Annotated in this window: 95 protein-coding genes and 3 pseudogenes (2 of these 98 only partly in view); 75 read left to right on the top strand and 23 right to left on the bottom strand. The window is 45.4% G+C overall.

Features of this window, described 5'->3' with window-relative positions:
• Positions 1-2,625, top strand: the 3' end of a protein-coding gene (locus ACJJI8_RS15115; protein WP_444932850.1) for an RHS repeat-associated core domain-containing protein. It extends 7,011 nt beyond the left edge of the window; 2,625 of the gene's 9,636 nt are visible here — the last part of the coding sequence; the start codon falls outside the window, past its left edge; its stop codon occupies positions 2,623-2,625.
• Positions 2,622-3,035, top strand: a complete 414-nt coding sequence (locus ACJJI8_RS15120; RefSeq protein WP_444932851.1) for a hypothetical protein — start codon at positions 2,622-2,624, stop codon at positions 3,033-3,035. The genes ACJJI8_RS15115 and ACJJI8_RS15120 overlap by 4 nt, the downstream gene beginning before the upstream one ends.
• Before the next feature lie 205 nt (positions 3,036-3,240).
• Here the strand turns inward: ACJJI8_RS15120 and ACJJI8_RS15125 are convergent, their stop codons facing one another.
• The 6 genes and pseudogenes from ACJJI8_RS15125 to ACJJI8_RS15150 all read right to left on the bottom strand — a co-directional run bounded on the left by ACJJI8_RS15125 (position 3,241) and on the right by ACJJI8_RS15150 (position 10,811).
• A complete protein-coding gene (locus ACJJI8_RS15125) occupies positions 3,241-3,774 on the bottom strand; it encodes a hypothetical protein (RefSeq protein WP_444932852.1) in 534 nt (177 codons plus the stop codon).
• Between the two features lie 213 nt (positions 3,775-3,987).
• The gene (locus ACJJI8_RS15130; protein ID WP_444932853.1) at positions 3,988-5,946 is read right to left on the bottom strand and encodes an NHL repeat-containing protein; all 1,959 of its coding nucleotides are present in this window, start codon (positions 5,944-5,946) and stop codon (positions 3,988-3,990) included.
• A gap of 442 nt (positions 5,947-6,388) precedes the next feature.
• Positions 6,389-6,675: pseudogene (locus ACJJI8_RS15135) on the bottom strand (DDE-type integrase/transposase/recombinase); the annotation flags it as partial.
• A gap of 599 nt (positions 6,676-7,274) precedes the next feature.
• The gene (locus ACJJI8_RS15140; protein ID WP_444932854.1) at positions 7,275-8,768 is read right to left on the bottom strand and encodes a lytic polysaccharide monooxygenase; all 1,494 of its coding nucleotides are present in this window, start codon (positions 8,766-8,768) and stop codon (positions 7,275-7,277) included.
• 839 nt (positions 8,769-9,607) lie between these two features.
• Positions 9,608-10,003: a hypothetical protein gene (locus ACJJI8_RS15145; RefSeq protein WP_444932855.1), complete on the bottom strand. Its 396-nt coding sequence runs from the start codon at positions 10,001-10,003 to the stop codon at positions 9,608-9,610.
• Positions 10,004-10,229: 226 nt separating this feature from the next.
• The gene (locus ACJJI8_RS15150) at positions 10,230-10,811 is read right to left on the bottom strand and encodes a TetR/AcrR family transcriptional regulator (protein ID WP_444932856.1); all 582 of its coding nucleotides are present in this window, start codon (positions 10,809-10,811) and stop codon (positions 10,230-10,232) included.
• A 120-nt stretch (positions 10,812-10,931) separates the two neighbouring features.
• Between ACJJI8_RS15150 and ACJJI8_RS15155 the strand changes: the two genes are divergently transcribed.
• Positions 10,932-11,681: an SDR family NAD(P)-dependent oxidoreductase gene (locus ACJJI8_RS15155; RefSeq protein ID WP_444932857.1), complete on the top strand. Its 750-nt coding sequence runs from the start codon at positions 10,932-10,934 to the stop codon at positions 11,679-11,681.
• Between the two features lie 93 nt (positions 11,682-11,774).
• Entirely contained in the window at positions 11,775-12,722 is a 948-nt protein-coding gene (locus ACJJI8_RS15160; RefSeq protein ID WP_444932858.1) for an alpha/beta hydrolase family protein, read from the top strand.
• A 1,537-nt stretch (positions 12,723-14,259) separates the two neighbouring features.
• Here the strand turns inward: ACJJI8_RS15160 and ACJJI8_RS15165 are convergent.
• Positions 14,260-15,210, bottom strand: a complete 951-nt coding sequence (locus tag ACJJI8_RS15165; protein WP_444932661.1) for an IS5 family transposase — start codon at positions 15,208-15,210, stop codon at positions 14,260-14,262.
• Between the two features lie 396 nt (positions 15,211-15,606).
• On the opposite strand from ACJJI8_RS15165, the gene ACJJI8_RS15170 reads away from it, so the two are divergent.
• Positions 15,607-15,948, top strand: coding sequence for a hypothetical protein (locus ACJJI8_RS15170; RefSeq protein ID WP_444932859.1), 342 nt, complete (start codon positions 15,607-15,609; stop codon positions 15,946-15,948).
• Between the two features lie 644 nt (positions 15,949-16,592).
• On the opposite strand, the gene ACJJI8_RS15175 is transcribed toward ACJJI8_RS15170, so the two are convergent.
• From ACJJI8_RS15175 to csrA, 3 genes are all read right to left on the bottom strand, one after another.
• Entirely contained in the window at positions 16,593-17,099 is a 507-nt protein-coding gene (locus tag ACJJI8_RS15175; protein WP_444932860.1) for a TlpA family protein disulfide reductase, read from the bottom strand.
• Positions 17,099-19,207, bottom strand: coding sequence for a TonB-dependent receptor plug domain-containing protein (locus ACJJI8_RS15180; protein ID WP_444932861.1), 2,109 nt, complete (start codon positions 19,205-19,207; stop codon positions 17,099-17,101). The genes ACJJI8_RS15175 and ACJJI8_RS15180 overlap by 1 nt, the downstream gene beginning before the upstream one ends.
• A 263-nt stretch (positions 19,208-19,470) precedes the next feature.
• Entirely contained in the window at positions 19,471-19,659 is a 189-nt protein-coding gene (gene csrA, locus ACJJI8_RS15185; RefSeq protein ID WP_282933247.1) for a carbon storage regulator CsrA, read from the bottom strand.
• A 722-nt stretch (positions 19,660-20,381) separates the two neighbouring features.
• Here csrA and ltrA (ACJJI8_RS15190) point away from each other — a divergent pair.
• Positions 20,382-21,680, top strand: a complete 1,299-nt coding sequence (gene ltrA / locus ACJJI8_RS15190; RefSeq protein WP_444932862.1) for a group II intron reverse transcriptase/maturase — start codon at positions 20,382-20,384, stop codon at positions 21,678-21,680.
• Positions 21,681-22,305: 625 nt separating this feature from the next.
• On the opposite strand, the gene ACJJI8_RS15195 is transcribed toward ltrA (ACJJI8_RS15190), so the two are convergent.
• On the bottom strand, positions 22,306-23,022 hold the full coding sequence (locus ACJJI8_RS15195; protein WP_444932863.1) for a DUF4279 domain-containing protein: 717 nt from the start codon (positions 23,020-23,022) through the stop codon (positions 22,306-22,308).
• 31 nt (positions 23,023-23,053) lie between these two features.
• Positions 23,054-25,291: a M12 family metallopeptidase gene (locus ACJJI8_RS15200; protein WP_444932864.1), complete on the bottom strand. Its 2,238-nt coding sequence runs from the start codon at positions 25,289-25,291 to the stop codon at positions 23,054-23,056.
• A gap of 542 nt (positions 25,292-25,833) precedes the next feature.
• Here ACJJI8_RS15200 and ACJJI8_RS15205 point away from each other — a divergent pair.
• From ACJJI8_RS15205 to ACJJI8_RS15220, 4 genes are all read left to right on the top strand, one after another.
• The gene (locus ACJJI8_RS15205; RefSeq protein WP_444932865.1) at positions 25,834-26,427 is read left to right on the top strand and encodes a TetR/AcrR family transcriptional regulator; all 594 of its coding nucleotides are present in this window, start codon (positions 25,834-25,836) and stop codon (positions 26,425-26,427) included.
• Between the two features lie 74 nt (positions 26,428-26,501).
• Positions 26,502-27,632 carry a methyltransferase gene (locus tag ACJJI8_RS15210; RefSeq protein WP_444932866.1) on the top strand — a complete coding sequence of 377 codons (1,131 nt, stop codon included), beginning with the start codon at positions 26,502-26,504 and terminating at the stop codon, positions 27,630-27,632.
• A 303-nt stretch (positions 27,633-27,935) separates the two neighbouring features.
• Entirely contained in the window at positions 27,936-28,760 is an 825-nt protein-coding gene (locus tag ACJJI8_RS15215) for a transporter substrate-binding domain-containing protein (RefSeq protein ID WP_444932867.1), read from the top strand.
• A gap of 146 nt (positions 28,761-28,906) precedes the next feature.
• Positions 28,907-29,794, top strand: coding sequence for an SMP-30/gluconolactonase/LRE family protein (locus tag ACJJI8_RS15220; protein ID WP_444932868.1), 888 nt, complete (start codon positions 28,907-28,909; stop codon positions 29,792-29,794).
• Positions 29,795-29,800: 6 nt separating this feature from the next.
• On the opposite strand, the gene ACJJI8_RS15225 is transcribed toward ACJJI8_RS15220, so the two are convergent.
• Entirely contained in the window at positions 29,801-31,183 is a 1,383-nt protein-coding gene (locus ACJJI8_RS15225) for an amidase family protein (protein WP_444932869.1), read from the bottom strand.
• 180 nt (positions 31,184-31,363) lie between these two features.
• Between ACJJI8_RS15225 and ACJJI8_RS15230 the strand changes: the two genes are divergently transcribed.
• From ACJJI8_RS15230 to ACJJI8_RS15345, 24 genes and pseudogenes are all read left to right on the top strand, one after another.
• Positions 31,364-31,960: an HAD family hydrolase gene (locus ACJJI8_RS15230; RefSeq protein ID WP_444932870.1), complete on the top strand. Its 597-nt coding sequence runs from the start codon at positions 31,364-31,366 to the stop codon at positions 31,958-31,960.
• A gap of 510 nt (positions 31,961-32,470) precedes the next feature.
• Entirely contained in the window at positions 32,471-33,679 is a 1,209-nt protein-coding gene (locus ACJJI8_RS15235) for an IS91 family transposase (protein WP_444932871.1), read from the top strand.
• A gap of 89 nt (positions 33,680-33,768) precedes the next feature.
• Complete coding sequence (locus ACJJI8_RS15240) at positions 33,769-34,107, top strand: DUF5992 family protein (protein WP_444932872.1); 339 nt, start codon at positions 33,769-33,771, stop codon at positions 34,105-34,107.
• A gap of 276 nt (positions 34,108-34,383) precedes the next feature.
• Positions 34,384-34,596 carry a hypothetical protein gene (locus ACJJI8_RS15245; protein ID WP_444932873.1) on the top strand — a complete coding sequence of 71 codons (213 nt, stop codon included), beginning with the start codon at positions 34,384-34,386 and terminating at the stop codon, positions 34,594-34,596.
• A gap of 397 nt (positions 34,597-34,993) precedes the next feature.
• Positions 34,994-35,419, top strand: a complete 426-nt coding sequence (locus ACJJI8_RS15250) for a hypothetical protein (RefSeq protein ID WP_444932874.1) — start codon at positions 34,994-34,996, stop codon at positions 35,417-35,419.
• The gene (locus tag ACJJI8_RS15255; protein WP_444932875.1) at positions 35,412-35,780 is read left to right on the top strand and encodes a hypothetical protein; all 369 of its coding nucleotides are present in this window, start codon (positions 35,412-35,414) and stop codon (positions 35,778-35,780) included. Before ACJJI8_RS15250 ends, ACJJI8_RS15255 begins: the two co-directional genes overlap by 8 nt.
• Before the next feature lie 612 nt (positions 35,781-36,392).
• Positions 36,393-36,896, top strand: coding sequence for a hypothetical protein (locus ACJJI8_RS15260; RefSeq protein WP_444932876.1), 504 nt, complete (start codon positions 36,393-36,395; stop codon positions 36,894-36,896).
• A gap of 137 nt (positions 36,897-37,033) precedes the next feature.
• Complete coding sequence (locus ACJJI8_RS15265) at positions 37,034-38,398, top strand: IS4 family transposase (RefSeq protein ID WP_507021831.1); 1,365 nt, start codon at positions 37,034-37,036, stop codon at positions 38,396-38,398.
• A 44-nt stretch (positions 38,399-38,442) separates the two neighbouring features.
• The gene (locus tag ACJJI8_RS15270; protein ID WP_444932878.1) at positions 38,443-38,880 is read left to right on the top strand and encodes a hypothetical protein; all 438 of its coding nucleotides are present in this window, start codon (positions 38,443-38,445) and stop codon (positions 38,878-38,880) included.
• A 166-nt stretch (positions 38,881-39,046) separates the two neighbouring features.
• A complete protein-coding gene (locus ACJJI8_RS15275) occupies positions 39,047-39,274 on the top strand; it encodes a hypothetical protein (RefSeq protein ID WP_444932879.1) in 228 nt (75 codons plus the stop codon).
• Positions 39,275-39,554: 280 nt separating this feature from the next.
• Positions 39,555-39,866 (top strand): transthyretin-like family protein, encoded by a 312-nt coding sequence (locus tag ACJJI8_RS15280; RefSeq protein ID WP_444932880.1) that lies wholly within the window; start codon positions 39,555-39,557, stop codon positions 39,864-39,866.
• An 83-nt stretch (positions 39,867-39,949) separates the two neighbouring features.
• Entirely contained in the window at positions 39,950-40,381 is a 432-nt protein-coding gene (locus tag ACJJI8_RS15285; protein WP_444932881.1) for a hypothetical protein, read from the top strand.
• A gap of 534 nt (positions 40,382-40,915) precedes the next feature.
• Positions 40,916-42,471: pseudogene (locus tag ACJJI8_RS15290) on the top strand (IS1182 family transposase).
• A gap of 154 nt (positions 42,472-42,625) precedes the next feature.
• Positions 42,626-43,012 carry a hypothetical protein gene (locus ACJJI8_RS15295; RefSeq protein WP_444932882.1) on the top strand — a complete coding sequence of 129 codons (387 nt, stop codon included), beginning with the start codon at positions 42,626-42,628 and terminating at the stop codon, positions 43,010-43,012.
• Complete coding sequence (locus ACJJI8_RS15300) at positions 42,996-43,241, top strand: hypothetical protein (protein ID WP_444932883.1); 246 nt, start codon at positions 42,996-42,998, stop codon at positions 43,239-43,241. Before ACJJI8_RS15295 ends, ACJJI8_RS15300 begins: the two co-directional genes overlap by 17 nt.
• 76 nt (positions 43,242-43,317) lie before the next feature.
• Positions 43,318-43,605, top strand: a complete 288-nt coding sequence (locus ACJJI8_RS15305) for a transposase (RefSeq protein WP_444932884.1) — start codon at positions 43,318-43,320, stop codon at positions 43,603-43,605.
• Positions 43,606-43,629: 24 nt separating this feature from the next.
• A pseudogene (locus ACJJI8_RS15310) lies at positions 43,630-43,734 on the top strand (hypothetical protein); the annotation flags it as partial.
• A 218-nt stretch (positions 43,735-43,952) separates the two neighbouring features.
• Complete coding sequence (locus tag ACJJI8_RS15315) at positions 43,953-44,423, top strand: hypothetical protein (protein ID WP_444932885.1); 471 nt, start codon at positions 43,953-43,955, stop codon at positions 44,421-44,423.
• Positions 44,424-44,533: 110 nt separating this feature from the next.
• Entirely contained in the window at positions 44,534-45,034 is a 501-nt protein-coding gene (locus ACJJI8_RS15320; RefSeq protein WP_444932886.1) for a hypothetical protein, read from the top strand.
• Positions 45,035-45,131: 97 nt separating this feature from the next.
• A complete protein-coding gene (locus ACJJI8_RS15325) occupies positions 45,132-45,641 on the top strand; it encodes a hypothetical protein (protein ID WP_444932887.1) in 510 nt (169 codons plus the stop codon).
• A gap of 111 nt (positions 45,642-45,752) precedes the next feature.
• Positions 45,753-46,199 (top strand): DUF6998 domain-containing protein, encoded by a 447-nt coding sequence (locus ACJJI8_RS15330; RefSeq protein WP_444932888.1) that lies wholly within the window; start codon positions 45,753-45,755, stop codon positions 46,197-46,199.
• Positions 46,200-46,803: 604 nt separating this feature from the next.
• Positions 46,804-48,096, top strand: a complete 1,293-nt coding sequence (gene ltrA, locus ACJJI8_RS15335) for a group II intron reverse transcriptase/maturase (protein WP_444935171.1) — start codon at positions 46,804-46,806, stop codon at positions 48,094-48,096.
• A 44-nt stretch (positions 48,097-48,140) separates the two neighbouring features.
• Positions 48,141-48,470: an antibiotic biosynthesis monooxygenase family protein gene (locus ACJJI8_RS15340; protein WP_444932889.1), complete on the top strand. Its 330-nt coding sequence runs from the start codon at positions 48,141-48,143 to the stop codon at positions 48,468-48,470.
• A gap of 529 nt (positions 48,471-48,999) precedes the next feature.
• The gene (locus tag ACJJI8_RS15345) at positions 49,000-49,299 is read left to right on the top strand and encodes a hypothetical protein (protein WP_444932890.1); all 300 of its coding nucleotides are present in this window, start codon (positions 49,000-49,002) and stop codon (positions 49,297-49,299) included.
• Positions 49,300-49,327: 28 nt separating this feature from the next.
• On the opposite strand, the gene ACJJI8_RS15350 is transcribed toward ACJJI8_RS15345, so the two are convergent.
• On the bottom strand, positions 49,328-50,269 hold the full coding sequence (locus ACJJI8_RS15350; protein WP_444932891.1) for an IS110 family RNA-guided transposase: 942 nt from the start codon (positions 50,267-50,269) through the stop codon (positions 49,328-49,330).
• Positions 50,270-50,869: 600 nt separating this feature from the next.
• Here ACJJI8_RS15350 and ACJJI8_RS15355 point away from each other — a divergent pair.
• Together ACJJI8_RS15355 and ACJJI8_RS15360 are read left to right on the top strand one after the other, a co-directional pair.
• Positions 50,870-52,008 (top strand): IS3 family transposase gene (locus tag ACJJI8_RS15355; protein WP_444932892.1). Its coding sequence is split into 2 segments (ribosomal slippage): positions 50,870-51,119 and positions 51,119-52,008, totalling 1,140 coding nucleotides; the frame shifts between segments, so codons are not numbered across the junction.
• 401 nt (positions 52,009-52,409) lie between these two features.
• The gene (locus ACJJI8_RS15360; protein ID WP_444932893.1) at positions 52,410-52,811 is read left to right on the top strand and encodes a hypothetical protein; all 402 of its coding nucleotides are present in this window, start codon (positions 52,410-52,412) and stop codon (positions 52,809-52,811) included.
• Between the two features lie 594 nt (positions 52,812-53,405).
• Here the strand turns inward: ACJJI8_RS15360 and ACJJI8_RS15365 are convergent.
• Complete coding sequence (locus ACJJI8_RS15365) at positions 53,406-53,954, bottom strand: hypothetical protein (RefSeq protein ID WP_444932894.1); 549 nt, start codon at positions 53,952-53,954, stop codon at positions 53,406-53,408.
• A 147-nt stretch (positions 53,955-54,101) separates the two neighbouring features.
• Here ACJJI8_RS15365 and ACJJI8_RS15370 point away from each other — a divergent pair, with 147 nt between their 5' ends.
• The gene (locus ACJJI8_RS15370; protein ID WP_444932895.1) at positions 54,102-54,677 is read left to right on the top strand and encodes a TetR/AcrR family transcriptional regulator; all 576 of its coding nucleotides are present in this window, start codon (positions 54,102-54,104) and stop codon (positions 54,675-54,677) included.
• Positions 54,678-55,125: 448 nt separating this feature from the next.
• Here the strand turns inward: ACJJI8_RS15370 and ACJJI8_RS15375 are convergent, their stop codons facing one another.
• From ACJJI8_RS15375 to putA, 4 genes are all read right to left on the bottom strand, one after another.
• Entirely contained in the window at positions 55,126-55,806 is a 681-nt protein-coding gene (locus tag ACJJI8_RS15375) for a hypothetical protein (protein WP_444932896.1), read from the bottom strand.
• Positions 55,807-56,517: 711 nt separating this feature from the next.
• Entirely contained in the window at positions 56,518-58,497 is a 1,980-nt protein-coding gene (locus ACJJI8_RS15380) for an alkyl/aryl-sulfatase (RefSeq protein WP_444932897.1), read from the bottom strand.
• Between the two features lie 555 nt (positions 58,498-59,052).
• On the bottom strand, positions 59,053-59,442 hold the full coding sequence (locus tag ACJJI8_RS15385; RefSeq protein ID WP_444932898.1) for a hypothetical protein: 390 nt from the start codon (positions 59,440-59,442) through the stop codon (positions 59,053-59,055).
• Positions 59,443-59,696: 254 nt separating this feature from the next.
• Positions 59,697-62,843, bottom strand: a complete 3,147-nt coding sequence (gene putA / locus ACJJI8_RS15390; protein ID WP_444932899.1) for a bifunctional proline dehydrogenase/L-glutamate gamma-semialdehyde dehydrogenase PutA — start codon at positions 62,841-62,843, stop codon at positions 59,697-59,699.
• Between the two features lie 141 nt (positions 62,844-62,984).
• On the opposite strand from putA, the gene ACJJI8_RS15395 reads away from it, so the two are divergent.
• The 10 genes from ACJJI8_RS15395 to ACJJI8_RS15440 all read left to right on the top strand — a co-directional run bounded on the left by ACJJI8_RS15395 (position 62,985) and on the right by ACJJI8_RS15440 (position 79,461).
• Positions 62,985-63,494, top strand: coding sequence for an Lrp/AsnC ligand binding domain-containing protein (locus ACJJI8_RS15395; RefSeq protein ID WP_108732847.1), 510 nt, complete (start codon positions 62,985-62,987; stop codon positions 63,492-63,494).
• Positions 63,495-63,748: 254 nt separating this feature from the next.
• Positions 63,749-64,903 (top strand): acyl-CoA dehydrogenase family protein, encoded by a 1,155-nt coding sequence (locus tag ACJJI8_RS15400; RefSeq protein WP_413665396.1) that lies wholly within the window; start codon positions 63,749-63,751, stop codon positions 64,901-64,903.
• Positions 64,904-65,078: 175 nt separating this feature from the next.
• The gene (locus ACJJI8_RS15405; RefSeq protein WP_444932900.1) at positions 65,079-67,085 is read left to right on the top strand and encodes an alkyl/aryl-sulfatase; all 2,007 of its coding nucleotides are present in this window, start codon (positions 65,079-65,081) and stop codon (positions 67,083-67,085) included.
• A gap of 67 nt (positions 67,086-67,152) precedes the next feature.
• The gene (locus ACJJI8_RS15410; RefSeq protein WP_444932901.1) at positions 67,153-68,379 is read left to right on the top strand and encodes a phytanoyl-CoA dioxygenase family protein; all 1,227 of its coding nucleotides are present in this window, start codon (positions 67,153-67,155) and stop codon (positions 68,377-68,379) included.
• A 36-nt stretch (positions 68,380-68,415) separates the two neighbouring features.
• Positions 68,416-69,642 carry a phytanoyl-CoA dioxygenase family protein gene (locus tag ACJJI8_RS15415; protein WP_444932902.1) on the top strand — a complete coding sequence of 409 codons (1,227 nt, stop codon included), beginning with the start codon at positions 68,416-68,418 and terminating at the stop codon, positions 69,640-69,642.
• Between the two features lie 609 nt (positions 69,643-70,251).
• On the top strand, positions 70,252-70,509 hold the full coding sequence (locus ACJJI8_RS15420) for a hypothetical protein (RefSeq protein ID WP_444932903.1): 258 nt from the start codon (positions 70,252-70,254) through the stop codon (positions 70,507-70,509).
• Positions 70,510-70,545: 36 nt separating this feature from the next.
• The gene (locus tag ACJJI8_RS15425) at positions 70,546-72,204 is read left to right on the top strand and encodes a hypothetical protein (protein WP_444932904.1); all 1,659 of its coding nucleotides are present in this window, start codon (positions 70,546-70,548) and stop codon (positions 72,202-72,204) included.
• Positions 72,205-72,576: 372 nt separating this feature from the next.
• Positions 72,577-77,499 (top strand): RHS repeat-associated core domain-containing protein, encoded by a 4,923-nt coding sequence (locus tag ACJJI8_RS15430; protein WP_444932905.1) that lies wholly within the window; start codon positions 72,577-72,579, stop codon positions 77,497-77,499.
• Positions 77,500-77,883, top strand: a complete 384-nt coding sequence (locus ACJJI8_RS15435; protein ID WP_444932906.1) for a hypothetical protein — start codon at positions 77,500-77,502, stop codon at positions 77,881-77,883.
• Between the two features lie 603 nt (positions 77,884-78,486).
• Positions 78,487-79,461, top strand: coding sequence for a DJ-1/PfpI family protein (locus tag ACJJI8_RS15440; RefSeq protein WP_444932907.1), 975 nt, complete (start codon positions 78,487-78,489; stop codon positions 79,459-79,461).
• Positions 79,462-80,210: 749 nt separating this feature from the next.
• Here ACJJI8_RS15440 and ACJJI8_RS15445 read toward each other — a convergent pair.
• Positions 80,211-81,740 carry a flavin-containing monooxygenase gene (locus ACJJI8_RS15445; protein ID WP_444932908.1) on the bottom strand — a complete coding sequence of 510 codons (1,530 nt, stop codon included), beginning with the start codon at positions 81,738-81,740 and terminating at the stop codon, positions 80,211-80,213.
• Between the two features lie 115 nt (positions 81,741-81,855).
• Here ACJJI8_RS15445 and ACJJI8_RS15450 point away from each other — a divergent pair, with 115 nt between their 5' ends.
• Complete coding sequence (locus ACJJI8_RS15450) at positions 81,856-82,893, top strand: AraC family transcriptional regulator (RefSeq protein ID WP_444932909.1); 1,038 nt, start codon at positions 81,856-81,858, stop codon at positions 82,891-82,893.
• Between the two features lie 22 nt (positions 82,894-82,915).
• On the opposite strand, the gene ACJJI8_RS15455 is transcribed toward ACJJI8_RS15450, so the two are convergent.
• Positions 82,916-84,448: a DUF1254 domain-containing protein gene (locus ACJJI8_RS15455; protein WP_444932910.1), complete on the bottom strand. Its 1,533-nt coding sequence runs from the start codon at positions 84,446-84,448 to the stop codon at positions 82,916-82,918.
• 883 nt (positions 84,449-85,331) lie between these two features.
• On the opposite strand from ACJJI8_RS15455, the gene ACJJI8_RS15460 reads away from it, so the two are divergent.
• The 17 genes from ACJJI8_RS15460 (at position 85,332) to ACJJI8_RS15540 (ending at position 103,112) form a co-directional block, all read left to right on the top strand.
• On the top strand, positions 85,332-86,807 hold the full coding sequence (locus tag ACJJI8_RS15460) for a class I adenylate-forming enzyme family protein (protein ID WP_444932911.1): 1,476 nt from the start codon (positions 85,332-85,334) through the stop codon (positions 86,805-86,807).
• Between the two features lie 92 nt (positions 86,808-86,899).
• The gene (locus ACJJI8_RS15465) at positions 86,900-88,048 is read left to right on the top strand and encodes a type III PLP-dependent enzyme domain-containing protein (RefSeq protein ID WP_444932912.1); all 1,149 of its coding nucleotides are present in this window, start codon (positions 86,900-86,902) and stop codon (positions 88,046-88,048) included.
• Between the two features lie 3 nt (positions 88,049-88,051).
• Positions 88,052-89,092 (top strand): hypothetical protein, encoded by a 1,041-nt coding sequence (locus ACJJI8_RS15470; RefSeq protein ID WP_444932913.1) that lies wholly within the window; start codon positions 88,052-88,054, stop codon positions 89,090-89,092.
• Positions 89,089-89,922 (top strand): hypothetical protein, encoded by an 834-nt coding sequence (locus ACJJI8_RS15475; RefSeq protein WP_444932914.1) that lies wholly within the window; start codon positions 89,089-89,091, stop codon positions 89,920-89,922. Before ACJJI8_RS15470 ends, ACJJI8_RS15475 begins: the two co-directional genes overlap by 4 nt.
• Positions 89,919-90,449 (top strand): hypothetical protein, encoded by a 531-nt coding sequence (locus tag ACJJI8_RS15480; RefSeq protein ID WP_444932915.1) that lies wholly within the window; start codon positions 89,919-89,921, stop codon positions 90,447-90,449. Before ACJJI8_RS15475 ends, ACJJI8_RS15480 begins: the two co-directional genes overlap by 4 nt.
• A 2-nt stretch (positions 90,450-90,451) precedes the next feature.
• Positions 90,452-91,471, top strand: a complete 1,020-nt coding sequence (locus ACJJI8_RS15485; RefSeq protein ID WP_444932916.1) for a hypothetical protein — start codon at positions 90,452-90,454, stop codon at positions 91,469-91,471.
• Complete coding sequence (locus ACJJI8_RS15490) at positions 91,464-93,326, top strand: acyl-CoA dehydrogenase family protein (protein WP_444932917.1); 1,863 nt, start codon at positions 91,464-91,466, stop codon at positions 93,324-93,326. The genes ACJJI8_RS15485 and ACJJI8_RS15490 overlap by 8 nt, the downstream gene beginning before the upstream one ends.
• On the top strand, positions 93,323-95,290 hold the full coding sequence (locus ACJJI8_RS15495; protein WP_444932918.1) for an NAD(P)/FAD-dependent oxidoreductase: 1,968 nt from the start codon (positions 93,323-93,325) through the stop codon (positions 95,288-95,290). Before ACJJI8_RS15490 ends, ACJJI8_RS15495 begins: the two co-directional genes overlap by 4 nt.
• The gene (locus ACJJI8_RS15500) at positions 95,287-96,201 is read left to right on the top strand and encodes an alpha/beta fold hydrolase (protein WP_444932919.1); all 915 of its coding nucleotides are present in this window, start codon (positions 95,287-95,289) and stop codon (positions 96,199-96,201) included. The genes ACJJI8_RS15495 and ACJJI8_RS15500 overlap by 4 nt, the downstream gene beginning before the upstream one ends.
• On the top strand, positions 96,198-97,328 hold the full coding sequence (locus ACJJI8_RS15505) for a hypothetical protein (RefSeq protein WP_444932920.1): 1,131 nt from the start codon (positions 96,198-96,200) through the stop codon (positions 97,326-97,328). Before ACJJI8_RS15500 ends, ACJJI8_RS15505 begins: the two co-directional genes overlap by 4 nt.
• A 2-nt stretch (positions 97,329-97,330) precedes the next feature.
• On the top strand, positions 97,331-97,585 hold the full coding sequence (locus ACJJI8_RS15510) for an acyl carrier protein (RefSeq protein ID WP_413665416.1): 255 nt from the start codon (positions 97,331-97,333) through the stop codon (positions 97,583-97,585).
• A 19-nt stretch (positions 97,586-97,604) separates the two neighbouring features.
• Entirely contained in the window at positions 97,605-98,339 is a 735-nt protein-coding gene (locus tag ACJJI8_RS15515) for a tetratricopeptide repeat protein (RefSeq protein ID WP_444896900.1), read from the top strand.
• Positions 98,339-99,043: an ABC transporter ATP-binding protein gene (locus ACJJI8_RS15520; protein ID WP_444896901.1), complete on the top strand. Its 705-nt coding sequence runs from the start codon at positions 98,339-98,341 to the stop codon at positions 99,041-99,043. Before ACJJI8_RS15515 ends, ACJJI8_RS15520 begins: the two co-directional genes overlap by 1 nt.
• On the top strand, positions 99,040-99,759 hold the full coding sequence (locus ACJJI8_RS15525) for a hypothetical protein (protein WP_444932921.1): 720 nt from the start codon (positions 99,040-99,042) through the stop codon (positions 99,757-99,759). Before ACJJI8_RS15520 ends, ACJJI8_RS15525 begins: the two co-directional genes overlap by 4 nt.
• A gap of 2 nt (positions 99,760-99,761) precedes the next feature.
• Positions 99,762-100,991 (top strand): ABC transporter permease, encoded by a 1,230-nt coding sequence (locus ACJJI8_RS15530; RefSeq protein WP_444932922.1) that lies wholly within the window; start codon positions 99,762-99,764, stop codon positions 100,989-100,991.
• Between the two features lie 12 nt (positions 100,992-101,003).
• Complete coding sequence (locus tag ACJJI8_RS15535) at positions 101,004-101,756, top strand: outer membrane lipoprotein-sorting protein (protein WP_282933196.1); 753 nt, start codon at positions 101,004-101,006, stop codon at positions 101,754-101,756.
• A gap of 12 nt (positions 101,757-101,768) precedes the next feature.
• Entirely contained in the window at positions 101,769-103,112 is a 1,344-nt protein-coding gene (locus ACJJI8_RS15540; RefSeq protein WP_444932923.1) for a hypothetical protein, read from the top strand.
• Here the strand turns inward: ACJJI8_RS15540 and ACJJI8_RS15545 are convergent.
• A complete protein-coding gene (locus ACJJI8_RS15545) occupies positions 103,109-105,373 on the bottom strand; it encodes a multiheme c-type cytochrome (protein ID WP_444932924.1) in 2,265 nt (754 codons plus the stop codon). The genes ACJJI8_RS15540 and ACJJI8_RS15545 overlap by 4 nt on opposite strands.
• A gap of 106 nt (positions 105,374-105,479) precedes the next feature.
• Here ACJJI8_RS15545 and ACJJI8_RS15550 point away from each other — a divergent pair, with 106 nt between their 5' ends.
• Genes ACJJI8_RS15550 through ACJJI8_RS15560 form a run of 3 tightly spaced genes read left to right on the top strand, consistent with a single transcriptional unit; the run spans position 105,480 to position 108,502 of the window.
• Positions 105,480-106,529, top strand: coding sequence for an HAD family hydrolase (locus ACJJI8_RS15550; RefSeq protein ID WP_444932925.1), 1,050 nt, complete (start codon positions 105,480-105,482; stop codon positions 106,527-106,529).
• A gap of 42 nt (positions 106,530-106,571) precedes the next feature.
• Positions 106,572-108,134 (top strand): arylsulfatase, encoded by a 1,563-nt coding sequence (locus ACJJI8_RS15555; protein ID WP_444932926.1) that lies wholly within the window; start codon positions 106,572-106,574, stop codon positions 108,132-108,134.
• 41 nt (positions 108,135-108,175) lie between these two features.
• On the top strand, positions 108,176-108,502 hold the full coding sequence (locus ACJJI8_RS15560; RefSeq protein ID WP_444905583.1) for a VOC family protein: 327 nt from the start codon (positions 108,176-108,178) through the stop codon (positions 108,500-108,502).
• A gap of 17 nt (positions 108,503-108,519) precedes the next feature.
• Here ACJJI8_RS15560 and ACJJI8_RS15565 read toward each other — a convergent pair whose 3' ends face one another.
• A complete protein-coding gene (locus ACJJI8_RS15565; protein ID WP_444932927.1) occupies positions 108,520-109,500 on the bottom strand; it encodes an integron integrase in 981 nt (326 codons plus the stop codon).
• Between the two features lie 374 nt (positions 109,501-109,874).
• On the opposite strand from ACJJI8_RS15565, the gene ACJJI8_RS15570 reads away from it, so the two are divergent.
• The 7 genes from ACJJI8_RS15570 to ACJJI8_RS15600 all read left to right on the top strand — a co-directional run.
• Entirely contained in the window at positions 109,875-111,083 is a 1,209-nt protein-coding gene (locus tag ACJJI8_RS15570) for an IS91 family transposase (RefSeq protein ID WP_444932871.1), read from the top strand.
• Between the two features lie 69 nt (positions 111,084-111,152).
• Positions 111,153-111,410: a hypothetical protein gene (locus ACJJI8_RS15575; protein ID WP_413662941.1), complete on the top strand. Its 258-nt coding sequence runs from the start codon at positions 111,153-111,155 to the stop codon at positions 111,408-111,410.
• Between the two features lie 139 nt (positions 111,411-111,549).
• The gene (locus ACJJI8_RS15580) at positions 111,550-112,758 is read left to right on the top strand and encodes an IS91 family transposase (RefSeq protein WP_444932871.1); all 1,209 of its coding nucleotides are present in this window, start codon (positions 111,550-111,552) and stop codon (positions 112,756-112,758) included.
• Positions 112,759-113,135: 377 nt separating this feature from the next.
• Positions 113,136-114,263, top strand: a complete 1,128-nt coding sequence (locus ACJJI8_RS15585) for an ISAs1 family transposase (RefSeq protein WP_444932648.1) — start codon at positions 113,136-113,138, stop codon at positions 114,261-114,263.
• A gap of 206 nt (positions 114,264-114,469) precedes the next feature.
• A complete protein-coding gene (locus tag ACJJI8_RS15590) occupies positions 114,470-114,727 on the top strand; it encodes a hypothetical protein (protein WP_444898103.1) in 258 nt (85 codons plus the stop codon).
• A gap of 145 nt (positions 114,728-114,872) precedes the next feature.
• The gene (locus ACJJI8_RS15595) at positions 114,873-115,181 is read left to right on the top strand and encodes a transposase (RefSeq protein WP_444895975.1); all 309 of its coding nucleotides are present in this window, start codon (positions 114,873-114,875) and stop codon (positions 115,179-115,181) included.
• Between the two features lie 8 nt (positions 115,182-115,189).
• Positions 115,190-115,343 carry the 5' portion of an IS3 family transposase gene (locus ACJJI8_RS15600; protein ID WP_444932928.1) on the top strand. Its footprint extends 692 nt past the window's final position, so the window shows 154 of its 846 coding nt (coding positions 1-154); its start codon is at positions 115,190-115,192; the stop codon falls past the right edge of the window.

Genomic DNA, 115,343 nt, shown 5'->3' on the forward strand with positions numbered 1-115,343 from the left:
ACCTTCGGCCGTGCCCTGCACAAGACCGTGAATCAGACCAATGGTCAACAACTGGATGTAACCTACACCCACGAACAAGACAGTGGATTTACTACCGATATCCTGGTGAACGGCCGCACCATGAGTCGCACCTACAACGGCCTGCAACAGCTCACCGAAACTGTCGACGCCTTAAGTGGCACCACCCGCTATGCCTATGACGGTGCCGGTAATCCCATTGTTCTGAGGGATGCTAGCAGCAATCGCATCACCGCCAAGTACAATGCCCTTGGCCAGAAAGAATGGGTAGACGATCCCAATATGGGTTCCAAGTCGTTTACCTATACCGGTTTTGGCGAAGTGGAAACTGAGATTGACGGCAACCTGGATATCACCAGCTTTACCTATGATCGCCTTGGCCGCATGGAAAGCCGCAGTGTCAACGGCACAGAGGAAGCCAGCTGGAAATATGACAGCGCCGCCAACGGTAAGGGGCTACTTGCACGGGAGAGCCGCAGTGACACCAGCTATACACGCAACTACAGCTACGATGCCCTCAGCCGCCCCTACAAAGTCACCACGGCAATTGACGGCGAAGACTTTGTTACGCAAAGTCATTTCGATAGCAACTACGGCCGTTTAAAAGGCCTTAGCTACCCCTCCGGGCTGACTCTGCAATACGGCTATAACAGTAGCGGTTACCAGTTCCGCACCAGTAATGCCGCCAGTGGTTACACCTATCGGGAAATCACCCAGATGGATGCCTGGGGCGAATGGGAGTTTGCCAGTGTCGCCGCCGGCAATTACACCATTGGCCGCAGCTTCTATTCAGAAACCGGGCAAATGGCCGGCACCACCTTTGACAGCCTGGTGCAAAACCACCAGGGCATTGCCTACAGCTACGACAGCTTCGGCAACTTGACAGAACAGGTAGTGCAGCTGCCCTCAAAAACTCCGGCACTCAATGTAGAAAATCACTACTACGATGCCTTAAACCGCCTGGACTACAGCACCCGCACCGATGGCCCCAATATCGATTACGACTACGATGCCATCGGCAACCTGCTGAAGAAAGACGACTTCGCCAGCAGCTACAGCTACACCGGTGGCAGTAATGGCGGCCCCAGTGCAGTGAAGAGCGTGCGCCTGATCAACGGTGGCACCAAAACTTATAGCTACGACCAGAACGGCAACCGCACCCATGAAAATGGCACCCGGCAGATCTGGTACAACGCCTTTAACAAACCCACCCGCATTAACCGCAAAGGCGCCAACCTGTATTTCTACTACGGCGCCGACCAGATGCGCTACAAGCAGGTGAACCAAACCAGCGGCAAGACCACCCTGTATATCGACAAGCTATTCGAAAAAATTACAGGCGGTGGTGAAACCCAATACCGCCACTTTATCGGCGATATCGCCGTACTCACCAGCACTGATAACGGCAGTGAACTCACCCACAAGATCGGCTTCAGCCACCGCGACCGCCTCGGCTCTGCCGCTGCCGTGGGTGATGAAGCCGGCAACTTAAAAGAAAGCCACAGCTTTGATCCCTTCGGCAAACCGCGACAGGGCAATATCCTCGATAAAGATACCCCTATCTTAGAGAGCGTTTATAGCACCCGGGGCTTTACCGATCATGAGCATCTGGACGATGTGGAATTGATCCATATGAATGGTCGGGCCTATGATTATAATCTTGGGCAGTTCCTCTCTGTGGACCCGGTGATCCAAAGTCCTGGCAATAGCCAGAGCTTGAACCCCTACAGCTACATCATGAATAATCCGTTGGCGGGGACTGATCCGAGTGGATTTATAGCTGAAGATGAAATAAAGGTTGAAGTTAAAACAGAAAAAATAATGGAGTCACAGACTGGATCAAGAATTAAGAGACATGTGGGTAATAAAATTTCGGGAAGTGTTACCTCAGGGGGGGTTACCACAGATTTTAGCATGACGGTTAGAGATAATGGAGTATTTAGCGGGAAAATCACTAGTACAGAAAATGGTGATTCAAAGAGCTTTTCCTTTTCTGGAGATATAAATAATTTGTCTTCACGAGAGGGTGGAATAGATGCTCAAGACTATAGTGTGTGTAAAAATGTAAGTTGTAACAATAAAATGTATGGAGGAATGGATTCAATACTTCACAAGGAGAGTGGGGCCTCACACTCTGACTGGTTTGCTGCAGCAGAACACGTAACTTCCTGGGATGGTATTGGTGCAATAGATAACTGGAACTTTGGATTTATAACAGATTCTGAAGAATCATATTTGAGATTTGTTCACCATTCTTTAGCCCCTATAAATAAAGACACTTTTAAATCTGTGCGGAGTGGCGGGCTTTCTGGTCTCTCAGGGAAGCGTCTTGATGACGCCTTGGTGGTAAAAGAACAATTACTCGTTTCGATGTTTTCATCAAATTACTTTTCCGGGCGTGCTGAGTTAAGAGGGGAAGTCATATCTGGGATGAATAAATCTTTTGACCATAATAGTTATAGAAGTATGTACTTGCCGAAAAGAACTAACCAAGTTCTACGGCAGCAATTTGGACGAGGATCATTTGATCTTGGGGATGTAGGTCACAGAATTAAGCTGGGTATTGGGTTGGTTGATAGTATTCGAGAGGAAAGGGGCCACCAATGAGAAATGTGAGATTGCTTTCTGTTGAATATATTTTGGAACTTATTATTTATATTATTTTGAGCTTAATATACTACAAGTTTGTTTCTGAAAATCCTTTCAAGTTAGAGGATTTAATGGTGCTTGCGGGACTTTGGCTGGCTATTTTTGCGTATCGATTGGTGTTTTTGCAGATTCCTTTAGCGGGAATTGCGTCCTTATATTTTTTTAGTGGGAATTGCTCTGGAGCAAAGATGATGCGTGGAGTCGTAAATGCAGTTACCTTTATGTTTATTGTATTCATCGTTTCAGTATTTTCTCCTGTGGTGTCCGGATTTTTAGAGCCAGAGAGAGTAGCAATTCCGGGGGCGGTATTAATTTCGACCTTACTTAGTCCGTTGGTATGGTTTTGGTTGAAAAAACTTATAACCTAGTCCAAAAAATGCTGAAATTTTGGATGCCCATAGATTGAACGGTACATAAAAAGCGGTTAAATGATTATATTTCTACTTGTTGGTGGTCAAGAGAAAGTGGGTAAGGGATGTTTGTACTGAATATTTAAGTGATCTTAGACCTATTCTTCATTCAGGAGAGGCAGAAGTCGCTATATAGCTTTTAGAAGCCTCAAGTTGGCTGAAATTAGGGGAAGAGACGCACTTGGCGATCGCGCAAACCGTGTACCCAGCACTTATTCAGCAGCGTGCAGGCTTGCGGTACTGTCTCTACTGACCCTATCAAACCTCTAAAGCGGCTTTCAAAATTTCGATTGAGATAGAGCCAGTACTTTGGTGAGATTCCCAGTTGCTCGAGAATTGGAGGGGTGTTGTCAGGAATGGCACCACGCTTTCTGGGAGCTGAATGTCGACCCCTCCAATCCACTAGTTCTAAATAGTGATCCAGCCGAAAGGGAAGCTCTTTAGGCATATTTAATCGCTCACTGCCTACAAGTGGTAGTAGCTCTTTGGGCTGCTCACTTGAGATTGCTGTGCGAATACGCTGTTGAATCAACGTAAAATCAGAGTCTCCGGGTGTCTTGGCGATACTAGTACGGATAGGGTTGAGGTCTACATAGGCCATACAGGTAAGCAAGGGCTCTTTCGTCCAGTAGAGCCTGGGACTTAAATCGGCCTGTGCAGTTGTCTTCAGTATTGGCCTGGCGGGTGATAGATTCATTTAAGCAGCGCATAAACCAGCTGATATCCATCAATAGAGTTGGCGATTCATACTTCTTGTTTGGTGGGTGTTCAGAATTGTCCCACTGTGTTTTTTCTAGATCGTATATATGTTTAAGGTACTCATATAAGTAGAGTTAGCTTTTAAAGTATAAGTTGAAAAATGGCCGTACATATTCCTTGCGAATTATACAGCCATTTGTCAAGCGATGTTTTATCGAGATTTAAAGATCAGAATTCGATGATTGCCAGAATCAGTAACAAATAAGTGGTCTTTATATCCAAAAATTCCTGTTGGCTCCTTTAAAGTCGAAGCAGTAGGTGATTCAGGTTCATCAGGATAGCTAATACCATTTTGGTTGGCATCATTTGGCTTGAAGCTTACAAAGTCAGCTTGTCCAAGCACTGTGTCTGCTGGGGCGAAATTGCTGGTTGGCCAATTATTCCAGACTAAAACTCTATTGTTCTTCGCGTCGGCAACAAAGAGTTGAATGCCATTTGACCAGATACCAGTTTCTGGGCGATTTAGGGTCTTACTATTTACAGGCCATTCAATACCGTCCACATCGGGTAGTTCAATATTTCTTTCGCTGAATGAGGGTTGTCCGAGAACAACATCAGCAGGGGCAAAACTGCTGGTAGGAAAATCATTCCAAAGAAGAATTCGGTTATTTCCACTGTCAATAATGGCCAGCTTTTCTCCGTCACTCCAAACATCTGTTGGAGTGTATAGGGTGTTTGCTGATAGTTGATATGATATGCCACTTTGGTCTACATCGTTTGGATCACAGTTTTCTAACCCTGACTGACCAACAAGGAGATCCGGGGAGGCATAACTATTTTTAGGAATTTGGCTCCATATTAACACCCTGGAATTGGCTGCATCAGTAACCATTATTTTGCTATCAGCAACGGCGGCTCCCCAGTTTATCCAAAGTGCCAGGCTTTTACAGGGGGAGATGTCATAATCTCCAATATTTAAAGTCAGTGTAGGCGCTGCTCCTGCTCCGGATACCACACTATCGTAAATAGAAATATGCCTTTCCCGGTATTGAGAAATTAGCAGGTGTTCTCCGTCAAAACTAATGTCCGAGGGACCGAATAATTCCTGTTCCGGATTTGATAAAGCCAAAGTGTCCAGTCCGTCCTTGCCTATTACTGCATTTGCAGGTGAGCCATTTGTAATAGGAATTGAATTAAAAACTAAGACGCGATTGGACGAAGTATCTGATATAAATAGTTTCCCCTCATCATCGATACTGACATCACCGGATGGCTGAAAGGCAAAATTTTTAGCATTTATTCCCAAATCTGTGCTGGAGAAGTTATCTTGCCCTATAACGACCTGTGCGGGGTCAAAATTCTCAAAGTAAAAGGGAACAGTAAAGCTATTCTCATAAGTGATCAATGGAATCCCTACAAGATCGTCTATATCAATCTGAATGCTACGATCTTGAGCTGATTTCCAGCCATCTACAGGACTAATCGTTAAGGTATCATTGGGTATATTTGTTTTTGACCAGTTGATTGTATAGTCATCTTCTACGAGAGTACCAGATAGGGCAAGGCTCTCGATATCCATGGTCTCAGAGAAGAGGACATTGATCGTGTCATCTTTCTCCAGGCGAGTGATATCTGGCTCGAAGCTAGTAATGGAAGGGGAGAGCGTATCAATATAGTAGGTGGCAGTTAGCGCTTCGATATCATAGCCGGAATCATCTGTGGCGTTAACTGTTAGGGAGTAGTTCGAAGAGTTGGTCCAGTCTCCCCTGGGATGCAATATAAGCGTATCTTCATCGAGTTGAGAAAGTTCACCGGCCTCTCCCATGCTCCCAGATATAACAATGTTGTCGATCAGAATGGCTTTGCTAAAATCTAAATAGATTTCCTTATCTTTACCAATGGTACTGCCGCTTAAAGGCGTAAAGCTAACTGTGAAGCGCGAGCTACCAACATCGGGGTCGTCCGTTGGAGGTGTAGTGGTATCTCCATCTCCAGATCCACTCCCGGAACCATTTCCTGTCCCATTTCCGGAGCCACTCCCACCTCCACTAACCGGTCCGCTTCCAGAATTACTGTTCGCTGACTTGTCACTTCCAGAACCACCTCCGCATCCAGAGAGCAGAGCAGTAACTGCAAGGCATATAATTAATTTTTGAGAATTCACTTTCATACATACTTCCCCATTAACAACAAAGGTTAACCTTCTAGCATTTAAAGTAATGTTTTCGCTAGAAAAGTGATTCTAAATTTTCTATGTGAATATTGCCTGAATAAGAAGGTTAAGACTTTTCTAAAAAATACACAGAGATACTTAAAATATTCTACCGAGAGTTCTGATTTGTGTGTAAGAAATAATAGGAATGGGTAGTCATTACCATTTTCCATCTTACCTAGAAATAAGTAGAATAGTGGTTTGGCAGAAAGTAAGGTTTATTTGGCTCTAACAGGGGTTGCTGCAAAATATATATGTAACTTTGTATTCAATGGGGAGTACTTTCGATCTTTATTTAGTTGAGCTGTAGAGGGTTTGGTAGGCAGCTCGAAGTGCAAGAGATAGCAGGTATTACCATTTGAAAGTGATAATTTTTTGATCCTAGCCATCAACAGCGGATACCATGGATTAGCTCTGCTTTAAGTGAGTGGAAAAAGGTACCTGCAAAGGCGTTATTGTAGTAATTACCCTCGGCGCTCATACTGTACCGCAGATCATACGCTGTAATTAAAGATTGATAATTCCTAGAGCAATACTGACTTCTCCTGTCAGTATGTAGGAGAACATTCGTAGGCTTCTTACATCTCCATATAGTCATTTGAAAAGCGTCATAAGTTAGCCACCCGTTTTCGACGTTACCCAACCAATAACTAGCCAACTATATAGGTCGATCACTACCGCTAGATATAACCAATCCTTTTCTGATTCGGTGCATCAGAAAACCAGCATGCCAACAGATTGAAGAGTGGTGCTAGAGGCGCTGGCGGTGAAGCAGGTACTCTCCCAGTCTGTTAGTTTTCTAAGGTGTAATGAAAGTGTCAAGAATTCAGATTTGGATTAAAAATTGTGGTTTTAGGTGAAAGCTGGAAGTAATGATGGTGGTGACGGAGTGGAGTTAGCAGGGCGCTGGAGAAAGGTTGTGCCGACAGTCCTTATGCTGTGTACCCAGTGCTTATCGCGCTCGCTGCAAGCATGTCGTACAGCCTCTTCAGCGCTTACATTATCTCTATAGTGGCTTTCAAAATTTCGATTGAGATTGATCAGTATTTTGATGGAATTTCCAGCTGCTGGAGAATAGGGGAGTATTCTCAGTAAAGGCGCCGCGCTTTCTAGGATCTAAATGTCGACTACTCCAGTCCATAATCTTCAAATATTGATCCAGTTGAAAGGTAACTCTTTTGGGGTGAGTTTTTATAATGAAAGGCCTCAGGATTATTGAGGCCTTTCAGATAAGCGCTAGCAGATAATTTTCTACTAGCTACTTGTTTTGGTTGGTGACCTTTAACTTAACGCCAAACTCCCCATTGGCCGGTTGTACCCGGCTCCTCGCCCCTTGTCCACCATCCGGCAGTCCATGTTTCACCATTGTGGCTAACGATATCACCTGCGGTGTAGATTTCGTTGCTATCCCAAGCTTGAATACTGGGATCTGTGGGATCTGTGGGATCTGTGGGATCTGTGGTAGTTGATGGTTCAACAGTAAATGAGTAGATCTCGTCATCAACAGCAGAGTCACCGCTTACGGTTAACTTGAAACTTAATTCATGCTGTTCATTTGTTAAGCTTGACGTGTCGATTACCAGTGCACCACTGGGCCCGGTTGCGGTTTCAACAGGGCTTCCACTTACCTGTGACCATTCCGTATTATTGATATTTCCGGCGCTTTCTTCCGATGAAAGTACCACTAAATCCCCGTGTTCTACTCTAGCTATATCAAGCGGTTTTAAAACCTTAGGTGTGATAGCAGCTATTAATTCACTACCGTTGCTTGTAATAGTGAATTGACCGGAGGCACGTGAGTCTTTGGAGTTGAAGTAGTTACCATGTAAATCACCCTGGAAGTACATGTAATGATTCATTTCTTCATGCCAGCGACCAATAATAACATTTCCATTGTGGTTTGATTGGTACCAGCCGGTGACTTGAGAAGCTAAAAGCCTGTCCCAGTCATTCTTATTATTCTCGGTAATTGCCAGCGAAAATGATGAGTGTTCCTCACCATTTTTATTGAATACCGTATAATTGACGGTGTCCCCCACATTAACCGAATCTATACTAATGTCTTCTGGAATAAAGGTGTTGCCTTGAATCAGGTGTGGCTGTGTGGTGCCGGGATCAGGTTCGCTGGGCGATTCAACATCAGTATTTACAATAGTGATATCACTACAGTTGTAGAAGCCTTCACCAACTGGGTCTACTCGCTGCCAACGTACAAATAAAATTGCATTACCTACCCTGTCTTCTGGAATGGTGACATTCATGCGATATTGACCATTGACGACAGGTACGTCCCCTTCCTCCTGGATAAGCTCAAGGTCATCCCATGCCAGTGGTTGTGACAGGTCTGCATCCGCTTTCGTAAGGTAAAACTCCCAAAAAGATGGATTGTGTGGCGCTGTTGCCTGGAATGCGTATTCGAATGTTCCAGCATTAACTTCTACACGGGTCCAGGCATCAGTTGCTGCTCCCATCCCTTTTTTCTGCGAATCATTTGCATAGCAAAGAGTTCCATCAGTAATGGCACTTTTTACAGCGGCAGAATTATTGTAGTCAGGGATGTTAATAGAGAATTCGTTGTGTTGTTGGAAAGGATAAGATCCAGAAATGGATTTTGCCAGGGCACAGCCTGGATTGGATGGTGTTCCAGACCAGATATTGCCTTGATCATAGCAAATTTTTTGCCTGGCTTTTGGAAATTCAGACCAGCCGTGAGCGTGTACTTGTAAGCTGAAAGGTATCAGCAACATTGTCGCAAGCGCGCTTTTTTTTCTTAAAAGCATAAGGTTACTCCTGGTTTACATTATTCTCGTCGATTTATTTAGAGCGACTGGAATATTAAGTTCAATTTCCTGGTGAATACTGTGAAATAAGTTGGTGTTTGAGAATGCCGGCCATTCTTTCTGTGTCACCAAGATCAAAAAATGCAGTTAATAAATATTCACCCCTTAAAAAATTCTAATAAGACAGACCCTCCATGCGTACGGGGGTTCCATGCCAGGCATGAATTAACATGTTTTAATAAAATTTACGTTTCTATTGATCAACAATTGGCTGAGCAGTGGGCCAAAAAACGAGGTCATTTTTTATATTTTGTGACAATGTGATGATTGTCAAAGAAAGTAAAGTGTGAAGGGCGGTATAAAAGCTTGACATTTATTTGTCTGAATTCAGTGCTTCATGGGCTAAGTGAAACGTAAAATACATACCAGCCTCATTAGCTTGCCTAAATTGTATTGGAGCAGGAAGGTTTTTGGGGGGGCTGAAAAATCGCATTGTTTGAGGAGGTTTGTCTCATAGCAGCATAGACTATTGCAAAGTAAATTTATTGCACTTTCGATGGTCTGGTCTCTATCTATTCTTTAAGTGAATGTTAATTTATTTGGGTGGAGCTGATAGGGGTTAGACGAGAATAGGGGGAGTGAGAATGACAAACCAATAATTGAGAAGCTTCGGTCTTCAAATATGTAGCGGGCAAAAATTGAACTGTAATTATTTTTTCAATCTATTTGCTTGTTGTATCAGATAAATCGGTCAATAAGTTAATGCTGTAGGCATCAATAGATTCAGGCGCTGGAGCTGATTTATATATCCTTGTACATATTTTTATAGATATTAGGTCTCAGGTGGAGCTTATCAGCTTTAAGCGATTATCAATTAGCTTGTATACCTTTAAGTTGTTATTGAATGCCCCGAGAAACCATGAGCCACAGGCAATCCAATATTCAGCATCATGTTCTTTTAGAATAAAAATATCTTGGACATCCGATGTCCTCCAGAACAGCTTTCCTTTTTGGAGATAGTAGTTTTTGAGTTCTACAATTTCTATATTTTTGCTTCTTGCCCAAGATCTTATCTCTCTCCTAAAATATCTGGATTTTGGCGGAAGTAGCACATACGGAAGTCCTCCAAGTATTAAGAATAAAAGTAAAGGTAGACTCCCTCCCAATTCAGGACCGAACGTATGGACTAGACTATCCAGGCCAACTGCTACTATTAGAATTAGAATCAATCTCATTTAACAATCCTAGCGGTTTCAAGCCCTATGGAGAGAGCGGCAGAAAGTGAAATATTCACTGTAGGCACATTTTTGTATCTTTCTTTAATTGCCAGATCTAAAAAGCACCTAAATAAAAACTATTCATCTGCATCATTGAATAAATGCTCTCACCAGTTTGGTTTGGATACTTCAGTCATTTTCTGACTGCCATTAATCCTTAAAGCCGTTTTAATAAAAGAGTTTTTCACTCTTTAAATCGCAGTCCATCGGCTAAAAGTGCAACCATACGTCCTACTTGCCCAGATGAGTCTTCAGATGAGGACATCCCCAATCTCGCAATTCCTCCAAGTAGTTCATCTGCAGTTATATCTGAACGAACATCTCCCGATTCTATTGCTGCACCTAACACCATAGCGAGGGCAGGCCTTAAGTGCTGGTCAAAATAGCTTGGAAGGGTTTCAAAGGCTGGATCGCCTGAGTGCAATACTTCGGACAGTCCTCGCTTAGTGGCAAAAAAGGTCGCAAATATTTGCATACAGCTGGCCAGGGCTTCAAAGGGGGGGAGGTGTTTAGCTTGTTCTATCACTTCCTCAGGGCAGCTATCGATCTCCCTGCGGAAAACTGCCGCGATCAGGTTTGCCCGCTTCGGGTAGTGCCGATAAAGGGTGCCTACACCGACACCGGCCTTACCCGCAATCTCCCGCACTGGGGCATCTACGCCGGAGGTGGCGAATACTTCCTTGGCTGCCTGGAGTAGGGCGTCATGGTTGCGCTTGCCGTCTGCTCGCTTGCGTTGGCTCGAATTAGTGTCATCAGATTTTGGCATATCTACCCCTTGCTAAGTGGAACATTGTTCCGCATATTTAATCGGAACGTTGTTCCGATTTTGCCATAGCCATGTGCTGGAGCCAATGGCCCATGTGCTGTATCTATGTGGAGACTGACGATGCACGGTAGACCAATTGCATTGATAACTGGTGCTAGTAGGGGAATAGGATTACAAGTTGCGAGGGACCTGAGTGCTAGAGGCGTTTCTGTCTTAGTTGGGGCTCGTGATTTGAAGCTGGGGCAAAAAGCCGCTGATTCCATAGGCGAAAGCGTTTGGCCTATTCAGCTAGATGTTACTGATGAGAGCAGTATCCGAGCTGCAGCTAACACTATAAGAAAAGACTTTGGCCGTCTCGATATATTGGTTAATAACGCGGCGATTAGCCATGCAGGGGAGTCTGGAGTAACTCTGGCGGAAATCGGCAAAAAGACTCAGGTTAGCGCTGTAACTTTGGCTGAATTACGTGAGATATTTGAAACTAATGTTTTCGGGGTTGTAGCGGTTACTCAGGCAATGCTACCTCTTCTAAAACTCTCTCCTTCTGCCAAAGTGGTTAATGTTTCTAGCGGTGCTGGCTCGTTGATGAGCCATTCAAATCCTAAGAATCTGGCACGAAAAATGTTTGGTGCCTACTCCATGTCAAAAACTGCGCTAAATGCTGTGACTATGGCTTTCTCAATTGATCTTGAAAAATCAAACATAAAGGTAAATGCCGTATGCCCTGGGTTTACTTGCACTGGCTTAAATAATTACGAGGGTGAGCAAACTGTAGTAGAGGGTGCGAGGGAAATTGTGCGTGTCGCCCTTCTGGGCCGAGAAGGGGATTCTGGTACTTTTACTAGCTTTAATGGTTCTATGCCATGGTAATTCGGTACTGATTGCAAATACCAGTGGCCACTTTACTGAGTTCTATTAACCCCATCGATCAAGTGGGAAATTAAAATTGAAGGAGAACAATTTATGACAACATCAGATCATACATCAGTAAAAAAGCAAGGCCCTTTTGTTATACATCATGCTGTATTACTGCCTGACTCGGTCAGGGGGCAAGAGCTAAAGGTTCGTGTAATCGCACCGGTGAATGGTGAAAACTTACCAATCGTTATCTTCGCCCATGGATACAAATCACCACCTTATGGATACGCTCCAATAACTGAATTTCTAGCCTCTTTGGGTTTTGTAGTTCTGCAACCGGTTTTCCTGGATTCTGAGGTGCCAGATGATGACCCTAGAGTGCCTGAAATCTGGCAGTATCGAGTATCTGACATGAAGAGAGTTCTGGATGAGTTGGACAGTATCGAGAAAGCTGTTTCCATGTTGCGCGGCCGTCTAGATAAAGAAAAGGTAGTTGCTATTGGGCATTCCTATGGAGCACAAAGGGTAGGTGTGTTACTGGGGGCTCGGGTATTAAATGAAGACAATATCCCTGGCCCCGATTTATCAGATAAGCGGGTGAGAGCGGGTGTTTTACTTTGTGCAACTGGAACGGGCGGAGAGAACTTATCCCCTTTTGCGGCAAAGTTCTTCCCATTTATGAATCCAAGTTTTACGGAAATGACTGCACCATGCTTAGTTGTTGCAGCGGGTCAGGATGATTCTCCATTAAGTACCCGTGGACCTGATTGGTTTACAGATGCTTTTACTTTGGGAACTGGTGCAGAGTGTTTGCTGACCCTTGTGGGGGCAAAGCATTTACTGGGTGGAATTAATGGGTATGGCGTTATAAATGAAGAAGAAAATAACCCTGCCCATGTATCAATTGTGCAGGCCGCAATTTCTGCGTACTTAAGTAAGCAGTTCTATGAGAAAAACTCCGATTGGGAGGCGTTACTAAGCACGCTAAAAAGCCAAGATCCATCTATTGGTTTTGTTGAAGAAAAGTCAGCCAACAACTTGATGGCTTTATAGTCTGGAAACCTGTTAATTCGTTTCATTCAATTAATCAATTTTTCTGGGCAGAAAGTGAAGCACCACTTTGCCTTTAATCACGTCAACCTTTAGTGAATGATCTGGTAGTGTGATGAGTATACTTATCCAGGCTTTAATTGCATTGTAGTGAATACTATATTGAGTCTCTATATCGATAGAATATCTGATTCACACCCAGGAAAAGATATAACGATTGTAAGGCGTATTATTTAGATAGCCAGGACTATAAATGGCAGGAATATTGGTTGTGTGTAATTTATACAATTTCATGGAGTTTGATTCCTTATTCTATTCTGTGTCAATATTTCTGACATGTATCGTTGTGGCTTTGTTGGGTGCCCTACATTGCTAATACAGTTTGGAATTTTAAGAAAAGGGTTGTGTTGTGAACAATGCTATTTATTGTAGCTCTATATATTTCCCAGGACTTAATCAATGAGAGTTGCGATACTGGTTGTGTTATTGCTAGTTAGTGTTGTTTATCTAAGCAGGCCGGAGAAAGCGAGCGAGTTACTTGCTGAGTATTGTGAAGATTCTCACCCAGGCAAATCATTAGTCTATTGCAGGCAGCAATTAACAACGCCTCAAGTTAGATGTGATGTACTGAAGGGCACTTTAGAAAAAGATGGTACTTGTGTTAGGTGGGGACCGCCAAAAGGAAGTAGGCGCGGACTTGACAATGATATCAACTTGTAAACTTTCGCTGACTTAGTGAGCCTAAAATAATCCTTAGATCTTCTTGCCAAAGCTCTAAATTAGGGTAAATGGCTAAGTGAGCTGATATCCAAAGTCTTGGCTGGCTATGTCTTGAATCTATAAGTACCTCAGGATGAGCAGGATTCCTATCTCAACAAAAATCGTAGTACTCAGCTCTCTAATTTATGAGGCTATTCCAGGAGCACTTTCACACTCGAAGTCAAAGTTCTCCTTCAGTGAAGATATGGAACTTTAGATTAAATATACAATAGGTGTTTGATCCAATGGTTAGTTCGAGCAAATTTTGTCGATCGATTAGTATTTTATATAGGATAATATACGCTGTTCTATTTGGGTGGCGGTTAAATTTTAAACAGTTACCACCTAGACAAGAATTACTACTTGGTGTATGTGAGAAATGACGTTGTTAGCGTTTAAAACTTGTGCTTTCTGGTATTTGAAAGGGTGGACGTAGCATATCTCTATAGCTTCCTTGAAGTTTTATGAATTACTCTCTTTCATCAAATGATGGGAGCCGAAGGGAGTGGGCAATAACACACGGTACTTAGGGGGGATTCAGGAGAGTGATACCGGTATAGAAATGACATTTAGGGAAGTGTTGTGGCTTATGATTAAGTACGAGCGTGCTGTTTTTCGTCGTGATTGATTTAAGGACCCTCTGATCAACGAAGCATTTTTCTAGAATTAAGCTACACTGCTTGAAAAATTCACTTTATTACGCTCAAACGCGTAATTTTCGCGTAATAGTCCCCTAATTTTTCATCTGAAATCCTCAATAGGCGGATTTCAGGCGCCCCCCCTAGGTAGCCAAGTATTTTCTCCCTATTAATAAGTTGGTAAAGCCTGCCAGTAAGCACAGCCTCTCAGTATTTTTTACCAGTCCCCGATAGCGGACCTTGTCATAACCAAATACCTGTTTGATGTAGCGGAAGGGGTGCTCGACCTTCGCTCTTATCTGCGCCTTGATCTTTTCCGCTTTACGGAGTGCATCACGCCCTGGAAGAGTTTTTAGCTTGCTCGGCTTCATTGCTATATACCAATCCGCCTCCCGCTCTTTCAACTCTTCACGTTTCTCCGCACCAATGTACCCAGAGTCTCCCCAGATTCTTTTCTCCTCCCCGTGGAGAACTCGCTCTGTGGTTGTGACATCATGCGAATTCGCTGCTGTTGTATCTATGCTATGTATTACTCCGAGCACATCATCAACCCCGATATGCATTTTCATCCCAAAATGCCATTGATTGCCTTTCTTTGTTTGATGCATTTCCGGATCACGTTCTTTCTTTTCATTCTTAGTTGAAGTTGGCGCAGAGATAATAGTGGCATCTACAATCGTGCCTTCACGCAGTACCATGCCATTCTCAGCAAGATGTTTGTTGATTTCATCAAAAAGAGCTGCACCTAGCTGATTGAGCTCCAGTAAGTGGCGAAAGTTAAGAATCGTTGTTTCATCGGGAATTGGGCTACTCAAAGTCAATCCAGCAAAACTACGCATGGATTCAATTTCATACAGTGCATCTTCCATAGCGGGATCACTGAGATTGTAAAATAGCTGCATGCAATGAATACGAAGCATGACACTCAATGGATATGGCTGTCGGCCACGTTTGCCTTGTGGGTAACAAGGAGTGATCTGAGCTTCTAGTCGCTGCCATGGGATGAGGATTTCCATTTGAGAAAGAAACTTCTCTCGCCGAGTTATACGACGCTTTAGCTTATATTCTGCTTCGGCAAAGGTGACTTGGTGCATGATTCATCGTAGTCTTGATGGGTAGGTGAATATTACCAAATTGACTCAGAATTATTCAGAGGTTCCTTAATAAAAAAGTAGGTAATTTAAACATGAAACTACCCTCTCCATGTTGCAAATAAAATTATATGACTAAAAAGGGATTTAGTAGCGGTCTTAACTGTATAGATAGTAAAAGTTGGGCTAGAGGCTGATGTTAGCTTTATTTGTCCTCTTTTAATTGTTCAGTTTAAGTAGTAAATAAGCCCCAATTCCCCTGTTGTAGTTGTGTACTTTTTAAAGAATATTTGTAAAAATCGATAGTACTTAATAAGTTGATGGCTGGCGGCCATCTTACAATGGTTGCTATTCAACACGATGTCCGTGTATAACAAATTGCTAAATTTTGGTACAGATATGTTTAAGAAGGATTTTTTCATTGGTTTCTTTGTCTCTATCCTTGGAGTGGGCTATTCAGCTTCAACTCTCGCTGATATGTCAGGTGAAAAAGAGATTATAAGGATGGGCTGCCACCTTAATGATTCAACTTGTTATGTAACAATTGATGAGGTGGTAGGGCCGGAAGAATGTTCAAAGAATTCTGTTCGTTGGAGTAGTGATGCAGTAAATGGGCAAGAGACTTTAGCTCAGTTGATGGCTGCTTTTCATGCAAAAAAGAAGGTTAATTTTTACTTGGCTGATACGTGCCACTCAGGAGGGTACCCAACATTTGGTTACTTTTATGTTTCCGGCAATTAATCCCATTTGACACTTCACCCCCTGGATATTTTCACTTGACCCTTTCAGGGGGCTGATCAATTCACCCTGTCAGTGTAAATAGCTAATTCAGGTAATGCGGGGTTGAGGTAATCACTAGTCTGTACAGGCAGATTCAATAGTAACCTGTTTCTAACATTGTGAGCCTTTCTAGAGTATGCTGTTTTTTGTGTCGGCATAAAGAGCCATTTTATTCATTTCATATCTTTTTTCCATTTGTCTTAACATCTTACTCGACGGTTTCTTTGGCTTTGGGTGTTTGCTCCGTCTTCGTGCTGGGGCTGGACTTGACTACTGAAGTAACCATCAAAAACTGCTACTTGATCTGGTATTGGTTTTCTTAAGTAGGAAAAATTATGCGTGATTGTATAGGCTTCGTAGAAGGATCTGTTGGGAAGGCTTAATAGTGGGGGCTCGTGTTTTGATGTAGAAGAGGTGCTCCTCTTGCTTTCAGTTAATAAGCATGATCGTACTAATATTTAGTTGTGGTTTCTTTGGGGGGAAGTTCGGAGCTGATAAGTACTAGTTTTTGATGTCAATAATTAGGGGGCGATAGATGTGTCTATCAAGCTTGGCTGGTCGCTCTAATCACGGGGTTTTTCAAGTCTATAATTCATCTTTCTTGCTTAACCAGGTTGAAACGTAAAGCTACTTTCACATTTAAAACCAAAGCTCCTCTCCAAAATCGGTTGTAGCTTCTTATCCGGGATATAACCCCTTAGCCAGCTGAGTGGCTCTCCGCTTGAGGCTATAAGGAAGCTAAATGGAGTGCCGGGAGTTTCGCCCAGTACTTGTTGAAGCTGTGTGCTTGCTTGAAGCATGGGGAATCCCGGGCGTAGCTTTCGATATTCAGCCAGTAGGGCTTTTCGGGAGCCATTGATACCCAGGGCGATGGGTTGAAACTGTTGGGGGCACTCGCTAGTAAGTCGGTTGAGAGCTCGAACCTGGCGAAAGCACCAGGGGCAGTCGGGTTCAACCAGTACTATCAAGCTGGGTTTCCCTTTGAATTGCTGCAGGTTGATACGCTCGGGGCCGGCGAGGCTGCGCAGTTCAAAATCGTAAAGGGAAATGGCAGCTTCTGTCGCGCCAGCAGGCGCGAACAGAAGTGTGATTAGTGCGAGCCAGGTTCGCATTACAGGTTCCAGTCGAAGCCCAGGTAATACTCACGCCCTCGTAGCGGGCCGTAGATATAGGCTACGTCGTAGGCACCACTGGCATCCCAGAATAGAGGGCTCTCACCTTCCTCAACCTGGGTGTAATCTGTCAGGTTGTTTCCGCCCAGATACAGGCTCAGGTTTTCAGTGACGTCAAAGGTTAATTTAAGATCTACTGTCCAATAGGCGTCTGCGCTTGTGCTTTTTAACGTGGAGTCGCCCAACTGGTTGAAACCTTCGTAGCCAAATTCATCCAGGTCCCGGGAGCCCACCCAGGTAGCGCTGGCATATAGCATCCAGTAGTCGGCTTTGTAATCCAGATTGAATAGTGCACGTTGTTCCACTGGAGCAATGGCAAAAGATTCCCGGAAAACATCGTCGTAATCATAGGTCTCCAGTGTGCCACCGATAGACAAATTTTCGGTGAGCGCGTAGCCGAGAGTGATATCGGCAGCACTTACGGAGGCGCTTTCCTGCATCTGGGTAAGCAGTGGTACTCCATCTTCGGTTTCGCTCAGTGCTGCGAGGTTATCGACTTCGGTAAATGCCAGTGACAGGGTGCTGTTGAGGCGTTCTCCCTCGAAGCTCAATGCATAAGTTGCGGATAGAGATTTTTCAAGGTTTTCGATCTCGATGGCAAAGCCATCACCGGCATCAAGAATGCCGTGATCTGTTTCGAAAAAGGATAGGGGGGCTCGGTATCCTCGTCCCAGCGCTACCCGGGAGGTCCACTGATCGTCGTGCAGATAGCGAAGGTCTATACGCGGGGCCACCACCGTTTCATCGATCTCGGTACCGGGTTTTTGCTCGGCGACAAAGTCGGCTTTGGCGTTGTCCACTCGTATGGCCAGTGCCACTTCAAGATCCGGTGAAACGGTCCAGGTGTCCTGTATGTAGAGGCCGGTAGTTTGGTAGTCGAAACTGTCTTCGATGTAATTATCACTTTCCTCCCCTGCGACAGAGTCGGAGCGCATGGATTCATCGCGAAGATCGACACCAAAAGTGAGCATGTGCTGACCGTTAAGGATCAAATTGTTGCGCAGGTCGAAGTAGTTGAGTGTGTCTGTAGCGGTGTAATCGAACCCTTCGTAGAAGGAGTCCTGCTTGTGCTCAGACCAGGCGACAGTAAACAGCGTGTTATAGGATTCGTTGAATTCGTGGAGCCAACTTGAGGAAATTTCACTGCGAGTGGTGGAGATCCATTCGGTGGTTTCCCAGGGTTCACCAATGTATTGCTGCCGCACGTCGTCGTCGACAAACAAGTGGTCAGATTCCACACCATCGTAGCCTTGTAGGACGGAACCGATACTGTATCCCTGGGGGCCGCCAAAAATACTGGAGTCGGTATAGGCTGTGCGCAGTACCACGTTGTCCCGCTCACCCAGGTCATGGGAGAGGCGAACTACATAACTGGTGTTCTCTTGCAGCGGTGCTTCGCTAACACCGTTGTCATCATTGTCCATCTGGTGGTGCTTATCATCCTGAATGACCAGCGATGTGCGGGTGCGTTCATCATCGCTCACATAGCCGCCCATCATGCCGAGAAAATAGCTGTCGTTGTCCTCCATAGAGGCATTGATGTTGAGGCCGGTCTCCTCGACTTCCTTGGAGATGACATTGATGGTTCCGCCGATCGCTTCGGGTGCGAGCAGCGATGCTCCAGCACCTCGGGCCACTTCGATACGAGAGACACCCGTTGTGGCCAGTGCATCCACTGCGTAATAGCCAGCCATCATGGTGTGAAGGGGAACGCCGTCGGTGAGGATGGTGGAGTGCTCACCGCGCATACCGTTCAACATTATTCGTTTGACCCCGCACATGGAGCACTCATTGGAAACCCGAACACCGGGGGACTTCTCAATGGCGTCAGTGAGGTTAACCGCCTGCAGGGATTTGATCAGACTTTCATCAACAACCTCAGTTTTCTGGATTGCATCCAGCAAGGCTCCGCGCTCATAGAGGCGCTGGCGCACACCGACTACTACGGTTTCCTCCATTACCATGGGCTGATCTGAAGGAGTTTCATTGGCGAGGGAGGCGGGTACTGCGGCTGCGAGTGTGGTAGCTAGCAGGGTTTTGCGAAACATGAGAGGACTTCCAGCAAGTAAACTGCTGAACATGATAATGATTCGCATTTGCGGATCAAGTGGGCAAAGGTGGTAGTTTTAGTGGCTTTGGATTTAGCGGGCCAGGATGTAAGGGCGCTAACTTAGATGGGATACTCAAGGAGTCTATGGATTTCTTTTGGGCTGGCTTAGTGAGTTGCTCTTTGTGGAAGAGTTGGAAAGCCTTGGCCGATAGAGCGAGGTTGAGGCCCGCTGTGGGCCCTCATTTAAGGGGAAGTTGATTCTCAGCGTTTTCTGTTACTGAGTTTCTGCTCCCTTTGAATACGAATATAAATTTCTTCGCGGTGAACTGCTAGGGATTTGGGGGCATGGATCCCGATCTTTACTTGGTTGCCCTTAACCTCCAGTACTTTGAGTGAGATGTCTGTTCCAATTCTTAGGTTTTCACCAGTCCGACGCTTCAAGATCAACATATTTTGTCCTACTGAATTTCAAGCTATTTTTTTGGCTCCGAAACCGGAAGGCTTAGAAAGTCGTGATTGCAGGAAGGACAGGGAGGGGCGCGAGAACGGTAAGCATAAAAGAAGAAAAGGCGGGCACTACGCTCCCAGAGCTTGGGCAATCGCTTCAAGCTTCTGATTGCGCTCAGCTTTATTGAAGACGAGCGGGTTTCTAGCGTACTATGCATATAGCCAGTGCGTCCTGAGTATTTTTTTATTTATTTTTATAAATAAAAAATACGTGCTATCCAGGAGATGGAGGTCGGCCCTCCGTTATCGCTTTGCAGGAAGTGGTAACAAACCGCCTCAAGGTGATCGGAGTAAAGAGCTTTGGTTAGAAGCGCTTGAGGAAAAGGCGTACGAGATACGTCAGGTATGTTGTGTAGAGACGAATGCAAATGAACCACTGATGAGGTGTCGAAAGCGTATTACCAAGATGATGTCAAAACCCGTGCACTGGCTAAGTGCGGGGATAAGCTTGGAGGTTACCTGTTTACCGACCGAGTGGCATCCGGCATAGAGGTGGCGTGAACACACAACAGGCTTTTGGGTGGAACAGGAGAACCTGTCGTCCAGGTGTTAAGGAAGAGCGTCAAGTAGAGGCCCTACAAGACGTTGAGTACCAAGACTGGTCACAGGGGCGGAACAACCCGTAGTAGTGGAGAAGCGGCTGTAATGGACGTGGAGCGAAGGGGTTGTCGTATTCGGCGACTAACCGTGTAATCAACCCAGATGGGGAGGAATTAACGATTAGCGCAAAGCCATTCAATATTCCCAAGCGAGCGGTTTGGGGAGCGTGGAAGCAGATCAAGGCTAATGGCGGCGGAGCGGGGATTGATGAGATAACGATAGAGCAATACGAATCGAGTCTCGTCAAAAACCTTTACAAGCTATGGAATCGGATGTCATCTGGCAGCTATTTTCCATCAGCCGTCAAACGAGTGGATATTCCGAAACTCGATGGCAGCCTGCGACCACTGGGTATCCCCACAATCGAAGATCGCATTGCACAAATGGTGGCTAAGCAACTGCTGGAGCCAGAATTGGAGAAGGTATTTCACCCTGACTCCTACGGCTATCGGCCAGGCAAATCTGCTATAGACGCAGTGCGTCGAGCTCGACAACGATGCTGGGATAGAATCTGGGTAGTTGATTTAGATATCAAAGGTTTCTTTGACAATATTAATCACGAACTCCTACTGAAGGCATTGGATAAACATAATGATCATCGGTGGGTCAGACTCTATGTGCAGCGCTGGTTGACGGCTCCGGTACAACATCAGGATGGACAGCTTGAAGAGCGAACACAAGGCACTCCACAAGGGGGCGTAATCAGCCCACTGTTGGCGAACTTGTTTTTGCACTACGCGCTGGACGTCTGGATGGTAAGAACGCACAGAGATATTCCTTTTGAGCGTTACGCGGATGATGCTGTTTACCATTGTCGTAATCCCCGGGAAGCGGATCGCTTACTGGCGGCTCTAAAAGCACGCCTGACTACCTGCGGGCTTGAGGCTCATCCAGAGAAAACGCGCAAGGTCTATTGCAAGAACAGTAATCGTAAAGACTCCCACCCAGTGATCCACTTTGACTTTCTGGGGTTTCGATTTGGTCCCAGAAAAGCAAGGAATCGCCAAGGACAGATCTTCACCGCATTTAGTCCTTCAATGAGTCCTAAGGCCTTCAAGAGGATTAAGGATAAGGTCAGGCAATGGCGAGTAATAAACTGGGTGGATCGATCACTATCTGAAATGGCAAAAGTACTTAATCCCGCAATACAGGGTTGGCTGAACTACTATGGTCACTTTGGGCGGAGATATGGTGTTTATCGGCTACAGAAGTATCTTGATCAAACGCTGATGCGTTGGGCCAGGAAGAAGTTTAAACATCTGAAGCGAAGCTGTTTTAAGAGTTGGGTCTTTATTGGAAAGGTTCGTCAACAAATGCGTGGCTTGTTTGCACACTGGAGAATGGGAAGCTTGAAAATGTGCTGAATACGAAGAGCCGTATGAATTGAGAGGTTCACGTACGGTTCTGTGAGAGGTTGAAGGGGAAGTTCCTTTGGTCTACTCGACCTTTGATAGTGTGATTATCAACTTGGTTAGCTGGCCCCTGGTGTTGGCGCACCTTGGGTCAGCGCCTTTTACTTACTTTTACGTCACGCTACCGTTCTCCTTTGAGAAATGAGTCTTGGATTTGTTTGAATCAACGACCCTTAAAAAACTGCTGGGTAAGACTCTAATTCCGATAAATATTCATCAATTTTACGCAGCTTTGACACTAAAACAAACTTAATAAAATCCAATAAGATCATTTTAGTGCCTATATTTTTTGTTTCTTTGAAGGGGCTGCAATTGGCTGTTGTATTTCAGGGGGGGGGTAACGCTGCTTGCCACTCTCTATATCGCGAGTTTTAAAACTATTATTACTATTCAGGCTAAGGTAGGTTCGAGATGAAAATACCTCTAGAGGTTCTAGTCTCTCCAAATTTGGGAATGTGGTGTTAAAGGGAGTAAATTATACGTATTAAAGGTACTATTCGGTTGCTACTTTAATAATTACCATCTTGGTAAAATTGTATCTCTTAAGGAGGGGCAAGATAATTATTAATCTATATTATTATTCAATCTCTTGCCCACAAATATAGGTGTCAATATCTAGTGCTAGATTAAGCGCACTTAGCCTGCTCAATGTTTCTAAATCCAAGAGTATACCCGCGTTGGCGCTTATATATTGATGCTTGCAAACTGAAATATATGTCTTTGCTTTTTTTGTAAGCTCCCGGATAGAATCAGCTTCCTTTTCTAGTTCTTTTAATAGTTCCAGTAGTTTCTCTTCTAGTCCATAGGCTTCGTTCATATTTGGTTCATAGGAAATTCGTGTGAAGTTATATTTTAATTTGTTATTTCTTTGCAAGTCACCTTTTGACCAGCCGGATAAGTTACCATAAGGAAGTATACTTGATAGATCTTCATAGCTGAGTGTTTCGGTTGTTGCTGTTAAATAGACACGATGCCCAGATTCTACCCATATCCATTTGATGTTTGGAATGCTTGATTTGGCAACATTTACTACGAGAAAAAAACGTTCATTCTTAATGTGGAAATACACAGCCACAGTGTCTTCATAGTGATTTAAATTCACTCGCGCTACTTTGGGATAGCCATTTTCAAGTTCGATTTCCATAACCTGCAAGTGCTGCTTTGTTAGTTCAAATGTAGGTTTGTTAAGTTCTTGAGTAGCTGCTGAAATATACGGCTGCGGATCGATCATTTTGTATTCAACGATAAGTGTCAGAAAAATAGAGTGGGCAGTAGTGTCAATAAAGGTTGACAACCCTACTGCCCGATCGCTAGTTATTTATACTTCAATAATCAGCACTAATCCAAACATTTTCAAAGTCGGTATAACCATAGATGGTAATATACCAAGTGCCCGATTGAGGAGCATTCAAATCTATGGATTCATAGTTGCCCCAGTTTTCAGAAGCGTAGTCGGCATTTGATTCAGTGGCGGGTTCACCGTGCTTGATGTAGAGATCTGCATCACCAACGGAGTTGAATAGAGCTGCGCCCGTAGCTACAGAAAGCTGGGTAGCTCCTTCAGGAACTTCAATCTTAAACTCTAATTGATCTCCTGCATGGCCATTTAGGTCAGAGATAACCTCGCCGGGGATTAAAAATTCATCAGTAGATGATTCAGTAAAAGAGCCGGTCAGGGATACTTGATCGAAGTCTGAGTAGCCGTGGAGCATGACATGCCAGATCCCGGGAGTTGGGTTTGCTATAGCAACGGACTCCTCATTGCCACCTAAATAGGGCCGATAATCATAGACTGATTCAGTAGGTCTGCTAGCAAAACGAATATAGAGATCCGCATCGCCACTACCACCGGATATCTCAAATGAAAGGTCGCTGGCATTTTCCGGTACTGTCATGGTGTAGAACAACGACTCTCCTGCACTGGCATTAAGACCGCTGACAGGTTTCTGATTAATCAGAATATTGTCGGACTGATCAGCCAGGGTTACCGTTGCCGTCAAATCTACCCCCTCGAAGGAGCGTTCGATAGGAGACAGTAATATGTACCAGCGGCCGGTTTCTGGCGAAGTGACCTCAATACTTTCAATATTACCGCCATTTTCAGAACTGAAGTCAAAATCGGTTGTGGTCGGTTGGCGATTATAGGCCACGTACATATTCATTTCACCGCCCAGTTCATCGCCTGAATTGTCAGTAATAACTGTCAGGGTTTGAGCATTTTCGGGCACGTCGATATGGAATACTTTTTCGCCTTTGCTACTTAAGTTCTCTCGCGTTTTTGATGGGATAAGAGTTAGCTCTGCCTCCTCATCACAAACTAATGAATTACCGCCTTTAGCGGGGCTGAAGCTAATGTTCCCTTCATTAAGATAAGAATCAATTAACTCAAGTGCCTCGCAGGAGTAGACATCGAGGAGGTTGTCCGTAACATCAATATCGTTTAAGAAATGTCGGTCTATTACCCACTCGAATTGCGCAGTATCCAAGTAGTTGCCGGCAATATTTAACGTTTCTAGACGTTTAGGTAATTCGGGTAACTCTGTGAGGTTTTCATTAACAGCGGTTAATTGCTTTAAGTATCGGAATACGTGAATACCTTGCAGTGACTGGATTTCCCCGTTGCCAGGAGTGCGAATTTCTTCAATGTTTGCTGCTTCCAGGCTGTCGATTTCACCATCATTGTTTGTGTCGAAATAGGAAGTCAAATATGACTTGAATGCAGGGTCAGGAATATTAATATTGACCACGCCATAGTGGGATGCTGCTGCAACCTGGTCACCGCCGCCCAAGTCGATACGCTGGGCCATTATACGGCTGAAGTGCTCATAACCCGATTTAGGGATAATTGTCTCTTGGCCATTAACCGAAAATGCACGTGATGGATAGTGCATTACAGACAGGAAGTCATAGTTACTGTAGTTGTGGGTTTGCCGTATATCAAAATTGTGGACATACTCGGGTTTAATATTATCCTCAATGATTTCGACATATTCATCACGATCAGATCGCTGATGTTCATGCCTCATACCAATAACATGGCCCAATTCATGGACAATAATGTACTTGGTATCCCAGTTGTTCATGCTGAAGAATTGCCCGCCGCCAGTTTTTCCAACCATGGAGCGGTTTTCAGTTCCGTTTCTTACGTGAACGTAGTCAGATTGATCAGTGCGTCGTAAAAATTGTAAGTTTGCAATTTCTTCCCAGACTTTGGTGGCGTCGATAAAACGCTGTTGATTTTCTTCAGTGACACTATCGTAAAAGTCGTAATATATGATTCCATCAGGCCACTTATTCGCTGATATTTCAACAGCGGACATAATGCTAACTTGACCGGAATCCTCTTGAACTGGCTCCAGCATATCTCCGGTCAGCTGGTATAGTTTGCCATCAATAATGACTTGGCTCGATTTGGGTTGCTCTTCCAATTGAGCAAACTCATTGCCGGTGTAACTTGGTATCGTTATATCTACAGCCTGGCTGTATGCCATTGCAGACTGAAAAGTTAAAGTTAGGGTTGCTGAAATTCCCAGTGCGGTACTGGTAAATAGTTTTATTTTCATGTTCCTGCTTTGAAAATGTTTTTAAAGTTTTGCCAAACTTTTATCCGTAAATAGTCGAGTAGGAGGCGTGCCTGATTAACTCTGGCAACAAGTTAAATCAGGATGAATATGCCGCCGCGCGGGAGAATACCGATGTTTGGATTTGAGGTCGATAGGTGGTTTTAAGTTGATTCAGAATGCGAGATTTGATTCGTGGCATTTCTGGAAGGGCGAACTCACGAACGAGATAAAATGTAGAGGATGACTATCAATTTTCGAATGTATATCTTGGTGTTATTAGCAATACTTGTGTTCTGAATATTAGAGATCACCCAGGTGCTTTGTTAGCTGGGTAAATAGTGCCAGATCCAAATCCACTTGCTCTAAACTACGAATATCTTCGAGACAATTTCATATGAATGAGTGGGGTCGTATCCAGTTTGGGGATATAGGGCCACCTCAACCAATCGTACAAACCCCTCAAATTGAACAACAAATAGCCTGGAAGGCAGTAGGGTGCCCTGTTAGCCTCTCTTGCAAGCTAGATAGGAAGGAGCGGGCCTATGCAGGAGTCGGATGTTGCCAATCGGCTTATCGATGCGGCGCGAGAGTGCTTTTTGAACGATGAGTACCAACGGGTCACAACTCGCCAGATTGCTGCTAAGGCTGGCGTGGCGGTATCGATGATTCGGTATTACTTCGGTAGCAAGGATGGCCTCTATGAAGATATGATCCGCCAAACTCTTCTGCCATTGATCGAGGCCGTAGAGCAACTCAGCCTTGATGGCGATTGGGATTTTGGAGATTTCTTTGCCCTTTACTACTCCACTATGGAAGAGAATCCCAAGTTTCCGGCTCTGATCCTGAAAGTCATGGCACTTAATCAAGGGCCGGGGAAAAATGTGATCCGTCAGCTCCTGGAGCGGGGGCGTCAAAGGGGATCTCGGCGGTTAGCTGAAATTAAGGGTGAAGAAGCCGAACCTGAAGACCCGAAGTATGATTTGCTCAGGATTTCATTTGTCAGTTTGGCTATGTTGCCGATGTTGGCCAAACCCGTCCTGGAAGAGCAAATGGGGCACGTTATGGACCCCGATTTCTTAAAACAGCTTGCAGAGTTTAATGGCCGACTTCTGAAGTCAGGTTTGCAAAGCTTATAGCGATAAGGCCTCAGCAAGTTGAGGCCGGTCTCTTATATCTGTTTTTAATCAGATGTTATTTCTGAGGAGTTCTTATGCCCCAGTCAATGCAAAGAAATAGAGCCGTAAATTGGGTCTTTCAGCGCGCTTCTAATATGATTAATAGTATTTGTAATATTCCTAATTCTCTGATGCCGCCGCCATTTCGAGTAATGCAAATTGGATCGCTATTTTGGCAGTCTAGATGTCTGTATACGGCTGTCCGATTAAATATAGCTGATCATATTAACGTTGACGTCGTTCCAGTAGAAAAACTGGCAAATGATTGTAATGCAGATAAAGAGCACTTATATCGATTGATGAGGATGTTGTGTGCAATGGGGATTTTTAAGGAGGTAAAGGCCAGGCACTTTTCGCACAATCGAAACTCTGAAGTGTTGCGCAGTGATGCCAGTAACAGCGTAAGGAGCATGGTGCTTATGCATAACTCCCCTGAATTCAGCAAGCCTTGGTTTAATGGGTTTGAAGATCATATTAAAGATGGGAGTGTGCCTTTTGAAGGTGTTTATGATCAGGAAATGTTTGATTATATGAATGATCATCAATCTGTTAGCACGCTGTTTTCGGACGCTATGGATACCGTTGATAATCTTACCGGGCTGCAGTATTTACAAGATTTTGATTGGAGCAGGTTTGATAGGGTTATTGACTTGGGTGGGGCAAAAGGCAGCAAAAGTGCGAGTGTCCTCTCTTCATATAAAAACATCACGGCGATGGTGGTCGACAGGAATAATGTTGAGGGAGCGGCAAGAGAGTACTGGAAAAACTCATTGAGTGATTCAGTTGAAGAGCGATTGGAATTCTTCCCAGCAGATATTATTAACGATAGACTGCCGGTAGCTAACAGTGATAAGAATATCTACTTGTGTACGGCTGTTTTTCACTTGCTGAATGACAGCAAGGCAAAGCAACTTCTCAATAATATTTACTCTGCCATGCAAGGGCAAAATGCTACGCTCGCCATTGTTGACGCAGTATTACCTGAGAAGGGCGCAGACCTTAATTTGGCTGCCATGGACATGCAGATGTTGATGGGAACTCGTGGGCGGGAGCGAACTTACAGCGAATGGAACCAACTCTTTAGTGATAGTCCTTTCTACTTGGTGGAGACAGTCTCCGTGCGTACCTTTGCAAAACTGATGGTGTTGAAAAAGAGAAAGGGTTAGGTGCTAAGCAGTAAGTGGGTGTCAACAAGCGCAATGTTAGTAATTATGAAAATGAAAAAACATTGCGCTTATTGTATTGGTGGCACGAATAGTCCGCTTATCAACTATAGATACGCCAGCAAGCCAATATCCGTAGTAGCTTAAAGTGCAGTATCACCTGTATTGGTTTTATATACGCCTATATTTACCTATAGCCTCTTTCTGCTAGTCGACTAAGGTTTCGGCCTTTGGTGTCTCAGTGGATATTACAGGATTACTTAGGGGGCTCTGAGACAATATATTTGAAATTACTGGATCTTAGCTATGTATCTAGTGTCCCGTCTAATAGGCAGCTTGCTAGTTTTATCGGTTATTTATGTGGGGTATGTTTGGGCTGATCTTGAGGATCGAGAGCTAGTTGCTGGGGTTACTTATGATATTCCAGGGTTGGCGTATAGAGAACCCTCTTCTGGCGCTATAGAAGGCTTTGAGCCTGACCTGGTCAGGGCAATTGGGGAGAAGTTATTTGGCGGCCCTGGCTATATAAGGCTAACCCGTGTGCTGGATGAGGATCGTATAAAGGCACTTGAAGACGGAAGAGTGGATATGGTGGTATCCCAGTTTACCATCACTCCAGAGCGCGAAGAAAAAGTGGACTTTTCGATTCCTTATTACGTTACGGGGGAGGGTTTACTGGTCCATAAAGATAGTGATATTGAGAGCTTTATCGATCTGGAAGGTAAGATAATTGCTGTTACTAAAGGCTCACTTTCCCTGAAAAGAATGCGTGCTGTCCTGCCGTCATTGGAGGGGGCCAGATTGGTTGTAGCGCCCACAAGCTCAGCGACCTTAGAGGCTGTTCAAAGCGGAAATGCTGATGCTGCCTCCAATGACATTATTAACCTGGTACTTTTGCGGAAGGCATCAGCCTATCCGACTTTATATCGTCTGGTGAATATTAGTGGAGACTTCCCGCCAAAACCCTTTGGTATCGGTGTTAAGAAAGGGAATAAGGAACTGCTCGAGCGACTAAATGTTGCTCTAGAAAGCCTAAAGGAGAGCGGGGAGATCAATAGAATGCTGGATAAGGCCGTTTCCAGTGTGGGGTCAGAGAATGATCCTGATGATACCTTCAGCGGTTCACAGTAGAGTAGTCGCCGAAGTATCCGTACAGATAAAGTCTAATTAGGGGTGATATGACTACTAAATCCCCCAGTGTCTTCTTTTCTTTGCTTTTCAGCTCAGTCCTTTTCTTGGCTATTACTTACAGCAATTATTTACTGGGGAATTCCCCGATGCAGGCTACCCATTCGATCTTGGTGGAAACGGATGCACATGAGGGGCTTGTTTATGTACCCTCCCAGAAACGTCTCTACTTCACCAGTGTTCCAGATTTAGAGATTGAGAATCCACAGATAGCGATCCGTTACTACGACTTTATTACTGGCGAAGTTGTAACCTGGAAGCACCGAAGCAATATGGCAAACAGCATGTGGCTTAGCAATGACGGTGAACATTTATTGGTTGCAGAGCAGGGGAAAGGAGCAACCCCGGGTGCTATCAGCCGCATAAGCCTTTCAGACGGTCAACGAGAAGTGCTTGTAGATGCCTATAAAGGTAAGCCATTTAATTCACCCAATAAAGTTGTACAGTCACCCTCTGGCTGGATCTACTTCACCGATCCAGATTATGGCTACAACCAAGGCTTCAAGCCTGAGCCAATGTTAACGCCAGCTGTCTACGCTTTTGATCCTTCAACAAAAAAGTTAATTCGCTTGTCAGCGGAGTACATGATGCCTCATGGGTTGGCAATCTCTCCAACAGGCAACCAAATTTATATTGGTGATACTGCAGCTATCGATGGAAAGAACCCTTACAATCCCAAAAAAACAAAAGACATTTATGTAAGCGCTTTGCCATCCCCGGAAAAATTGGAAGAGAAGCAATGGGTGTTATCGGTACCAATAGGGATTCCTGATGGTTTTATTGTTACTGGCCTCAAAAATGATCTGTGGGTGGCGGCAGGTGACGGACTGCGACACTATCGAGAGAACGGCTCCCTGGTTAATCTTTACCCTGTTACCGGCGGTGTGTATAGCGTAGCAACTGACGGTAAAGCAATTTACTCATCAAGTAATACCGCTATATGGAAGACAATTCCCCGAGGGGAAGAGGGGGGATAGTTCCTCTTACTTTTGGAGTGTTATTACCTGTTCGATCTGTCTAGCTACGGCAAGTAGTGCCAAATCCGCTCCGGGTAACCCATCCATTTCCAAGCCCACCGGTAATCCATTGGTACCAGGCCCGATGGGGATGCTGATGCTTGGGGCACCGGTAACTGGTGCGGAGACATTGTTGTATATCAGTGTGTCCAGGGTGGGGAGTGTCTGTCCATTTAGCTCCAGTTGGTATGAGGAAGTTTCCAGGGGTTGCGCTTCGATAGGCGCAGTTGGAAATACGATCGCGTCCAGTTGATGCTGTTGGATGATCTTCGAATAGCTCTCGTGCACAGCAGGCAATTTCTTTAAGGCCGCTTGATAAGCTGAGTCTGGCGGTGCCTTAGGGCCGAGCACTGATTCCTGATAGACCTCTTTCACATCCTCACTTTTGATCATTGCTACCAAACCCTCTAGTTGAGTTTGTGGTTGATAATTCGCCAGAAAATGACCCATGGCTGTCCGCATCTGATGAAACCCGACGGGAAATCCGATTTCGAGAGCGGCGCTGACTATTGGTGAAAGGTCTACTTCTACCAGGTCTACTCCGGCATCAATAAGGGTACTGATTAGAGCCCTGAAAGACTGGCTTACTCCAGGTGAGAGGTTGTCAAATAGAGGATGGGCAAGCCCCAAGCGCAACTGATTGATTGGCTTGCATTGGGGTACGGAGACTCCTGTCATCACTTCAAACAGATAGATGGTATCTTCGACACTAACAGCCATAGGGCCGATCGTGTCAAATGCTGGCACAGAGGGTACGACTCCTTGGCAGCTAAGGCTGCCAGTTGAAGGGCGAAAGCCAACAATACCAGTTAACGCCGCCGGTAATCTGACGGAGCCGGCGGTATCGGTGCCGAGGCCAGCGGGCACAATCCCCGCGGCTACAGCAACAGCGGTGCCCCCCGATGAACCGCCGGGGAAGCAAGCGATGTCCCACGGATTCCTTACGGCACCAAATGCAGCGTTATTGGAGGTTACGCCAAAGGCGAGCTCATGTAGATTGGTCTTCCCAACCACTATGGCCCCACATCCCTCTAGCCGCTCAACCACTGGGGCAGAGGACTTCGGCAGAAAGTTCATGCCAAGGGTCCCAGCAGTGGTATGCATACCCTTTACATTGATATTGTCTTTAACAGCGATGGGAATACCGGCAAGGGGTCTACGGTGGCTACCGGAGGCCAATTCCCTGTCAATGCATTTGGCTTTTTGAAGGGCGCCATGCCGATCGAGGCAGATAAAAGCATTGAGTTCGGAATGAGCAACTGCATTGTCACAAGCTTCTTCAATCAGTGATAGTGCGCTAATCTTTCTTGCGAGCACCATCTCCACAAGCTCATGAAGGGAAGTCGTCATAGTTTGCTTACTAGCTTCTGATTGTACTTGGGATCTTAGATCATAGAGAGGAAGAAAGCAGGACGATAAGAATGATATTGGCTAATTTGATAGCACTAGCCTTGGTCTCTCCGAGGTGTATCTGATGGTGAAGAGTGAGCAGCGCGTTTCTGGCCATTGAAAATATGAGGGTTATGGGTTTTGAAAATTGATGTATTACTGTTTGATCTCGGCGGCGTACTAATAGAGCTAAAAGGCCGTCCATTACCAACCGGTAAAGCGCCTGTGACTGATGTCATTATCTCCGGTCCGGTAAGGCAGTTTGAGAGAGGAGAAATCACCACGGAAGAATTTGCAAACGCTTTAAAATCTCAATTGGAAATAGAGGAATCGATAGAGACTATTATCGATCATTTCACAAACTGGCCTGCTGGATTCTATCCAGGAGCAATTGAATTACTCAGTTCTCTAGAGAAAAACTACAAAGTGGCCGCATTGACAAATACCAATGAACTTCACTGGCCACGCATCACTCATGAATTTAATGCACATAACTATTTTGGCCGAATATTCGCTTCCCACCTTATAGGTATGGCAAAGCCCGATGAAGCATTTTTCAAGCACGCGCTTGAGCAGCTGGAAGTTGAAGCCAGTAGTGTTGTCTACATGGATGATATCCCTAGAAATGTAGAGGTTGCGAATAGAGTGGGTATGAATGCGTTCCATACAAAGGGTTTTGATTCGGTATTGGAGGTTCTAGAGCGTATCAATATTCAAGAGAAGGGCTACAAAAATTAAGATAGATGGGGATTCTAACTGACTACCTTGAGAGGATAATTTTCTAATTTCTGAAATCTATTCATCCTCCCCAACAACACACCCTCAAGATGATTGCTGCTATCTAAATTAGCATTTTCAGGGGGCACTCATGATTCGGCTTACTCAATTATCGGGGCGAGCAATATAATTTATGCCAGTTAGTAAGCGCCAGCTTGGTTAAATATGATCATGATGAGTGTTATTTCTGAGTTAGGCTGAAATTTTGTGGAAAACACCCTGAAATCATGGGGTTACGTGAGCAGGGCGAAATTGAGATAGTAGTCATAGTGATCGTTTTTATAGTTTGTTCGCTCGTACCATTTGAATATAACCACTTGATTTTCCATGGGAAACTATAGTGGTGGCGGTAGATTGATTATGAGATAGTAGTCAATATAATAGTGATCAGAATGATTACTATATAGCTGTTGTACAAACCCGCTGCGCGGGAGTGGTGCTACTTTTAAATTATAAGAGGCATTTTAGAAAATGCATAACCGGGTATTGCAAAATATATTTTCTGCGTACAGTGGTTATTTATCTAAAACTGCGCAGCCACTAAAAAATTTAAAGGCTATCTCCTCGATACAAGAATGCCGTACAAAATCGATGGGAAGCAGTTATTATCGTTGTAAGCACAACCATGTCACAGAACAGCATCATTCTTGTAGGCATAGAAGTTGCCCCCTCTGCTCAGGCAGAAAACAGCTCCAGTGGGTTGATCAGCAGCGTCGTAAATTATTTGATACAGAACATTTTCATGTGGTCTTTACTATACCTCATGAGTATCTGCCGTTATGGCAATACAACGAAGAGAAGCTTACAGATATACTCTTTTTGTCGAGCAAAGAAACCCTGTTTGAATTAATGGCGAGTAAAGACTATCACGGAGTAACTCCCGGGATGCTTATGGCTCTGCATACTTGGGGAAGACAGTTAACTTTACACCCTCATATACACTGCTTGATAACCGCTGGTGGTTTGACCTTAAGGGAAAAGTGGAAAGAAACAGGTGAGTATTTATTACCTGTTCGAGTGGTTAAGAGTCTTTATAGGGGGAAGTTTCAAGCGCTGTTACTAGAGCAGTATCGTGCTGGGTTAATCAAGCTCCCTCCCAGTTGGCCCATTGGCCAGTTTGATATTCTCTTTAAAGCTTGCTATCGCAAAGAATGGTCAGTTCGTATTCAGGATCGATATGAGCATGGACAAGGAGTGCTTCTGTATTTTTCACGATATATCAAAGGTGGCCCGCTGAAGCCAAAGCAGATATTAAACGTGGATCATAAGGGGTTGGAATTTCGTTATTTTGATCACCGTGACCAGCGACGCAAGCGACTAAGGTTAAAGCCTGAAGAGTTCTTAAGACGTGTCTTGCAGCACATACCTCCAATAGGAAAACACATGGTACGGAGTTATGGATTATATGCTGGGTGTAATAAGAAAAAGCACGATCTATGTAGTAATCAAGTGGGTTTAATGAAAGATCAACGACTCCCAGCTGGATTGCAAATCCAAGATCTGGTGGTAGAGTGTGGGCAGTGCCATGAATCTACAAAGTTGACTGGCAGAGTGTGGTCTAAGGCGAAAAAAGGAATTTCCTTTATAAAGGGGGCGGCTCGGCAAGATAGTGCCGGCGGGAATGTACAACATGGCGATGAACCAGACACTGCAGGAATGGGCCTCTTTAGTTCGGCCTAAATTCAATGCCAGGTCATTTTTTTTACCGCCTGCAGTGCAGGTTATCTAAGCGTTATGTTTAATTTGAAGTGACAATAAGGAGTAGTTAAATGAAGTTCGTTAATAAGCTTGTTCTCTCTGGTTTATTTATGACTAATACAGCAATTGCTGGGAGTTGGAGTTATGGAAATGTTTATTTGGCTGAGTCTTTCTCAGAAAAAATATATATAAGATGGAGCGGTCCCAATACTCAAAGCTGTACAAGTGATGATGTTTACTTTAGTGAAACATCTCTTGGTAATGCAGAAGCAGTCGAGAGGGCATTTTCAATTGCTTTAACAGCAACAGTCTCCGGTAAACCAATTAGATTTTATTTAGATGGCTGTGAAGGAAGTCTTCAAAAAGCAACTGCGGTACAGCTTTGCGCAACAGATGATTGTAGCTACTAATTACATAACAAACCGTTGAAGTCGGACAGGCGCAAGCTGTGCTCAAAAGCATAGCTTGCGCCTGCCGCTTAACGGGGCGTTATTGTGGCGGTCGATTTTCAGATGTTCTGTAGCTGCTGCAAGCATCAATCTCTATCTGAGCACTTTTTTCTGAGAGTTTTCCTGCAATTTGGTACTACAGTTTCGTTCTAGTGCCATCGTTTTAAGTCAGCAAGCCCTGCAAGCCAGCTACGCCATCATGGAGTGCCAATCAGATAGTTAACCGGTTGGGAAAGTATGGTATTTTCCCCTTTAAATTTATCGGGCAGTGGCCAGCCAAAGTTGGCTGGTAGAGAGCAAGTAGGTGGTTCAGTGCGCGCCAGCCATAACCAGGCTAGTCAAGCTCGCCCAACCCCTCCGGGGCTGGGCTGGACAGCCTACGCGTTGCTTCGGCTGACCTTGCTAGCGGCGTTATTGGTCGCTCGCTCCAGTTTTGCGGGGGTTCAATAAAGAATAGCAGGTAATTATTAGGTTGCTGTATAAAAAAACAGTATTGGCGGGAAAGCCCATAGCCAACGGTTCGACCTTCATGTAAGCTTCGAAGCTTCAGCGACGCTCGCATAACGAAGTTAATGCGGACGGCGCAGCCGCTTCGAAGCAAGGCCGCGAACCTAGTGCTGCTAGTTTCTCTCTCCGAATCGTGGTAGACAATAAAAGAAAGATATTTGTAGTGGATTTGTACACAGTGCCACGAGCAACAAATAACAACCCGATTATGCGGAAACCTAAAAGTTGTCATTCCCTTTGCTTGCACAAAGGCACTGCCAACTTTCTTAACGGTTCCGCATATCTATTTTCGTTAGAACACGAGGGTATAGGAATATGAGGGCGGATTTTGGATGAATTAATGAAGTACATTTCTCTAGTCTCAAACTTATTTACGATTTTTGCATCGGGTATCGCTATTTATCTTTTTCTTGCAAAGAGAAAGTCGATTTCATCTGTATTTCATCTGTTAATGAACTATGGCTATCAACTTTCGTTGTCGGAAATAAAGGAGAAGCTCGAAAAGCTCAATGACTACAACGCTAAGGACTCTGACCAGTGTGAGCAGATAATAAACATTCTTAATGAGATAATCGGACAAATACGAGGCAACGATAAACTGAGAAATCATTTTTCCAGTTTTCTAAATAAGCTAGAAGTTCTCGTTTCGGATCGAAGGAAGTTAACCGAGCCAAGAAAAAGAGCTGTCGTTAGCGAATTGCGAGAAAGATTGAGACATTTAAATATCAGAAATATTGATGATTTCGTAGGGAGTGCTAGTGAGTAAAATTGTTAAAGCCGTAAACGCTATGGTTTCTAATCAGGATTTGATCGGCCCTGTTATACGTGGCTCTCATGGAACAGAGCTATTTTTTAAGTATGCAGGAAAACATAAATGGTCCATCATCAAAAATATGAGTGGAGATTTCTATCTTCACTATTACCCAGGGAAATTTGATCTGGAAGAGATGGCTGGTTGGCCTGATGAGGAGTGGCACGATTTCTCTGAAATGGTCTCATATAATACCAATGAGCTAGGAACCAAAGAAGCTCATGCCTCATTGAGTGAATTGTATACTGCAGTTCAAGAAAAGCTTTTTGGTATGGATCAGGTTCTCGACGATATCATCGCTGACGACCTGTTCTAACAAGCAGCAGCACGGTCGCCCGCAAAAAACGCGGGCTGGACGACCTACGCTGCGCTTCGGCCGCCCGTGTGCTGGGCGTTATAACCAAATCAGACATAAGAGATAAATTTGAGAGAAGTCCATCTATTTTTTATCGTTGCCTTTCCAGCTAATTCCTATGCGTGTTTTATTCAACCTGAAGGATTGGCCGAACAGCACGTGTCAGGATTTTTCCTTCTCTTAGGGATTTCTGCAGCGATTCTAGTTCTTGCGCTTTTCATACGCTACTTAACAAACAAGAAGCGTCTATGGGCACCAATAATTAGCGCGCTAGTTGTAGGCTACATTCCTGCGTGTATGTACTTTCTTTTTATGGAAGGTATCGCAGGTCCTGGAGGTACTTGCGGTAGACCTGAACTCTTACAGGCAGGGCAAACCCTCTTAGTAGGTTTCGTAGCTATCCTAGTGTATGAAATTTTTAAGTATTGGAGAGCTAAGCGAACCAATGGGCTATAACAAGTTGCTGAAATACGTTTCGGTCGCGAAAATCGCGCCCTTCACCGGACAGCCTACACTCCGTTTCATCTGCCGTTTAGCAAAGCGTTATGCGTTTCAATCAAAATCGAGATTATCATGAGCAGTAAACATACAGAACATTCCTCATATAGAGAAAAGCTAATTGAACATCTTTTTGTTGGGGAACTTCTCAAAATTTCATGGCAAAAAGGTGATTGCCAACTCGAAGTGGCAAAACCTGAAGTTGATAACTCTGGTTATGATGTAATCCTCGAAGCAAATCGTATTGTTAGGCACGTTCAATTAAAAGCGTCTTATGTGGGCGGGAAAACAGCTCGACAAAAAATACATGTGAAGCTTAGAGATAAACCTTCTGGTTGTGTCGTCTGGGTTTATTTTGATGAAGAATCTCTTGAACTCGGCCCATTTTATTTCTTTGGCTCTGAAGCAGGAGAACCATTGCCATCCTTAGAAAATGCTAAAATAGCAAAGCATACAAAAGGTGATAGTGATGGTCACAAGGCAGAAAGACCAAATATTCGAGAGCTAAACAAAGGTAGCTTTACATGCTACGAGTCAGCAAGTGAAATCTATCAAGCACTGTTCGGAGAGCACGCATAACAAGTAAATCCAGGTGACGCCTACGGCGCACCTGATTTAGGCGCTAAGTTTTATACACAAGTTTTTTTAAGTTTTATTATGTAAATCAATAAGTTACAGTTTAGCCCAGTAAGAACTACAGATTTGGCTGGATTATTATGCAGGACTGGGTCATGGAGGAAGTAAAAAATCAGGTTATGGGTGATACACGCTTGAATAAGCGCTTGTCCAATATTCTTAGTAGTTTAAGTTCAGATCCAAAGAATAGCATTCCCTGTGCAAACAAAACTTGGGCAGAAACGTTTGCAGCTTATCGCTTTATCGAAAATGATAAAGTCAATTTTGATTCTATTATGAGCGGCCATAAATCGGCAACTCTTGAGAGAATCAAGGCGCAGCCCGTTGTTCTTATCCCTCAAGATACCACCTTTCTAAATTTTGCCACTGACTTAGAAAGTAAAGAGATGGGAACACTTAGGCGGAAAGAGACCAATCAGCAACTCTTGCACACCTCCATCGCTATAACGCCATCAAGAGTTAACTTGGGTGTTGTTGAGGGTAGTATGTGGCAGAGAGACAAGGAATCAAGCTCTAATTCCCGTTATACCAAGTCGATAAAGAATAAGGAGAGTCGACGCTGGCTAGACCATTACGAAACGGCTTGTCAGATACAGGAGCGCTGCCCTGAAAGTACAATTGTGAGTATTGCTGATAGAGAGGGTGATATTCATGAGTGGTTTCAACTGGCTGAAGATCAAAGTGAACAGCGGCGGGCGAGCTATATCGTTCGAGCTAAGGCCAATCGCACTTTAGAGCTCGATGGAGAAGAAACGGTTTTGCTTTGGGATCATATGAATGAGCAGAAATCTGTTGGTCTATACACGGTAGATATTCCCAAACGGAATGGTGAATCTGGAAGAAAAGCCAAAGTCAGTGTATCCACTACTGAGATACGGCTACTTGGGAAAGGAAAATCTAAACGACCTCTTTCTCTCTATGCTGTATTGGTTAAAGAATTAAACCCACCAGAGGGTGAAAAAGGCATTGAGTGGATGCTGTTAACTGATCTTCCAGTTGAAGACTTTAAGCAGGCAAGGGTCATCATTGAGTGGTATCGAAGCCGGTGGGAAATTGAAACCTATTTTCGGGTGGTAAAAGGCGGATGCCAGATAGAAAGTAATCGTTTTAGAACAGAGCAGCGAATGTTGAACTGTATTGCGATCTATATGATTATTGGATGGCGACTACATTCGATAACTACACAAGCAAAAAGTCTTCCTGATGAACCATGTACGAGTGCTTACTCTGAAAAAGAATGGCGCATGGTATGGATGATGCGAGATAAAAGTTCCCCACCGAATATACCTCCAAGCATGAGAGATATAACGCGTATGCTGGCAGGTCTAGGAGGATTTCTAGGGCGTAAAGGCGATGGCGAGCCAGGGGTTAAAACTGTTTGGCAAGGATATGCTAAGTTGCTCCATTATGTTGAAGCAGCAGAGGTTTTAAATGGACTTAAATAATGTGTATAAAACACAGGCAGGGCGTTAATTGCCGGAGGTGACTCATGGAGCGGTTTACTAACTCAATAAGAAAAAATTTAGAAACAGAGAATTGGTATGGGGCTTTGTTTATGGCTCTAACTATGCCTGATATCTGTGGAAAAATAACATATCCAGAAATAGAATACTCTGGCCCTAGATATAAAGAGTGGTTTAATGCCAACCTATCCCAGATAAATAAATCTAATATTATGGGGAAAGAAGTTGTGTTCTTAACAGCTTCTGATTGCTGGGCATTAAGATGCTCTCTACTTCATGCTGGCACAGACGACATAACCGAACAGAGAGCTCAAGAAGTACTAGAAAAGTTTGAATTCACTACTTTGGGAATGCACCGAATTCACATTAATAATATTCTCACTCTAAACATAAAGGCATTTTGCAATGAAGTTATCCAGGCTGTTGAAGCTTGGTATGAACCCATTGCGGAAACACTTGAATAAAAGAAAAAATTGCAAGAATTATTAGTATAAAAACTGAGCCATTCTCACCAATACCAGGAATACAGTTTGAGTAAAACAATTAACAAGTTTGGCAATGCGACCACTAAAAGCGTGGCTTCGCCACAACGCGGCACATTCCAAAAGCGTTAATTTTCTAAGAGTAGCCATGCCTTACAAGAGTATTATTAGGTCTGTTGTAGTGATTTTTTTAGTCGTTGCTGCTTACTATGTTGGCGAGCATCGGGGGTTCAATCGGGGTGTAGAAATTTCTGCAGTTTTTTCTTCATCGGGAAGGTCAGTAGATGAAGCAAATATGATTGCTCTTCTTCTCGGATATGCGAGGCGGGGGGAAGAAGAAAAAATGTATGAATGGGGCGAAAAGTTCATTGTTTAGAACATGGATACATACAACAGTGTTCAGAGTGTGCTTGCTACAGAGTCTGCGGCAATAAAAGATACAAAGCTCTATGATGTGCTTGATGTAATGGTCAACTCATACCCACACAGTACAACGGAAGATTATATAGAAACATACATTAAGGCGGGCAAGAACTCCTCGGCCAGCCCCGAAAATTAACCAGGCCAGTCAAGCTCGCCCACCCCTTCGGGGTTAGGCTGGACAGCCTATGCTCCGCTTCGGCTGCCCTTGCTGGAAATGTTAAGTGCATGAGAGAATGAAGACATCAGTAGCAATTGTTTTACTTACATTAATTTTGAATGGTTGCGCTACACCGCAAACCTATACCGGAACGGTAACTGATTGCCAAGATAATCCGATTGCTAGAGCAGAAGTAGAAGCATGGGAAAACGAATGGATTCCTTTTCAATTGCCTGGCAAACTTGGAGAAACCAAAACGGATGAAAATGGAACTTTCACATTAAACACAGAAAAAGGGGCGAGCTTCTTCGTTTATTCTGGTAGCAAACTAGTATTTACAAGCCACCCTGGGAAATCGGAGACCAAGTGTGCCAAAAATAGCACTTAACAAATCGTGGCAGCAAGGGCGCCCCGGGACGGCTTACACTTCGTTCCAGTCGCCCCTGCACTCTGCGTTATATGTGAGCAAACATGAATAATAGATTAGGAACGATTATTGTAGTGGCTTTGGCATTGTTGCTTTCAGCTTGCCGTGCAGAGTACAAAGATATCAGTAGCGAGCCAGAGTATTCTCAATATATTGGCAAGCAATATAAACTAATATCCGATATGGACTATTCCGGGGTTAACTTGTCACGAGGCTATAGCGATGAAATTCATGTTTATATTATTTCATCACGAGATCCTGGCTGGAGTGGTCCAGAGGTAGTAACAAGAGAAACACTGCCTACTGGCTCTGTTGTCATAATATCAAAAGTAGAGGAATGCACAAACTGTTTAACTTTTGGCGCTCCACTCAGGCGTGCACAAGTTGAAATTAAAGGAGTCCCATCTATTAATCTACCAATACAGTTAGACTTTGATCAAATACTATCTGGAAAGCACCTTGAACGAGTTCAATGAAAACATAACCAGTCAAGGTAGCAAGGGTTACTTCGCGCACCGGGATGCACAATCCGCTACGTAGTTTGACGCCCCTGCTTGAAACGTTATTGTGGCGGTCAGTTTTATTGATTTTTCGTGGTAACTAATAGCTTAGTACGGCTAAATAGCAGCCAATATCGAGCAATTTTTACTGGTTGCTATTTAAACAGTTTCGCTCCTAGAGTGTTCGCTCAGGTGCTGTAAAAAGGGGCAGTCCGCTGCAATTTCGCGGATTGCCAGTAAGATAGGAATTGGTTGGGAAAAGTGCGGTATTCTTCCCTCGTAAATATTGGGCAGCGGCCAGCCAAACTATGGCTGGCAAAGTGCTAGTAGTCGGTCCCGAGCGCGCCAGCCATAACCAGGCTAGGCAAGCTCGCCCAATCCCTTCGGGGTTGGGCTGGACAGCCTACGCGCTGCTTCGGCTGCCCTTGCTAGCGGCGTTCAGGCTGTAGAAAAACTCTTAAAAGATAGTATTTTTTGATAAAATGGGATCTCGTTATTGAGATCCTCAACATGCCCAACTTTAAGCACTATGATTACAACCAAGATGCCATGGTTGTAATTAACTTCGAAGAGCAGTTACAGCCTCAAACTTTTGAGTTTACTCTCCACCATCTGATCAATGATCACATAGATCTATCTGCCTTTAATGATAAGTATCAAAATGATGGTGGTGGCCGCTCAGCTTATGATCCCGCGATTATTCTGAAGATCGTTTTATTTGCTTACTCCAAAGGCATCACCTCTAGCCGTGAGATTCAGTGGCAGTGTGAACACAGCATCATTTTTAAGGCGCTCTCATGTGATAGCACTCCACACTTCACCAGTATCGCGAACTTCGTTAGTAGCTATCCTGATGCAATTGAGTCTGTATTTGAACAGGTCTTGATGGTGTGTAGTGAACAGGGGCTTCTTGGCAATGAGCTCTTTGCGATAGATGGCTGTAAAATGTCATCAAATGCTAGCAAAGCGCATTCTGGCACTTTTAAAGAGCTTAAAAAGAAGCGGGAGAAAATTCGTAAGAAGATCAAATCCTGTCTCAGTGAACACAAAAGGCTTGATGGAAGAAAACCTCAAGAAAGGGAGCGAAAACAGGCTGTTGCTAAGGCTGCTGACACATTACGAAAGCACTTTGAAAAAATTGATCAGTTCCTAAAGAGTCATCCCCAAGGATGGGGCAAGGCAAAAGACCGAAAGAAGTAAAGAGCAATATCACAGATAATGAATCAGCGAAGATGACTACTAGCAAGGGGACTATTCAAGGTTATACCGGTATTGCGGCAGTGGATAAGAAACATCAAATAGTCGTTGAAGCACAAGCTTTTGGTGAGGGGCAAGAGCACCATACCTTGAAGCCTATTTTGAATGGTATTAGTACACGCTATAAAAATACCGAGATTGATGAAGATATCTTAGACAAAGATGTCATTATCACTGCTGATACTGGGTTTTCAAATGAGTCTAATTATAAGTACTTGAGAGATAATGGAATCAATGCCTACATTCCTGACAATAAATTCAGGTCAAGAGATAGCAGCTTCTCTGAGCAAAAAGAGAAATATGGTAAACGTAATCAAGGAAAAAAGGTTGGAGTTCCCCAGATAATACCGGCCAAAGATTTTACCTTTAATAAAAGAAAGAAAACCTGCATTTGCCCAGCGGGTAAAGAGATGTCTCTTCAAAGAGAGGAATATGTTAGCGAGGGTAAAAGAAAGCTCTTTTTTGAGGGGCGTTTAACGGATTGCAGAAATTGTGACCTGAAACATCAATGCATGCGAAGCCCAGATTCAGCAGATACGAGAAAGGGACATGGTCGGCAGGTATCACTAACTTGGACAAACGGGCGTACTGCTACCGATTGGATGAAAAAGCGAATTGATAGCATAAAAGGTAAAACCATTTATGCGCACCGTATGTCGGTTGTTGAGCCTGTGTTTGGGAACATTGGTACCAATAAAGGGTTGAATCGGTTCTCCTTGCGAGGGAAGAGCAAGGTTCAAGGCCAATGGCAGATGTTTTGCTTAGTACATAACATTGAAAAGTTGATGAGATATGGCAATATCCACTGATTGAGGGTGTAATATGGACTTAAGAAGCCAAAATTCTATGTAGTGATATAATTCTAGTTCTTCAGAAGAAATCTCTAGAATTTTAGATGGGCGATGATTGATTGGATAGGGGTTTTGGTCAATCTGTTTTTCTACACCCTCGTTAACTGTACTTATGGATCAGGATATAAAGTCACAATTGAGAATAATCTTTAGAAAATCGGAAGAGGTTTTTGGTGCAGAAAATTCGCTAGGCACCCCAGACTTACTCCCTTTTTGTAACTCTATTTTAGAGCTTTACAAAGCTGCTAATGATATGCACATGGAGTTTGAGGAAGCATTTATTGAAGACTTTGATATCCACAAAGAGTGTACTTGGGAGTTAGCCCAGGTTTGCATGTATCATTTACGGCTGCCAAAGTATAAGACACATTTAGAAAAGCGCTTGAAAGAGGCCCGTAGTGCCCCTGACTGGAGGGCGATTCCTGTTATCGAACACATCTTGAATGCGTATGAAGATCCTTGGAAGGATAAAGAGATGTTTTATGATACAAACAGTTAACAAGGCTATCAAAAAACGGTCACTTTGTGGCCTGATTGTTCGAGCCAAGGCTAATCGTAGTTTAGAGATCGAAGGAGAAAATACGACTTTACTTTGGGACTATTTGTTCAAACAGAAGTCCATCGGAAAATACTCAGTCGGTATCTCCAAAAGAAATGGAGAGCCAGAAAGGGGAGCTAAGGTCAGTGTATCCATCGCAGAAGTAAGATTAGAGGGAAAAGGAAAATAAAAACGACCTCTTTCTATCTACGCAGTTTTTGCTAAGGAAATTAAGCCCACCAGAAGGCAAAAAAGGTATTGAATGGATGCTGCTGACCGACCTTGCAGTTGAGGACTTTAAGCAAGCGAGGATCATCATTGAGTGGTATCGAAGTCGATGGGAAATTGAAACCTATTTTAGAGTGGTGAAAGGCGGATGCCAGATAGAAAGTAGTCGCTTTAGAACCGAGCAGCGAATGCTGAACTGTATAGCAATCTATATGATTATCGGGTTGCGTCTACAATCCATGACAACACGAGCACGAACGCTTCCTGATACATCGTGTACGAAAGTCCACTCTGAAAAAGAGTGGCGTATGATATGGATAATGTAAGCTAAAACCTCCCCACCAAATGAAACTTCAAGTATGAGAGATATAACTCGTATGTTGGCAGGACTTGGAGGCTTTCTGAGGCGGAGCGGCGATGGTGAGCCTGGAGTTAAAACCGGTTGGCAGGAGTAAACTAAGCTTCTCCATTATATGGAGGCAGCGGAGGCTTTAAATGGACTTGAATGATGTGTATAAAACACAGTTTAGGCGTTATGGCTATAAGGCTGCATCGTATGAGTAGGCGGATTTCTATTTTTCTAATAGCTTTGTTTTTCTTGTCCATTAACACTGCGGCCACTGTTTATAAGTCGCCCAAAACCTATGGGGTTTTCAGTGAGAACACGGAGTTCATGTCGAGGATCATCCCTGCGTGGCCTGTAGACGATAAATATAAGCCCTATGCTAAAGCTGAGATATATCAACTTAATGGTAATACTTATGAACTTAAAAGGACTTTTCACCTGCTAAATGAGGTTTCCCCACAATCAGCTTACTTAAGCAATGAGGGGGTGCTAGTTACCATGCTAGACTGGGCAAACCCTTTTGCGGGTCATGATCTCGTTATCTATTCTGTTACTGGTAAAGTTTCATTTGAGTTCTCTGGGCTCAATTTCTTCAGTGAGTCAGAGCTAAAGAAAATTCAAGATGTGGGCTCCGATGTTTTAAATGGCCCGCGCCCCTGGATATGCTGGCAAGATGAACCATTTCAATTTGAAAATGAGGTTTTTGAATTTACTGATTCCACGGGCCGTTATATATCGATTGATGTAAACACCGGAAAACACACTACTGAATCATCGGGCATAAAATGTAGCGACTAAAAGCCATAACATGTAAAGGCACCCGACATCAAAACCGCCGCTTCGCTTTGGTTTTGTCGCAGGTGCTTTAAGCGTTATTGGGCCTGCCACATCTAACCAAGATATTGAACATGAAATTAAATGTACTTATTAGTTTATTGTTTATGTTAGTTTTCTCCAAAGCTCTAGCCTGGGAGCCTTCTCAAGCATACGCTAAAAAGATTTCTCTGGAATACGAGCTATTTCCACCTTTTGGTAATACCCAAATAAATATGAAAGTTAATGGGGATGGTTACATTGAGCTTTTATCAATATCTACTGGCGGACGATCTATCATAATCCCTGCTAACGAGTTGCAAGAGTTTAGGTATCCGAGTCTTCCAGATGTTGAGATAATGCACTACGGAGAAAAAGATGCGGAGAGTGGTCTTGGCGGTACATTCTCTCTTTGTGTTCCGTATGGACGTATTAAGAGAGTAGAAAACGAAAAGTATTGGCAGAGACCTGTTTTAGCAGTTTTTATTACTCCAAGCGAGGAGCGGATCCGAGATGTCCCTTTGCCAAAAAACAATACTTACTATAGTGAGTTTAATGGTTGTGAAATATCTGCGCAGGAAGTCTATGGTTTTTAAAAGCCCAATAACAAAGCCATTAAAAACCGCGCTTCCAGCGCTGGACTCGCAACAAGTTGCTCGCCTTTTATGGCGGCGTTAAACGGTAATCGTAGATATGAGTAAGAGAAAGGCATTTAGCTTCACGAAGGGTTATACGTTTATATTCGAAGAAGACGGAGCCGTAGTTGAGGCTTGGTTCAGTGCTCTCTCTGGACTTGAGAAAGTATTTGTAAATGGCGAGTTAGTATCTTCTCAAAGAAACTTATCAACTGATTCAACCAATAACTTTTCTATTGGAGAAAATGAATATTCGACAAATCTCAACGTGGTGAGCTTATTGAAGGGTCCGTTTGTATGCACACTAAGTAAAAACGGCAAGGAGTATAAGAGGCAAAAGCTAGTTTTTCCCAAGGCCGAACCATCGAGGAAAGGCCTGCCTTTTATTATTAGGCTTTCGTTCTTCATTCTTTTAGGCGCATGCTTTGGCGTTGCCAGTTCTTATTCGCAGTTTTCCAAAGAGTCTATTTACGTGTTTATCGCTCTAATATTCGTAGTTGTATTCGCCTATCACTCCAAGAGCTACAAAGGAAAGGGGCCGGTGATTGAGCATGAAGAAATCGTTTAACAAGGCCATTAAATTCGTTTCGGTCGCAAAAGACGCGCCCTCCACCGGACTGCCTACGCGTTGCTTCGGCATCCGTTTATGGCGACGTTAGGGGCCCCTCAGGGAACGGTCATGAAAGATACAAAAAAGCTGATTGAAGAACTCTATAAAATTACGAATGGGTTGAAAGAAATTCATCCACACAGAAACTTCACTCCGGACGGTATTCTAGTGGGCAGCATAGGCGAGGTATTGGCTGAATATCATTATGGCCTCACACCGTTGCCGCCTGGAGAAAAACAACATGACTGTCGTAAAGGAAATAAGTTAATCCAGATTAAGACAACACAAAATAAAGCTATTCAAATTGGCGAGCCATGTGTACATTTAATAGCCTTAAAGCTCCTTAGAGATGGTACAGTTACAGAGTTTTATAATGGCCCAGGTAAGCCAGTATGGGACAGAGTAAAAGACAAAAATCTGCCAAAAAATGGTCTGTACTCAGTTAGTTTGGGTGTGTTGAGTGCGATGATGGATAATGTTCAGGAAAACGAAAAGATCGAACGAGTAGAGCCCTAACAAGGCGATGAATTTCGTTCCGGCCTTGCAGGCCTCCACCGGACTGTCGCTGCTGTGCAGCGCCAGCCGATTATCGCGGCGTGTGTGCCAGGCATGGCATTTAACTAGAGAGGTGAAAGTCCTCTTACCAGGTATTCGTGGAGCCGAAGGTTAGCGAAAGGGCAAGGTTAATATCGCGAGGTATTGGCTGGAGGAAGCCCAACGCAAATTCACGGGGTGATGTACAAAAACTGGATATGAGGTGTGACGTAGGCGGAGCCAGTGGGCACGTGACCATGAAGCTCTCCATCTACAACTGGCCTGCGTTTTATAAATCCAGCATCTACATGAAGAAAGTTAAATGTCTTACCCTGGGAGGTCTATAGGCTGTTAATGGATTAACTGAAAACTGAGAGATTGGTTTTGACCGGTCTATAGAAGTCAGCAGAAGGCATAGTAGGTAGAGCTCGTGCGACTGAAGGCCTGAACAATTCAGGACAGTATCATTAACGCAGAGTTTGATGACTGCATCTGACAAGTAACCTAGTTACCAGGATTTTTTTCTCCTGGGTGAACGTCAAACTGGAAACTTAATCGTACCTTGTCCAATTTTCCCTCTCTTTTAATGCAGCGAATTCTAGATAGGAATAATCTGTTTCGGGCATTACAGCAAGTTTCTCGCAACAAGGGTGCGCCGGGTCTCGATGGTATGACGGTAAAGCAATTGCCGGAACACCTGAAGCAGACGTGGATTGACACCCGGCAAAAGGTACTAAATAGTAGCTACCGACCTCAACCGGTGAAACGAGTCTTTATACCCAAAGGCAATGGAGACCAGCGTCCACTGGGTATACCCACTGTGCAGGATAGATTGATTCAACAAGCTATTGCGCAGGTACTCAGCGAGCAATGGGAGCCGAAGTTTCATGCGCTGAGTTTTGGCTTTAGGCCAAATCGATCAGCGCATCAGGCGATTAAACAAGTTCAATACTTTGTACGGCGAGGAAACCGCTGGACGATTGATATGGACTTGAAATCCTTCTTTGACGAAGTGAACCATGACAGGCTCATGTCAATACTGAAGAAAAGCGGGATACCGCCTGATGTACTGAGATTAATCAATCGCTATTTAAAAGCGCCGACAGCCGTTGATGGCAAGTTACTAGCCACTACCAAAGGTGTGCCGCAAGGTGGGCCATTATCTCCGCTTCTAGCCAATATTGTGCTCAATGAATTGGATTGGGAGCTGCACAAGCGCCAGCTCAGTTTTGTACGATATGCCGACGACTTCCAAATACTGGTGGGAAGCCGACGGTCTGCGGAACGGATAAAAGCAAGCCTCACGCACTTCATCAAATGTCAGCTGAAGCTTACAGTCAATACTGAGAAGAGTGCAGAGGATCACTTCTGGAAGCGAAGCTTTCTAGGTTTTAGATTATTGAAGAAAGATGCCCGAATAAAGGTATCAGAATCATCGCTAATTAAATTGAAAGCAAAGATCAGAATGATCACCCGCCGAACACGAGGCCGCAAGTTTACTCAGATCATAGAAGAGTTAAAGAAGTCCCTGCTTGGTTGGAAAGCGTACTTTGACATCAGTGAAGTACTGAGCGCTCTGAAAGATCTGGACAAGTGGATAAGGCGGAAGTTGCGATGTTATCTATGGAAGCAGTGGGGCCGTAGCGGTTACCGCAGATTAAGGGGGTTAGGAGTTGATCGCGTTTTAGCGTGGAACACAGCCAAATCAGCGCATGGGCCATGGAGGCTAAGCAAAAGTCCTGCTCTTTACAGAGTGCTACCAAATAGATATTTTAGGAACTTGGGGCTGCTGGAATTGGCAGACAGAAAGTGGAAAAGAGTTGAACCGCCATGGTACGTGACCCGTATGCCTGGTGGTGTGGGAGGAGGGGCATCGTGAGGTGCCTCCCTATCCCGATTAGCTCCATTATCAGAGGATGTGTTGTGAATCTAGAAAAACCGAATGAAATTGTAGAGTTGGTTGTGTACACAGTAAAGCCAGAAATGAATAGTGTTTATGTAAATACAGCTATTGAGAAATTTCGCAAGCTTGTGATGGGCTTTGAAGGTTTTATTAGTTATGAATTTTATCAAAGTAGTCGAAGTAAAAATGTTTTCATGGATTTTGTACGTTGGGAGTCTCTTGAATTCGCTGAAGAAGCAGCTAAACAAGTTAAAATTCTTCAAAAAGCTCCTGAGTATAAAGAGTACCTAGATTCGTTTGCATCACTAGAAATATTTAATCATTTTAATCAAGTGAAAGCATGGAGCTAACAAGAACTTCAAGCGGAAAAAAATACAGTTGGCTGTTTTCACTCCGTTCAAAATTTTAGCCAACTATATTTTTCCGCTTTAGTAGGCATTAAGAGTCAAAACATAGATATTCAATGAGTACTAATAAAGAGTTATTTCTACATGTAGTAAAGGTCTTAGGTTATCTGAATTTTGGTCTATTTATTCTGGGTTTCTTTAGCTCAAAAGGTGGGAGTGGCACTGTTGTACTGTTTCTGCCAGCCAGTTTAATCTTAGCAACAGCCGTCACTCTTGTTTATATTTTTGGCTTTAAGTATCTTCATTTGACTGGAAATCGCATGGATTATTGGTTTTGGTTCAGACCATATGTTTGGCTCATAGTAATTTTTGTATTCCTTGTAATTAGTATTGCTTCTATTGGGTACTTCGGAAATGCGAACTCTTAACAAAGTCAAGCACGATTGCCAGCAAAGCTGGCTGGACCTACATTCCGCAGCTTCGCTGCTCCATTTCGGCCCGTGTTGGCGGCGTTAACTTTCCAGGAGAGAAAATGGACTTCGGCAAAATCATCAAAAGCGATGGTGATATACAGCTTGATCAATGGAGTAGCGTAGTCTCCAGTCATCAAGCCCTCGAGCAAGCTCCTGATAAGAAAGGAACTAACCCTTTTACCAATGAGGAGGTTCTTTTCTCTGGTGAAGGCATAGCCTTCTATCTAGAAGGCGGGGATAAAGTTGGCAATATAAGCCTGGAGAATGGTGTTCTACTGACCAGCGGGGTTCCTATGTCAATGTGCTCTGAACTTGCATATTCCCTCAACGCGGAAGCTTTCGAAGATGACCGCAGTTAACAAGTGACTATGGTTGCTCGTCAAGTTTTTAAGCCATACTTTCATCCCAGTAGGTGTTGTTTTTCACCATTGTATTCAGGATCGTAATCTGCTTTCTCATGCAGGCAACCAGAGCGACCTTTTTAGGTTTGCCAGCGTCGACTAATCGCTTGTACATCGGCTTTAGTTTGGGATGATGCTGTATGGCCGACATGATGGAAACAAACAAAACCGTTCGTACACGATGCCTTCCACCCCGAATATATCTCTTTCCCTGGAAGCTGCCGCTATCACGGTTCATCGGGGCGATACCGACAAGTGCAGCGATTTCTTTACGGTTCAATTTTCCTAGCTCGGGAAGTTCACTCATCAACGTATAAGCCAATACACTTCCGACCCCTTTAGCACTCAACAATAAGTCGCGCCTTTGCCGCCACTCAGACACACTGTTAACCAGTTTATCTAGTTGCTTGTCGATACCTTGTAGCTCTTTCTTGATGGTGTTTAGAATGGTCCGTATAGGTTTGTGTACTGATTTCGGCATTCTCTGAAGCCGATTCTTTTGCATTGTACTCATCTCTAAACACTGACTTCTTACCGCCAGTAAGTCACTGATCTCTCTAAGCTTTTCTGGCTTTAGCACCGACAGCCTTGGCTTCATGGCCTCACCAAAATGTGCAATATCTATTGCATCTAGCTTGTCAGTTTTGGCGAGGCGCCCTGTGGATTTAGCGAAGCTTCTTATCTGTGAAGGGTTGCAAACAACAACAGGTAATCCTGCTTTATCAGCGGCGCAAACAAACTCTAATTCAAGTCTTCCTGTAGACTCTATTAATACTCTTTGAGGTTTAAGAGGTTGTAATTTTTTAATGGCATTCTTAATGCCATTTTTATCATTGGCAACACTAAAGAATTGGCCAGTAGGTCTCACATAAATATCGAGTTGTTTACTGCTGGTATCGATACCGACATTGATCTCTTGAGGTTCCATAAGATAAGCTATCTCCGCCTTGCTATTCGGGCTCGAGGCCCACATGACTATCCGAGTTATGCCTAGTGAGTGCTTATCGCGTTCATACTTGTTATCGGTCTTTTACGAACCGGCCAGGCAGCGAACTGTGATAAACAAGGCCTTCGGTGGCCGCCGAAGGTGGGTCTCAATTTACCCGTTAGCGAAAAGGATTTTCAACATCAGAATCGATCAAGAACAACCATACAAGGGCCAGCACAATCGCTAAATGCAAAAAACGCATTTTTCTGAACTCGCTAAAAGCGCTCGCCTGTGTGGCCGGCGTTAACAATCATGGAGAGATTGGTGGTTAGATCCCTCAGTATTATCTTCTTTCTGTTGCTCGCTTATGGGTGCACACCAAACGGTCAGGTGGTAGATTCTTCGGGCGTGGAATATAGTGAATATTTTCAGTGTCTTATATACTCAGAAGACAATACCATCAGCTTTAACGCATTCATCACCCTGGGTAAAGAGCGTCTACCAAATACATATGCTCTTTCCCCGAGCCAAGAGAAGTGTAGTGGTCTAATCCTTCCGGACACTTCGCTAAGATGGTAAAACTACCAAGCGAGGTGAAGTATGACAACAAAAGGTACACGTCGGCATTTCAAGCCGGAATTTAAGAAAGACGCCGTAGCGCTAGTCTCTGAGCAAGGGTATTCAATTTCTAAAGCAGCAGAGGCTGTAGGAACAACAGCCAATAACCTGCGACGCTGGATAAAGGAACTGAAGCAGGAAGAAGACGGTGTGAGGTTGGGTGTAGGCGAGCGCGCAGAATTAGAGCGATTACGACGTGAAAATAAGCAGTTGCGGATGGAGAAAGAAATCCTAAAAAAGGCCAGCGCCTTCTTTGCGAAAGAAATGAAATAAAGTACAGCTTTATTGAAAAACAGCAAGGCAGCTTTCCTGTTAGGGTGCTCTGCCGGGTAATGCAGGTAAGTAAGACTAGTTATTACGATTGGTGTTGCCGTGGTAATAGCTCAATAGATGCTCAAACATGGCAACTATGCCATCGTTTGAAGGCCCTATTTGCAGAATCTAGACAGAGTCTCGGAAGTCGTCGGTTAATGAAGCTGTTACGTAAAGAAGGCTTTGAAGTCGGGCGCTATCGAGTCCGCAAGCTCATGAAAAAGCTAGGCTTGGCAGTAAAGCGCAAGAAGCGATTTACACTGACGACAGACAGTAAACATCACCTGCCTGTCGCAGAGAACCTTCTGAATAGGGAGTTCTCACCGAGTGCTAAAAATCAAGTTTGGACGACTGATATTACATATATTTGGATTTCGCAGGGCTGGCTGTACTTGGCGGTAGTGATTGATCTCTATTCGCGCCGGATTGTTGGTTGGCATCTAGATCGCAAGATGGAAACGGCCCTGGTAACTCGTGCGTTGATGATGGCTGTCAATTTGCGTACGCCCCCAAAAGGTCTCCTGCATCACTCTGATCGTGGCAGTCAGTATGCCAGCCATACCTACCAAATGTTATTGAGTCAGCAGGGGATGGTGTGTTCAATGAGCCGTAAGGGAAATTGTTGGGACAACGCACCGACTGAACGTTTCTTCAGCAGCCTGAAGCGGGAGTGGTTAACGGGAAACCTTTATCCGACAAGGGAGGATGCGGTAGCAGATGTAAGAGCCTATATTGCTTATTACAACTCACGAAGAATACATACGACACTGGGAGACCTAGCCCCTATCGAATTTGAGAAATGTGCTTAAAGAAGTGTCCGCTTGGAGTTGACCACAACAAAGTACCTCTCATCCCCGAACACTATTCTCTCGGTGAATGAAGTCTATATCCGAAATCATAGTGAGGGGCCAGTTCAGCTGTCCAATTTAGTTGTTGGGGAAGGGGTAGGAAGCTTCACTAGGCAGTACCAACCTCAAGTTATTAGGGTGGAATCAGGGGCAGTGGTTTTATCTAGCCCTATCGTAGATGTTACATCAATATACGGTCCGTCCGAATTACCTTGCAATATAAGCTACCAGATCCAGGGAGAGTCCTATGCACTCACAGGCAAATGGAAACGGCTTACCATCAGAGAACTTACGCGTTAACAAAGCATGGCATGGGACAAAACGCTGCGTATTTCACCTATGCTCGCAGAGTTAACTGCCCTATGAAATTGAAGCGGGTCATATATGAACTCTATGAAGTAGACCTACTATCTCTACATGACCATCCTGAATGGCATGAAATAAATAGAGAGATATTTCTAGAATTTGATAATGGATTGAAGCGATATTTCTCATGGTGCAATGAGCCTGTTCAATATTCGGTTGGTTTCCAAGATCATCGCTTTAACGTAAATGAGCCTGATCATGTAATTGACGCCTCGGAGTGGGGTATGTGGCGAGATCTGATCGGAAACGTAGTAGATTTCATTAGCCACGATAATTCGAATCAAATATTAGAGCTTAGGGGGCAAGATAGTTCTGTGTATTTATCAACCCAAGAGCGTGGTTCTTGGTCAGCAGACGTTTTGTATGTATCTACAACACTGCCGGAGTTCAGCAGTTAACAAGCCGCAGCAATCGCTCCTGTTGGTCGCTGGGACTGCCTTTCCGCTGCTACACAGCTCCTGAGCCGGACGATCAAGCTGTAGAAAAACTCTTATAAAGTGATGTTTTTGCAAAAATGGAATCTCAATATTGAGATCCTCTACTTTTATATGGTGGGATAATTCTAGTCCTTCTAAAGATATCTGCTGAATTTTAGATAAGCAATGAGTGATTGGATTAGGGGTTTGATTAATTTGTTTTCTATAGGCCTATTATCTTTAATCCAAGAATGAAATAAAACAGTATTATTCCTCAAGTATAAGTGAGCAAGATGTTACAGTCCGAAATTTAGATCCTAGGCGTCCCAAATCATTGCGATACTCCTTGGATAACTATTGCTGGAGTAGTATGTCTCTAAGAAATTTGAATTTTTACAGAGAAAGCGAGCGGAATAAGTTATTCATGCATCTACTTTAGTAGAGGTATCTTAGTCAACATTTTGGGTTGTGCTTAAATTTGGCACCAACCAATATTAGTCAAGAATGAGCGTTATGCGGCTAAAATGAAATTCTGAAATGACCGCACGATAACTTACCACTCTCGCTCTTTTTTCTTTAAGCTAAAAATCGAATGCGAAATACAATAGTTTCTGAACCTGCAAGTAATTGTTCTGCGTTTTCACTCCAAGGATGAAGGGAGAGTTTCTTGCCAATATACTGGGCATTGGGACTGCTGTCATTGGCCGCTAGTTGAAATACGGGAGTTGTCATTATGGGGTTGTTTTCAGCAATAACAACAGCATAGTCCTGCTCTCCTGAAAGCCTAATGACGGCATCTGTCGTATCAAAAAAGCTGCCACCAGTCAGAAATTCCATTCCTTCATCACGCACATGCTTTGCTGCCAGAAAACGAGGATCGTTGTGGAAAGCTTGATAATTCTCAATGGAAGAGGCGCGTGTGAATGAACCTTGAGTCGGTATTGGTCCGGGGTGGTTTGTAGCGATTATGGCAAATGGACGTAAGGACTGAAGTCCATAGTCCTCCATCGCAGGCCTTACGGAGGGAAAGTATTCGGCAAACACCTGCTGTTCCTTTCCAGATACGAGTTTTCCGAATCCGAATTCTATTTTTGTACTTGAGTTTAGGGTTAATTCCATGGTCACTGGGCTTCTCCAGGTTGGTCTGTTTAAGGATGCTGTGAATTATGGAATCTGTAATTCCGGAAGTCAACATTTCTATTATTGCGTCGGAACTGGCTATTTCCGGAAATCGGATTTACTGTGGAAACCCGCTCTGTTAGCATTCTGCGGATGAGTGAAAAGACAAATAGGCGCGCTGATAACACCCGGGGGCGTAAACGCGATTCTGGTCGTACAGAGGCTATCCTCAAGGCAGCAGCCACACAGTTACTTGAAATGGGTTTTGATCGTTTCCGTATTCAGGATGTGGCCGATCGTGCGGGCTCTGGCACAGGTGCGATCTATCGTCGCTGGCCTACAAAGGAAGCGCTAATAGCAGAAGCCATCCGTAATATGCCGGCCGATGAGGCGTTGGCAACGGATGACCCACTGGCCGATTTAAGAGCGCTGGTATTACCCAGATATATCAGTGCGTTAGAGAAGCCGGGTTTGGTGCCGGGCCTCGTTGCGGCGATGCGTGCCGATGAAGGCATTGAACAGGCTGTTAAGGACGGGTTTAGCATCGAGCATTTACGAAGTACGATTGCCCGAATAATCGGCGAAGATCACCCTCATCTAGATATTCTTACTGAATTATCGCCCGCGATTGCTTTGTTTCGCGCAGCTTTTACACCTGAAACCATTGAGCCGGAAAGAATGGTCGAGGAATACATTTCCCTCGTTTTAACTGTATCTAAAAGTAATTAACTTTGATGTTATCGCTCCATTCCTATGGTCAGGGCAATGAAGTCAGTGAGTCTTTTCGGTGGGGTGTGTTTTGGGGAGTAAGGTAACCAAGAGTAAAACATTTGGTAGTTTTTACCGGGAATAGAGGTGGTAGGTCTATTTTCGGTAAGCTATTTTTTGTGATGCAGCTGACAATAATTGCAAGCACCTATTTTTTTGCCTCCTTTTGGGGTAGTCAACAGGTTAAGTTTATGTTGTTGCGGATAAAGCAATAGGATTGCGATGAGCAAGGCAGGTTGCATATGCTATCTCATAACATGAAGTATAGATATTGAGATGGGGTGGACGGCCAATACTTTATTTCGGCCGTCCTTGTTAGTGGTGACAACTTATACGATTTGGCTATTTGCTGACTCACGACTGCATACCGACCGAAAAACTCAATGAATATTGAGAGCGGCTACCTAGCCTAGTCCTCAGGAGGAGGTGGCGGTGGAGGGGGCGGCGGTGGTTCGCTAGGGCTGTGCGGTGCGAGGGTAATTAGTAGAGTAACAACGCAGATTGCCTTCATTGTGAGGCCGCCAAGCAAACAAAAAATCAAAGCAAGAGAGTCGTCGTGAAGGTAGGTTAAGACGGGAAACAGCTGTGGTCTTTCCGGTGGTCGACCTTCCTGAATAGCCTCAACTAGGCGCTTTCCTTCTTCACTAATTTCTATTCTGCTTACAAGTGCTTGTCGAAGAGTTAAGAGCCATTTCTCCGTTGTGTCATACTTTTTTAATCCCTCTTTAAGAGCTGTCGCCAATGTTTCATCGACCTCTGTATTGGCGCGTATCTTTATTAAAAGAGAATCCGCATCAAGCCTTAGAATTTCTGAAAGACTCTCCTTGAGTTGATCAAGAGATTCAAGTGCAGTCTGAGACGCTTCAATCATGCATTCAAGTGATTGAAGCATATACAACGACCAGACATTTAATGCCCCGGAGGAAGTTAGCAACTCATCGTAGTATTTTGAATCTACCGCAAGACCATCTTCAATCCTTGTTGCTGCAAGGATTTTGGTGCGAAATGATCGATAAGACTTAAAGTCCCTGACTGTCGTATCTGTTGCAGCAATCTTTGTTGCTACCGAAAGTTCCATTATATCTTCCATTGTCCATTTCCATTGTCCAATACGATTTAATAATGCGGTGTGGACAGTAAATATTTTATGTGAGCCAATCAAGCCGTTGTAAGATTTTGTAATTTTCGATGTTGACGGCTAGAAGAACTATTACGTATTTGTTGTTTGGTGCGTAATATCAATAAATAGTAATAGGTTTGATTTGTGCGTGTTGTCTATTTCTATTGTGAGTAAATTGAGGGTTTTTAAGTTGGATTTAATATATGGTTGGCTTAGGTTGTGATTCTGCGGTTATAGGTTTTTATGCGTGGTTTATAGCAGGTTGGCTTTTAGGGCGGAGTGGGGTGGTGAGTAATCTTATTATGTGCCGAGATTATCTTAATCACTGCAGAGGCTGTTTTAGAGGCTCTTGTAAATTAATCTATCTAAGAAGTTTCCTGCAGAACTTTGCATTCTGTGTGTCATGATTTTCAATTTGGTTGAACAGTTATTGAATGCTGATGCAGGTTTGAAATAGACGAATGGGTAGTTAGTTTGGCAGATGGGTTCACGTGCTATGCGGGGCACATTCTATCAATCGGTAGTATGACTTTCTTGGGTAGGGAGAATTTAGCCTTGTAAACATACAGAGCCCAAAAGGCTCTGTATTGTTTGGGTTGGTATGGGTCAGATATCTGCTGTTATCAGGCGTATTACAGTTTGTGGTTAGTTAGAATTTTACACGCTGGGCGCTTAACTTCTTCAAGGTGTTACAAGGCTAAAATTACGATCAAATTTATCAAATAACCGCCCAAATTTTATTAGTGCCAAAGGATTTCCGCTCACCTTGAGTCTACCATCTTTGATTAGAGTAGGGGCGCCTACTAACCCGCTAAACATCATACGTAAGTCGGTACTGTTCAGAGCGAGGCTGGCAGAGGGCTCGCTACTGTGTCGGCCTGGGTAGCCGTGCAGCACCCCATTTTGTACTACGACTAAGTACTTTTCTCCAGTGTCAGTCATATCGATATTTAAGCGGATATCTGCATCTGCCGCTTTCTCACCATTAAGGCGCACCGCCATCGCGTCGAAAAGCAGCTGGAGAGGGACTCGCGCTACTATTTCTTCATCGGGCAGTATTTCTTCACGGTATTCAATACCATGGCGTAATTCCTTGGCTCCGGAGAGATAAAAGTTGCGCCAGATACCAGATTCTGCCTGGTAGCCGAGTTGCTCCAAGCTATCAGCCAATAGATAACGGGCTTGCTCGTTCTCAGGTTCAGCGAAAACCAAGTGCTTTAGCACCATGGCTACCCAGCGATAATTGCCCTGGGCAAAATCCTGTCGGGCCCGAGCCATAATGGCTTCTCCCCCGCCCATGTAGTCGATGTAGTGCTCTGCAGCTTCTTCCTGAGGAATAGGGTGGAGGTTTGCTGGGTTGCCATCGAAATAACCCAGATAGCGATTGTAAACTGCCTTGGCTCCAACATTGACAGTGCCGTAGTATCCTCGATTGGCCCAAGCCTGAGAGAGGTTCTCGGGCAGCTCAAGGCGCTCTGCGACTTCGACCATATCGTAACCGTGGTTAGCTAGGCGCAGGGTTTGGTCGTGGATGTACTTATAAAGATCCCTCTGCTTAGCCAGGTAATCCATTGCTTCATCTTTGCCCCAGGTGGGCCAGTGGTGGCTGCTGAAAACCACCTCGGTCTTATCGCCAAATTTCTCCATGGCGTACTCAATATAGCGACTCCAGGCCTTGGCATCGCGGGTTTTCGCACCACGCAGAGTGTAAATATTATGCAGTGTATGGTTGGCGATCTCACTCATGCAGAGTGCGTTAAATTGAGGGAAGAAAAACACAATCTCTGCGGGTGCTTCGGCCCCGGGTGTGTTAATGAAGACGATGTCCACTCCATCAACTGTCATCTCTGCACCGGTTTCAGTAATCTCTATTGTTGGTGTAGCTATTCCGTGCTCACCATCTGATACCCGGTTGCCTAAGCCGGATGAGACAAAACCCTCCGGACTGGAGGGCAGCAAATTTCCAAATTGGTATAACGCACGGCGCTGCATCACATTCCCGGTGCGCACATTCTCGCTAATCGCCTCCTCAGCAAAACCCTCTGGTGCAATAATGTCGATAGAACCGCTCGCGAGCTGTTCTTTAGTCAGAACTCCAGTTATACCGGCGAAATGGTCTGCGTGGCTATGGGTAAAAATAACGGCACTTACCGGTTGCTCTCCTAGTGCCTTGTTGGCCAGTGCAAGTGCTGCGGCTGCAGTCTCCGCAGAAGTGAGAGGGTCGATAACAATCCAGCCGTTTTCACCCTGCACCAGAGTCATATTGGCCAGATCCAGCGAGCGCACCTGATAGATACCATCTACCACTTTGAACAGGCCGTTATTCAGGACGTTGAGCTGGGCCTGACGCCAAAGGCTGGGGTTGACGGTATCAGGAGGGGTGCCTTGTAAAAATTGCATCTGGGATAGGCCATAGACTTCCCGACCTTCGGTATTTTTCACTTGGGCGCCGGGAATAGATTCAATAAAGCCTCGTTTAGCCAGCAGAAAATCAGTTTCATCGCCGAAGGGGAGTTGTTTTGCCAGGGATCTATTGTGGGAAATAGTTGCCTTGGAGGCGGGTTTGATCTCGGTATTTAAATTTTCTGTGTGAGTTTTTGGTTCACTACCACAGGCAATCAAAAAGAAGGACAGCAACCACATCAGTATCAGCGAGCGCATTGAGACTCCCCAAAATCGGTGTACATGAAACTTCATTTTTATACTGGGACAGGGTTTTTATTGCCCAGAGTGGCCTTAGCTTCTCCCACCTGCGGTGGCGCGTCAAGACAAGAACTATCCCTTTGGCGGCGTAAAAGTCTTTCTACAAGGGAAACAGTTTGATGTTACCCACTGGTTAACCAGTTTTGTCATTGGGCTTTGTATTTTCTACCAATACAGTCACGATTGTCGGCACTGTGATGAGTGAAGAGTTTGTGGTTCTTGAATCGAAGACGCTGGATTGTCGTAGCTGATAGTTTAATCTGATCTGTTTTTATATGCCCTTAGGGATTTTATATTTAGCAGGTTTAGGAAGGTTTCTATGGTAGTGAATGGTCGTAAAGGTAAATTTATTATTAGCTTTTTTCTGTTGGTACTAGTACCAAGCTGGCCATTCAAAATAGGGTGTCTTATTTATCAAATTCTATTTTAAAAATAAGACACCATCTATTGGGGTTTGAGCAGGTCGCCGATCAAAAATTCTTTAACTTCTATTAATCTTAACTCGAGAAGTAATTAAACAGCAGGTGATATATTTGCGCTCTTCCTGGCGAGCGTTGCGCTTAAGAATGCACAAAATGCCAGAGCTACGATATGAGGTACGTAAAGTGTGTATTCACTGGTGTGGAAAAAATACAGAGTGGCTTCGCAGGCGATAATGGCAATTGCTGCAGTTGCCCATGGATGCAGTTTTATCAGCCTAGATGCTAAGAAAATGAGTGTGAAAACAATTAGTCCATATCCTAGTAAATGGACAACAAAAATTTCCCAAAGGACAGCCCCTCCATCTGAAAGGAGTGCTCTGAAAGCTTCGGGTATAGCGATGGCTGCAGAATATTCTGTAATTAATGGGCCTAAGTATCCGGCGACTAAGCCTATTATTATTCCAGCTATTGTATTTTTCATTGAATCCATTCTATTTTTATAGGGTTGGCCAACTATACCTTATGTGGGGCTGTTAAAGAAAATACATGGCTTGTTGCTGCAAAAGGCTGCGGTTGAAATTGAAGTAATTGCTTTGATTCATCCGATTATTTTACAGGGGCTGAAAAATTTACGGGGAAGGGAAGCTTGGAGTTGGTACTTTGTGGGTGGTTAGCGAAATGTTTCTCCACAAAAAAGCGGGCTAAAAGCCCGCTCTCTCGTTGTTTTATGGGAGCTTATTGCCCCAATGTAAACAGTGCAGTGTTACCGCCGGTGGCAACAGTGTTAATAGTTTTGGTTTTTTCGCTGGCGAAGCGGAATAGGTAGTGCGGGCCACCGGCTTTGGGGCCGGTGCCGGATAGGCCGTGGCCGCCGAAGGGGTTAACACCTACTACTGCACCAACCATATCGCGGTTTACATAGCAGTTGCCGACGTTGATACGCTTGAATACCGCGTGGGCGCGGCCTTCGATGCGGGAATGCAGTCCGAAGGTAAGGCCGTAGCCGGTGGCATTAATGCGGCGGATTACGTCTTCCAGCTCGTCTGCCTTGAAGCGAACTACATGCAGGAAAGGTCCGAAAGTCTCGCGCTTGAGCACGGAGAAATCTTCAATCTCTACTACCTGCGGGCCGAAGAAGGTGCCATTGCTGGGCTTCTTTGCTTCCTCAAATGCAAATAGCAGCTTGGCTTCTTTAGCCATGCGCTCGCGATGGGATTCCAGCATGCCGAGGGCTTTTTCGTCGATAACCGGACCGATATCGGTATCCAGTTTACCGGGATCGCCGAGGGTCAGTTCTTCACACGCGCCTTTCAGCATATTCAACAGGTTATCGGCGATGACATCCTGTACACACAGGATACGCAGAGCGGAACAGCGCTGACCGGCACTGAGGAAGGCGGATTGAATTACATCGTCTACCACCTGCTCGGGCAGGGCAGTGGAGTCTACGACCATGACATTCTGGCCGCCGGTTTCGGCGATCAGCGGTACGATCGGGCCTTCTTTCGCTGCCAGCTGCTGGTTGATCAGACGTGCGGTTTCGGTGGAGCCGGTAAAGGCTACACCGCCCAGGCGGGGATCTTCGATCAGCAGTTTGCCCACTGCGGCACCGGTACCGGTAATCAAGTGCAGTACTTTTGGCGGCACGCCCGCATCGAGCATCAAGCGCACGGCGTGTGCAGCGATGATGGGGGTTTGCTCTGCGGGCTTGGCCAGTACGGCATTACCGGCGGCGAGTGCGGCAACTACCTGACCGGTAAAGATTGCCAGGGGGAAGTTCCAAGGGCTGATGCACACGAGGGTGCCACGGCCACTCAAATACAGCTGATTTTGTTCACCGGTAGGGCCTGGTAGCTCGGTGGGCTCACTGAAATGCTGGCGTGCGCCGTTGGCGTAGTAGCGGCAGAAGTCGATAGCTTCGCGCACTTCACTAATGCCATCATTTAGGGTGCGGCCCGCTTCAATGCAAATAATTGCAGCCAGTTCATTGGCTTTATCTTCGTAGAGATCAGCAATTCTGTCGAGAATATCCGCGCGGTGTTTTCCGCCCTGGCGATCCCAGTCGATCTGCGCCTCAGTGGCGGAGGCATAGGCCTGCTCAATCAGGTGCTTATCAGTATTCGCGGTGTGTCCAATTTTTTCGCCGGTTGCCGGGTTGTAAACCGGTTCTTCCGCTTCGCCCATGGTGCCGTTGACGATAGGGCCACCGAGGAAGTGCTTTTCGCGTTGCTGTTCAAGCTCTTTCAGCAGGGGATCAACGGAGAGTGGATCAGTCAGTTCGATGCCGTGTGAGTTTTTCCGTGGCAGGGCTTCTGCGCCCATATAAATATTCTCCGGAACAGGAATTTGCGGGTGACGGTAGGGGTTGCAGGCTTCGCTTTGTTCCAGGGTATCCTGGACCAGGGCTTCAACCGGCGTTGCCTCGTCCATAAAGCGGTTAACAAAGGAGCTATTAGCCCCGTTTTCCAGCAGGCGACGAACCAGGTAGGGCAGTAAGTCACGATGTGCCCCCACGGGTGCGTAGACGCGCACGGGCACACGCTTGCCGTGTACCGCTTCAATTTGTGCGTACAGCAAGTGGCCCATGCCGTGCAGGCGCTGGAATTCAAAGTCGGTGCGGCCATTGGCTAACTCAAGAATCAGCCCGACGGTGTAGGCGTTGTGGGTGGCAAATTGCGAATAGATTGCATCGCCAGCTTCCAACAGTTTTTTCGCACAGACCTGATATGACAGATCGGTGTGGCATTTGCGCGTGTACACCGGGTAGTCCGGCAGGCCCATCTGCTGGGAGTGTTTGATTTCACTATCCCAGTAAGCGCCTTTAACCAGGCGCACCATCAGTTTGCGGCCGGTATCGCGGCCCAGGGCAATCAGCCAGTCGGCGACATGGGGGGCGCGCTTTTGGTAGGCCTGCAGTACAAAGCCCAATCCTTGCCAGTCTTTAATTTCGGGGTCGCGGGCGAGGGCCTCGAAGATATCCAGCGAGATATCCAGGCGGTCTGCCTCTTCTGCATCGATATTCAGGCCCATATCGTATTGGGCTGCGGCGACACAAAGACGCTTCACCTGGGGCAGCAATTCGTCCATTACGCGATCCCGCTGCAGCACACTGTAGCGGGGGTGCAGGGCGGAAAGCTTGATGGAAATACCGTTGGCCTCAACCACATCCCGCTGGGTGTTGTCTTTGCCGATCTCTTCGATAGCCATCATATAGGCATCGAAGTAGCGGTGGGCATCGGCCATGGTGCGGGCGCCTTCGCCCAGCATGTCGAAGGAAAAGCGGGTGCCCGGGAGGTTTTCTTTGGGGCCGCGTTTCAGGGCTTCCTTGATGGTGCGGCCGAGCACGTACTGGCCACCCATAATTTTCATGGCCTGCATCATGGAGGTGCGCACCATGGGCTCGCCGATACGGCTAACCAGGCGTTTCATCCAGTGGGAGGGACGCTCGGTGATATCTGGGTCCAGCTCCACCACGCTGCCGGTGAGCATCAGGCCCCAGGTTGAGGCGTTCACAAACAGGGAGTCGGACTGGCCACGATGGCTGGACCAGTTGCCGGAATGCACTTTCTCGGCGATTAGTTTGTCGGCAGTATCGGCGTCTGGTACCCGGAGCAGGGACTCCGCCAGACACATCAATGCAACCCCTTCCTTATTGGAAAGGCCGAATTGCTGAAGGAAAGCGTCCAGCGTTCCGCGCTTGCTGCGCTGCTGTCGCGAATGATGAACCAGTGCGCGCGAGGTGTTCAGAATTTTCTTGCGCATCTCGTCGCTGGGGCGTGGCGCAGCCAGCAGCTCGCTCACGCAGAGGTTTTCGTCGGCGTGCAAATACTCGCGTGCCCGGTCTCGGGCATTCTGGAGGTCTCCGGCGAAGTTTGTCGACATATCGTCTCCCAAGCTCTATATCTAGGGTCAGAATAAAAAACCGGATTATGTGCGAAAATCGTTAGAATTAATCGCCATAATGTTGCGAGTTGTGGTTAAATATCACGCCTAATTGCGTGATTACCAGTAGGGTATTTTGTAATGTCTCGACAGTTGGAAGATCTTGATCGTATTGATCGCCAAATACTGCGAATTCTGCAACGTCACGGCCGCTTGCCGAATGTGGAATTGGCGCGCCGGGTTAACCTTAGTCCCACCCCTTGCCTGGAGCGAGTCAAGCGGCTCGAAAGGGAAGGATTTATTCGCGACTATGTAGCGCTACTCGACCCGCTCAAAGTTCATGCGGGCCTGGTGGTCTATATCCAGGTGACCCTGAACAATACGGCAACTGAAGCATTGGAAGCCTTTAATGAGCATGTGGCTGGACTGGAGGAGGTCCAGGAGTGCCATATGGTTGCCGGTGGTTTTGATTACCTGGTGAAAATTCGTATTAAGGATATGCTGGGTTATCGTCGCTTCCTCGGTGAAAAGCTGGCATCCGTACCGGGAGTACGGGAAACCCACACCTATGTGGTAATGGAGGAAGTGAAGACTGATACCGCTGTAGCGGTACCGGACCCAGAACCCAGTGTGAAAGGTTCGCGGCGCTAATTGAGCGCAGTCAAATATCCTGTGCGGAGTGAAAGAACTGTAGCGATTTTGCTGGTTGGCTTTTTTATGAACCTGGGTAGGAATCTGAATTCTCTCCTCAGGCCTCAATCATAGGGATTGATTGCTGATTTCATGGATGAACAGATGGAATTGGCAACCATTGTCGGCGCGGTTTTTATTATGCTCGGCATAGCGATGCGGTACCAAGGTGGGTGCCGTGTGATTTGTCCGTAATAACTATAAGTAGGTACTGTATGGATTTTTCACTGAGCGAAGAACAGCAGATGATTCAGGATGCGGCAAAGCAATTTGCTGACAGTGAACTGAAACCCATTGCTGCCGAACTCGACAAGACCGGTAATAGAGAGCTCTTGTTGGAGAAGCTCAAGCAATTGGCAGAGCTGGGCTTTATGGGAATCAATATTGATCCCAATTACGGCGGTACTGGTGCTGGTACTGTCGCATTCTCCCTGGCGATCGCCGAGCTGGCGCGGGGCTGTGCCTCTGTTGCAACGACCACGTCCGTAACCAATATGGTGGCAGAGGTTATTCAGGCGGTAGGTTCGGAAGAGCAGCGCCAAAAATACCTCCCCAAAATCTGTAGTGGAGAATACCCTGCGGGTTCTTTCTGTCTCACCGAGCCCGGTTCCGGTTCGGATGCGGCCTCTATGCGCACCCGCGCGGAAAAGCAGGGTGATGAATACGTTCTCAATGGCAGTAAGCTCTTTATTAGTAGCGCCGAATTTGCCGGTATTTTTGTTGTTTGGGCGGTGACAGATTCTTCCGCGCCTAAAGGCAAAGGTATTTCCTGCTTCCTGGTTGAAGCTGGCACACCTGGCCTGGTGATTGGCAAGGCCGAAGAAAAAATGGGACAGAAAGCCTCTGTTACCAATGAGGTTTCTTTCGACAATTGCCGTATTCCTGCCTCCCATCTTTTAGGTGAAGAAAATCGCGGCTTTCGCATTGCTGCAGGCGAGCTCGCTGGAGGCCGAATCGGTATTGGCTCCCTGGCGCTGGGTATCGGCTTTGAAGCTTTGGATTGTGCCCGGGCCTATCTGCATGAGCGGGAGCAGTTTGGTAAAAAACTGGCGGAGTTCCAGGGGCTGCAATGGCAGCTTGCCGATAAATATACTGAGATGGAAGGTGCGCGACTCCTATTGCTGCAAGCCGCTTGGCAGAAAGATGCCGGAATGCCGTTTGGCCCTGCCGCTTCAATGGGCAAACTGTTCGCCAGTGAGAAGGCTAACGAGGCATGTTATTTAGCTCTGCAAATGCACGGTGGTGTGGGCTATACCCGTGAATATCCACTCGAACGTATGAGTCGGGATGTGAGAATCACTACAATCTACGAAGGTACCAGTGAGATCCAGCGCCTGATTATTGCCAGGCATTTACTGGATGTCAGATAATATTTAATGACAAAAAAGCCGGCGCTCTTCGCCGGCTTTTTTGTTTCTTTCCCCTAAATTTGTCAGATATTCTTCTGATACCGGCATAAATACCCGCCCGCTTAATAGTTTCCTACCTATCCTCTACAAGGGGCTCTGCCGCATCGCTTTGCGAATCATGGAAAGGAAACAACTGATGAACGTTAACAAGCTGCCGCTGTTTTCGCTGTTCCTAGTATTCCTTGCCTGTTCGCTAACGATCGTAAGTGTCATGGCGCAAGAACCCAATCCCGCCAGTGTCGTCACAATGAAATCAAACCAGGCTGTACTGAAAGAGCTCCCCTTTGCAAATCGGAAGGACTTTGAGGATGTAAAGCGGGGGTTTATTGCTCCTCTACCAAATAATGGTGTTATTAAAAACAGCAAAGGCGATACGGTATGGAACTTGGAGCAATTTCAATTTGCTCGCGATAAAGAGGCTCCTGACAGTGCCAACCCCAGTCTGTGGAGGCAACTGCAATTAATTTCGGAGGGAGGTCTCTATGAGGTGATACCGCGAATCTACCAGGTTCGCAGTGCGGACCTCTCCAATATAACTTTTATTGAGGGCGATACCGGGGTCATTGTTATGGACCCGCTGATTTCTGCCGAGACGGCTGAAGCAGCGTTGAACCTCTATCGGCAGCATCGCGGAAACAAGCCTGTCGTTGCTGTGATCTACACCCACAGTCACGTTGACCACTATGGGGGTGTTCGCGGTGTTATCGATGAAGAAGATGTAAAGTCCGGCAAGGTTAAGGTAATAGCCCCACAAGATTTCCTGATTGAAGCTGTTAGTGAAAATGTCTTTGCAGGAAATCATATGGCGCGTCGTGCCAGTTTTATGTACGGGAACCTGATCCCTAAAGATCCCAAAGGTACCTTAGGGTCTGGCCTCGGTCTTGAAACCTCCACTGGCACCATCACACTGATAGAACCGACAGACTCCATTGTTGAGACCGGGCAAACTTTGGAACTGGATGGACTTATCTTTGAGTTTCTCTTGGCGCCGGGCTCTGAAGCGCCGGCAGAAATGCACTTCTATATTCCTCAACTCAAAGCCGTAACCGCTGCTGAGAATGCAACCCACACCTTACATAACCTTTACACCTTGCGGGGAGCAAAGGTCCGAAATGCTCGTGACTGGTCTCGCTACCTCAATGAAACCGTGCAGCGCTGGGGTGGAAAAGCCGAAGTTCTGTTTGCACCCCATCATTGGCCAACCTGGGGACCAGAGAATGTGGTGAATCATCTGAAAAAGCAGCGAGACCTATACAAGTACCTCAACGATCAAACCCTACGATTAGCCAATCACGGGTACAACATGGTTCAAACGGCTGAGCTGATGGAGTTGCCTCCAGAGCTCTCACAATATTGGGCCAATCGCGGCTATTACGGCAGTGTAAATCACGATACCCGTGCGGTATGGAATTATTATTTAGGGTTTTTTGATGGCAATCCCGCTCGCCTGTATCCAATGCCACCGACGGCCGCGGGAATAAAGTACGTCGAGTATATGGGCGGGGCCGCCAATATTATCAAGCAAGCAAAGAAAGACTATGAGGCAGGAGAGTACCGCTGGGTTGCGGAGGTGCTCGATAAATTGGTTTCCGCAGAGCCTAATAATCGTGCAGCAAGAGACCTATTGGCAGATGCGTTAGAGCAATTGGGTTATCAGCAGGAGAATGGCACCTGGAGAAATTTTTTCTTAAGTGGTGCCAGGGAGTTGCGGGATGGTATCCAGAGATACCCTGTCCCTCTGACTGCGAGCCCGGACACTATTCGCAGTATGCCGGCTGGTTTGATTTTTGATTATCTGGGAATTCGACTCAACGGCCCAAAGGCAACTGGCAAAAAGCTCTCCATCAATATCAATATGCCGGACGTAAAAGAAAAGTATGCGCTTGTGCTTGAGAATGCGGTGTTGAACTATGGCCCCCCAGTTGAGAATCCAGGAAGCAGTGTGCAGATAAACCGCTCAGATCTCAATGATATCATCTTGGGTAGTGCATCTATCCAGGAGAAGATGGAGGATGGGAAAATCAAAATTGAGGGCGATGCGGGAGAGTTGAAGATATTACTTTCTTTAATGGACCGGTTTGATTTCTGGTGGAACCTGGTTACGCCTGAACCGATGGATAAGATGGTGCCAAAGGATTTCTAAGATCGGGTTGACTCAGAAGTAAGCGGATTGCGAAAAAGTATTGATCCATAGGAATAGGGTGAAGTGAATGGCAAATAAGGGAAGTACTCTATCTGAGATGTTGAAAGGGATAGGTACTTTGGAGGATAGTGCCGATTTCACTATTTCTTGGTTTCAGAGGTTACATATATATTTGGCAATCATAGGTTTTGTTATCTATCGCCTCTTGATTACCCCATGGAAAGTGCGGAAGAAAAGGAAATTCTTTTCAGATCTGGATGCCCTGAAGAACTTGGCTCTTAGACTCCCACAGCCTGATGAAATAAATGAGGAGGGGGAGAGCAACTTCCTTAAACAGGGTGAATTGGATTTCTTCAAAAAAAATGGCTTTTTGGTCCCATTTTCTGTTGTTTCAGAGGGTGAGGCTGTCAAGCTGAAGGGGCTTGCCCTTGATGAATATGATAAAAGTTTCCACGGAATTAGTTTTCTCGGGAATAAGGTTCGTGATATCGGAATTAGGCATGGGGACTGGCCGATAGAAGATGCTGGAGCCTATCAGGCACTAAGTCCCCCTTCATTTCGAGAGCTTCTAAGAAAGCCTAAAATATCGCACCGTTTAGCTAGTCTACTTGGCAACGAAGTTATTTGTTGGCGAAGTCAATTTTTCCATAAGATGCCGGGAACTGGCCCCACTGCCTGGCATCAAAATGCAACTTTCCGTGAGACAGGTAAATATGCCAAGCTTCAACCAGCGTTAGATGCAGACCCAGCGATAGTTCAGCTGAATGCGTGGGTGGCTCTAACTGATGCTGCTCGTGAAAATGGCTGCTTACTTTTACTTCCTGGATCGTTTTCGGATGCGAGAATTAGTTACCTATATGAATATATGCAAACCAATAGATACTTCTATCTGTCGCAGCTTCCGCTTTCACTTCCTCATTTATACTTTATGGCAAAAATCGGCTTCTATGGCTCTATATTTGCAAAGAGTGCCTTGGTGTTTTTCACAGCTGTGGAGATTTTAGGGGAGGATTTTTTTGAAAATTTCGAGGTTCTTGATGTTGAAATGAAGGCGGGAGAATGTCTTATTTTTTCTGCCTTAAATATGCATGCATCTTACCCGAACATAACAAAAATTGACTGCCGGTTCTCCTTTCTTGGGAGGTGTACCACAACTCATGTAAAGGTTTCCCCTTCTGGTAAAGATAGATTTCCTAGTGCTGAAGGTATGGTTGAGTTTGAGTTGCCAGAGGTTAGTTCATTTCAGATATATGGTGGTGATTCGTATGGGTACAACAAAATAATGCGAAACTAGTGGGGGGTAGTCATTACTTGAATGAGGTTAAGTTTTATGGAGACTGGAAAAAGTACTTTTTCGGAGATGCTGAAGGGATTTGGTTCTATGGGGGATGCTGCAGATTTTGCGATCTCCAAAGTGCAAGCCTTTCAAGTTCTAATAATGATCACTGTTGTTTTGCTTTATAAGCTATTAATCCTCCCATGGCGTGGTTCGAAAAAGAAGCAGATGTTTGATGAGCTGGATAAGCTTAGAAATATGACGGTGACTATTCCGAGAAAAAATGTCTCAAGGGATGGTGGTAAGGATGATTTCCTAACAGAAGAGCAAATTTGTTACTTTGAAAAAAATGGTTATTTGCCACCATTTCAGTTGGTTTCTGAAGATCAGGCAGCAAGTTTACGTAAAGAGGTTGAAGACGCATTTGCTGAAGACTTTCAAGGGGTAAGCTATGTTGGCAGTAAAGTAAGAGAGATAGAAAAGCGGCATGGACAATGGGTAATTGAAAGTGCTGGACTTTACCAGGCTCTTAGAATGAAGTCTTTTAGGGAGCTGTTGAGGAATCCAAAATTATCGCACAAGCTTGCCAGTCTATTGGGTGATGAGGTGATGTGTTGGCGATCACAGTTTTTCGATAAATTTCCTGGTGCTAGCGGCACTATATGGCACCAAAATGCGACTTTTAGGGAGACTGGTAAATATGCGAAACTGCAGCCTACAAAAGATACTGATCCCGCAGTGATACAGCTTACTGCTTGGGTCGCTCTATCAGAATCTACTATTGAAAATGGCTGTTTGAGATTTTTGCCGGGGTCGTTTAGTGATGCAAGAATGGATTTTCTATACAGCTTTATACAAGATAATAAGTTATTTTATATTTCTTTGCTTCCTTTTTCATTCCGATATTTTTTTGATGTTTTTAAGGTGGTTTTGTTTGGTTGGATTTTCACTAAGAGTATATTTGTCTTTCTTACGGCAGCGAAGCTCTTAGGAGAGGATTTCTTTGATAAGTTCAAAGTTAAAGATATGGAGATGAAGCCGGGTGAGTGCATTGTGTTTTCATCTCTAAATATGCATGCATCATATCCAAATATATGTAGTAGTAATTCTCGGTTTTCCTTTGTGGGAAGATGTACGGCAAATCATGTACGGGTCGCACCGGGAGGTAAGGATGTATACTCAACAGCGGAGGGAATGGTGGAGTATGAACTTCCAGAGGTAGGTAGCTTTCAAGTTTATGGTAAGGATTCTTTTGGCTACAACAAGATCTTGAAAGATTAACCTTTATGTACCTTTAAAAGAGAGCGTCTTACTTGGTCTCTTGTAGTTTGCTCTTTATGTTGTGTTGTAGAGTTATATGCGGTCTGCAGTTGGAAATCCTCACTTGTTACTTTGCTGTATAAGTTTTCTGGCTGAAATACTTTGAAAAACCAGCCTCTTCTTCAGGTGTAGTTGATGTGTTTGACCTATCTATGATAGGAGAGAGGCTGAATTCAGGTGGCGGAGTTTTTGACTATATTTGTGTGTTAGTTTGGTTTTTTATTTGCTTTTCTATCCTATCATTAGGTTAGTGTTGGATACTGCCCTATTTAATATCTTTTTATCTTTTTATCTTTTTATCTTTTTATCTTTTTATCTTTTTATCTTTTTATCTTTTTATCTTTTTATCTTTCGGTGCCTGGAGTTTGTACGCCTTATTTAGGGTTCTGTCGGTGTTGAATGTCTCATTTTTAAGCTTCCTTATTGTGTTCATATTTTTTTAAGTTACGCACAGAATTAAATTTCGTTTCCGCTAAAATTTCGCCCACTTTTGCATTTCATGACTGTCCGGAACTTATATTTTGGACAGTACCTAACACCAAAATAAAAAACACGGCACTTAAGGCGATTATGGAAAAGTTATTCGGGCAGAAATTATTGGTAATTGCACTAACCGCGGCACTTGCAGCTTGTGGTGGAGGGGGAGGTTCGTCGGATTCTGACTCCGATTCACCACCTGTGAGCGATGGCGGAGATGATAATAGTGGGGGTAATCAAGATGGAGGAAGTGGAACAGGTGATAGCGGGTCAGATGATAGCGGGGATGACTCCTCATTGCCTGATAATGACCCATCGACTGTAACCGTTGGAGATGTGTCAACAGCTTAACTCGGGTTTGCAACAATTACCGCTACAGATATCACTTTGCCTAACGCAATGGTAAATGCTCAGGAAGTTTACCAGCTGGCCCACTATATTGGCCGTACGGACAGTGAGCAGGATGAGGAAAATATTGATATTCCTATCCGTAGCTATACGGCCTCCTGTGCTACGGATACTGCCCAGCCAAAAATGTATGTATCCACAACTTTGTCAGAGGGGAATAGTGCCTCTGATACAACCTATGGGTCCGTTTACGAGCTTCAATATAACCCAGATAGCATGAGCTTCGAGCAGACGGGTAACGCCACCATTCTGAATCAATGCTATGAGTCACATGGTATTACGGCCAGTTCGGATTGCTCCAGGGTAGCTGTTTTATGCAATACCGAATATAAGGCCAGTGAGCGATATGATATCGAGAAAGATCTGGTAGAAGAGTACGGTACAACCTGGATGAAGATTGAAGATAATCTTGACAGTGTTGCAGGTACCGATAATGAAGAGAAGTATAATGACCAGATCTGGCTAATGGAGTGGGATAACAAGCCTATAACAGAAACTCCAGATGCCTATGTTGTCAATAAAATGCATGGTGGCACTCATTTGGGGACTCAGGAGCTATTGTACGTAGAGGATGATAGCCAAGGGCGCACAAGTTATGCATTTTCCGTGACTGCTCGTGTTCTTGTTAGCGGTTCGCATTATTCGGCAGGGCTGACGGTAATCAATCGGGATGACTGGTCAATGTCCTTCTCTGGAGATGATCACCGGGGTTGGTACTGGGCGTGTGGCCATGGCCACGTTCTGAATATTCGAGCCTTTTATAATCCGGGGAATGAGATGTACGGTGCTCTGTGTACCAGTGATGGAAATAAATATTATCCGTCACCGGGCCTGAATGCGATCGCCATTAAAATGGAGGACAGTGGATCCTCTGTTTATGAAGGCACCTATAATCATTTAGTGCCCTCGACAAGTGCAATGATATCCAACGGTGGTGGCCATACGGTTGTCCCGGTTGATGCCGATACAAATCTCTCAGTTATTGTCTCTCCAAAGTACATTGAAGATTCGAACATGGATATGTTCTTACAGGATGAGCTGGGCATTGATACAAGTGGTGATGGCCCCTTCGAAGAGGAATGTGCTGATAACGGCATTCGCAATTGCTTCTTCTCATATATCGACAGTGGTGAATATCCTGTAATTTCCAGGCAGGGTCTCTATTCTGGAGATGCCTTGGATACTACTTCCCTGACACGTGTAGGTATTGCAAAAGTTGATGGGGAAGGCAGTATTGAAGGTAATGGCATTGAATGGCTGGCAACGGATTCCGATTGTCAAATTAGTGATCCCCAGTTGGTTGATCTGAAAAATGGCCGTTACTTATTTGGTTACGCACAGTTCCAGTGTATCTCCGATAACCTCCCGTACAATCGCAGTTACAATAAGAGTGGTGATGCCATGCGTATGCTGGTGCCAAAAGCCTACTATGTAATGGAGATTGATGCTGACTTAAATGTACTTGAGGGGCCGGTAAAGCTGACTGACTACGGTTGGGGTGGTTTGGATGAGCCTATGTACTTGGGTAATGGTAAAGTTGCCTGGAGCTATATTAAGAATCCTACCCTGGATAATTATATAGGCGGCCAACAAAATATTTGGCAGGCAATAGTTTATCATTCTGACAGCGTAAATTAATTGCGCTGATTTGGGGTAAGCTTAGGCTTGCCCCAAATTAAATTATATCTGTGCACCAGTATTAATTTACCCCCCCCCCCCCTCTCTTTAAGTTGTTTTTGTAACTCAGATATACGTGCCATTACATTAGGGTGCATCATTTTTTATTGTGCTCCTGTGTAATCCATTTCCTAATTTCCCCTCAGTATAATCGCGCGGCTTTCCCGTTCCGAAAACCACTTTTCGTTAACAGTGGTGACAGAAGTTCCGACTCCCTGAGTTGCGAAGACTGAAGTTGGAAAGGGCAGAGTACTTTTAGTGGACTTTATTTTGCTTTGAGCTGGCAGCGAAGGAATGTTGCATGGCTGGTTCGTAATCAATAAAGAGTGAGCTATGCAGCTATTTGTTGAGAATACATATGGAATTGTTTACCTGGCTCGAAGAGGGAGCGGTTTTAGCTCCGGATCTTCACTGCCAACTAGTGCTGAGCAAACCCTGGAAATGTTCAGTGTTTCATCTCTTCAAGAAATTTACGATTACTTCCTGGGTATGGGAGGGAGTTGTTCAGATTCTCTTCAACCAGGAAAGCAGCCTGATAGATGGGGCGATTTATCAGCCTCATTCCATTTAGATGCTCCTTCAAGCTACTCCTGGATAGAGAGAGCTATTTATAAAGAGTTAGTTCAAAACCGCTTGGTAATCGAAGAGGCTCCATTTGCTGATGCGGTGCTAGCCGACAAGCAGTCCCAATTGATTCCTAAAATCGATACAGGTCTTCAGTATATTGTTGACCTAGGGCGAGTTAATTCAAGGTTATCGAACAATGAATCTACTGATCAGAGTGACTTTACCGGAGGGCTAGCAATATGGCGTAAAGGTTTATCTGAAGTAGAGACTTTGGTGAGTTCTATTCGCCCTTTGATGGCGCAGGGACGCACCGCTAGGAACTATCTGCTGTATGAAAAGAGCATTGAAAAGCAAAATGAAAAATCTATACCGACTTCTAGCAGGTCCCTAGTAGATGCGCTTGGTTTCGATGCCAATAAAGTTACCCAGCAGCACTTAGAGTTAGCCTTTGAAGTAGCTGAAACTTTATACCAGGATGCGAGAATACGTGAAACAAATTTACGTTTCTTCCGCGATTACTTAAAAGCTCTATACCCATCGGAGGTTGCCCTACCAGAAAACGGCCTTTTTGAGATTATCTTAACATTCGCCATGGTGGCATCCGTGAGCGATTCCAACGCTATCGAGATTTCCAAAGATAATGCGGGCTTACTGAGGTCCCTTCAGGGCGTTAGTAACCTAATGCTGGAATTTGCCAAAATTAAAAAGCGTCGCAATGTATTTTTCCATAAACGCGCAGGAAATGCTGAGGGTAATAAGGCGAGCTTCTCTGATCTGAGCTCTTCTGAAGTTGTAATACCACCTTCCTCCGGCGGGCAACCATCAAGTACAGGAGCGTCGCAAAGCGGTAAAGGAACAGTAAACGATAATTCTGAAGCGGGTTCTGACAGCAGCCAGGGTTCGCAGAACTCTCAGAATACAATCTCTGACCAGCCCGATAAAGCTGGGACCATAACCGGCACAAGCCATACTGGGAAGGAAGTTCCTAATAATAGTTGTGCTATTGAAGGCGGTGATCCCATTAACTTAAAAACCGGGGAAGAGCGTTTGACCTTAGTCGATGCGCTATTAGACGGACCGCTCCCCCTTGTTTTTGAGCGTACTTATCGCAGTAGTAATCCCAGAGATTTCGGTTTGGGTCATGGTTGGACTCACACCCTGGGAGAGAGGCTAATATCGGCACCTGATAAAAGTGTTCAGTTTATGGATGCGGAGGGTCGGGTAATTAGTTTTCCCTTTCCGGGGGATAGTGACCGCAGCCACAATGTTGTTGAGCATTTAACACTTACTCGTGTCGCCAGCGATCATTGGATTATTACCCCTTACGGGGCTCCCAATGGCGTGCAAAAACACTTTAAGGCAACCGGTGTAACAGGAGGACTTAAGCTTGCGGAAATACGTGATGGCTATGGTAACTTCTACCTATTCCACTATATCGATGAGCGTTTAATATGCATTGAGAGCAGCCTCGGTGAAGCCTTGCATATCAGCCCTCCGCAAGGGCAGTCGAACAGCCTGCGTATCGGTGAGCTTAAGAAGGAAACTAGCGATGGCCATATTAAAGTACTCGCAAGCTATGAGTACAGCGATGTTGGAGATTTGGTTAAAGCCACCGACGCCGATGGTTACAGTGAGCAGTACCAATACCATCACCATGTAATTAAGCAGCGCATCATAAAAACTGGCTACCGTTTCCATTTTGAGTGGGATGCCGAAGGCCCTTCTGCCCGCTGTGTGAGACAGTGGGGTGACCCAATCGATGGTCAGGCGACTTACAATTACCAGTTTGACTGGGACGATGATGGTAAGGGCGTTACTGTTACTGATACCCGTGGCGGCAAAGAGCGCTACCGCTTTAACGACCGGGCCCTGCCGATCTATCACCGCGATCCCGAAGGTGCAGAGACTCTCTACAGCTACAACAACCTGGGGCAGGTTACTCGGGTACAACTGCCCAGCGACGATGGCAGCCTTCGCGAGGAAATTTACCAGTACGATGACCAGGGTCGCCTGATACAAAAGAGCGATGCCGCCGGCAATAACCATCGTATCGAATACAATGCTGAAGGCCTGCCCGCCAAAGTTACCGACCCTGCTGGGAATAACTGGCAAAGGGAGTACAACGAAAATGGCCAGATCGTGGCCAGTAAAGATCCCCTCGGTAACAAGACCCAATACGGCTATAACCCCGTTGGTTTGATCGGTAGTCTTACCGATCCTCTCGGCAATACCACTCGCTATCTGTGGAACCCCGAAGGCAAGCTCGCCGCAGTAAAAGACCCTATGGGCCGTGCCCAGCACTACCGGTACGACAGTGCTCGCCGACTGGAAGAAGTGCAACACGCCCCCGGTCAGCTGACCCGCTATGAATACGACGCTCAGGATCGTATCCATGCGGTGACCACTCCAGACGGTGCCCGCACACAGTACAGCTACAACCCCAATGGATTACTTACCGGAGTTATTGACTCTGAAGGCCGCAGCACTTGCTATGCCTATGATGGCCTCAGTCAGGTAAAGACCCGCACCAACCCGGACGGCAGCCGCCTGGAATATCACTATGATGGCGAGCGCAACCTAATTGGGCTTACCAATGAAAACGGAGAGCGCTACCAACTTAAATACGACTTCAACGAACGCCTGATTGAAGAAGTAGGCTTCGACGGTCGCGTTACCCGCTATGCCTACAACCGTGCCGGCCACTTGGTAAGCTCCAGAGCCGTAACCGATACGGACAGCGGTAAAGGTATCGATACTATCTTCGAGCGCGATCCCTTTGGCCGGTTGTTGGAAGAGGTTACCCCGGACGGCAATACAAATTTCCGCTACAACCGCAGCGGGCAATTGATAGAGGCGGAAAATGCCCACCGCAAATTGCGTTGGGAATACGATGCCAGTGGCCGAGTTACCGGCGACTGGCAGGGCAAAGAAAAGCTTAGCCACAGATACGATGCAGCAGGTAATCGTATTGCCACGACCTTGCCCGATGGAGAAGTACTTAAGTTTACTTTTAACCCTGCCGGACAATTCCAAAGCCTGCACCGTCGCCCTTTAGGCAGTGATACTGATGAGTTAATCACCCGTGTTAGCCATGATGGGCAGGGTAGAGAAAGCCTGCGTCAACATGGCAATGGGCTGGAAAGTCAGAGAGACTACGATCCACAAGGCCGCTTGCAAAAACTCAGACTGGGCAAAACAAGTAATGTAAATCAGAAACCAGTGTCCGATCCCGCTTCAGGCACAAACCCAGTTCTTGAGCGTAGCTACCATTACAATAAAGCCGGGCAGATAGCCAAAATTGAAGACAGCTTGCGCGGTAATCGCAGCTACCACTACGATGCCTTGGACCGCCTTACCCAGGTAGATGGCCTCAACCCAGAATATTTTGTACACGACCCTGCGCACAATATCCTTGCCGCTGCCAATTCAAAAGACGAAGCCAAACAGCAAGCCAGCGCTACCCAGGTAAAAGGCAATCGTCTCGCTTTTCGCGGTGATACTCACTATCGCTACGATATTCATGGTAATCGGATTGCGGAGCTGCGTGGTAAAGGACAAAAACTGCAGACGCGTTACCACTACAACAGTCGCCAGCAGCTGGTACGTGTAGAGAAACTAAAGGTGGAAGAGGGTGTAGAACACCTTCAACAAGATATCCACTACCAATACGACCCGCTGGGTCGCCGTATTAGTAAGGCTGTAAACAAAGAGAAAAATGATTTCCTTTGGGATGGCGACACCCTTCTAAAGGAAACTAATACCGATAATCAAACCAGGCAGGACCTCAGCGCTCGTACCTACTACTTTGAACCGGGCACCTTTAAGCCGGTTGCTTTAAAAGAAAGTAAGCTAGATGAAGAGCGGGTCTATCACTACCATCTGGACCACCTTGGCACCCCAGATACCCTTACCAACCAGGCTGGTGAAGCGGTATGGAGTGTTGCCTACAAGAGCTATGGCAATATTGCCTTAGCCTATCAGAATCAGATAGAGCAACCTTTTCGCTTTCAGGGACAGTACTTTGATGAAGAGACAGGGTTTCATTACAACCGACATCGGTATTTTGACCCAAAAGTTGGGCAATTTACTCAGCAAGATCTGATTGGACTCCTAGGTGGAACAAATAACTACCAGTATGTGCCTAATCCTGTTCGATGGGTAGACCCGCTTGGGTTGACAGCAACGAAGGAAGATCCAAATAGAGCTAAAAAAACAGTTGCTGCAGTGCAATTACAGCAAGCTCAATTTTCAAATATAGAAGTGGGAAAGTTTGATGATGCTATTGCATTGGGACTGGAAGGAAAAAACTGTAAAGGCGCTTTGTTGCCTAAAAGCGAAGCTAGAGACGTAAAATTTGAGGCGATGGTTGCCAACGAGCTTCGAGATTACTTAGTTTCGTTCAGAAAAGCAATTCCTCACCCTTCGAAAGAGGGGCTTGCAGGGGAAATAGATATTGAAACCCCGAATTTTATCATTGAGGCAACAATGGGAAGGTCAAGCAAGGCGAATCAAGTGCGAGAGCGTCTGACAAATTCTATTGTCAACCCCAATGGAAAGCCTGTCATCGTAATAGCACCTAAGATGTCGAGTAAACAAAAGAGAGAAAATACAGTGAAAGCTGGTGCGGCTGTTGTGGTACGCTCAATTGATGAGTTGAATGAATATATGAAAAAGAATGGAGGTCCATAGATGTCAACCTCGGTATATTTAGTTAGCAGTGATATTATATCTAACCAGGATGCTTTAGGTTTCATTATTGATATAGGTTCGATTGATATAGATAGTCAAAAAATATCTGGTCAATTTTTAAACGGGAGGGCTTGTGTCTGGATAAATTTTCTAGGCGGTTCTGTTCTTGATGAAAGCGATGAAGACGAAATTGATGCATGGAAGAAGGCACTAGGTGCAGATGCATGTAGTTTTTTCGAATTGACAGTTGGAAAGAGTCCTGGGTCTATGGATCTTATGGCTAAAATAGCTGAGAAAGCTATGGAACGGTGGAATTTAGTTCTTGATGATTCATTTGAAACTATATACACAGAGAGAAATTACAAAGAAATACTTAAGCAATAATTATGTCCCCAATAGAAATATAGATTGTAGGAAGTGCACTATTCGACACCCGTAGGTTGGGAATTGAACAATAAATCTTTGGACTCCGCTTAACGAGGAGTTTTACAGGAGTGAAAGGGAGCTTAAATACATTCAGTCATGTTTAGGCAAGTATGACGTAGGGGTAGAATAAATAGTGTGTGATGGTTTGTCGGCCAAGTAGAATAGCTTTGGGGTTTCAGTTAGTAGCGTAAAGATAGTAATATTAGCCGTATATCCCATGTGTTCAACCGCTATTTAGTAGGGAGTAACCTTGCCTTATTACTTGTTTAGGTAACATGCCTTGCCACGAAGAAATATAATACAGTAAGAAAGTATACAAACATGTATCAATATTCAGATTAAATATTATCAATGAGGTATATATTTCTCATACCCAAACATCTATGTCTGAATGTGTCGACTTTATGTCATTTGTGACCAAATTCACTAGCATACAATTCTAGCTGTACCTCCTAGAAATACCTTATTTATATGTTTGCGCTTTGCGTGAGGTATCCGATAAACGCTTAAGAATATATCGCAACTTGTAAAAAATAAATTTAAGTGAAAAAGGAAATAGCCATGCGTTCTTTAATCTGGGCTGGCCTATGCTCGCTGCTTTTTAGCAATATGGTCTGGGCCCACTCCACATCAAAAGATGCCTTTCATATTGGAATATTATTGTACGATGGTGCACAAACTATTGATTATGCCGGTCCCTATGAAGTTTTTGGGCAAGCTAATTATCGTTTAACAACGGTTTCGGAAGATGGTGGAACCATTACTTCAGCTATGGGGCTTAAAGTGGCTCCAGATACCAGCTTCGATCAGGACAATCAATTTGATGCATTAATTATCCCTGGGGGCAGTATTAATGAAGCAATGGAGAGCCCGGAAGTATTACACTGGATTAAAGAGCAGTCCAAACAGGCTCAGTACATTCTATCGATATGTAACGGTGCCTTTATTCTGGCAAATACTGGGCTTCTGGATGGTAAGAAAGCAACCACCATTCGCGGAGCATTTGGTTCTTTCGAGAAGAACTTCTCAGATGTTGAATTGGTAAAGAATAAAAAGTTTGTTGATAACGGCAAGTTTATTACTACAGCTGGCCTTTCATCTGGTATAGACGGCGCTTTATATCTGGTAAGTAAGGTTGATACGATTGAAAAAGCCAAAAGTGTTGCAGCGAAGATTGAGTACCTGTGGGTGCCAGAGGGGGGCTATATCCGGGGGATGATGGCGGATAAAATCATGCCAAACCTTGGTGACTTGCCTGAGTCAATTCAGTTTGTTTCTAAGGAGTATAGCTATGGTAGCCTGGAAGAATGGTACACTGCGTTTCAGCTTTCCGGTAATGTGGAAACTGTAAAAGCCTGGTTAAGTGAGCAAATGAAAGAAAATCCTGAGTGGAGTAAGGGGCAGGGTAAGTCTATTGACAATAAATGGGTGTATCAGTTTTCTGATGATCGTACTGTATTGCAAGTTGACTTTGTTGCTCCCTCTGATATCAATCCTTGGGTACTTAAGTTAAGCATATTAGATCAAGCGTCATAATTTGGTAGCTTTCATTAAAGGTGTGCGGGTTTTGTACTCAATTCCCACTTTAAGGTTTGTTTTGTGCAGTTGTAGCGCGGGCGATATCTGGTTGTCGTGTGCTAGGCGAAATCTATAAAGGTAAAGATGGAGACGATAAAACCTAGAATATAGGAAAAGTATTTGCTTTCTGGTCTTCAGATTGAACATACCGTTTGCACCGCCACATCGTCATTTTTGAATTACATTGGGAAGGTTCTTCATTCCGGCGATAGCATATTTGATAGGGCTTGGAAATTGACCAGCCTCTCTTAATGTTATTAAATGTTTGAAAATTTGTGAACGACGGGTTTTTTCCGCCGGTAACTTGAATTTGACAAATTCTGTCCCAGTTTTCTAGTTGTATACTTACAGAAGACGCCATTGAAGCTATTGATAGCGAGGACAAAATTAAAAAAATACTCACAGCTCTCACAGTAAGCCATCCCGTCTGGTGACCTAATATTCGGATTTGCTACCCCAAGATTATATGGTTACGTGAAGCCCGTAACGAATTTCGAGAAGGCATCGGTGGCGGATTAATTAGAAGTGTTTGTTACTTTTTTGTGAGGCGCGACTGTTAGGTCAAATTATGTTGATAGCGGTTGTTCACTATGGGGTTTTAGTCTGAGCTTGGAGCTAGGGATCTTGTGCAGTATCTATATCTGTCTACCTGATGAAAGGTAAAATAGATGCGAGCCGAGGCTCGCATTCTTAATGCTACCTGAAATTTAAATACTGCTTACTTCGATAGAGGATGTGTTGTTTTTATCTTGTGCCTTTTGAGTTTTCTGGGTGTCAGATTGGTGGGGCAAAAAAGTTAAAAATTCATCCTCAATCGCTGAATCAAGGAGTATCTTACAGTCCTCTTCATAGTTATTTAACAGGCGCCATGGATAGCGCTTACCCTGTCTGGGGAGTTCTCCATTTGCCCGTTTTACATAGCCAGAGTCCAGGCTGCTCATTACCGAACCTTGTTCAGAACTGCCTTCGCTATCTATCGCTGTACACACTTGAAAGTTATTTGTTTCCATATACTTGAATAATCGGCAAATATAGCGAGCGGTAATGTCTGCTTTAAGAGTCCAGGGAGCGTTGGTATAGCCGAATACCCATGAGATGTTAGGAACCCCCTCCATTAGCACTGCTTTGTAAGTCAGCTTTTGATTGACTGCTACCGGTGCACCATCAATACAGAGCTTGATACCTCCTAGCACTTGTAACTTTAATCCGGTCGCACTGATAACAATGTCTGCGTCTAATTGTTGCCCTGACGTAAGCAGGATACCCTTATCTGAGAAAGTTTCTATTTCACCGGTGGCAACAGAAGCTTTTCCTGAGCAGATTGAGGAGAACAGATCTCCATCGGGTACAACGCAGAGACGTTGATCCCAGGGGTTGTAACTGGGATCAAAGTGACTGAGATCGTAATTAGCTGGAAGGCTTTTTCTTACATCTTTTAATAGTAACTTTCTAATAAAGTTAGGCCAGCGCTTAGCAGCTTTAAAAATCCAGCGCTGCAATTTGATATTGCGCCAGCGTCCTAGCTTGTGAACCCAGGGTGCTGGCAGAAATTTTGATAGTACACGAGAGATTTTATCGATAGATGGAACTGAAATGATATAGCTTGGGGAGCGTTGCAACATGGTGACATGTTGGGCGGTGGTTGCGAGCGAAGGGACCAGGGTAACAGCGGTAGCGCCGCTGCCGATTACGATAATACGCTTGCTGCGGTAGTCCAGATTTTCTGGCCACTGTTGGGGATGAATCAGTTTTCCTTGATAGTTTTCTATACCTGGATATTGCGGCAAGTAGCCCTCTTTATGGTCGTAATACCCAGTACAGGCAATCAGAAAACTACAGGTATATCTCACTGGGCTGCCAGATTCGGTGTTGTGACCTTCCAGAGTCCAAGCTCGGTCTGTATTGGACCAGTTCGCCGTAGTTAAATTTATTCCAAAGTGAATTCTCTTTTTAACGTCGTATTGCTTTGCGGTGGTTTCAATATATTTTTGGATAGATGGGCCATCCGCGAGTATTTTCTCGCCGGACCAGGGCTGGAAGTCATAGCCGAAGCTGTACATATCGGAATCAGATCGAATGCCCGGGTATTTAAAGAGGTCCCAGGTACCGCCGACTTGTGCTCGCCGCTCGATAATGGCGAAGCTGCGCCTGGGACATTCGCGACTCAAATGACAAGCCATTCCTACGCCTGAGAGTCCCGCGCCGATAATTAATACATCGAAATGAGTCGATTTCACAATCCCTATCCCTGCAAATTTCTATGCCTTATAGACTGGGTAGATGTGCCCATGATTTATTGTTAGATTGCGACAAATAATTGTCTTTCCGCGCCACAAAGATGGGGAGCAAGTTATGGGTAGCCTTGTACGAGTCAGTATTCTTTCCGGTTTCAGTGAATTCGTGGAGCAGCTTGGGGGCAGGGGGGAAGCCTTCTTGGCCGAGTTCGGTATGCCTTGTGATATCAGCCCGGCGGATTCCCGCCTGGTATCATTTGTTGAGGTCGCGCGCCTGTTGGAAACTGCAGCACGCCGGTTAGATCGCCCTGATTTGGGGCTGTGCCTCGCATCGCGACAAGGGGTGGACCGCTTGGGTGGGATAGGTGTAGTTGCATGCAACGCGGCCACTCCCCGGCAAGCCTTGCTATCCGTTAGGCGCTTTCTTTCTCTTCATAGTTCATCCCTCAGTATGCAAATGGAGCCATTAAGTGAGGGAGATGTACTACGTATTGTTTTTGATTGGCAGGACCCAGCTCTCAGTAGCTATCGCCAGATCCGGGAGCAGGTGCTGGGAAATACGCTGACGATGATACGGATGTTGGTAGAGACTGAGTGTTGCCCGCAAAACGTACTGCTGCCTCATGGTCCTCAAATGGCAGAGGGTGACTACTGCAATTACTTTGGCTGTGAGGTTCTGTTTAGCTCGGGCTATTGCGCGATGGACTTCCCAGCTGCATTTCTGGATACACCACTGAAGTCTGCCGATCCAGTGGTTGAGCGATTGGCCATTCACCATTTGGAGCAGCAGAGCGCGACGCTGCCCGTTCCTCTAACTGTAGAAATTCGACAATTACTCAGTGAAATACTGCCCAGCGGCAGATCTCAGCTCGGCACTGTGGCAGGGGCGCTGAAGCTCCACCCCAGAACTTTACAGCGCCGCCTGGCTGCGGAAGGGCTTAGGTTCGAAGAACTATTGGATAACGTGCGGCGGGATCTGGCGACTCGATACTTATCCGATCCGAATCTGGCCTTGGGGCAGATTACGGGTTTGTTGGGGTACTCCGAGCAGAGTACATTTCAGCGAGCTTGTCGACGTTGGTTTGCGGAGACTCCCCGGAATCACCGCATACGCCTTGCAGGCAGCGCAATTGTGGGGCGGCCAGAATCTCCGTAAAAGCCTGGAGGGGGCAGTTCTTTCAATATTCAGTAGGCTCCACCTCTCCAGGACGCCAGGTTTTCTCCAGCCATGGCCCCAAGGGTCCATACAGTCTCAAGATTACGAAAAAACCTTTGTTAGGTAAGGTCTCCAGCCAGTTTTTCTCAAACCCTTTTGGCGCCTTGGGTCCAAAATAAATGTCATAAGAACCATCGGAATTTTGTCTTATCCCTTTCGACTGGCTGCTTACTGCGGGAAAGGGTTGGCTGGTTTTTAACATTGAGCGCGTTTGGCTGTCGTAGATATTTACTGCCCAAAAGGCATTGACCGGTACATCGGGGGGCAGGTGCAATTTGTATTTTCTAGAGCCATCAAAAGGCTCTTTGTTTTCATCGACAAAGGCAATGGCGTAATCAGAACCTTTGCCAGGTTCAATAGCAGTCATTGCTGGGCTGACACCGGTATAGGGGTAGAAGTAGCTGACTCGGGCGTCACTATTAATGGTTTTGCCATCGGGGCCATTGAAGAAGATATTCTTGCCGGGAAACGCCATTACCCAGGCGCTATCTGTGCCTGGGTAGATTTTGATATCGGAGAGGGATTTGTCTGTCCGTGGGTACCAAACAATTGAGCGGGCTATACCATTACCAATTGCAACTGCGTCCGTAAGAATTTTGGTCATTCTTTTATCTGGACTGAAGGCTTTCCCTTTTTCAATGCCTATTGAGGCAAAGAGGCCGCGCGTTTCTGGGTTAAGCATCCCAACCCACTCGTATTGAACGACTTCATTAAGGTGCTTATAGAATTGATAGTCATTGGGGTGGATGGTGTTGAAGGCCTTTCCAGACGCACTGATAAAGACCATCCTTGGCGGGTTACCTTTTTGAGCCAGGGGGTAGATTCTCAAGTTGTCTTTGATGTTTTGCACGGCCTCCGGCAAAGGCTGGTTACTTGGCGAGCGCATAAACACCCACAGTCGGAAGGAGCGAGGGTAGATGGGAATGTAGCCGAAGGGAATATTGCCTTTATAGTCTGGTGGCAGTAACAGAAACTTTCCCCCGCGCCCCTTATCCGGGCCAGAGGAGCCGATATCTTCAACAAAGCGGAACCAGGCATCATTAAACGCGCCCATAACGTCGGGCGGCGAGTGAAACACAGTTGGTCCGTCTCGTTTTAGATCTAAAAAAGCCAGCGTATAGATAGTCGAAGTATTGCCTGTAAGAAAAAGAGACTCAGAGTTCATTAATCGATCGAAAATTAAGACTTCATTGGCAGACTTAGCGCCAAGCTCTCTTCCCCCTTTCATCAGAGCATGTACTGATGCCCCCTGAATTCCCTTGAGGAAACTATCCACCGCACGCATATGATCCAAATAGTCGTAGAGCTTTTCTGCGGTCTGGGGGTAGGGAGCGCCATCGCGGAATTCGAGGGTGCCAATACTACTGTCCACCTTATCTGGCGTACTGATTGATTTCAGAGTCTCTGGATGTAAATCGGCGCAAAGCGGCAGAGAGCTGGTTAACAGAAGAAAAATTCCGACAGACCCAAATGCGTACTGAAGTAATCGAATCAAAATAGCTACCTCTATATGCAAGGCGTGCGTGATACGTAAGTGTGTGGTATTGCTTCCTCTATTGGGGTTATTTCGTGCCAATTTTTTGTGTTAACTGCCGGATTATAAAGATGACTATCTCCAGGCGTAACTTGGGTATCTTTAGCGATAAGTTTGGCTTAATTTTGATCTGGTGAGGCCGGTGGATTAAAAGGTCAACTTTATTGTAATTATTGGTCTGTCGCATTTAGGCTGGCGCCCATGTTTTGTCTGGCAGACCTGGATTTAAAGGTTTACTTGAAGCCAGTAATTTCACGCCGCTACTGATCTGACTCTCCTGTAACCGAAATTATTGCATTAACTTGCATTCAAATATTTATCTGGCTTTCAGTGCCAGTAGCCGATCATTTGTAAAAGAAATCTCTCAAGGTTTCATGGTTCTCAAAAACCACCTTCAGAAAATAAGTCTGAGTAATTTTTAATATTTGCCCATCCTATTTTGTGACCAGCCGGTTCAAATTTTTGGGGCTTTATAGGTTTTCACTACCAAAAAAATTATTTTCTTTTTTTTGATCGTTTAATGGAATTAAATCCTGAGTAAATTGGTTTTTCGTTGCCTATTTTTTTACTTGGTAGTGGTGCGAGATCGGAAAAAGGGTTTATTAACTTCTTGATTTATTTGTCTTTTGGAATGTTTGTAATGTTTAGTCAGATCGAATAATTTCTAACAGGATGAAACTTTTCATGGATTGATAAAGAGGTTGTCATAAGCTTTACAGAAAATGCTTGTCATTATTGGGTCATCCGATTTATAAAATGATCGTCCCATGTAGCCGGTTTGAATAGTTTTTTTTAGGCTTATTCGGACTAGATCAAAAATCTTAGAATAATAAATGGACTAAAAATGTTTTCTCTTGCCAGCCTGTTCGAGAAAGTTGTGGAAAAATGTTGGCAAGGTCGTCTGGAAAATCTGGATGGCGAGGTTTTGACCTCGGCTCACTGTGAGAATGCGTGGCTCTCACTTACAAATGAAGAAGTTTGTTTCAGTGCTGGCGACCGCATTTTAGTGTGTACTCAGTCTGAAATAGAGGCGGTCGCCATTATGTTGGCGGCGTGGAAGATGGGGTTGGTGGTTGTACCTGCAAAGGGGGATCTGAGCCATTCTTCAATTAAAATGATCGCTTCAGACTGTAATGCCAAGGCGATTTGGCGTGCTGGAAAAATTGAGGCCTTGTCTGGTTATCAGCAGGAATGCTCAGAGTTTGAAGTGTCTTCTACTCCAGTGGTCACAGGCGTAGATCTGGCTCTGGTGATCTATACCTCAGGAAGTACTGGTAAGCCAAAAGGCATTATGCTTACTCATCAAAACATTCTGACCTCCTTGGCCTCAATATCCCAATATTTGGGCCTGACAGCACAGGACAGAATTTTGTGCTTATCCCCTTTATCATTTGACTACGGTCTTTATCAGGTATTATTTGCGCTATATAGCAACTGTACAACCATCCTCTATGACAAACCATTTAACCCCATACAAGCGCTTAAAACGATTTCAGAGCGGGATATATCTGTTCTTCCGATTGTGCCAGCAATGGGGGCTGCGCTGGTGAAACTGGTGGGTTTGGTTAAACCTGACCTCAGCAACCTGCGCAGTATCACCAATACTGGGGGCCATTTATCTGAGTACATGATTCGCGCCTGGAAGGAGTACTGCCCAGGTCTAAATGTTTTCTCTATGTATGGTTTGACTGAGTGCAAGCGAGCCTTGTACTTGGAGCCAGAGCTTTGGGAAGAAAAGATGGGTTCAGTTGGCAAGCCGATCCCTGGCCTGGATGCACGTGTATTTATACCTCACTCAGAGGTCAGTAAATTTAGAGAAGCAAAAGCTGATGAGGTAGGTGAGCTTTATGTTCGTGGGACGGCAGTGATGCAAGGCTACTATAACCCGGCCGCTCAAGGTGGTGCAGAAATCTTTTCGGGCAGATATCGGGACGACAACTGGTTGGCGACGGGAGACCTTTTTACCCGTGATCAGGATGGCTTTTTCTATTTTAAAGGGCGTTCAAAAGACTTAATAAAACAAGGTGGATTTTGCCTGTTTCCAAAGGACTTGGAAAATCATATTGATATGTGCCCATTGGTGCATATCAATGCAGTCATCGGCACTAAAGATAAGCTCGAGAATGAAGTGGCTACTTGTGTTGTGGAGCTTCATGAGAATACCGTTGACAATCAGAAGCAGTTTCGCACTTGGCTGAAAGCGAACATAGATACTGACTACATGCCGAGAGATATCAGGTTTGTTGATGGAATTCAATTAACCGCTAATAGCAAGGTCGATAGGAAGCGCTTAGAACAGGATTTACAAGTCCATGCCTAATGATCTGAGTATATTTAGGCGAGATCCCGCCTAAAACATAAAACGCTAACTTAATAAAAATATAAACGATACGTTTAACCCTTGGGGGAGTTATGGGTGCACTGTCAGATGCGCTGGTTCAACAGTTGGGCCAAAACAAGAAACAGCTATCTACACCTTGTTATATCTATTCCGTTAAAACTGCTCACGATAACTACAAGCAGCTGAAGGAAGCGCTGGGCACGGGATTGATATACTCTCTAAAAGCCAATAGTTGTCTTGATTTAATACTTCGTTGTGGGCACATCTTTGAAGACGGTATTGAGATTGCATCTATAGGCGAACTAAATCTACTTCCCAAAGGGAATAGTCCCCGATTTGTCAATAACCCATCGGCAGATAAGGCCTTTATACGCGCTGCCATTGCGAGTAAGTGCCATTTAATTATCGACAACCTGAATCAATTAGCTTTGGTTGAGGAGTTGAAGGCAAGGCGGCCAGTAAACCCTGTCGTTTTAAGGCTTAATCCCTCAATCTTGAGCCACTTTGATAGAAATCAAAAGGGCCTAAGAAAAGATCATTTTGGTTTCGACTGGAATGGCTGCCTTGAGGCTTTGGATTTTTGTAAGAAACATGGGATTCCAGTTTTAGGTTTTCATTTGTTCAGGGGCTCATACTCATTTAATAAAGGTGCTTTCGACGCTGCCAAAGTGGCCTTGCAAGTTGTTTATGAGTTCGAGGAAATACTGGGATACCCTCTGTCATTAGCCAATCTAGGTGGTGGGTTTGACCCCAATTGGCGGGAGCAGGAGTTTGATTTTGAGCAATATAGAAATTTGATTGCTGAATTTCCAGATCATATCAAGGTAGTTCACGAGAGTGGTCGAGCAATTATGGGCTCAGCCGGTTATTTCGTCACGGAAGTTCGCTATAAAAAGTCCATTAACGGTGACAAGTACGCCGTATGTGACGGGGGAATGGCCCAAAATTTCCTGTTGGCAAAAACGGAAAGTACCTTTAAACGATTCCAGCAACCTCATGTTTTGCGTAATGGGACTCCTCTAAAAGAGAATGATGAGGGGCAGAAAGTCCTTTTAGTAGGCACTTCTTGCAATAAGGAAGATGTGATTGGGGAAGTCAACAATATTGACCTTCGAGAAGGGGACTTAGTCATATTCGATGGGTGTGGTGCCTATAACGCAAGTTATACCGTAGCACCTTTCCTCAAGTTGCCGGCTCCGAACTCTTATCTGGTGGAGTAGATCATGGAAATGCAATCGGTTGTAGGTGGTTTTGTTCTCAATCAATTATCCAGTATTTCACCAGTGCCCATCACATTGAAATCGCTGTTAGAAAATTCTTGTGCTCGGCTATTCGATGCATCAATGATTATCGAAGATCCTTTGACAGAGCTTGCACCACTTAGGGATGCTTCGGTTCAGCAGCCATTAGAGCAGTTTGAGCAGACCTTTGTTATTGATCAAATTATTGACACTGTCCGGGATGAAGGACTGGATAATCACTTTCACAATATGATCGGGCTATTTGGCTCGATTATGTTGAGCCTGACTGCCACAGATGATCAGCTTGCCCAGGTCAATAAATGGGTGGAGCAGGGGATTTTCGGCCACTTCCTTATGACAGACCCCGGCGGCCCGAGTCTAATGGGTTGGAAGACAGAGCTGGTTGAAGCTGATAGCGCCATGCTGCTGAATGTCGACAAGATCCACGGCATTGAAGCACATAAGCTTGGCTTTGCCATGGTAGTTACCAAGCAACCGGGAAGACCTTTTCCCTTGACAGTGATGTTGCCACCAGAACTCTGTAACCAACTACGGCAGAGTACTGTAGGAGAGCCTTTTTTAAATGGCACCTTACAGCTGGGAAATTGTAAGGGTAAAGTATCAATTACCAAAGATATGTTATTGAGCAAAGGTGGATTGGGTAGCGTCAATCGATTTTTAACACTGGTTCGCCCGCGCTTTGTCAAATCACTAATGCACTTTGTGCTTTGGCTACATGACTGTAAAGAAGCTCGTTTAACCAGCGAAGATCAGGCTCATATAGAGTATCTAATTCATTTGTGTAATGAGCAGGTAGCCGCAACCACTTTCTCTATGCACAGTGTAAACCGTGTTCTGGCAACGAAATTTACCAGCAATGAGCTTTTGCTGAACCTGGTCTTGTCAGGAAAGATCAAATCTGTGAATCGACAGCGCGATCTGTTGGCTTTCACAAAAATGGAAGGCAGTTCATATCGGTGCTTCTTTGAGATATATAGCAAATTTAAGGGGCTGCGGGTATGAGCCTGTATTTACGATCTGCAGCTTTTATCCCTATAGAAGGTATCACTGTCTCATCCAGTAGTGATGTATCAACTGCCTTTGGTGATATTGCCAGGATTATCCGAAGACAGACAGATAGTGTATTAGATGCTGCTCCAGAGATAAAAGATTCGAAAATAGATCGCCATTTTTTATGCTCTACCATGATTGAACTTCCTTTGAGTTCATCGGCGATTAGTGAGCAGGACTTCAATTACGGTGATAATGCAAGAGCGCCAATTACCAGTTTTGTTAATACCTATGAATGTGCATCTTGGGGTTATAGCCTTCGACATTACCTGAAACAAAATCCGAAATCGCGCTACTTAGTGGTAAGTATTCTTGACGCCAATGTTTTAGATCTAACGTTTTGGCGAGAAAATGAAAATTGGGGTGATAGTGGTTTTGGTCTCTGTACACTGTTGTTTGAAGTACGGAATCTTGACAGTATAAACCTTAATGCATCCTGCACGATTACCTATAATACAACTCCGGAATTTGCCACTGTCATCCGAAAAATGGCTGCTGGACGAGATGACCTGACTTTATCTTTGCCATTCTTTCCGGAGAATATTCGTCAGATTTTCTCCAAATTGTTGTCGGCCAATCAAAAGTTACCAGACCTGCACGATCGATGGGGGCATTGTTTTGGTAGTGATCCCTGGCTGAATATTATTTGCCAAGGCGCTGAAAAAGGCTTTGACAAGCAAGAAAATTTGCTGGCCTGTTCGATTGCATTGAATGGCTATTATTGCACTGTAGAAGTTACCGTTGATGAACAAAGTCACTTCTATCTAATGGAGGCCGCGTGATGAAGACTGTTGAGTTATCAACGTGTCTTGAACGTAACCCCTATCCGGACACATTGAAATCCTGCTTAGCACAAATGCTGCCGTTGAGTACTGAGCAGGACTATCTTGCATTATCCAGCCTGCCAGTTAATTCCAGTCCGGTGCTGCTGAATCATTCAGAGCACTATCAATTACTGCTGGATATTCTGCGATACCTTGAAGATTCTGAACTGGATATAGACTTAATCTTGATAAAAATGCAGATGCCCGCTGGTGGGCGTATGCCAAGTGATCTATTACAAGGCACCGTTTTAATGCTTCATGACCTGGCTGGTGAAGAAGCAATATTGGTTAGAGAGGGAAAACGATATATAGCTATTGAAGATAGCTTGGTTCGCCACCCATTTGAAGCGGGAACAAACCAGCTGAAAATCAGGTTGGCAGTGGATGTTGATTGCCATGATCTCTTAATTGAGGGGCTTTCTAAATTACTTATCGAGTGCGGTTTCGGTGATATAACAATAAACACCATGGACGGGACAGCATAAAGATGTTTATTAAAAACCTATGGGTAGACAGTGGCGGGCAGGTTGATCGATTACTTGATGCCTTGAGAGGATACCTGGATCAATATGATTTGTTACCAGAACTTATCTATGTGGTTTCTGCGGGAGAGGCTAATGTTCTACAGGATAGTCGGATTGTAGAGTTTATAGCAGACCTTGAAGATGGTGGGCATAATATCCGATTTGTGGGTAGCGCCTGCACCAGCTTCCATGCTGCAGTATTGAGTTTTTCAAAGTGTAGTGAAGCCGAAGCTTTGATCTTAAATCTCGAACTGGGCAAAGAGCGGCAACAAGAGTGCCTGGATTCATTGGGAATTGGAGTTGGACCTGATCAAGATGGCTTAGATGTTCTTGTAGGTGTGGCGGCTACCTGGATCTGTCGAGAGTATTGTGAAACACATCTCTGTCAAATATCCAGCTGTGATATTCTCTCTCAAGCGCCATCTTTATCTGGCGCACCAGATTTAGTAAAGAGTATTAAGCAGGTAATCTCAACCAGCTCTAGTGATGATACTCGAGTAGTTTCCTTTGATATCCGCTCGAAATGGGCCAAGGGGCTCCTGAAAGGGTTTTCGCACAGCGATAAGGCCTCATGGTTACCCAGTATTGAAGAGGACGGCTGGCACTATTTGAGTATTAAACCTCTGTCTGAATTGATCAGTTATTACATTGAGGAAAAGGTGACTGATCTATGGCTGTTAACTCTAGGGGGTGGCGGCAGGGTAGGTTGCCTGAAAATAGACATTCCTTCGCCCAATTTTCAGGGATTTCTTTCAAGACTGGTAAATGTTGAGAAATTGGTGTTGGAAGACGCCTATATAGATTTTAGTTCCGCCCAGCACCTGGGTGACACTCTAGGCCAGGATTACCTTTCGCATATTCGTGAGGCATTAAGGTATCCCAAGAGGATTTACCGGGGAAGACACAACCAGATATTTGACTGGGTATTAGGGGCAGGTAGTTGGCGTACGCTGTTGGAATATCAAGGAGCAAGACATGGATAATAATATTTATAAAACTGATATAAGAGAATTTCAATTCCTTATTGAAGAACAGTTCCATGAAGCTAAAACTCTGTTCAGCGACCAGATGTTTAAAGGGTGCTCACCAGAGATTCTCCATGAAATTTTAGTTCGGGCTAAAAAATTCTCTTATGAGGTTCTCGGGCCGGGATATCAGGATTCAGATCGAGAGGGATGCCAGTTAGAGAATGGGAGAGTGAAGCTCCCGAGCGCATTCCCTGAGATGTGGCAGAGATTTAAGGATGACTGGGGGAATATCTCCTCATTTGAGGGCGAACAAAATACAACTATTCCGCCCTTTGTAATGCAAATGCTCCTGGAAATGTTTATGGGGGCAAATCCAAGTTTTATGACTTATGGTGGTTTTTGCCTGCCGTCCTCCACCTTGGTGGAAAAATATGGAACCGATCTGCAAAAAGACCTGTTTAGGGACAAATTAGCCACCTCAGAGTGGACATCTTGTCTCTGCCTCACTGAACCCCAGGCGGGAAGTGATGTATCCCTTGTAGAGACTCGCGCTTCGAAACAGGAAGACGGCACTTATTTGTTAACGGGCGAAAAATACCTGATAAGTGCCGGTATGCACGACCTGACAGAAAACACCATTTATTTCGTTATGGGTCGTGGCGAAAAAAGCGGCTCGGGCACCTACGGTTTGTCCTGCTTTATTGTGCCTAAGTACTGGGTTGAAGAGGATGGGAGTCTCGGTGGGTTTAATAATATCGAATGCATTTCTCTAGCTGAGAAAATGGGCTTTAAAGGGTGTGCAAACACTCACCTTCGGTTTGGTGACAATGGCCCCTGTAGAGCTTACCTACTGGGGAATCGTGAGAATGTAGGCTTGTTGCAGTTTCTTACCTTGATGAATCAGGCACGAATCAGCACAGGTGTCTACGCCTTGGGTATGGCTTCCTCAGCCTACTACAATGCACTTTCCTATTCGACAAAGCGTCTACAGGGCAAGAGATTTCACGAGAGCTTTAGCTCTACCGCAAGCCGGGTCAATATCGTTGAGCATACCGATGTCCAGCGTATGTTGTTGGAAATGAAATCCAAGGTAGAGGGCTGTAGAGCACTGATTGCTAAACTGACATTGTCAGAGAGCTTAGTCAAAATCTACCAGGGGCAGGAAGACAAAAAGGATCGCATTGCTCACTACCAGGGTTTAATGAACCTGCTAACTCCAGTTGTTAAAGCCTATATCAGCGACCAGGCTTGGCGTATCTGTGAATTGGCAATTCAAACCTGTGGTGGTCAGGGGTATCTCAAGGATCTGGGTATAGAGCAATATGCCCGGGATATTAAAGTGCTGGCAATCTGGGAGGGAACGAATTATATCCAGAGCCAGGACTTGATCCGCGATAAGTTAGGATTGGGTAATTCCAGTAAGCTATTCCAATTCTATCAGGCAGAAATTGATAATTTCCTCGATCGGGCCACGGACTATCCTCAGTTTGAGATTGAATTTGAGCGCTTAAAGACCTCGTTTGGACATTTCGAAGCAGCACTGAAAGCTGTGCAGGTATGGGTGAAGACAAAAGAAATGTTCAAAATCCCTGCCTATAGCACACGTATTCTACATATGCTTGGTGATATAACCTTGGCCTGGCTTTTATTGGAGGCTGCATGCGCGTCATCAGATAAGTTGAGTCAGGACCTGAACGATACTGATGAGGAGTTCTATCGCTCGAAAATAGTCAGTGCTAAATTCTTTATTCGCAATGAGTTACCCCGCACCAAGCTGGTGCTGGATATCCTTCAGGATCAGGACTCTTTTTGTGAAATGGACGCTTCCTCCTGGAATTCATTATTGTCAAATGTGGAGGCTGTCTCATGAACAAGCTTGATCAGCTGGAATCCAATTACGATGTAGTGATTATCGGTGGTGGATGGGCTGGCTTAACCCTGGCCCGTCAGCTTAAACTCAATAAGGATGCTTTAAGCATATTGGTTGTTGAGGCAAATACTGAGTTTAAGGCCAAAGTTGGTGAAGCGACAGTGGAGATGACCGGCCACTACTTTATGAAGCAGTTGGGCTTGGTGAATTATCTCTATAGGAATCACTTGCCTAAAAATGGTCTGCGTTTTTTCTACGATAACCCTGAGCATACACTGTCATTAACAGAGATGAGTGAGCACGGAACCACCAGTATTCCGCCTCATCCAGCTTTTCAAATTGACCGGGCCAGATTGGAATCCGACCTTGTCGATATGAATAGGGCGAATGGCATAGAGGTTATTCAGGGCGTAAAAGCAAAAAATCTTAACATACAGCCAGGTGATGAACTCCATTCTATAGAGCTTATGGAAGATGGCGCTAGCGGAGTGGTTAACGCCCGCTGGTTAGTAGATTGCAGTGGTCGAAATCGGGTTGCTAAGAAGCATAAGAAGCTTACCCGAGTTGAGAATGTCCCTAAACACTTCTCTGCCTGGGGTCGGTTTAAGAACATACAGGATATCGATTCCATGGGAGATATGAATTGGAGAAAGAAGGCCTTTGGACGCTTTCTTTCAACGAATCATTTTTCTGGAGATGGTTACTGGGTTTGGTTTATACCCTTAAGTGGTGGCTATACCAGTGTAGGTATCGTTGGTGAGAATAGTAAATTCGACAAGCCGCCCACAAAGAAGCAAGATTTCCTAGATTTTTTGTTGGCTTATAGAGCTATTTCAGAGCTTCTGGAAGGCGCCGAGCTTATTGATTTCGAGGCTTGGGGACAGCTTGCCTATAGAGCGGATGAGTTTATCTTTGAGGACCGCTGGGCTACCTCCGGATTTTCCTCGATGTTCCTTGATCCTCTGTTTAGTGGTGGGGGCGATATGATAGCCCTGTTTAATGACCATATTTGTAAGTACATTGTTGCCGATATCTCAGACAATAATCGTGATGAAGCTCAGCAGCGGCTTGCAAAAGAATTGCCGATCGCAAATCAAGTGGTCACAGAATTTTACCAGGGCCTTTATGCCCATGTAGCAAATGTATACCCGGTTATTGACTCTGCTGAACTGTGTTCTCCTTTGCTTGCCTACAATACCGCTGCTTATTTCCTGGAGAGTGCCTGGGATTATATGTCAGGTAATTATCTGGATCAGGAGTACTGGCTACGCAAAAGTTACCTGCGCCGGGGATACATGGCCCTTGAGTTAATCCTGCAACGCCTTTTAGTTGAAACGACAAAAGAGCTTAAAGCTCAGAATCGATATTTTCGCAGAAATAGTGAAGGTTTCTTTGAGTCCGGTGCCGATCACTATAAGTACTTTGTATATTTAATGGGAACCCAAGGCCGGGACGGTTGGCGAATCGATCTGCGGGTCAAACTTTGGGTTGAAGTTTTCCTGAGTGTTGTCCAGGCGCGACTCGACCTCCCTAAACTGGCAAACCGGATGGTTGTTCAGCAGGCTATTACCCTGCCTGATCTTTTACAAAAGCCGAATATGAATGGGGCTGACCTCAATTGGCTGCTTGAGAAGTTATCTATCAAGCTTACAGATCTAGTCAATGAGGATATGGCAGATCCAGTGAGCGTTATTGTATCGGAAGAGTCCTTCCACACAGATACGATTGAAGTTATGGATCTTGCGGGTAGCTACTCCAATAAAGAACTTGCTGAGGTTAACAAGAAAGCAAAATCTATCTGGGTGCAGACTCAGGAGTATATTGCGATCCCTAGTATGGTTCCTGTATTTCTTGCTTTTGCACGCAGTCAGCCGGATAACATAATGGATTCGGTCATTGACCAGCGTGAAGTTATGCGCACAGCTGAATTAGACTCTGCTCATGCGGATTCGGAGGTCGTGTGATTCAGGAGTTCTTTCAGGCGCGGGATGGAAAAAACCTTTCCTTTCGCTGGTTGCCTTGCGATGAATCTGACTTGGTGCTTGTCTGCATGCACGGGAGCACGTTCAGTAGCCAGTGGTATTTAATGTTCGGACGAATGGTACACCGGAACGGCATTAGTGTGTGTCTGCCGGACTGGCGAGGCCATGGCAAGAGCGAAGGTGTTCCGGGAGATCTCGATTATTCCGACCAACTGCAAGACGATCTTGCTGACCTATTAAAACACCTCAAAAAAAGAGGGGCTAAAGCCTTTGTACTTGGGGGGCACAGCGCGGGATCATTGGTTGCACTTAAATATCTGCACCTATATGGCAGTAAAGATATTGTAGGTTTTTTTGCGATAGCACCGCCGCTGACTCAGTCAGAGGAAACAAGAAAATACGATATTCCAGCATCTGGCTTTGAGTATTACATTCGTTACGGAAGGAAGCGTCACTATACGCGGCCTAGGGCATCGGCTGGTGATCAGAATCTGCCAAAAATAAAAATGCTGAAATATTGGCTGGCACTTTTGTTCCCCCCATTGAGGAAGTTATCAGTGCTGAGCTTTCCCCCGGTGGGATCAGCAGCGGGGAATCAGGGGAGAGTTCTGGACTGCACGTTTAACTTACTCAGCGCCTATAACGTAAAGAGATACGCAGATCTCTTTGCAAGTTTAAATGTACCCTGCCACTTTTTTGTTGGAGAGAAGGACGAAGTGCTTGATACCCACGTGCTCCACACCGTATTGAGCTGGTATCTCTCTCCCAATATTAGGGCTGGACTCACCGAGTTGCCCAGAGCTACTCATATGTCAGCTATTTCTGCTTCGGCGAAACCTATCTCCAGCTGGTTGACAACTTTGATGCGGCAACCTGAGGGGGCTGTTGCATGAGACATAGCAAAGGCAAAACTCCCCTGATGCGAGAAAAAGTGTTGCCCGTCGGTGCAGAAGTTTCACTGAGTTCATTTTTAAGTGATACCGATTGGGGAGCAGGCCATGGCGAAGATTGGACATCTTTAGGAACTATAAAGAGAAGTGATAAAAACACTTTTCACTTGCAAGTTGGCAAGGCGTTTCGATTTCCCCTTTATTATTACCTGAAGGACGATCGTCTATTTGTTGGCCAGGATTTATCACTATTTCCTGCTGTTGGTGCCGATACGGTAGATTGCCACTACTTAATTGAAATAGAGTATTTTGGTTTCTCCATAGAAAGAAAGAGCCTTTTGCAGAATGTTAAAATGCTCTTTCCTGAAGATGATGTTGTTATATCAGCCAGAGAGCTTATTTGGCTCTCTGCTGAACATCATCAACCTGGGTCATTTGATGCAGCCCTGGTGACTCCTGAAGAAGCTACCGATAAACTCTTCAACAGTTTACCTGAGGTAACCTCTAAGCTTTTCTCGCCTGTTGATACCACTTTTTATGCTCATGTTGCCAATCGTTTGGCGGAGTCAAGCGGCACCAAATTAAAAGTGGGTAGACATAGCCTGCCTTTAACGGTTGGCTATCAGGAGAAGCGGGCAAAGATCTTTAATACGGCTCATAAAAATAGAGTCGTAGAAGGGATCGATCTACAAAGTTACACCGATATGGTACAGGAAGAGTTGGATCGAGCCTGGCAGTACTCAGAATCAAGTATCGATAGGGAACATTATATCTTCCAGACATTCTATCTGCCTTTTGCCCAGTTTTTACTCAATATACTGGCAATGAATACCAGCAAGATGGTGGAGATTGTTGGTGGTTCGGGAGATGAGGGTGTAATACCCCCGGCACTTTCAATAAGTGATAAACCTATCTGTAATATTTACGAATCTTTTCAGCGGGTGTTTTTTTATGGACACCATTGGCTTGCAAAAGTCTGGTTCTATATACCGCCCATGATCAGTTCTGCTGCCATAAAACAGCAGCAAAAATACTCAGAACGAGAGCAGCATGTTTGTGTTTTTACTTTAACGTTGGACTACTTGCTGCGATTTAATAACTTAAAAATAGGAAATGTTACCGGAGAGTAAATATGTCTACAGCAGTTGTAGAAAGCAATGTACAAGAGCTATGTGAGCAAATAGCTCTTATGCTGAATGTTGATGCTGTCGATGCAGATACACCCATTGCAGAACTCGGGGTGGATTCCCTGAATATTGTCGAGGTGATTCTAATTTGCGAGCAGTTATACCCGGGGGTGATGAGCCCTGAAAATCTTGTTTTCGACGAACATACCACCCTAAGGGAAATGGATGGTCAACTACTTGAAAACTCGGAAGAAGTCTAGCGTACTTCGGGAGCAGTCAATGTTTAAAAAAGTACTTACCATTCTTATCAGTAGTTTTTTTATTGGAAATGTTGTTGCCTGGTTTTCAGGTGCTGCTCCCATCGAGTTTGGCAAGATTGCCTATTCAGAAGGCGAGATGGAGCAGGTGGAGTTTCTCCAGCAGGAGATTGGTGAAAATAGTACAGACCCCGACTTGATGTTGGAGCTTGGGCAGTTATTTAGTCACCATAACGAGCTTGAAAAGGCTGCACACTTGCTGGAAGCCGCGTATCAACAGCGTCCAGACGACATGTTGATACGTGCAGCGTATTACTCTAATGAGGGCAAGCGCGCAGGTGCAATGTTTGATCCTGCGATGGGTCTTTACAAGCTCTACCGTCTACGCCATGCGATGGATGAGGTGGATCAGGCGGGTCTCAGTGCCGATTCAGACTTTAATGTGCGCTTGATACGGCTGATTACTTTTTCTTATGTAGGAGAAGTAAGCGGCCACTTTGAGCGGGTGTTCGAAGATGAAGCCTGGTTTAAGAATCTGATGGATTCAGAGCCCGATCTATTGCCGGCTGCTATGCAGCAGGTGGTGTATTTGTCTTTGGCTAATGCCTACTGGGTGAAAGCTGGAGAGGGCACTGAGGATTTGGCAGTGGCCAGGGATTACTACCAAAAAGCAATAGCAATGGCTCCTTGTCCTGCCACGATGCAAACCTCTTGTGAGCAACTGGGGCAAATGGCAGTCACCCTGGGTAAAAGTTAATGTTGGTTGAGCTTAAGCGTGTTTCAAAGCGCTATCGATTGGGCGATCTCTGGGTCGACGCCTTGCGGGATATAGATCTTGCTATCGATCGAGGTGAGTTTCTGGCTGTAAAAGGGCCCAGCGGTAGTGGTAAGAGCACATTATTGAATCTTCTATCCGCATTGGATCAGTGTGATTCCGGATCAGTTCATATTGATGGCGTTAATCTTGGGAGTTTGGGAGAGCATCAGCGCTCCCTGTTCCGAGGTCGTCATATTGGGATTGTTTTCCAGTCTTTTAACCTGATTCCCGTGCTTACAGCACTTGAGAATGTGATGTACCCGCTGACACTGCGGGGGGCTAACAATGCCAGGCAACTAGCGTTAGACGCTCTGGAAGCAGTAGGGCTTGCCAAGTTGGTTAATCAGCGTCCTACCCAGCTTTCGGGGGGGCAGATGCAGCGAGTGGCGATTGCCAGGGCAATTGTCAGTAAGCCGGATCTGGTGCTTGCGGACGAACCCACAGCCAATCTGGATTCGCGCACGTCGGAGAGCATTATGAGCCTTATGAAGCAGCTCAACCGGGAGCAGGGTGTCACTTTTATCGTAGCCACCCATGATGATTATGTAACCAGCTTGGCATCCCGTGTTATCACGGTACGAGATGGTCATTTGGTAGAGGATACAGCTTCGCCTCAAGGTATTGTTCAGGAGGCTATTGCATGACAGCAATCATGAAAATGTTGCTGGCTAGGGGCCCGCTAACTAGAGCGGCTTTGGCTATTTCAGTTGTATTCTTAATTTCTGCACCAGCTTTGGCTGAAGACTTCGTCTATCCAACTCCGATTCCATTCACCAATAGCGAAAGGGAAGCGCTGTTTGCTGCTGTCAATGGAGAAACGACCAGTGAGCAGAGAAAGCAGGCCTACTTGGCTCAGCTTGCGCGCCTTACGTCGATGGAAGATGCAGAGTTGCAGGATGTTGAGGAGTTAGAGGCTCTGATGCAGTCACTGGTGGAGAGTCTCCCGGATGACCCCGAACTCAATGCTGCATTGGGATCGACAACTTCCTTTAAATCCAGCTTCTACCTTGATCGATTGGCAAAACTATCGCTGTTCTCCAGACGAGGCAATCGCATGATGGATCGGGCTGTTAAACAATCTCCATTCAATCTGGGCGCCCGCCTTCAGCGGGGAATCAGCTGTGCCAATATGCCGGCCTTTCTAAAAAGAGCGCGCTACGCTGTTGAAGACCTGGAGCTGGTGAGGGAACAGGTGGGCTATCGGTTCGGTAAAGAATTTCTTGGCTTTGTAGAGTTCTACCTTGCCCAGGCTTACGAGCGCAATAAACAGCCCGATGATGCCCGGGTTCTTTGGGGAAAGGTGGCCGAGTCGGATACCGACTGGTCCGCTAAAGCCAAGCTGGCGCTTCGGAGTATTTAGTCATGGGCTTGGGTTGGAAAGTTGCACTGCTGAATATTATGCGTAACGGGCGCCGCAGCCTGATTACCTTGGCTGCGATCGTTTTCGGTTGTACCAGCCTGATTATTTTTGGCGGTTTTGTACAGTCGATGTATGAGGGGATGCGGGAGAGTATGATCCGCTCGCAGCTTGGTCATATACAAATCTATGCCAAAGGCTACAACCAGTTTGGCAAAGCGGAACCGGAAAAATACCTGATTGCTGATGGGGATCTACAAAAGATTTCCGAGCTGGTAGAAAACGAAACCGATACGTTGGTGGTAGCGCCTCGCCTTAATTTCAATGGCCTGCTTAGTGATGGCAAGCAATCGATAGCCATCACTGGAATTGGTATCGATGCGGAGAAAGAAGTGATGCTTTCCTCTGCAATTCAGATTGTTCAGGGAGACGATCTATTTCCAGAGGATATTTCTGCTGCACACCTTGGAGAAGGCTTGTTCAATGCTCTGGATGTTCAGATTGGGGACTACTTGACCCTGTTGGCAAGCACCCAGGATGGGGCAATCAATGCTGTCGATGTACAGGTGATGGGGGTAATCACAACCGGTGTTAAGGAACTGGATGATCGCTTGCTCAGGGTGAATTTGCCTCTGGCCCAGGAACTGCTCTATACGTCAGATATTACACGGCTAGTGGTTTTACTGGAGGAGACCGAACTTACATCTACCTCAATTGCGACTCTGGCCAGTGTCTTTGAGCAGAACAATTTGAACCTAGAAATAAAAAGCTGGGAAGAACTGGCGGGTTACTATCATCAGGTTGTTGGCCTGTTTAACGGAGTTTTTGGTTTTATTACCGTAATTGTGTTGGTAATCGTCGCGTTGAGTATTTCCAATACCATGTTGATGGCAGTAATGGAGCGCACCCGTGAGCTGGGTACTATCCGAGCCATGGGCGGTACTCCCCGGCAGGTTGTAAACCTGATTTTACTAGAGTCGGTATTTCTCGGTTTGATCGGAAGTTTGCTGGGGCTACTGATTGGTGCACTGGCAGCCAAGGGAATTACCTATGCCGAATGGATGATGCCTCGGCCACCGGGCAGTACCCAGGATTATCCTATCCGTGTGTTTGTCGTGCCGGATATCTTATTGAAAACATTCCTGTTGGGTTTTTGTATTTCACTTGTTTCCAGCCTTTATCCAGCGATAAAAGCATCCCGGCTGCCGGTAGTAAAAGCACTTAGGTTTACTTGATTTGGGTCTTCTATGTATAAGTTGAATTCTTTTTATGGGTGGGTGTTGGCGATAGCCTGCTTGTTGTTTAGCTACTCAAGTTATGCATCGGTTTCGGCTGAGTCACTGGTTAATAAGCTGGATGACTTTCGCGGGTTCAGGAATCAGGGTTTTAGCTTTGATATCACCAATATCAGCTATAAAAAGGACAAGGAGCCCCGCACCAATAAGCTCAGTGTCAAAGTATTTAATGAGCAATCACTGATCCAATTTTTGGCGCCCGCCCGGGAAAAGGGCAGGGCAATGCTAAAAGAGAGCGCCAATATGTGGCTCTATATTCCCGGTACGCGCAGGGTTATCCGGATTGCGCCCTCACAGCGATTAATAGGCGAGACCAGTAACGGTGATGTAGTGGGGGCAAATTTTTCCCGGGATTACACGGCAGAGCTGCAAGGGCAGGAAACTGTTGATGGGGAAGATTACTGGGTGCTGTATTTATCGGCAAAATCCTCTGGAGTTGCCTATGACAAAGTAAAAATTTGGATGGCACAGGCTGAGGGAAACCTGCCTTTAAAGGGGGAGTTTTATACCCGATCCGGGCGCCTCCTTAAAACAGCGCACTATAAAGAGTTCAAGCAGTTTGAAGGCGAGCTGAAACTGCATAAATTACTCTTGGTGGATGCACTCATTGACGAGAGTTATACCTGGATGAAATTCGATGACTATCGTCTTGAGAGCCTGGACCCGGCAATTTTCCAAAAAGGCTCCCTTGGCAGGCTGAATTGAGGTGAGTCGGTAATGGTTATCAGAATCAGGACAATTCTCCCATTTATACTCCTTCCTCTCGCTTTTGCTGAAAAAGTTGCCGGTGCCGAAGGCTATCAAGATCCTTTCGAGACCAACTCGGAACTTTTCGATGAAGTGAGCACTGAGGAAGGGGTTTCTCGAGTTGTTTGGGATGTTGATGCTTCGCTACTCGGGTATCACCAGCAGAATGAAGTTAGGGATGATCCCTATTTCGATCCGGGTCTGTTTGTCTTTGATGAACAAGAGTCTTTACTTGCTCTGGATCTCAGTGGCCAGTTTTCCCTGGGAGCACACTTCTCAGTTTACTCGCGGTTTGCGGCGATAGAGCACTATCGGTCTAATGAGGCTGGAACATCTGAAAAAGAGACAGAATCCCATCTGCTAGAGGGGTATTTCTCTTCTTACACTGACAACCGAAGGTTTGGTATTAACGTCGGTCGGATAAAACCTCAGTGGAGCAACGGTTACAACTGGTCTCCAGCAAATCTATTAAAAGCCACTTTTGACCGCCCCAATCTGGATGCCGATGAGCTTACCCAGCAACTGGGCTGGGATATGGCCCATCTCGATTTCCGCTATGGTCGCTGGAACACCGGCATTTATATGGCTCAGGTTGAGGACGATCTGGATGGTCACTTTGACACTAGCGTAAATGACCATGAGTTTCAGTACGCACTCGTGGTGAATCGTGAAGGTGACTTGGATACCCGCTTGGTACTACATCAGATAGAGGGGGAGGCAACCAATGTCGCTTTCGGGTTGAGTACTTTGGCTGGAGACAGTGCCACACTCAGGTTGGAGGGGGCTTGGGAACATCAGCGGGAGTTACCGCAGCCGGGCGAACTTTCCTATTTTCCAGCAGAGGACGATGGTTATTTGAAGCTGGTACTTGGTACTCAGCTCAGCTTCAACCAGGGATGGGATGTTACTGCGGAGTATCTGTATAACCAGCATGGATTCGATGATGACGAGTGGGGTTTGGTTCAAACGCAGGTAGATAGTGCAAAGAACGGATTGAACAGCGCGCAGATTTATGAGGCGATTTCTTTTCTGTCTGACAGTTTTAACCTTTTATCTACCGGACAACTACGGCAGGAGTATTTGTTCTTGATGTGGGGTAACACCCGGCTGGATAAGAAGTTTCAATATCGCCAGAGTGTGCAATACAACCTGGATGACAAGAGTCAGTACCACAACCTGGAATTGATTCAGAACTGGACTGAGCATTTTAGTACTCGACTGCAAGCCCAGTTTTTCCGGGGTTGTGAGTCCTGTGAATTTGGTCTGCTGCCTACTGAAAGGCTTCTTAGGTTAAGTCTCTATTATGATTTTTAGCGCTTGCTGGCTAAAAGTGCTTCATATTTTTGTGCGATTTCCCGCTTGCCGGATTCCCTGCTAATAGAAATTAATGCCCGCAAAATATCTAGGTCCTGCGGAAACTGGTGATAGCCGTCTTCTAGAATATCCAGGGCGAGTTCGCTGTTGCCTTCTGAGTGAACGGCTATGGCGTATACGTAAAGATACCGGCTCTGGGTTTGCTCATGCTCAGCCGCCGCCTTTAGAAAACCCATTGCCTCCTGGTGGCGGTTCTGACGAACCAGGGAAAGTCCTAAGGCATGCTGGATTACGGCGATATCCTCACTCTTCGAAAGTGCCCCTCTGAGTAATAATTCCGCATCGGTTTCACGTCCACTTGCCCGGTAAAGGTCGGCCAAGTTGATATAGGCGGGTGTGTAGTAGGAGGCCTTGGTTATTGCTCGGCGATAGAAGGCTTCCGCTTGTTGCGTATTTCCTCTCTGGAAATGGAGGTTGCCCAGGTTTACCAGGGATTCCGGTCGGTCGCTGTTGAATAATTCTGAGGTGGTATAGGTTTTAAGGGCCTTTGAGTATTGCTGATGTACTTGCGCGGGCATAGTCCCGATCTGAGCATCGGTAACGCCATTGGCAGCCAGCGACCTGGTCACGGCCATTTTACTGAAAAGCAGCGGTACACCGATCATCAGTCGTAATTGCTCCGGTAGTTCATCCAGAGACTGCGCAAGGGCCAGGTTTAATAATGGTTCTTCGCTCTGGGCAATTTGTTGGAGTAACTGAGCGGAATTTATCGTCAGGTAGCGCGGTAACAAACGGATTGCGCTGGCCCGAACAATCTCCGGTTGACTGTCGTCCTGAATAAGGTTCATTAACATCTTATCGGCCTCGCTATCCCCGCGCATAGCTGCGTGCAATGTCTGCCCGTAGTGAGGGGGAGGTGAGCCGTATTTGTCTTCCAATATCTTCGCCGCCCACTGACTCGATTTATCTTGATGGCAGCTGTTGCAAGTATTGGGGGTGCCCAGCACCTCGGAAAGGTCAGGCCGAGGAATGCGGAAACTGTGATCCCGGCGTCCATCCACCTGCATAAAATTTTTCTTCGGCATATGGCAGTTTGTGCAGCGGGCCCCGGGGCTTTGAGTTGGGTGCAGATGGTGATCAGTACGGGCAAACCGCTCCGGCATATGGCACTGGGCACAAACTGCATCACCAGCTGCTCTCAGTTGTAGGCTGTGGGGGTTATGACAGTGGCCACAGGTAACACCTGCTGCGTACATTTTGCTTTGCAGAAAAGAGCCGTACACGAATACCTCGCCATCGGCCTGGCCATCTGCGTGGTAGAGAGGCTCTTGCAGAAGGGTGAGGTTGAAATGATCCAGTAATTCGCTGTTAGCCTTCGCTCCCGGTAAATGGGTACTCCGCCGAGAATGGCACTGGGCGCAAGTTATTATTTCACGCTGGATGGCTGCCGATGGCGCAAGCTTGGCAATCCCCGTTTGCAAATCCATTTCCCGAATCTGTTGGGTTGGGTCAATAAGATGGGGGGCAAGCCCTTTATTCTGCAATGTCTCATTCTGTGTTTTTGCCCACTGAAGGTGTCTCGATCCCGGGCCATGACAGGATTCGCAACCGACACTGATCTCTGACCAGGATGTCTGGTAGCTATCGGTTTGTAGGTTATAGGCCTTTTGCAGATTGGTGGAATGGCAGTCGGAACACATAAAGTTCCAATTCTGGTTTATGCCGGTCCAGTGCAGGGGGTGTTGATGATCTATCTCTTGATCGGGATAGAGATGGAACCAGCGCTGGCCACCGACAGATTTGTCCCGGCTATCCCAAGCGATACTCAGTGCCTGAAGACGTCCGCCTCCCAAATCAATCAAGTATTGCTGTAAAGGGTGGACACCAAATGTATAGGCAAGGGGATAGTCCTGGAGGTCTCCACTGGGCCCATCAGTGCGTACGTAATAGCGCCCTTTCTTTTGATAGAAGTGAGATTTCTGCCCCTGATATTCAAATGCCACCCCGGAGAAATCACCTAGAACGCTGTCGCTATTGGCGGCCTGCATTGCCAGCTGGTGGTGGGAACCTTGCCAGGCACTGGCCTCTTCTTTGTGGCATAGGGCGCATTGCGCGGAGCCCACGAAAGTGGCTTCTGAGCTGATTGCTTCATCCTGGCGCTTGAGAGGTTGGGTATCAACCGGCTCTTCGTCACTACAGGCCACCAGTACGAAACAGATAAGGCTGATTTTGAGGAGGCTAGTGCCAGCTATATTTATCACGGTTTTTTTATTGTGATGAGTTCTTATCTTAGGGAGTTATTCAGAGGCCCCCTAGGCCAAAAGATTAGTTCATGTGCCGTAAATGTCATTTTGTGAGAGGGCCAGAATGCTGGATTGGAAATTTAGGGTTGCCCTGAGCCGAGGGTGTCTGCTGCTGGTTTTGGCAATCAGCTTACCGGCACTCAGTTCTCCCTTGCCATCCTGGCAAGATGGCGTTAAAGCCCAAATTATGGCCTTTGTTGACAAGGTTACCCGTAAGGACAGCGTCGACTTTATACCTGTCGGTGAACGTATCGCGGTATTTGATAATGATGGCACCCTCTGGTCTGAGAAGCCCGTGTACTTCCAGCTTCTCTATGCCGCTGATGAGGTTAATAGGCTAGCGCCCCAACACCCAGAGTGGAAAACGCAAGAGCCCTTCGCTTCGATTCTAAAGGGCAATTTATCAAACCTGTTGGGGCAAGGCAGGGAAGGTTTGGAAGTAATGCTTACTGCGACTCATGCGGGATTGAGTACGGATGCCTTCCAGCACTCTGTTGCCCAATGGCTCAAGAGCGCTAAGAACCCGGAAACTGGCAAGCACTACAGTGCGATGGTGTTCCAGCCCATGCTGGAGTTGCTGGACTACTTAAGAGCAAATGGTTTTAAAACCTACATCGTTTCGGGGGGCGGCACTGACTTTATTCGAGTGTTTTCCCAGGAGTTATATGGAATCCCCCCAGAGCAGGTTATCGGCAGTCGCCTAAAGTCGCGCTATGAAAATGGGGGTGGGCATCCCTATATCGTGAAATTAGATGAACTGGCCTTCCTCACCGATAAACAGGGGAAGCCTATCGCAATCAATGACGTGATTGGCCGGAGGCCAGTTTTTGCCGCAGGCAATTCCGATGGTGGTTTACAAATGCTGGAATGGACCACCGCCGCTAAGGGGCCGCGTTTTGCCATGCTGATTCATCATACCGATGCCAAAAGAGAATGGGCATACGATAAGAACTCCTCAGTGGGGCGCCTGGACAAAGCGTTACAAGCCGCTAAGGCAAATGGCTGGTTGGTGGTAGATATGGCGAAGGACTGGCGGACGGTGTTTCCGCCAGAAGCGAAGGATCAGTCAAGCCTGGGGCCGGTGATTCCTCAAGTTCCCGCCTACCGGGACTAGTCTTAAAGCGGTGTATTGAGCCTGCCAATATCGAGGTGTGTAATGCTCCTGATCTCCCGATCCCGTCTCCGACAGTTCCTTTTGGTTGTACTGGCTGCTGTATTCCTTTCCCCTGGTAGCCTATTCGCGCAGACCAAACCCAATATTTTGGTGATCTGGGGAGATGATATTGGGATCTGGAATATCAGCTTCAACAGTCGCGGTATGATGGGCTACACCACGCCCAATATTGACCGGCTGGCGGTAGAAGGCCTTTCTTTTACCGACTACTACGGCCAGCAATCGTGCACAGCAGGCCGCGCGGCGTTTTTAGCGGGTAATGTCCCAGTGCGCACCGGCATGACTAAGGTGGGGCTTCCAGGTGCCAAAGAGGGTTGGCAGAAGAGTGATGCCACTATCGCCACAGTAATGAAAAGCCTGGGTTATGCCACCGGCCAGTTTGGTAAAAACCACCAAGGGGATAGGGACGAACACCTGCCCATCAACCATGGCTTTGACGAATTCTTTGGCAACCTCTATCACCTGAATGCGGAGGAAGAGCCGGAGAACCGGGACTATCCCAAAGACCCTGAATTCCGCAAGAAGTTTGGCCCCAGAGGAGTGATCAAGGCCAAGGCCGGCGGACCAATCGAAGATACCGGCCCTCTCACCAAGAAGCGGATGGAAACGATCGATGATGAAACCCTTGCAGCTGCTATCGACTTTATCGAACGCGCACACGCGGCTAAGACCCCATTCTTTGTCTGGTGGAACGCAACCCGGATGCATTTTCGCACCCATGTTAGAGAAGAGCACACAAACCTTGCGGGCCCCAACAGCAATGAGTATATGGATGGCATGGTTGAGCATGACATCCTGGTAGGAAAGCTGCTAAGTGTGCTCGATCGCCTGGATATCACCGACAATACCATCGTGTTTTATTCCACAGACAACGGCCCCCACTTCAATACCTGGCCAGATGCTGCAACTACGCCATTTCGGAGTGAGAAAAATTCCAATTGGGAAGGAGCTTATAGGGTGCCAGCCTTTGTACGCTGGCCAGGTAAATTTCCAGCGGGTACTACTTTGACAGGTATTGTCTCCCATGAAGACTGGCTGCCGACTCTCGCTGCGGCCGGGGGGAACCCGAATATCAAGGAACAGCTCAAGGAAGGGGTCGAGCTCAATGGGCGCGAGTACAGAAATTATGTTGATGGCTACAACATGATGGATTACTTCACCGGCAAAGCAAAACTTTCACCAAGAAAAGAATTTATCTACGTAAATGATGACGGCCAAATTGTAGCTATGCGCTACGAACCCTGGAAGGCTATTTTCCTGGAAAATCGCGGGCGGGGTTTTGAAGTCTGGCGAGAGCCCTTTACTGAATTACGAGTGCCACTATTGTTCAATTTGAGGCAAGATCCTTTTGAAAAAGCCCAACACAACTCGAATACCTATAACGACTGGTTTATAGACAGGGCTTTTGTCCTGGTTCCCATGCAGCAACTCGCATCAAAATTTTTGCAAACTATGAAAGAATATCCACCCAGCCAGGTACCTGGGTCTTTTAATTTGGATAAGGTACAGGAGCAGCTGGAAGCTGGAGCGAGTGGTAGTAACTAAAAATGTAGATACCAACACAAGTATCAATAAAGGTAGGGCCCATGGATAAAATTCATATCGCACTGTCGACTAATCAGATAGAAGAGTCAGTTGCCGACTACAGTAGAAGATTAAATACTGCTCCCTGCGTGCATGTGCCCAATGAATATGCTTTATGGCGAACTGCCACTGTTAACTTATCGATTCGCCATGATCCAAATTGTGAAAGCGGCACGCTAAGGCATCTAGGGTGGGAATCGGATGGTGCCGATACATTTACCGCAGAAACTGACATTAATGGCATTACCTGGGAACACTTTAATGCTGAGCTTCAGGCAGATGAAATCAACAAGGCTTGGCCCAAAGCCAGCTACCACCCAAAGACATAGCTGCCGGGGGACCGAAATCAGTCAAGAGGGCTGGTAACACCGCGCTCATGTACGCCTATAACATCGGTGTAAATCATGGTTGTACTGATATCGCTGTGGCCAAGCAGCTCCTGAATATTGCGTATATCAGTACCAGCACGTAAGAGGTTGGTAGCAAAAGAGTGGCGAAATGTGTGGCAACTCGCCTTCTTACGGATATTGAGGGCTGAAACGGCCTTGGAAACCGCCCGTCTTACTTGTTGCTCACCAATATGGTGCCGTCGCATCATATCGCTGCGAGGGTCTTGCGATCGAAATCGAGCAGGGAACACATATTGCCAAGCGGCACTTGTAGCCGCGTGTGGGTACTTTTTTGACAGTGCGAAAGGTAAATAGACATACCCATAGCCTTCTGCCAAATCCTGCTGATGTAGAGAGAGCGCATGTGCAATCTGCACCTTGAGGGGCTTAATCAGAGACCGAGGCAGCAGTGTTCTTCGCCACTTCTCCCCCTTGGATTCCCGTACTATCAAGCATTGATCACTAAAATCAATGTCCTGCACCCTGAGCCGCACAGCTTCCATAACTCTAAGGCCTGAGCCATACATTAATGAAGCGGCAAGCTTATATGGGCCACTAAGGTACTCTAATACTGAAGTTGCCTCTTCATGGCTAAAGGTAACAGGCAATCGCTTAGGCCGATGGCTTTGTTCGAACTGTAGTTGCCCTAACTCAATATCCAGAAACTGCTTATAGAGAAAGACAACCGCATTCAAAGCCGTTCTCTGAGTGTTTGCTGATACATTGCGATTAGCGGCAAGGTGACTTAACCACTGATCTATTTCAGACTTTCCAAGGTCCTGCGGATGTTGCATCCCATGAAAGCGTATAAAGTCCTTCACCCAAAAGCAGTATGTCTTTTCTGTTTTGTATGCCAAATAGCGAGACCGTATAAAAGCCCTAAAGCGGTCCATAAAGCGGGATGGCCGCTTGGGAAGCGGAATAGGGATGTCGTCCATCTCCACAGTCTCAATACTGTATGGATTAACAGTTTACTGAACATTTGGCTGGGAGTCAGCAGGATTTTCGATCAGTTTGACTGTTATTTTTGGCTAGAGGCAAAAATGATTGAAAACCTGATGTATTACAATAGGTTAGAGAGATCGTATAAAATGGGGATAGTAGGCAAAGTGATCGTTTTTACATTTGGAACAGTGGTTCTGAAAGTTGGATAACTTGCTGATTCTCCTTGGATTTTGAGTATTTTTTCGCTAGATTGATTCCAGGATAGTAATCAGGATAATAGTGATCAGAATGATTACTATATAACTGTTGTACAAACCCGCTGCGCGGGAGTGGTGCTACTTTTAAATTATAAGAGGCATTTTAGAAAATGCATAACCGGGTATTGCAAAATATATTTTCTGCGTACAGTGGTTATTTATCTAAAACTGCGCAGCCACTAAAAAATTTAAAGGCTATCTCCTCGATACAAGAATGCCGTACAAAATCGATGGGAAGCAGTTATTATCGTTGTAAGCACAACCATGTCACAGAACAGCATCATTCTTGTAGGCATAGAAGTTGCCCCCTCTGCTCAGGCAGAAAACAGCTCCAGTGGGTTGATCAGCAGCGTCGTAAATTATTTGATACAGAACATTTTCATGTGGTCTTTACTATACCTCATGAGTATCTGCCGTTATGGCAATACAACGAAGAGAAGCTTACAGATATACTCTTTTTGTCGAGCAAAGAAACCCTGTTTGAATTAATGGCGAGTAAAGACTATCACGGAGTAACTCCCGGGATGCTTATGGCTCTGCATACTTGGGGAAGACAGTTAACTTTACACCCTCATATACACTGCTTGATAACCGCTGGTGGTTTGACCTTAAGGGAAAAGTGGAAAGAAACAGGTGAGTATTTATTACCTGTTCGAGTGGTTAAGAGTCTTTATAGGGGGAAGTTTCAAGCGCTGTTACTAGAGCAGTATCGTGCTGGGTTAATCAAGCTCCCTCCCAGTTGGCCCATTGGCCAGTTTGATATTCTCTTTAAAGCTTGCTATCGCAAAGAATGGTCAGTTCGTATTCAGGATCGATATGAGCATGGACAAGGAGTGCTTCTGTATTTTTCACGATATATCAAAGGTGGCCCGCTGAAGCCAAAGCAGATATTAAACGTGGATCATAAGGGGTTGGAATTTCGTTATTTTGATCACCGTGACCAGCGACGCAAGCGACTAAGGTTAAAGCCTGAAGAGTTCTTAAGACGTGTCTTGCAGCACATACCTCCAATAGGAAAACACATGGTACGGAGTTATGGATTATATGCTGGGTGTAATAAGAAAAAGCACGATCTATGTAGTAATCAAGTGGGTTTAATGAAAGATCAACGACTCCCAGCTGGATTGCAAATCCAAGATCTGGTGGTAGAGTGTGGGCAGTGCCATGAATCTACAAAGTTGACTGGCAGAGTGTGGTCTAAGGCGAAAAAAGGAATTTCCTTTATAAAGGGGGCGGCTCGGCAAGATAGTGCCGGCGGGAATGTACAACATGGCGATGAACCAGACACTGCAGGAATGGGCCTCTTTAGTTCGGCCTAAATTCAATGCCAGGTCATTTTTTTTACCGCCTGCAGTGCAGGTTATCTAAGCGTTAAATTTCATAAGATCATGAGTCAAAAAGTAAAGATAGAGCACATACTAGAAAGAAAGCCAGTTGGCATATTCGTCCGTGTGCTCGATGACACCAAATTTGAACTCGGAGATAATCCCGCATTAGCTGGGTGCCCAATAAAGAAATCGGTGACACAACCTAGGGCTTTAAAAAATGATGGCAGTCCAGATTTGGATGTGTTTTGTTTTTACCTTGTAAATGGTAATGACAAAAGTAAATTTAAAGTCGGTGAGGTAGTTGAGCTTGTTCCGTGAAAAATTTAACAAGTGCCGGCACAATCGCGCACTACGTGCGCTGGACTCGCAACAAGTTGCTCGCCTGTGCGGCGGACGTTGTACAAACCCGCTGCGAGGGAGTGGTGCTACTTTTAAATTATAAGAGGCATTTTAGAAAATGCATAACCGGGTATTGCAAAATATATTTTCTGCGTACAGTGGTTATTTATCTAAAACTGCGCAGCCACTAAAAAATTTAAAGGCTATCTCCTCGATACAAGAATGCCGTACAAAATCGATGGGAAGCAGTTATTATCGTTGTAAGCACAACCATGTCACAGAACAGCATCATTCTTGTAGGCATAGAAGTTGCCCCCTCTGCTCAGGCAGAAAACAGCTCCAGTGGGTTGATCAGCAGCGTCGTAAATTATTTGATACAGAACATTTTCATGTGGTCTTTACTATACCTCATGAGTATCTGCCGTTATGGCAATACAACGAAGAGAAGCTTACAGATATACTCTTTTTGTCGAGCAAAGAAACCCTGTTTGAATTAATGGCGAGTAAAGACTATCACGGAGTAACTCCCGGGATGCTTATGGCTCTGCATACTTGGGGAAGACAGTTAACTTTACACCCTCATATACACTGCTTGATAACCGCTGGTGGTTTGACCTTAAGGGAAAAGTGGAAAGAAACAGGTGAGTATTTATTACCTGTTCGAGTGGTTAAGAGTCTTTATAGGGGGAAGTTTCAAGCGCTGTTACTAGAGCAGTATCGTGCTGGGTTAATCAAGCTCCCTCCCAGTTGGCCCATTGGCCAGTTTGATATTCTCTTTAAAGCTTGCTATCGCAAAGAATGGTCAGTTCGTATTCAGGATCGATATGAGCATGGACAAGGAGTGCTTCTGTATTTTTCACGATATATCAAAGGTGGCCCGCTGAAGCCAAAGCAGATATTAAACGTGGATCATAAGGGGTTGGAATTTCGTTATTTTGATCACCGTGACCAGCGACGCAAGCGACTAAGGTTAAAGCCTGAAGAGTTCTTAAGACGTGTCTTGCAGCACATACCTCCAATAGGAAAACACATGGTACGGAGTTATGGATTATATGCTGGGTGTAATAAGAAAAAGCACGATCTATGTAGTAATCAAGTGGGTTTAATGAAAGATCAACGACTCCCAGCTGGATTGCAAATCCAAGATCTGGTGGTAGAGTGTGGGCAGTGCCATGAATCTACAAAGTTGACTGGCAGAGTGTGGTCTAAGGCGAAAAAAGGAATTTCCTTTATAAAGGGGGCGGCTCGGCAAGATAGTGCCGGCGGGAATGTACAACATGGCGATGAACCAGACACTGCAGGAATGGGCCTCTTTAGTTCGGCCTAAATTCAATGCCAGGTCATTTTTTTTACCGCCTGCAGTGCAGGTTATCTAAGCGTTATTGGTCGCTCGCTCCAGTTTTGCGGGGGTTCAATAAAGAATAGCAGGTAATTATTAGGTTGCTGTATAAAAAAACAGTATTGGCGGGAAAGCCCATAGCCAACGGTTCGACCTTCATGTAAGCTTCGAAGCTTCAGCGACGCTCGCATAACGAAGTTAATGCGGACGGCGCAGCCGCTTCGAAGCAAGGCCGCGAACCTAGTGCTGCTAGTTTCTCTCTCCGAATCGTGGTCAGGGCTGTCCCATATAAATCGGTGTAAAAACGAACAAAATAGACCTAGAATAGCTATCTTTTTTGATAAATAGAGTGTTTTTCAGACAAAATGGATAGCGTAAGCCTTTTACATCACTTTGACGACATGGAAGATCCTCGAGTTGATCGGCACAAGCTGCACGCCCTGCCCGATATTTTACTTATCATGTTTTGCGGTGTTATTTGTGGTGCTGAAAGCTGTAGAGATTTTGTCGATTTCGCAGAATCTAAAATAGATTACCTAAAACGATTCACCCCGCTAAATAGCGGAATACCCTCAAAAAACACTTTTAGCCGTGTTATTTCAAGCTTAGACCCCGAACAATTTAAGCGCTGCTTTCTGCAGTGGGTCCAAGGTATTCAGCAAGAACTCGGTAACGTAATTGCGATCGATGGCAAGGCGCTAAGGCGCAGCTTCGATCAGGCCAGCAAGCGATCTCCTATACATATGGTGAGTGCTTTTGCGTCCGAGGCGCGACTTGTCCTTGCTCAGCAAAAAGTAGAAGAAAAGTCGAATGAGATTACGGCCATACCGAAGTTACTGGAGGTTCTTGATCTTAATGGTGCGATTATTACGCTTGACGCCATGGGCTGCCAGAAAACGATCACCCAGAAAATTATCGAACGAGGCGGCGATTATGTGATTGCTGTGAAGGGCAATCAGGACAAACTGCACCAGCAAATTACCACGCATTTTAATAATTTGTTCGATATGCAGTACCACAAGGATGTCGATACTGATTGTGTGGAAGAGGTGAGCCGAGGCCGAATAGAATCCAGAAAATGTCTCTCTACTAACAGTATTGATTGGCTCGGAGGTAAAGAGCAATGGCACGGTCTAAGAAGTGTTATCGCAGTCCAGGCGAAGCGAACTGTAGATGGGCGAACTAGTTGCGAAACGCGCTACTATATCAGTAGTTTAGAGCCGTGCTCAGCAGAACTTAATCATATTATTCGCTCTCACTGGGGTGTTGAAAACTCGTTACACTGGATTTTAGATGTGGTTTTTCGTGAGGATGATAGTCGCTTCAGATCAGGAAATGCACCAGAAAACATGGCGATCTTGAGGCATTCGGCACTCAATCAGTTGCAAGCGGCAAAGCCCAGCTTTAAAAAAGACATGAGCATTAAAAGGCTTCGGAAAAAGGCTGGCTGGGATAATGAAACCTTGGACAAGATAATTACAGCCACCATTTAGACTGATTTATATGGGACAGCCCTGGAATCGTGGTAGACAATAAAAGAAAGATATTTGTAGTGGATTTGTACACAGTGCCACGAGCAACAAATAACAACCCGATTATGCGGAAACCTAAAAGTTGTCATTCCCTTTGCTTGCACAAAGGCACTGCCAACTTTCTTAACGGTTCCGCATATCTATTTTCGTTAAATACAGGGAATTAAATGAAGAAAGGAAACAAGACTACAGGAATACAATTGCTGATCTTATTGGGCTTGTTTGTTGCTTCTATCGTTTGGTGGAGGCTTTGGTTTTACCAAGGCTTTGTTGGTCCCATTCCTTTCTTACATTGGTTTATCCACGTGGATGGTGAGGCCTCGTATGACTTAACCTATTGTGAAATGTTTATTCAACTCATACTGGTTTGGTTATCATCTAATGTGTTTTACTATGTTAAAAAACGTTATGGTAAAAGCATTTAACCAGCTCAGGCACGCGACCCACTTTTCGTTCCGCCTTTCGGCTCCACAAAAAGCGCTCGCATGCTAAAGACGTTAGGTTTAAGACTTACCCACGTTTAGTAGACACCCTGTATAGTTAGGTTTAGGCCTAACACGGAGGTGTATCATGGGTAAGAAAAGAACTCAGGCGTATACGGAGGAGTTCCGCAGAGAAGCAGTTAAGAGAGCGGAAAAGCCTGGAGCAACAACGGCTTCTGTGGCGCGAGAGCTAGGCGTCAGCGCACAGCAGATCTACAACTGGCGTCGTCAATTTAATCGACTGTCTGATAAGCAGTTCAATAGTTTAGACGGTGTCGACTATTCCAAACAGGAAAGCGCTGAAGTTCGCAAACTCAAGAAGGAGCTGCATGAAGCTCGTCAGGAGGTTGAGTTTCTAAAAAAGGCAGCTGCGTACTTTGCGAACCACCAAGAGTAAAGTACGCATTGATACAAGAGCATGTAGGGTCATTCCCGGTTAGCTTGATGTGTCGGTGTTTAGAAGTCTCAAGATCGGGTTATTATCGATGGCGGGGGCGATTGCCATCTGCTCGCACGATTAGAGAGATACGAACAATCGAGAAAATCCGAGAGACGTTTG

It is taken from the genome of Microbulbifer maximicatervae (SeqCode), from assembly GCF_052467695.1.

What these genes read in the sequence shown, in the direction of transcription:
- ACJJI8_RS15120 (WP_444932851.1), top strand. Translation starts at nt 2,622, where the DNA reads ATGAGAAATGTGAGATTGCTTTCTGTTGAATATATTTTGGAACTTATT.
- ACJJI8_RS15125 (WP_444932852.1), bottom strand. Translation starts at nt 3,774, where the DNA reads ATGAATCTATCACCCGCCAGGCCAATACTGAAGACAACTGCACAGGCC.
- ACJJI8_RS15130 (WP_444932853.1), bottom strand. Translation starts at nt 5,946, where the DNA reads ATGAAAGTGAATTCTCAAAAATTAATTATATGCCTTGCAGTTACTGCT.
- ACJJI8_RS15140 (WP_444932854.1), bottom strand. Translation starts at nt 8,768, where the DNA reads ATGCTTTTAAGAAAAAAAAGCGCGCTTGCGACAATGTTGCTGATACCT.
- ACJJI8_RS15145 (WP_444932855.1), bottom strand. Translation starts at nt 10,003, where the DNA reads ATGAGATTGATTCTAATTCTAATAGTAGCAGTTGGCCTGGATAGTCTA.
- ACJJI8_RS15150 (WP_444932856.1), bottom strand. Translation starts at nt 10,811, where the DNA reads ATGCCAAAATCTGATGACACTAATTCGAGCCAACGCAAGCGAGCAGAC.
- ACJJI8_RS15155 (WP_444932857.1), top strand. Translation starts at nt 10,932, where the DNA reads ATGCACGGTAGACCAATTGCATTGATAACTGGTGCTAGTAGGGGAATA.
- ACJJI8_RS15160 (WP_444932858.1), top strand. Translation starts at nt 11,775, where the DNA reads ATGACAACATCAGATCATACATCAGTAAAAAAGCAAGGCCCTTTTGTT.
- ACJJI8_RS15165 (WP_444932661.1), bottom strand. Translation starts at nt 15,210, where the DNA reads ATGCACCAAGTCACCTTTGCCGAAGCAGAATATAAGCTAAAGCGTCGT.
- ACJJI8_RS15170 (WP_444932859.1), top strand. Translation starts at nt 15,607, where the DNA reads ATGTTTAAGAAGGATTTTTTCATTGGTTTCTTTGTCTCTATCCTTGGA.
- ACJJI8_RS15175 (WP_444932860.1), bottom strand. Translation starts at nt 17,099, where the DNA reads ATGCGAACCTGGCTCGCACTAATCACACTTCTGTTCGCGCCTGCTGGC.
- ACJJI8_RS15180 (WP_444932861.1), bottom strand. Translation starts at nt 19,207, where the DNA reads ATGTTTCGCAAAACCCTGCTAGCTACCACACTCGCAGCCGCAGTACCC.
- csrA (WP_282933247.1), bottom strand. Translation starts at nt 19,659, where the DNA reads ATGTTGATCTTGAAGCGTCGGACTGGTGAAAACCTAAGAATTGGAACA.
- ACJJI8_RS15200 (WP_444932864.1), bottom strand. Translation starts at nt 25,291, where the DNA reads ATGAAAATAAAACTATTTACCAGTACCGCACTGGGAATTTCAGCAACC.
- ACJJI8_RS15205 (WP_444932865.1), top strand. Translation starts at nt 25,834, where the DNA reads ATGCAGGAGTCGGATGTTGCCAATCGGCTTATCGATGCGGCGCGAGAG.
- ACJJI8_RS15210 (WP_444932866.1), top strand. Translation starts at nt 26,502, where the DNA reads ATGCCCCAGTCAATGCAAAGAAATAGAGCCGTAAATTGGGTCTTTCAG.
- ACJJI8_RS15215 (WP_444932867.1), top strand. Translation starts at nt 27,936, where the DNA reads ATGTATCTAGTGTCCCGTCTAATAGGCAGCTTGCTAGTTTTATCGGTT.
- ACJJI8_RS15220 (WP_444932868.1), top strand. Translation starts at nt 28,907, where the DNA reads ATGCAGGCTACCCATTCGATCTTGGTGGAAACGGATGCACATGAGGGG.
- ACJJI8_RS15225 (WP_444932869.1), bottom strand. Translation starts at nt 31,183, where the DNA reads ATGACGACTTCCCTTCATGAGCTTGTGGAGATGGTGCTCGCAAGAAAG.
- ACJJI8_RS15235 (WP_444932871.1), top strand. Translation starts at nt 32,471, where the DNA reads ATGCATAACCGGGTATTGCAAAATATATTTTCTGCGTACAGTGGTTAT.
- ACJJI8_RS15240 (WP_444932872.1), top strand. Translation starts at nt 33,769, where the DNA reads ATGAAGTTCGTTAATAAGCTTGTTCTCTCTGGTTTATTTATGACTAAT.
- ACJJI8_RS15245 (WP_444932873.1), top strand. Translation starts at nt 34,384, where the DNA reads ATGGTATTTTCCCCTTTAAATTTATCGGGCAGTGGCCAGCCAAAGTTG.
- ACJJI8_RS15250 (WP_444932874.1), top strand. Translation starts at nt 34,994, where the DNA reads ATGAAGTACATTTCTCTAGTCTCAAACTTATTTACGATTTTTGCATCG.
- ACJJI8_RS15260 (WP_444932876.1), top strand. Translation starts at nt 36,393, where the DNA reads ATGAGCAGTAAACATACAGAACATTCCTCATATAGAGAAAAGCTAATT.
- ACJJI8_RS15265 (WP_507021831.1), top strand. Translation starts at nt 37,034, where the DNA reads ATGCAGGACTGGGTCATGGAGGAAGTAAAAAATCAGGTTATGGGTGAT.
- ACJJI8_RS15270 (WP_444932878.1), top strand. Translation starts at nt 38,443, where the DNA reads ATGGAGCGGTTTACTAACTCAATAAGAAAAAATTTAGAAACAGAGAAT.
- ACJJI8_RS15275 (WP_444932879.1), top strand. Translation starts at nt 39,047, where the DNA reads ATGCCTTACAAGAGTATTATTAGGTCTGTTGTAGTGATTTTTTTAGTC.
- ACJJI8_RS15280 (WP_444932880.1), top strand. Translation starts at nt 39,555, where the DNA reads ATGAAGACATCAGTAGCAATTGTTTTACTTACATTAATTTTGAATGGT.
- ACJJI8_RS15285 (WP_444932881.1), top strand. Translation starts at nt 39,950, where the DNA reads ATGAATAATAGATTAGGAACGATTATTGTAGTGGCTTTGGCATTGTTG.
- ACJJI8_RS15295 (WP_444932882.1), top strand. Translation starts at nt 42,626, where the DNA reads ATGGATCAGGATATAAAGTCACAATTGAGAATAATCTTTAGAAAATCG.
- ACJJI8_RS15300 (WP_444932883.1), top strand. Translation starts at nt 42,996, where the DNA reads ATGATACAAACAGTTAACAAGGCTATCAAAAAACGGTCACTTTGTGGC.
- ACJJI8_RS15305 (WP_444932884.1), top strand. Translation starts at nt 43,318, where the DNA reads ATGCTGCTGACCGACCTTGCAGTTGAGGACTTTAAGCAAGCGAGGATC.
- ACJJI8_RS15315 (WP_444932885.1), top strand. Translation starts at nt 43,953, where the DNA reads ATGTCGAGGATCATCCCTGCGTGGCCTGTAGACGATAAATATAAGCCC.
- ACJJI8_RS15320 (WP_444932886.1), top strand. Translation starts at nt 44,534, where the DNA reads ATGAAATTAAATGTACTTATTAGTTTATTGTTTATGTTAGTTTTCTCC.
- ACJJI8_RS15325 (WP_444932887.1), top strand. Translation starts at nt 45,132, where the DNA reads ATGAGTAAGAGAAAGGCATTTAGCTTCACGAAGGGTTATACGTTTATA.
- ACJJI8_RS15330 (WP_444932888.1), top strand. Translation starts at nt 45,753, where the DNA reads ATGAAAGATACAAAAAAGCTGATTGAAGAACTCTATAAAATTACGAAT.
- ltrA (WP_444935171.1), top strand. Translation starts at nt 46,804, where the DNA reads ATGCAGCGAATTCTAGATAGGAATAATCTGTTTCGGGCATTACAGCAA.
- ACJJI8_RS15345 (WP_444932890.1), top strand. Translation starts at nt 49,000, where the DNA reads ATGGACTTCGGCAAAATCATCAAAAGCGATGGTGATATACAGCTTGAT.
- ACJJI8_RS15350 (WP_444932891.1), bottom strand. Translation starts at nt 50,269, where the DNA reads ATGGAACCTCAAGAGATCAATGTCGGTATCGATACCAGCAGTAAACAA.
- ACJJI8_RS15360 (WP_444932893.1), top strand. Translation starts at nt 52,410, where the DNA reads ATGAAATTGAAGCGGGTCATATATGAACTCTATGAAGTAGACCTACTA.
- ACJJI8_RS15370 (WP_444932895.1), top strand. Translation starts at nt 54,102, where the DNA reads ATGAGTGAAAAGACAAATAGGCGCGCTGATAACACCCGGGGGCGTAAA.
- ACJJI8_RS15375 (WP_444932896.1), bottom strand. Translation starts at nt 55,806, where the DNA reads ATGGAAGATATAATGGAACTTTCGGTAGCAACAAAGATTGCTGCAACA.
- ACJJI8_RS15380 (WP_444932897.1), bottom strand. Translation starts at nt 58,497, where the DNA reads ATGCGCTCGCTGATACTGATGTGGTTGCTGTCCTTCTTTTTGATTGCC.
- ACJJI8_RS15385 (WP_444932898.1), bottom strand. Translation starts at nt 59,442, where the DNA reads ATGAAAAATACAATAGCTGGAATAATAATAGGCTTAGTCGCCGGATAC.
- putA (WP_444932899.1), bottom strand. Translation starts at nt 62,843, where the DNA reads ATGTCGACAAACTTCGCCGGAGACCTCCAGAATGCCCGAGACCGGGCA.
- ACJJI8_RS15395 (WP_108732847.1), top strand. Translation starts at nt 62,985, where the DNA reads ATGTCTCGACAGTTGGAAGATCTTGATCGTATTGATCGCCAAATACTG.
- ACJJI8_RS15400 (WP_413665396.1), top strand. Translation starts at nt 63,749, where the DNA reads ATGGATTTTTCACTGAGCGAAGAACAGCAGATGATTCAGGATGCGGCA.
- ACJJI8_RS15405 (WP_444932900.1), top strand. Translation starts at nt 65,079, where the DNA reads ATGAACGTTAACAAGCTGCCGCTGTTTTCGCTGTTCCTAGTATTCCTT.
- ACJJI8_RS15410 (WP_444932901.1), top strand. Translation starts at nt 67,153, where the DNA reads ATGGCAAATAAGGGAAGTACTCTATCTGAGATGTTGAAAGGGATAGGT.
- ACJJI8_RS15415 (WP_444932902.1), top strand. Translation starts at nt 68,416, where the DNA reads ATGGAGACTGGAAAAAGTACTTTTTCGGAGATGCTGAAGGGATTTGGT.
- ACJJI8_RS15420 (WP_444932903.1), top strand. Translation starts at nt 70,252, where the DNA reads ATGGAAAAGTTATTCGGGCAGAAATTATTGGTAATTGCACTAACCGCG.
- ACJJI8_RS15430 (WP_444932905.1), top strand. Translation starts at nt 72,577, where the DNA reads ATGCAGCTATTTGTTGAGAATACATATGGAATTGTTTACCTGGCTCGA.
- ACJJI8_RS15435 (WP_444932906.1), top strand. Translation starts at nt 77,500, where the DNA reads ATGTCAACCTCGGTATATTTAGTTAGCAGTGATATTATATCTAACCAG.
- ACJJI8_RS15440 (WP_444932907.1), top strand. Translation starts at nt 78,487, where the DNA reads ATGCGTTCTTTAATCTGGGCTGGCCTATGCTCGCTGCTTTTTAGCAAT.
- ACJJI8_RS15450 (WP_444932909.1), top strand. Translation starts at nt 81,856, where the DNA reads ATGGGTAGCCTTGTACGAGTCAGTATTCTTTCCGGTTTCAGTGAATTC.
- ACJJI8_RS15460 (WP_444932911.1), top strand. Translation starts at nt 85,332, where the DNA reads ATGTTTTCTCTTGCCAGCCTGTTCGAGAAAGTTGTGGAAAAATGTTGG.
- ACJJI8_RS15465 (WP_444932912.1), top strand. Translation starts at nt 86,900, where the DNA reads ATGGGTGCACTGTCAGATGCGCTGGTTCAACAGTTGGGCCAAAACAAG.
- ACJJI8_RS15470 (WP_444932913.1), top strand. Translation starts at nt 88,052, where the DNA reads ATGGAAATGCAATCGGTTGTAGGTGGTTTTGTTCTCAATCAATTATCC.
- ACJJI8_RS15475 (WP_444932914.1), top strand. Translation starts at nt 89,089, where the DNA reads ATGAGCCTGTATTTACGATCTGCAGCTTTTATCCCTATAGAAGGTATC.
- ACJJI8_RS15485 (WP_444932916.1), top strand. Translation starts at nt 90,452, where the DNA reads ATGTTTATTAAAAACCTATGGGTAGACAGTGGCGGGCAGGTTGATCGA.
- ACJJI8_RS15490 (WP_444932917.1), top strand. Translation starts at nt 91,464, where the DNA reads ATGGATAATAATATTTATAAAACTGATATAAGAGAATTTCAATTCCTT.
- ACJJI8_RS15495 (WP_444932918.1), top strand. Translation starts at nt 93,323, where the DNA reads ATGAACAAGCTTGATCAGCTGGAATCCAATTACGATGTAGTGATTATC.
- ACJJI8_RS15505 (WP_444932920.1), top strand. Translation starts at nt 96,198, where the DNA reads ATGAGACATAGCAAAGGCAAAACTCCCCTGATGCGAGAAAAAGTGTTG.
- ACJJI8_RS15510 (WP_413665416.1), top strand. Translation starts at nt 97,331, where the DNA reads ATGTCTACAGCAGTTGTAGAAAGCAATGTACAAGAGCTATGTGAGCAA.
- ACJJI8_RS15515 (WP_444896900.1), top strand. Translation starts at nt 97,605, where the DNA reads ATGTTTAAAAAAGTACTTACCATTCTTATCAGTAGTTTTTTTATTGGA.
- ACJJI8_RS15520 (WP_444896901.1), top strand. Translation starts at nt 98,339, where the DNA reads ATGTTGGTTGAGCTTAAGCGTGTTTCAAAGCGCTATCGATTGGGCGAT.
- ACJJI8_RS15525 (WP_444932921.1), top strand. Translation starts at nt 99,040, where the DNA reads ATGACAGCAATCATGAAAATGTTGCTGGCTAGGGGCCCGCTAACTAGA.
- ACJJI8_RS15530 (WP_444932922.1), top strand. Translation starts at nt 99,762, where the DNA reads ATGGGCTTGGGTTGGAAAGTTGCACTGCTGAATATTATGCGTAACGGG.
- ACJJI8_RS15535 (WP_282933196.1), top strand. Translation starts at nt 101,004, where the DNA reads ATGTATAAGTTGAATTCTTTTTATGGGTGGGTGTTGGCGATAGCCTGC.
- ACJJI8_RS15540 (WP_444932923.1), top strand. Translation starts at nt 101,769, where the DNA reads ATGGTTATCAGAATCAGGACAATTCTCCCATTTATACTCCTTCCTCTC.
- ACJJI8_RS15550 (WP_444932925.1), top strand. Translation starts at nt 105,480, where the DNA reads ATGCTGGATTGGAAATTTAGGGTTGCCCTGAGCCGAGGGTGTCTGCTG.
- ACJJI8_RS15555 (WP_444932926.1), top strand. Translation starts at nt 106,572, where the DNA reads ATGCTCCTGATCTCCCGATCCCGTCTCCGACAGTTCCTTTTGGTTGTA.
- ACJJI8_RS15560 (WP_444905583.1), top strand. Translation starts at nt 108,176, where the DNA reads ATGGATAAAATTCATATCGCACTGTCGACTAATCAGATAGAAGAGTCA.
- ACJJI8_RS15565 (WP_444932927.1), bottom strand. Translation starts at nt 109,500, where the DNA reads ATGGACGACATCCCTATTCCGCTTCCCAAGCGGCCATCCCGCTTTATG.
- ACJJI8_RS15570 (WP_444932871.1), top strand. Translation starts at nt 109,875, where the DNA reads ATGCATAACCGGGTATTGCAAAATATATTTTCTGCGTACAGTGGTTAT.
- ACJJI8_RS15575 (WP_413662941.1), top strand. Translation starts at nt 111,153, where the DNA reads ATGAGTCAAAAAGTAAAGATAGAGCACATACTAGAAAGAAAGCCAGTT.
- ACJJI8_RS15580 (WP_444932871.1), top strand. Translation starts at nt 111,550, where the DNA reads ATGCATAACCGGGTATTGCAAAATATATTTTCTGCGTACAGTGGTTAT.
- ACJJI8_RS15585 (WP_444932648.1), top strand. Translation starts at nt 113,136, where the DNA reads ATGGATAGCGTAAGCCTTTTACATCACTTTGACGACATGGAAGATCCT.
- ACJJI8_RS15590 (WP_444898103.1), top strand. Translation starts at nt 114,470, where the DNA reads ATGAAGAAAGGAAACAAGACTACAGGAATACAATTGCTGATCTTATTG.
- ACJJI8_RS15595 (WP_444895975.1), top strand. Translation starts at nt 114,873, where the DNA reads ATGGGTAAGAAAAGAACTCAGGCGTATACGGAGGAGTTCCGCAGAGAA.